Here is a 115,343-nt window from a genome sequence, read left to right as displayed (position 1 = left end):
GATATCCGCATGGATGACCAGCCGGATATCCTTTTTGTCGATGCCCATGCCAAAGGCGTTGGTGGCGCAGATCACAGGGATGGTGCCTGAGATAAAATCTTCCTGGATGTTGCGCTTGTCCGGTTCGTTTCGGCCTGCATGAAAGGCCTGGCATACAATGCCGCGCTCGTTGAGAAATTGGCTTAAGCTTTCCGTGCCTTTCCGGGATGCGCAATAGACAATGGCACTGCCCTTTGTTTCCGACAGATTTTCGTGAAGGGTGCGGGCAATGACATCGTATTTTTCAGCGGCGGTGACAGGATAGACGTAAAAGTGAAGATTTTCCCGGTCTACGCCCCCCTCAAAGCTGTCCAGATCAAGACCGAGTTTCTCATTAAAATGCTGGCGGATTTCTTCTTTGACATCTTTTTTGGCCGTGGCCGTGAACGCACCGATCACCGGTATTGGGCCTGGCCGGTTTTTGTGTCCGGCAATGAGATCTGCCACGTGCAGGTAGTCGGGCCTGAAATCATGTCCCCATTTTGACAGGCAGTGGGCTTCGTCAAAGATCCAGCAGCCCACCTGGCGGGAGGCGATCAGTTCCACCACGCTTTTATTCCGCAGTTGTTCAGGAGAGATGTACAAAAGCCCGATATCGCCTAACCGCACCTTCTCCACCACGGCACCCCGTTCGGGAAGGGTCAGGCTGCCGTTGATGGCTGCTGCTGCCTGGGTGCCGGTGGCATGATTGAGGTTGTCCACCTGGTCCTTCATCAGGGCTTTGAGCGGTGAAATGACGATGGTGAGCGCCCCTGTGCGTTCATACCGGTGAAGGGCCGGGATCTGGTAGCAGATGGATTTGCCGCCGCCCGTGGGCAGGATGGCCAGGTGGTGGCGGCCGGAAAGGGACGCGGAAACGATTTCCCGCTGGAGCATCCGGCCGTCGGGCATGGTCCGGTACGCGGTGAACCCAAAATATTTATTTAAAAGCCGTTCCGGATTGTTGTGCGCCATGCAAAAGGGACAGGCGTCATTCCCGCAGGCCATCCGAAGCCTTAAAACCAGATCTGCAATGCCGTCAAACTCGTGGAGGACCCAGCCGGGAAGAACGGAGTTGCCGCCAGCCACCCGGAGCCAGGAAACCAGGTAGGCAAGTTCCGGTTTCCTGTGCGGGGCCTGACCGATTTCTTCCCAGATTTCCCGGGCCGCCGCTGCACAGCCCCGGTCTTGGCACAAATTTAAAAACAGGTCCCGGGCGTGGCTCTCATCGGGTTTTTCGTTGCCAAGGGTTTTAAAAAGCTGACTGATTCCCTGAAACTGTCCTGTTGGCAAATCAAAGGCCCAGGCAAAAAAAGCAATGAGCCCGGGGCCGGTCTTTTTTAAAAGAAGAAACGCTGCCACTTGATCTTCAAACAGCACCATGGAAAGCGTTGCATCGGCCACAGGATTATTCCTTGATGCGCTCAGAAGTTTGTATCCTTTGATGAGCCGGTGATAGGGGTTTTCCGGAAAGGCTAAAGGAGAGAGAATCAGTGTATCTATGGGGATCAAAGAGAGGATTCCGGCATCCGGGCAATGGTCCCGGGCCAGGGCCAGGTCATGCTTGATAATATTGTGCCCGAGGATATGTGTTGCACCTTGTGCAAACTGGGAAAGCCGTTTGAGTGCCGGGGCCGGATTTGAAATCTTCTCTTCATTGAAAATCTGGCCGTTAAATACGGCAGCGATGTGAAACACCGCGCCATCGGGTGTGGCTTCAAAATCAATGACCAGGGGATTGGACAGATCATTCTTCAGGTCATTCTTCAGGTCAATGGGCAGGGCCGAAGGCAGGTTTCCGGGTGCAAGTTCCGGAATCCTGTCCGATTCCCGGGCACTATCTTGGTTACAATCCTGGACGATCTCCATCACCGGAACATCTTTGGGGTTAAAAATTCAGTGAGCCGCAACCTGGCCGGGCCGATAAAGCCCCAGGCATCCGCGTCCAGTTCCAGCCGGGCATAGGCGCAGGTGGGCAGCTTTTCCAGGGAGGTGTCTCCCATCTGGCTGCAAAAATCATGAAACGCCGGGTTATGACCCACAATAACCGCCTGGTCAATATTTGCGGGCAGATCATCCCGGCAAAACGCCAACAGGTCGCGGGCGTTGAAGGTGTATAGTTTTTCTGCCACGGTCCAGGTAAAAGAGAACCCTTTGAGATGGCCGGAAATCCTTTCAATGGTTTCCCTGGCCCGGGCCGCAGGGCTTGTGAAAACATTGGAGAAATCACAGCCTGATTTTGCAATTTCAGGCGCCATTGCAGCGCATGCCCGGATGCCCCTTGGGGCCAGGGGCCTGTCAATATCGGCAAGGTTTTCGTCCTTCCAGCTGGACTTGGCATGGCGGATAAGGTGAAGTGTTTTCATGGCTTAACGCAAGTATTCCAGTCCGTGACCTTTGCTTTGATCTGATCCCGGATCTGCTTTACCCGTACCAGTTTTTCATCAAAGGAACCGTCAAGACCGGAGGGGTCTTCAAACGCCCAGTGCATCCGGTTCCCCTTGCCGGGAAAAACCGGGCACTGTTCAGCCGATGATTCATCGCAAACGGTAATCACATGATCAAATTCCACACCGGCATCCAGAAATTCATTGACCGATTTTGTCCGGTTGCCTGAAATATCGATTCCATCCTGCTTCATTGCCTCAACCACAACCGCGTTCAGATTGCCTGGTTCAAGGCCGGCGCTGAATACCTCATACGCCTCGGGGCTGGCTTTTTTTAAATAGGCTTCTGCCATCTGGCTTCTGGCAGAATTGTGAACACACACAAACAACACTTTTTTTTTCATTTTAATAAATCCTCTCTAAATGCGGCCGGTATGGGATAACTCTTCCAGGCCCCCATGGTCTAAAATCAAAATTTTTTTCCCTTCCGTTTTAATAAACCCGGCCTGGTCCATTTTTTTAAATGCGCGGGAAACGGTTTCAGGGGTTGTGCCGATGAGGCTTGCCAGTTGAATCTTGGAGACAGGCAACGACACCGTGGCTGCCGGCGGGCCGTCTTTTTGCAATGCGCTTATCTGTGAATGCCCCGCCTCTTCCTGTGCCAGGGTCAGAATATAAGCGGCCAGTCTGGCAGGCACTTCTTTCAGGCTTAAATTTTCAATCTGAACCGTAAATTCCCTTAAGCGCCTGGACAGGTCTGCCAGCATGTTCATGGCAAGGGAGGGAGACGTTTCAATCTGCCGGATAAAGGCCTGTCTGGGCAGAAAGAGAATGGTTGACGGTTCCAGGGCCATGGCTGAGGCAGGAAAACTTTTCCCCTGGAACACCGGGACTTCGCCAAATATATGGCCTGGACCGTAAATATGCAGGATCTGCTCCTTTCCTTCAAAGGACATTTTAAACACTTTAATTTTGCCTGCCCCTACAATATAAAACCCTTGACCCCTGTCACCTTCCTGAAAGATCAGCTCTCCTTTGTTTACAGTCAATTCACTGGACAACGCGGCAAGGGGTTTTCGCTGGTCTTGTGTCAGCCCTGAAAAAAGGGGGATCATATGCAGATACTTTTCGATTTTCGGTCTCCGGTGCTGTATCCCAGTACGGGGTTGTTTGGGTGATCTGGATAACGGCAAAAAAAATAATCAAAATGCAACGGATTGATCCAGATCAAGGTTTTCTTTTTTTGTCTATAGTAACTTCAAGCCGGATGTAAACTCAATTTAAATTTTAACTATGAAGGATACAGCCCATGCAAGTTATCCGTAAGATTATAGAGATAGACCGGGAAAAGTGCGATGGCTGCGGTCATTGCGTGCCCTCCTGTGCCGAAGGGGCCATTCAGATCATTGGCGGCAAGGCAAAGGTCATTGGTGATCAATACTGTGACGGACTTGGGGCCTGTCTTGGCGATTGTCCCCGGGGCGCGCTTAAACTCATTGAGCGCCGGGCAGACGAATATAATGAACAAGCTGTACATGCACGGCTTGATGCGAAAAAATCAACTGTCGGCACCCCTGATCCCAGGGGGTGCCCGTCACGGCAGGTCACAACATTTCCCATGTCCCCGGTTCCGGATATGGGGAGGCCGACGGCCGGAACCATTGGACCTTCAGCCCTGGGGCACTGGCCGGTACAGCTTCGGCTGATTCCTGCCACAGCTCCCTTTTTGAAGGATGCAACCCTGCTGATCACAGCAGACTGCGTTCCCGTTGCCGCACCTTCGTTCCATTCAGATTATCTGAAAGGCAGGATTGTCATGCTTGGCTGCCCCAAATTTGATGATGCAGATCTTTATATTGACAAACTTGCAGATATTTTTACCCGGAATCATATCCAGGGCATCACCATGATGGTCATGGAAGTTCCCTGCTGTTCAAAAATGAAATGGATCGTTGATCGCGCCATGGAAAAATCCGGTGAACACATTCCTGTTCAACGGGTAACCATTTCAACCTCGGGCCGGCCTTTGCCCTAAAAGCTGGCGGATATCTTTTTCGATTTTTTCAGGTGCGGTGACCGGTGCATACCGTTTCACCGCCCGGCCATCAGGATCAATGAGAAATTTGGTAAAGTTCCATTTTATGGTTTTTCCGCCCAGCCCGGATTTTTGTTCTTTTAAAAACCGGAATAACGGATGGGCGTCTTTGCCATTCACCGCCACTTTTTGGAACATGGGAAAGGTGACGCCGTAATTAACGGCGCATACCTGCAGAATATCATGTTGCGTTCCCGGTTCCTGGTTGGCGAACTGGTTACATGGAAAACCAAGGACAACAAATCCCTGGTCACGATAGGTTTCATACAATTTCTGAAGTCCTGTAAACTGCGGCGTAAACCCGCACTTGCTTGCCGTGTTTACCACCAATAAGATCTTTCCTTTAAAATCAGCCATTGAGATGGTTTTACCCTGAAGTGTTTCCAGAGAGATATCATAAATCGTCATACCGGTACGTCTCCTTAATAAATAGTGCCTGAACGGAAAAGCGTTTTTGAACCGCTTCGTTCGAGGAGATTAGCTCACAAACCTGCTCAGATGCAAGGCGAATAGACCTTATTTTTTATACGTGATTGTTCTGGGTCAGATCTTTTTGCGCTCGACAGAATTTATAAAATATGCTTGAATACTTCTTTTCAAAGGAAGCTTGCTTCAAACTCCAATGACAAGTTAAGGAGGCATATGGACAGCTCTGCAGCATGCTTATCAGAATCTATCATCTTTAATGGGCTCGATGCCCGGGATATTGACAGTCTTGTCCCGCTGTTTTCAAGGTGGACGGTTATGCCTGGTGAAATTCTGGCCCAGGCAGGTCATTGCGCCCAGTTTTTCTTCCTTGTAGAAGAAGGTGCCCTGCTTGTTGCCCTGGAAGCGGGGAGGGCGGTGGTACTCAATAGGCCGGGGGATTTTGCAGGTCTGTCAATGGTGAGCCTGAAGGGTACAAATACGGCCACAATTACAGTACTGGAAAAAGGGGTTGTCTGGGTTGTGCCCTGCCTGAATATCCTTGATCTGATTGGCCATGACTCTCCGGTGGCAGCCACAATTATGGATGGATGGCAGCAATTCTATGCGGAAAAAGCCCCTTTTTGTTCAGATCCTGCCGAAACAGGCGTTGTTTAAGAATTAATAAAAAATAATAATAAAAAAAACGAGGTGTGTCTTGAATGGAGTTGACGCTGCCAGCGTTCTTTATGGACTTGAGGCCATAAACGCCAACAACGGGTGGGCCATTTCAGTTGTGGGCATCACGATTGTGTTCACAGGGCTTGTCGCCCTGTCCGTCCTGATCTCCCAGATTCATAAGCTGGTGGCCCTGTATGATAATCCAGGGAAAATAAAAAAACTGTTCGTGTCAAGATCTGAATCTGTTGCCAGGGCAGGTACCCCTAAAGCGCACCTGGACCTCACCGAGGCTCAAAAACAGGTGTGCCGGCAGTATAATCTTTTGGCCCAGACCATGGATGATGTGATTTCTTTGCCAAAGCTGCTGCGCATGGCCGAGCTTTCCGGCCTTAATGATCCCCATGCAAACATGAATCTCCTGATTAAATCCGGCATTTTATGTGCTGATGAACAGGGGTATTTCAGATGGGATGAGGATATATTCATCCGTACCATTTCTTGATTTGATATTTTATTAATAACTGATAGTTAACTACTTGATCCCCATGGGAAATTGAAAGAAATAAAAATCAATGGATGCTTTATTTTTAGAGTTTTTTCAGAATACCGGGTTTTATCTGTGCGACTACCGAAATATTATCATGATCATCGTTGGCATGATTTTTATATATCTGGGTATTGCAAAGGATTATGAGCCGCTGCTGCTGGTTCCCATCGGATTTGGCATGCTCGTGGGGAATATTCCTATTTTCAAGGGGCTGGGGCTTGGCATTTATGAAAATAATTCCGTTCTGCACTACCTGTATTTCGGGGTAACCCAGGGCATTTATCCGCCTTTGATATTCCTTGGCATCGGCGCCATGACTGACTTTTCAACGCTCCTGGCACGACCGGTGCTCATGCTTTTGGGCGCTGCGGCCCAGGCAGGCATCTTTATCACTTTTCTGGGAGCACTGGCTTTAGGGTTTCTGCCTAAGGAGGCAGCCGCCATCGGGATTATCGGCGGGGCAGACGGCCCCACAGCCATTTTTCTGACTGCCAAGCTGGCTCCGCATCTTATCGGACCTATCGCTGTTGCGGCTTACAGTTACATGGCCCTTGTGCCGGTAATCCAGCCGCCCATTATGAAACTGTTAACCACGCGCAAGGAACGGCTTATCCACATGGAAGAGCCGCGCCAGGTCACCAAACGCGAAAAAATGATATTCCCGGTGATCGTCTTTTTACTCTGCTGTTTCCTGGCGCCTGCAGCCCTGCCGCTTTTGGGGATGCTGTGTTTTGGCAATCTCCTTAAAGAGGCTGTGGTTACAGAGCGTCTGGCTGTGACAGCACGCACTGCATTGATTGATATTGCCACCATCCTTTTGGGCATTACCGTGGGCGCATCCACCCAGGGAGATGTCTTTCTTACCCATAGCTCCGTGAAAATTTTTATCTTGGGCGCGCTCTCCTTTGGCATTGCAACGGCAAGCGGGCTATTGTTTGCCAAGTTCATGAACCTGTTTTTGAAAAAGAAGATCAACCCCCTGCTGGGTGCTGCCGGTGTTTCGGCTGTACCGGACTCTGCCCGGGTGGTACACATTGTGGGCCAGCGGGAAGACCCCACCAATTTTCTGCTCATGCATGCCATGGCCCCTAATGTTTCCGGCGTTATCGGCTCGGCCATTGCCGCAGGCGTACTTTGGAGTTTGATGCTTTAGGGGCATGGCAATTTAAAAAATGTTCACGTATTTTTTGAGTTAATCTATCGCGGTCTAAATATTGTCTTGATTTTCACCTTTTCGGGTTGGTTCGGGATTAGCCCCGTATTTTTATCGCATGAAGGCGGTTCACCTATTGATTTTCATCTGCGACGGCGTTAATGAAAGGGTTTGGTATCAAATTGCCTTGGGTTGTGAGGCAATGAAACATATAAGGACAATGAGAATAAAGATAACCACTAAAAGAAAGGTAAAAAATGACAGACCAAAGAATTTACAATTTCAATGCCGGACCTGCGGCGCTGCCTCTGCCGGTTCTTGAAGAAATTCAGGCCTCTTTCCTGAATTTTGGCAATTCAGGCATGTCCATTACAGAAATCAGCCACAGATCTTCTTATTTTGATGATGTGATCAATGATGCCGTGGCGCGGGCCAAGCGTCTTTTAGGCCTGGATGACCAATACCATGTCCTTTTTATCCAGGGCGGGGCATCTTTACAGTTTGCCATGATTCCCATGAATTTTCTTTCCGGGGATCAAAGTGCCGACTATGTCAACACCGGAACCTGGTCCACCAAAGCCATTAAAGAGGCAAAAATTCAAAACAAAAAACATGTGGTTGTGGCCTCTTCCGAGGACAAGGACTTTTCATATATCCCTGGAAATATTCCCTTCAGCAAAGATGCAAAATATGTCCACATCACCTCCAACAACACCATTAAGGGAACCCAGTTTGCCGACTTCCCCGACACCGGTGGGGTTCCTATTATTGCGGATATGTCATCCGATATTTTTTCACGTCCCCTTCCCATGGAAAAATTCGGCATGATCTACGCCGGCGCCCAGAAAAATTTAGGGCCCTCCGGTACCTGCGTGGTGATTTTGCGCAAGGACCTGCTGGAAACAGCCAATTCGGATCTGCCTTCCATGCTCAAATATTCCACCTATGCAGAAAAGAATTCCATGTACAATACCCCGCCCTGCTTCGGCATATATACCATTGACCTGGTGCTCAAATGGATCGAAGAAGAGATGGGCGGCCTTGAAAAGATGGAAGCTTTTAATAAAGAGAAAGCAGGCCTTTTGTACGATTTTATGGAGGCAAGCAATTTTTACCGGGCCACCGCCGCACAGGGCTCAAGGTCCCTGATGAACGTAACCTTCCGCCTGCCCAGTGAGGAACTTGAACAAAAATTTATCAAAGAGGCAACGGCCAAAGGCCTTGGCGGTCTCAAGGGGCACAGATCCGTGGGCGGATGCAGGGCATCCATTTATAATGCCACCACCATGGAGGGTATCAAAGCCCTGGTGCAATTCATGGATGCGTTTCAAAAGGAGGCCAAATAATGAAGGTTCTGATCAGTGATAAAATGGATGAAGCCGGCATTAATATTTTCAGAAATCAGGAAGGTATAGATGTCGATGTCAATACCGGGCTTTCACCCGAAGAACTTAAAAAAATTATCGGGCAATACGATGCCCTGGCCATCAGAAGTTCCACCAAGGTGACCGCGGACCTGCTTGAAGCGGCAGGCAACCTCAAGGTTATTGCCCGGGCCGGCATTGGTCTGGATAATGTGGATATTGATGCGGCCACCAAAAAAGGGGTTGCCGTCATGAACACCCCCGGCGGCAACACCGTGACCACAGCCGAGCATGCCATGGCCATGATGATGGCCTTGACCCGGAATATTCCCAGGGGAACTGCATCCCTGAAAGCCGGGCGCTGGGATAAAAAATTGCTCCAGGGCCGGGAAATTTTCAATAAGACCTTGGGTGTCGTGGGGTTCGGAAATATCGGCTCCATTGTTGCCGGACTTGCCAAGGGGATGCGTATGAACGTCATTGTGTACGATCCCAATATCTCTTCGGAACATATTGAAAAGGCCGGTTTTGAATATGTGAGTTTAGATGAACTCTATGCCCGGTCGGATTATATCACCATCCATGTTCCCAAAATGGATGCCACCATTGATTTACTGGACGCCCAGGCCTTTGAAAAGATGAAGACAGGCGTTATGGTCATCAATTGTGCCAGGGGCGGCATTGTCAATGAAGCAGCCCTGCATGAGGCCATCCAGTCAGGAAAAGTGGCTGGCGCGGCCCTTGATGTATTCTCCACCGAGCCCCCGGGCGGAGACCATCCGCTGCTCCTGCTGGACCAGGTCATTGCCACTCCCCATTTAGGCGCATCCACCAAGGAGGCCCAGACCAATGTTTCCGTGGCTGCTGCCAACCAGATTATTGCCTATCTGCTGCACGACACCGTGATCAATGCCGTGAATGTACCGTCGGTGACCGGAGAGGTCTTAAGGCAGCTTAAACCCTTTCTTTACCTGGTGGAAAAAATGGGAAAAATGCAGGCCCAGATTACCAAGGGAGGTGTTCGCGAAGTCAACATCGAATACATTGGTAAATTTCCGGACCTTGATCTCAAGCCCCTGACCATTAACGGAATCAAGGGTCTGCTCAATGAATATGTCAGGGATGAAGTCAATTCGGTAAATGCCATTTCCCTGGCCAATGAGATGGGGATCAAAATTACCGAATCCACGGCCCAGGAGGCAGGCAACTTCCTGAACCTGGTCCGGATGATCGTGGTTACGGACACCCAGACCAATATCCTGGAAGGCACCATCTTTGGAAAGGATGATGCCCGGATCGTAAGAATCAATAAATTCCGTTTAGAGGTTATTCCCGAGGGCCATCTGGGTATAATCCACAATGTGGACAAACCCGGTTCCATCGGTTCCATCGGCCAGAAATTAGGCGAGCACAACATCAACATTGCCAGAATGATGGTGGGCCGTGAGGATGACGGAGATAGAAATATTATATTTTTAAGAACCGAGACCCCGGTACCGCCTGATGTGGTAAAGGAAATTGAAGACCTTGAACTGGTGGTCAGCATGACCACCTTTGAGCTTTAGTGATCTGAACTAAAGACTGTAAGGTTTATGTTGCGGCAGATGATGTCAGATCATCTGCCGCAATTTTTTTTATATGAAAAAGTTTAACCACGGAAATCACAGAAGACACTGAAAATAGAATTCTGTGATTTCCGTGTGTTCTGTGGTTAATATGAACGCGGCAGCCCTTGTCGTCACGCGACCTGCCACAGCATCACGCCCTGGCAAACAGTCTGTTTCTGATGAAAAATCCCGTCAACGGCCTGGCGGGTTATATGGTCTTTCAATTTTTGGCGGATTTCCGGCGTGACTTCTGTCATGCCCTGGATAAAAAAGATAATATTTTCAACAGCTTCATCAATGGTCTCTTTGCGGTCATGGGACCAGACCTTGAAATCGGTCTGGGGACGATATCCCAGGGCGTAAACATAGGTGAAGGGGTAGATGAAATCCCATGACGTGGATTCAAGCGCCTGGCCGGTGATGTGCTGCCACAGATCGTTGTAGCAACTGCGCCAGCCACCGCCGGAAAAGGTGCTCAGGTAGCAGAAGTTTCGGGAGGCCTGCATCACTTTTTCCAATGTCCCGGGATCGCAAACGCCAGGGCTCATGGAGGCAAAGACCAAGTCGAATTGGCTGGCCAGCCCCTCTTTTTCCACATCCACATCCTGCCATGTCTGCTGACTGATGCGGATTTGATCCGGGCCGATACCCTTGGCGGACATTTTCTTCTTGAGTATGTCAACCATGCCGCCGGAAGGTTCCAGTGCGACCACTTTTGCCCCCATTTCCGCCATGGGAATGGCCCAGTTTCCCGATCCGGCACCAATATCCAGAACACGGCTTCCAGCTTGAAGTGCGCCGGCTTCCCTGAGCATGGATAAGATGCCTTCTTTTCGGGAAACCGCCTCCGGTGTGGTGGTCTGTTTATCGAAGGTCTGGGCGCGTTGGTCCCATTTTTGAATTTGAATATGATCTGTGCCGCTCTTTTTTTCAGGATCATTTTTTAATGCGTTAAGCCATAGATTTTTCCAGACGCTTGGGTTCGTTAACGGAAATAAATTCATGTTGGGATCTCCTTCATCGTTTATGGGAATGGCCGTTCCACATCGGCCGCATGTCATGTTTCATCTTATTTTTTTTATAAATCCAGCAATTTCAGAATCGCTTTGACCGCTCTTGCGGAATGCTCACATATCTTTTCCGGTGACGGAGGCGCATCCAAACCGGTGAGTACAGTCATGCGCATGGACAGAAGAATGCCCAGAAAAATATCAATCTCGTATTGGGCGTCATCAATTTTGAATCGATCCTTGAAGAAACGGGCAAGGCGGGTTTTGGTTCGCCTGGGTCCAACGGCGTAAAAGGCACGCGTTATTTCAGGGACCATGGGACCTTCGGACACCAGCAGGCGAATATTGGCCAGGTGCGCCGCAGACAAATGCCGTTCAATGAATCCGGTTGCAAAGGCTTCCAGGGCCTTTGTCGCGTCTTCCAGGTCCAGTGCGTCCAAAAAATCATTGCTCGCCTGGAGTCGCTGGGCTTCCAGGGTTGACTTGAAAAGTGCCTCCTTGGATTCAAAATATCGGTACACCGTTTGTTTGGTGACACCGGCCTGCTCGGCGATATTATCCATGCTGGTGCCAATGAAGCCCTTTGTTTGAAATAATTCCTGGGCCGCTTTTTGTATGCTGTCCAGCTTCTGCTTTTTTTTCTGCTCTATTTTTTTCATGGGTACCTGGCCTGCTATTATATCGTTAAAAAAAACGCACTCAACAGTATGATTCTCCATTGACAGGTCTTAATAAGACCCGGATATAAAACAAAACATACTGAATGGTATGATTTTTGTCAAGGAGATTAAGAATACCGGGTGATGACCTCCTTGGCAGTTTCGCTTATGCCGCCCAGGCAGGATCTGAGAACAACGTAAAAAAAGCGGACAGACCGCCGGTTTTTTTTCCGGCATCATGTTCTTATCCGGTCTCTCGGAAAATAAAAGAGATCAGGGTAAAATACTCGTAAAATTAGGACGTTAAGATCGGCATGGCGCCTGTTCTGCCAGGACATGTGTTCTGGCATGGGAGTTGCTAATATCTGATTGACTGGGTGACTGATTGACTGGTTGACGCATTTACGGATAAACAGGAGGGGCCATGGGATATCAGGGACCGGATCTGCTGGAGAGAATCCGGCAGCTTACAGGCAGGGACATCCGGAGACCACCCCGGATCTTTAAAGATACCACAGAGTTTATGTTTATTAATCCGGGAGATGTGGTGCGGCTGGGAGACAGCGATTACTGGGTTTACAGCAATGCCAGGGAGGGGCGGTTCGGCATTGACGACCAGCCTAAGTTCTGGGTGAAAAAGGCCCTGGATCTTGGCAGCAATACCCGCAAGATTATAAAGCTGGTGTTCCGGGAGACATTCAAAGGCCGCATCGGGCCCTTGTCATTTAACTGCATCAGGAGCCCGGAAAAGGAAGCAGACGTATTGTCCGCCACCCAGGGCCACCCCAATTTCATGCAGGGCCGGCAGGCCAGGGACAGCGCCGGCAATCTGGTCCGGATACTGGACATTGTTCCCGGCCCGTCCCTTTACCAGTATCTTCGCGATCTTGACCTGTCCCACAGGGAATATTTCAACACCCTGTTCCCCAAAGTCATGGACAGATTTCTGGAAAGTGTGGCAGCCATTGTGCATCTTCATGAACAGGGGCAGCACCACGGGGATATCCGGGCCGATCACCTGCTGTGGACGGGTCCCCTTAAAGCGCTGGCCTGGATTGATTTTGATTACGATATGGACGGCCCTGACATGGATGTATTCTGTCTGGGCAATGTGCTGCAGCAGGTGGTGGGAAAAGGCCGCCATTCCATAGAAAATATCCGTACCACGCCCGGGGCGTATCCGGATTTCAAGTCCGGCCTGGAATCTGGGGATATGTCCCTGATGTATTCCCACCGGGTCATGAACCTTCAAAAACTGTTTCCCTATATCCCGGATGATCTCAACGGTATCCTGATGCGGTTTTCTTCATCCTCTGGGCCGTGTTCCGGGACAGGGAAGCCCTATGCCGGGGCAAAGGGCCTGCTCAGCGATCTTTCAAAACTGGATCTGAAAAAAATCCGTGTTTGAGCGACGCGTTAGAAGTTAAATACCTTTGCCTCTGCTGCCATATCAATAAGATGGGGGCCGCCGTCCAGCTGCATATTGGTGAAAAAACCGGCTTCATCAAGGCCGCGGTTTTTCGCGCATGGGGTACAGATACCTGTGGTGACTTCATTTTCCACAAGATAGGGCAGGTAATCGGCAGGGCAGTCACCTGTGTCGGTTTTGATGGTCAGGTCCCTGTCTTTATTGGCCCACATGACACCGCCGTCAATGAAAAACATATCCACATGATGCCCTTTTGAATGGGCAATTTTGGCAAACTGGAAACATCTTGTGGCAGACTCGTTATTATCCTTGCTGAGAACAAACAAAAAATTAGCCATGATTTTTTCTCCTGTATCAGTGTGTGAGGATTGCGGAAAAAATGATCCGCTTTTTACTCTTTTTATCAGGCCAAACAAGAAAAGCCCAATTCATTTTCGGGACAGGTTTAATCCCAATGTCATAAACTTAAGCATTGAGATTTTATTTTACCACGAAGAACACGAAGTTCACGAAGATATTAGCGTACTAAACTTCGTGTTTTTAATCTGAAAGATTCTTAACTTTATGACATTGGGTTTAATCCTCGTCCAGTTCGTTGAGAATTTGCGTCATCCAGTCCGGATTTTTCAGCGCCCCAATGGTCATATAGTTCTGGGAATAGGGCTTGATATCAATGATGGGGCTGCCGTCCACGGCCTCTAATCCCTGTACGGTGAGTACATTGCCCTTGCGTTCTTTCAACGCCACGGCTGTGACCAGCACCGGGTTGGGCCGGGCCGGGCTGCACGTGGCAAATATACCCTGTTCAGGCAGGTCTTTTCTGCCCATGGGATGTACTTTTTTAAGATTGCGCCGGCAAGGATCTAGCAAATGGGGCCAGTACAGCACCAGGATATGGGAAAATCCTTCAACGCCGTCTAAAAGCGCTTCCCATTGTTTATCAAGGACCAGTTCGCTGATGCCTGATTTCACCTGGCCATGGTGTTCCTTGACTTTTTCCATGCGCAGTTCAAGGGACAATCCGGAATCCTTAGCCATGAGCATGGGGGCTTTAAACGGGCTTCGCACAACCCCCACCGGATTCAACACCATTGGGGGCCGGGCATTTTGTTGATCAGTATCCATATCTTCCTTCCATTGGTTGAGCCTGTTTTCGGGCAATGGGGCGTCGCAACCCTTTCCTGTATTTATAAACGCCGGGAGGTCATTTTTGTCAAGGTTTTTAAGCGTTCAGGTTGACATTTTAACTGCCTTCATCCTATACAGGTGAAAGTTGCCGGATACGCTGGGACCGGGAAAATAATGCTAAATCCCATGGGAATACACCATGTTAATGTGCAAATGTGCAGGAGGCACTGCCTGAAGCATGATAGACTCACTTGAGTATGAGATCTGAACAGATTCTGGTTGTTGATGATGAAGAACGGATGGTTAAAAGCATTGCCAGATGCCTGACCAGGGAAGGGTACAGCGTCTTTTGTGCTTGTGACGGCCTACAGGCAGTCACCTTGTTCAATACACAGAAGTTTGACCTGGTTCTGATGGATATATCCATGCCCGGCATGGATGGATATGAGGCCATGGCCAGGATGTTTGAACTGGATCCCGAAGTCGTTGTCATCATCATGACCGGATTCGCTTCCGTGGCTTCTGCGGTCTCTGCCCTGAAACAGGGTGCCTGGGATTACCTGAAAAAACCCTTTGAATTTGCTGATCTGATTAAAACCGTTCAAAACGGGATTGCCCAGCGAAATCTGATTGCTGAGAAAAGATTCTACGCGGCCCGCCTTGATGCCTCGGAAAAAAAATACCAGTACATGGTTGACAATTCACCGGATCTGATTTTCACCCTGGATGAAAATTTTTGTTTTTCTTTTGCCAATCAGCAGTTTGAAATCCTTCTGGGGTATTTGCCCCAGGAGTTGAAAGGCAGTTCGTTTGACGCGATTCTCCATGAGGATGACCGCGGCAAACTGTCTCGACTGTTTCAGACCGGCGGACCGCCCACCCGGGATCTGTCCCCTGGTGGCAGCATTGCGCTGAACCTGCGTTTTAAAAAAGCCGGTGCCGGGGAAAACAGATATGATCCTTATTCCACCTTTGCATTCATGGAGATGAAGGCCTCTCTTCTTACCCCGCCAGATACCGAATCCGCCCAGAATTTCAAGGGTATTTATGCTGTGGCCAGGGATGTCACCGATCGTATACGGCTTGAGGACCAGCTTCGTCAGGCCCAGAAAATGGAAGCCATCGGTACACTTGCCGGCGGCATTGCCCATGATTTTAATAATATTCTTATGGGCATACAAGGGTATGCTTCCCTTGTTAAAAGCCGGTTCAACAGTGAATCAGAGGAATATAAACGGCTGTCCAATATTGACGAATATATTTACAATGGTGCGGAAATGGCGCGTCAACTTTTGGATTTTTCCCGGAAAAACAGCAGGCAGGCAGCCACCACCCTGAATATAAATTATCTGCTTAAGACCTCCGCCAAAATGTTCGGCCGCACCAGAAAAGATATCATCATCCGCCAGGAACTGGATAAGGATTTGTGGCCGATAAGGGTCGATGAAATTCAGATCAAGCAGGTGCTTATGAACCTGTTTGTCAATGCCTGGCATGCCATGCCCAGAGGCGGCCGGATTGTGGTGAAATCCCAAAACATGGTCATGGATATCCGGCAGGCCCAAAAAATCGGACTGAGCCAGGCCGGGGATTATATCAAAGTCTGTGTGGAAGACACCGGCACGGGTATGGACAAGGAGACCCTTTCCCGCATATTTGATCCCTTTTTTACAACCAAGGCCCGGGGGCGGGGAACCGGCCTGGGACTATCGACAGCATACGGGATCATCAAAGCCCACAAGGGCACCTTTCATGTCGAATCCTCTCCCGGAAAGGGCAGTGTATTCATGTTTTTTCTGCCTGCTGCACATGATCTGGCGTCCCCGGATCATGTCCGGCCTTTGGCGGAAAATGAAGACCGTCTTATTTCGGGCAAGGGCCGGGTGCTTCTCGTGGATGATGAAAAAGGGGTGATAGAAGTCTGCAAGGAGATGCTTGAAACCCTTGGCTATGAGGTTCTTGTTGCCGGTACAGGGGCCCAGGCCGTGTCTGTGGTTCAAAATGATGTCAAAGGCATTGACCTGATGATTTTGGATGTTGTTATGCCCGGCATGGACGGGCTCCAGACCTATGAAGCTGTGCGGCAGATGAATCCTGATATCCGGGTGCTGGTCAGTTCCGGGCTTGCCCAGAAAAAGGAGATCCGGCAGATGATCGACAACGGGTGCAGGGATTTTTTGTTAAAACCCTTTGACATTGCCAAACTGTCGGAAAAAATTGAATCTGTATTTAGTGCCTGAAGGCCAATCTCGTAGCATTAAGGAATACAATGACCTATACTATCCACCCCGTTGCCATGGGGACAAAAGTATTTGATAAGAGTATGATGACCTACCAGTACGGTCAGGGTGAGACCTATACCATTCCCATTTTCTGCTTTGTCATCAAGGGCGGGGACAAAAATATCCTGGTGGATACCGGTGAAATGAATCCCATTCTGTCTGAGCAAAGGGAAAAAGCCATCAACGGGAAGATCTATACCTTTGAACAGGGCTTAAAAAAACACGGGCTTTCACCCGAAGACATTGATATTGTCATCCATACCCATCTGCACAACGATCATTGCGAAAACGACTATAAGTGTGAAAACGCCATATTCTACGTGCATGCGCATGAACTTGAATCCATCCACAACCCGCACCCACTGGATTACCGGTACCTGGAAGATTATATCGAAGATGTGGAGGAAAACGGGCAGATCAGGATAGTGAGGCAGGACGGCCCCATTGTTGACGGCATCTGTGTCAAACATACGCCGGTCCACACCAAAGGGGGCTTGACCGTATTCATTGATACACCCAAAGGCAAAGCTGCCATCACCGGATTCTGCATCATTGAAGAAAATTACAATCCCCCGCCTGAAATCAAAGGCATGGAAATGGACCTTATCCCGCCAGGCACTCATGTGGATGTCTATTCGGCCTATGATATCATGGCACAGGTAAAAAAAGAGGCGGACATTCTTATCCCTTTACATGAACCCCGGTTTGCTTGCGGCGATCCCCTCGGCATTTAACCTGCTGAATACAAATTGGGAACTGCCGCTACATCAGTGGCAGTTACACCCAATACCTGCCGGATCACTTGGTCGAGCTCACCTGCGGTAAATATCTTTATTCCCTGCTTGAGGGTGTCATCCATGGCTGCAATTTCAGCCTGGTTTTTGGCAGGAAAAATGATCGTCTTGATTCCGGCGGTTTTGGCTGCAAGCAGTTTTTCCCGGATGCCGCCCACCGGAAGGATTCTGCCGCTTAAGGTCACTTCACCTGTCATGGCCATATCCCGGGGACAGGGTATATCCTTTAAAAGAGAGACCAGTGCCACGGCAATGGTCATCCCGGCTGACGGCCCGTCCTTGGGAATGGCCCCGGAAGGGACATGAATGTGGATATCCCGGCCCTGGAAAAAATCGGCGGCCAGGCCAAACTGTTCCGTGTGGCTGCGGATGTAACTTAAGGCGGCCTGGGCCGATTCCTTCATTATCTCTCCCAGATATCCGGTGAGGATCAGACGTTCGGAGCCCACCATCCGCGTAGTTTCAATAAAGATGATTTCCCCGCCGCTTTCTGTCCAGGCAAGGCCTGTGGCACACCCCACCCGGTCCCGGGCCCCTGCAATTTCATAGTGAAATCTGGCAGGGCCCAGAAGGTTTTCCACGGCGTTTTTATCAATTTTTATCTGCCGGGAGCCCTCCGGCGTATTGAGATACTGCCGGGCAACCTTGCGGCAGATGGCACAAATTTTACGTTCAAGGCCCCGTAACCCCGCCTCCCGGGTGTGTTCCCTGATGATGGCGCAAAGTGCATTGGGGGTAAATTCAAGATCAAATCCCGAAAGTCCTGTATCCTCCTTGGCCCGGGGGATCAGGTGGCGTCCGGCAATATGGATTTTTTCTTCGATGGTGTACCCGGACATGGAGATCACCTCAAACCGGTCCAGCAAAGGCCCGGGAATCCTTGCCACCGTATTGGCCGTGGCAATGAACATCACCTTGGAAAGATCAAAGGGAAGGTCCAGGTAATGGTCAATGAACCTGGCGTTCTGCTGGGGGTCCAGCACCTCAAGCAGGGCAGCTGCAGGGTCCCCTTTGAAGTCCTGTCCGATCTTGTCGATTTCATCAAGCATGAGTACGGGATTCAAGGATTCGGCCCGGCGGATCTCCTGGATGATCCGACCGGCCAGGGCACCGGCATAGGAGCGCCTGTGTCCCCTGATATCGGCCTCATCCTTTAGGCCGGCAAGGGAGATCCGGACAAATTTGCGTTCCAGGCTTTGGGCAATGGACTGGCCAAGCGAGGTCTTTCCCGTGCCCGGAGGGCCGGCAAAGCAGATCACAGGCCCCTTGGCTTCCACCAGTCCTGTTTTTTTACCCAGGGCCTTTTTAACGGTTTCCCGGATGTCATCAAGTTTGAGGGGTTTGGGAATAAAGTGAAAGGACCCCCGCTTGATGGCGTCCACGGCAGTGAGTACCGTGGCATACCCGGAGATGATGATCACCTCCGTGGCCGGACTTGTGGCTTTTATACGTTCCAGAAGCGCCATGCCGTCGATCTTGTCCATTTTAAGATCCGTGATCACAAGATCCACGGTGTTGTCCTTTAAAAACGCCAGGGCCTGGGTGCCCCCGTCGGCCGTGCTGACCTCATAGCCCTCCTTGGACAGGACATGCTCCAGGTTCATCCGGGTGATCTGCTCATCATCCACCACAAGAATGGTGTTTTTCCGGGACAGCTTCATCTGCCGGACCGCCAGGTGCTCAAGAATTCTCTCCTTGATTTCGTCAAGCCCATAATGGTCCGAATCCAAAATTTTTTCCGCGCGCTGGATATCAAGATTATCCTGGGTGTACCGGTTCCAGGGCAGGGTGGTTACATAGTCGATATGGTTGAGGCCTATGGTGTACTCTGCCGAAGCCGGGTTGATTTTTTCAAGCCGGTCCACCTCTTTGAGCAGGATTTTTTCAACCTCGGCCGGAATTCTTTGGTCCAGAACGGCCTCGCGCAGCGCAGCAATTTCTTCTGCACCTGTATCAACAACCTGAGTCTCTTCTTCTTTTTTAAAGATTCGTTTCACCCTGACGGCCCTTTCTCTCAAATTTAAAAATATTTGAAAATCATTAAAGTTTTCAGCATTGGTGCAGCATAGCAATCAGTCAGCAAACAGCAAATACCATGCCTGATACCTGTTTGGCTTTTAAAGTCCCTTTGATGGTCTATTCCCAACCAATTTATCCTATATTTATGGGCCGGGCCGAATAAGAATACCAGGTAAATGGGATGTAAATCGTTTCATTGTGCAACAGAAACATTGATAATTGCAATGTCCGAAAACCGCTATGGGGCAAGGCTTTGGGCAGTAATCATCAAAAATATTGCATTATGCAACACAACCAGGGACGTACAAATGGCTCCCCGATTACGAAAAGCCTTGCCCTGCAGGCTGTTATGGCCATTTGGGAAAACTGGTATGCAACTTGCTCATTATTTTCCAACGATGATGATAACCCAACACATTTATAAAGGAGGACAGTTGAGTATGCAGTTGCTAAATGGATTAAAGGACCGATTATTAAGTCTTGGCAAAAGACACGGCAATACGGAAAAGGAGATTACGTTTTCCCAGCCTTGTGTTAACACCGATGGCGGCATTGATGAGTGTACCATATCATGCAGGGCAAACCAGGGAAAAAATGTGGTGGTTGCCACCCTTGAAAGCCGGTTTTCCGATGAGATGGTGGATTATGCCCTGGATATGGCCAAACGTATGGATTACGGCATTATTGCGGTAAATGCAGCCAATCTGACCCATGACGTGACCTCATTTTTTTCCACCAGCCAGGAAGAGCTGTTCGCCGATTTCAAGGATGAGGCCGGAAAAAATGTGGTCCCGTTCAAGGAGAAGGCTGCGGAACTGGGACTGAAATTCGCCCATACCACAAGCCAGGCCGATGTTGATCACGCCATTTCCGATATCACCAAGGAGTGTGGCCATATTGAATTCATCATCTCCGAGAACAAAAGTCCTGTTGCGACAAGGGCCGCTGCCGTCAACCAGAACCGGATTGCCCAGCGGCTTTGCGTTTATTCAGTGGAATAGGGGGGAATACCTTTCATGAGTGCTCATTTTTTCATAGGTCTTGGTTTGGTTTTGTTTACAGCGGTGCTGTGCTTTTTTTACAGAAATGAGGATGAATAAGACCATTCTTGATATAGCTTTGAACTAAAAACCTGTGTTTGGACGGCTCGTTAACGGAGCCCATGCTCACAACGCTGCCCAGATGCAAGGCGCATAAAAATTTAAAAGTGGAGTGTTTTTCAATGACACCTGATATGATTATGACCATGATCATCCTGGTCTTTGTTATCTGCCTCTTTGTGTTTGAATGGGTGCGGGTAGATGTGGTCGGGATAATGATGATGGTCCTTCTTCCCCTGATTGGGCTGATCTCTCCCAAGGAAGCCTTTGTGGGCTTAAGTTCCAATGCAGTTTGTTCCATTATCGCCGTAATTATTATTGGCGCGGGTCTGGATAAGACCGGCGTTATGAATAAGGTGGCCAAACCCATCCTGGCCCTGGCCGGCAGAAGCGAAGGAAAGATCATGCTTCTGGTTTCAGGCACCGTGGGTATTATTTCAAGTATGATGCAGAACATCGGGGCCGCAGCCCTGTTTCTGCCCGCCACCCAGAGAATCTCCAAGCGGGTGGGGATTCCCACTTCCCGCATCCTGATGCCCATGGGGTTTTGCGCCATCATCGGCGGCACCCTGACCCTTGTGGGCGCAAGCCCGACCATCCTGCTCAACGATCTTATGGTCCTGGGCGGTGAAAAGCTTGAGCCTTTCGGGCTGTTTACCCAGACCCCTATTGGTGTGTGCCTGTTGCTCACGGCGCTTTTATATTTTCTGATTTTCGGGCGGTTCATTCTTCCCAACGCAAGCGGCCAGGCCGGAAAAGGCGCATCAGATGTACTGATCCAGGAATACCAAGGGGTTGACAGCCTGGTGGAGATGCATGTGCCCGAAGGCGGCACCACAGGACTTCTGGATGATTTAAACATTCGTCCGCAATTTCTTGTTACGGTGATCGGCATCTCTTCTCCCGCCACCCGGACCACCAACCATGTGCCCCACAGCTACGAAGGCATTCATGCCGGGGACGACATCGTGGTGGTGGGTAAAAAGAAAAATATTGACCGGCTGGCAGCGGAATTCGGCTGGGAAATCAAGCCGGCCCTGGAGACCTTTGCCGAGTCCCTGGCAAACACCAATGCCGGCATGGTGGAGGCTGTTGTCTCCCCCCGGTCCGAACTGATCGGCAAAACCTTGAACGAGGTGGATTTCAAGGAGATGTTCGGGCTTAATCCGCTGGTGCTGTTCAAGGACAACCGCAAATACTATTCCGGGCTGACCAATATCCGGCTGGCCATGGGGGATACCTTGCTGCTCCAGGGGCCATGGGAAAAATTTCATATCCTTAAAAACCGGCCTGCGCCAAAGTCTTTGATGTTCGCCTCTGAACTGGAAGGCGAAATTCTGCGGCCCCAGAAAGCCATGTTTGCCGTGGGATGGCTGGCCCTGGCCCTGTTCCAGATTGTTGTTTTGAAAATTCAGCTTTCCGTGGCGTTGATGTCAGGGGCCTTGGGCATGATCATTACAGGCGTTCTTACCATTGACGAAGCCTATCAGTCCGTGGACTGGATGACGGTTTTTCTTCTGGCAGGACTTATCCCCTTGGGCATTGCCTTTGAAAAGACCGGCACGGCCGGGTTTATTGCCCACACCGTGCTCGGCCTGATCGGCACCCCTTCGCCTATTGTCCTTTTAGGGGTTGTGGGCATTATGGCATCCTTTTTTACCCTGGTGATCTCCAATGTGGGGGCCACGGTGCTTCTGGTGCCACTGTGCATGAATATGGCGGTGATGGCCGGGGCTGATCCGAGAATGGCTGCGCTGGTGGTGGGGCTTTCCGCTTCCAATACCTTTGTGCTGCCCACACACCAGGTCAATGCCCTGATCATGCGTCCGGGCGGTTACAGAACCGTTGACTATGCCAAGGCCGGTGCTGTGATGACGGTGCTGTTTCTTACCGTGGAGCTGGCGGTGATTTATCTGTTTTACGGTATTTCCTAAAGCCCAGATAATAATATAGTATTCCCCCCCGGGCCGATCGGATTACCTTGTGACCGGTCGGCCCGTTTATTGTCGCGTTTATTGTCCCAATTTATTGTAAGGTGATAAAAATTAAACCGGCTATGCCTTGTTTCCCTTTATGAACAACGATATAGATAGCTTATGAGTTTCAGTCTTAGACAAAAAATTTCATTTCTTTTCCTGGTTTTCATGGTGGTGAACAGTATCATCTGGTTTGTGAACCACTACAGCAATTCCACGGTGTTAAACACCCTGGTGCTCATTGAAAAAAAACGGGACCTGTTGGATACGGTGCTGGAGGCCCGGCGTTACGAGAAAAATTTTTTTTTAAGAAAGGAGATCAAGGATCTGTCCCAGGCCCTGTCATACATCAATAAAATTGATGAAAAACAGGCGCTTATTGAAAAAAATTTTTCTGATCTTGTGGCAAGGGAGCCCTCTTTTCAGCAGCGCAGCCAGGCCATCAATGCCTACCGCACCAACATGGAAACCCTGTTAACCCTGTATAAAAGGGGTACAGTCTCTTCTGAGCAGTCTTTGCAGATTCAAAATACGGTAACCCAGCTTGGGCGGGAACTGACCACTGATATTGAACAGGTGGTGAAAACAGAGAAAAAAAAGGTGTTTGAACTGCTGGACCGGTCCAGAGAATACCTGATGCTTTCCCTGCTTTTTTTGTTTATTCTCACGGTGCTGGCCACCATTTTTCTGGTCATCAAGCTTAACCGGCCCTTAAAGGCCATTGAAACCGGCATCAAACACATTGCCAAGGGCGATTATGATAAAATCCCGGCAATAAAAACCGGAGACGAGTTTGAATCGCTGGCCGTAAGCCTGAACTACATGATTGAAGAGCTGGACCGGCGTAAAACCCAGCTCATCCAGGCCGAGAAAATGTCTTCTTTGGGCACGCTGACCTCCGGGGTGGCCCATGAATTGAACAACCCGTTGAACAATATCTCCACCAGTGTCCAGATTATCCAGGAGGAAATTGAAGACCCGGATATTAATTATAAAAAAATGCTTCTGGCCAATGTTGAACAGGAGATCAACCGGTCAAAGGAAATTATCCGGGCCCTGCTGGATTTTTCCAGGCAAAGTGATTTCAGTCTTGAACCGGTCCTGTTTAAAAAACTGGTTAACAACACCATGCACCTGATCACCGGGGACATCCCTTCGGATATTGACGTGGAAATCACAGTTCCCGATGATGTTGAAGGAAATATGGATCCCCGGCGCATCCAGCAGGTGTTGCTTAATCTGATTATCAATGCCGTGTTTGCCATGGAGGACCAGGATGGCGGACATCTGACCATTTCAGCGTTCAAGGACAGACAGGAACATACCTTTGTTTTTACGGTTCAGGATACGGGCAAGGGAATCAAGGAAGAACATCTGGCCAAAATTTTCGATCCTTTTTTCACCACCCGGGAAGTGGGAAAGGGCTCGGGCCTGGGACTTTCCATCATCCATGGCATCATTGAGCAGCACGGCGGAACAATCAGCGTGGATTCCAGCCCGGGCCAGGGTACAATATTTACCGTCAGCCTGCCGGATTAACATTGTCTACATCAGGAGAAACATGCAGGAACACATTCTTATTATCGAAGATGAGCAGATCGCCCTTAAAAATCTTGAGCACATTCTTGTCAAGGATGGATACAAGGTTACGGCCCTGGACAGCGGAATAAAGGGACTGAACCTGATTAAAACCAAGGCCTTTGATTTGATCATCACCGATTACAAGATGAAGAAAATTGATGGCATGCAGATTCTTGAACACACCCGGGAGCTGCAGCCCCACACCGAAGTCATCATGATCACCGGCTATGCCACCGTGGACAATGCGGTGATCGCCATGAAAGAGGGGGCCTACCATTATATAGCAAAGCCCTACAAAATAGACGAGGTCCGGCAGATCATCAAACAGGCCCTTCTCAAACGATCCCTTCAAATGGAAAATCAGTCGCTTAGAAAGCAGCTTAACCAGAAGGCAAAGCTGCCTGAAATCATCGGCAACAGTCCGCCCATGCGCCAGGTGAAAAAAACCATTGCCCAGGTGGCCCAGACCGATATCTCCGTGTTGGTTTTAGGGGAAAGCGGTACAGGTAAAGAACTTGTGGCAAGGGCAATTCACAGCCTTTCCAGCCGGAAAAACCATGAAATGGTGGCCTTTAACTGCGGTTCGTTTTCAGAGGATCTCATGGCCAATGAGCTTTTCGGCCACGAAAAAGAGGCTTTCACCGGTGCCATGAAAACCAAAAAAGGCCTGTTTGAGTTTGCCGACCAGGGCACGGTGTTTTTTGATGAAATCGGGGATATGCCGCCCTCCATGCAGGTCAAGATCCTGCGCGTGATCCAGGAAAAAGAGATCATGCGGGTGGGCAGCACCCAGACCGTGGGTGTGGATTTAAGGTTCATTGCCGCCACCCACCGGGACCTGCGCCACGAGGTGGACCAGGGCCATTTCCGCCAGGATCTTTATTTCCGGCTCAACGTGGCATCCATCATTTTGCCTGCCCTGGCAGACAGAAAAGAGGACATTCCCTTGCTGGCTTATCATTTTCTGGCAAAGAAAAACCGGGATATGGGAAAAACCATCAAGGAAATTGACCGGACCACCATGAATTTTCTTGTCAATTATACCTGGCCCGGAAATGTGCGGGAACTTGAAAACATCATTGAACGGGCCGTGGCCATGGAAAACAGCGACGTGATATATCCCGAGGCTTTGCCCGACCACCTCACCCAGCTGGCCATTGAAACCTACCGCACAGCCCCGGAAGGCAAAATCCCCACCATGAAGGAACAGGAAAAACGGTATATCCAGTGGGTCCTGGAACAGACCAACTGGAACAAAACCCGGGCCGCTGAAATCATGGAGATCGACCGGGTCTCTTTATGGCGCAAGATCAAAGCGTTTAAGCTGGAATAACTGCCATGACCTGGCGGACATAACAAACTATGAAAGACATTTTAACCACAGAACACACGGAAATCACAGAATTCTATCTTCAGTGTCTTCTGTGATTTCCGTGGTTAAAATTTTTTCAGGAAGGATTAACGATCGCCCGAAAATTGTCCAACGAGTTCTCCGGGCTGGAAGCCTACCAAAGCCTTGAATCCCATTTCATATCCCGATTGAACGCCATTGAGGAAGATTTCTGAAACTATCTGCCAGGCAACAGTATTGGATTTGTCAATGCAGATGAAAGGCACTGGCAGTAAAGTCATTTTGCCGACGGCATTGACCCGGGCCATGAAAATATGGCATTTTTGACACAAAGGAAGGTGAATTTGAAAATATCCGATTACATATCCATCCCGGATGCCAGTATCGAATTTTACCCCATCCGGTCCCGGGGACCCGGGGGGCAGAATGTGAACAAAGTGTCTTCGGGTGTTCATATCCGTTTTGATATCCATGCCTCGGATCTTTCGGATGAAATCAAGGCTAAGCTTTTGTCCCTCAATGACAAGCGCATTACCCGGCAGGGGATTATTGTAATCAAGGCCATGACCTTTAGAAGCGCTGCAAAAAATCGTGAAAACGGATTGGAACGGCTTGCAGAACTGATCAGAAGTGCTGTCCGGCCTGTGAAGAAAAGAAAGCCCACCCGGCCCACCCGGGCCTCAAAGGCCAGGCGCCTTGATTCGAAAAACAGGCGCAGCAGGGTTAAGGCATTAAGGCAGATGACAGGAAAGGATGAATGGTAGAATCAGACGGTGTAGCAATTCGCCGGCCAATTCTGGCGATCCAGGATCTGAAAAAATATTTTCCGGTCACCTCGGGTGTTTTCCTGCGACAGACCGGTAATGTTCATGCAGTGGATGATGTCAGTTTCTCGGTTTTCAGGGGAGAAACCCTTGGTATCGTGGGAGAATCCGGGTGCGGAAAAACCACGTTGGGCCGGTGCATCATGGGATTGTATCCCTTGACCCGGGGCTGCATTCTTCTGGATGGAAAACCATTGTCTGGCATGACCCGGAAAATGCGTAAAGCGTTTTCAACCCGGGTGCAGATGATTTTCCAGGACCCTTTTGAGTCCTTGAACCCCAGGCAGACCGTACGTCAGATCCTGGAAGAAAAGTTTCGCATTCACGGGGTGTCCCGACAGGAAACGGCGTTGCAGATTGCGTTATTACTGGATCAGGTGGGCCTTGATCCCGGGGCTTTGACCAAATATCCCCATGCGTTTTCAGGGGGGCAGCGCCAGCGTATCGGTATTGCCCGGGCCATCAGCATGACCCCGCAGATTGTTATCTGCGACGAACCGGTTTCCGCCCTGGATGTTTCGATTCAGTCAAAGATTTTGAATCTGCTGCTGGATCTGCAGTCTGCAATGGGCCTGACCTACCTGTTTATTTCCCACGATCTGTCCGTGGTCCGCCACATGTCCGACCGCATCATTGTCATGTATTTGGGCCGGATCATGGAAATTGATGATGCCCAAAACTTATATAACCATCCGGGACATCCCTACACAAAGGCATTGCTGGAGGCTGTACCCATAGCTGATCCGGATCATCCTTCAAACAGAACCCCGCTTAAAGGCGAAATTCCCTCGGCTGAACATCCGCCCCCGGGATGCAGGTTCTCTTCCCGCTGTCCCGGGGCCCGGTCCCTGTGTTTTGAAAAGGCGCCGACACTTTCTGCCCGCCACCATGACCCGGATCACCTGACAGCATGCCATTTCCCGCTGTCCGGTTAACCTGTTTTTTCCCGGGTCCTTTAAGCATTACATATTTTATTTTACCATGAAGAACATGAAACGCATGAAGAATAACACCGAAAAAGAAATCTTCATGTCCTTCCTGCGCTTCATGGTTTTCATGGCGCAGGCAACGGTTTGAGGGGGTTGCGAAAAAACAGGCATAATGCTAAAAGTTTCCAAAACTTAAGGAAACGGGCCGTCATTTGTTTTCTTTCCTTTTTTAAAAAATTTGAAGGAAAAATTCCCAAAATAAATGAATACGCTGGCCCGGGGCAGTGAGTAACAATGGGAATATAAAATGAGCAGCATTGCAAATATTGGGCATGGCATAAAAGCGTTCAATACGTTTTTAAGAACTTTTTTTTGGGGAACTTTATTGCTTGTGGCCGCAGGTATTGCAAGTTTAATTGGATCCGGGTGTACGGATCAACAAAAAGTCGAACAAAAAGGCAGTATCATCAAAGCCGGCACCGTGGAAATCAGCCGGGCAGACTTTGCCCGGGAACTGGAAGTCAAGCAGGCCAATTACCCCTATGATATAAAAGACAGGCCCGGTGAATACAATGCCATGGTTATGGATCTTGTTTCTGATCTGTCTGATGAGGCTGTACTGCTGGCTGCAGCCGCAGCCAAGGGGATTGATGTCTGTGCCAAGGAACTTGACCTGGCTGTCGCCGACTTTAAGAAAGACTATCCCGAAGACAGCTTTGACCAGATGCTCCTTGAAAGGGCCATATCATATCCTGTCTGGAAAAAGAGATTAAAAAAGGATATGGTCATCCGCAAATTAATCATGCAGGACTTGATGGCGTCCCAGGAAATTAATCCCGGGGACATGATTGCCTTTTATGACCGTCTTGCAGGACAGACCGGGGCCCAGGACAATAATAATTCAAAAATGATGGATGAAAAAGATCTGGTGTTCAGGCTGCGGATGGAAAAGAGCCAGGATGTCTTTGGAGAGTGGCTGCAGGGCTTGCAGGACAGCTATCCTGTTCACATTGACAAGCTGGCGTTAAGTTCCTTTTTAATGAACCCCGAAAAGCAATAACAGTCATGGGTTGACCTGAGTTTATCAACATCCGGGTCCAACACCCAACACAACATTAAAATAATCTATCAACTTATTGGGACGTTACGTATAAAGGTGGATGTATGGGAAAAAAACGAAACACAATTTTAATAATTTTTATTTTTATGCTTGCCTTGTTCTGGGCGGCAAATTGCCTGGCCCAGGAGGTGATTGACCGGATCGTCGCCATTGTAAATGACGATATTATTACCCTGTCCCAGCTTGACATGGCAGCGGCTCCGTACCGGAGAAATATTGAAGAATCCCAGGAGTCATTGGTCCGGAAAAAAGAGTTGACAGCGCAAATGTACACCCAGGTCCTCAATCAACTGGTGGAAAACAGCCTGGTGGTTCAGGAAGCCAAACGAATGGGTATTGCCGTGGATGACGCTGATGTGGACAATGCCGTGGAAAATTTTAAAAAAGAGCACGATCTTGACCAGGAAAAGCTGGAATTCGGCCTGGCCGCCCAGGGCACGACCATTGGGCAATACCGTGAAAGAATCCGGGAGCAGATTCTCCAGAGCATGATCGTTTCAAGGGCTGTCCGTGCCAAGATCGTTGTCACGGATGAGGATATCAAAGCGTATTACGCCAGCCATGATCAGGAATTCAAGGCCAGGAAAAAATATCATTTAAAAAATATCATCGTAAGGGATTCAAAGGATCTTTCCACGGTCCGGGAAAAATTGGAAAGCAAGATTGATTTTTCACAAGTTGCCAAGGACTATTCCATCGGCCCTAATGCGTCTTCCGGCGGTGAACTCGGCGAATTTGACATATCAAGCTTCAGCGATGAGATCAAAAAGGCACTCGACGGGGTTGGCAAGGGCCAATACACCAAGCCCGTTGATATGGGGAATTCTTTCCAGATCCTTTATGTGGCGGATATCATTTCACAGGGACAGGTTCAGGAAGAGGTAAAAAAACAGATCCAGAATATTCTGTACCGGGAACACGGGGAAGCCCAGTTCAAAAAGTGGATGGAAAATCTTAAAAACAGCGCACACATTAAACTAATGCTTTAATCCTTTCGAAACCGTCTGCCAAAGGAAACTTATCCATGCAAAAAGAGCAAATCCAGATACTTGAGACCAGCATTACAAGATTGTTACGCCGGGGGGCCAATAAACAGCTGCTCAATATCATAAAAAAAACCCACATGGCAGACCTGTCCATTATTTTTGAGAATATGACCCCCCTTAACCGGGAAAAGCTGTTCAATCTGCTGGACAATCCCGAAGATATCGGCCTGCTGTTTTCCCACCTGTCCGAAAAAACCTTTGTGGAGTGTGTCAAAATCCTGGATTTCGATAAGCTGGTTACGGTGTTTGACCACATGCCCTCGGATGATGCTGCCGAACTGCTCGGGTGTCTGGACGAGGAACTGTCCGACAAGATTCTGTCCAAAATGAAAAAGGAAGAATCGTACAATGTCGAGCAGATCATGAGTTATGAAGAGGATACCGCCGGCAGTCTCATGGTCAAGGATTACGTGGCCCTGGAAGAAGACGTCAAGGCAAAGGAAGTTATCGAAGCACTGCAGAACAAGTATCTGGATGTTGAGATGCCTTTCTACATCTATGTGATCGATAATTATGGCAAGCTTGTGGGGGTCAGTTCCCTTCGCCAGCTTGTGGTGGAGTCCCCGGATAAGCCCCTTAAATCGTTTATGGCCACGGATATTGTATCGGTCAAGCCCTATACGGACCGAAATGTGGTGGCCCGCCTGGTCTCGCGGTATGATTACCTGGCCGTGCCGGTTGTGGACGATGACAACCGGATCATCGGTATTGTTACCGTGGATGACGTCATTGACATCCTGCACGAGACTGCCACCGAAGATATGTTGAAAATGGCTGGTGTGGGTGAAGATTATGTTGAGACCCAGTCCATTCTCAAAGGCACCCGGATCCGGCTGCCCTGGCTGTTTGCCAGCTGCCTTGGCGGCATCGCCAACTTTTTCATCATCGGCGGGTTTGAATCCACCCTGGCACAGTTGACAGGGCTTGCCGCGTTTATTCCTATCATCATGGGCATGGGGGGCAACATCGGTACCCAGAGCGCCACCATCGTGGTGCGGGGTATTGCCACAGGCCGGGTGAATATCCGGGATTTTGCCAAGATCATTTCAAGGGAACTTGGCGTGGGGTTTATCCTAGGGGTAACCTATGGCACTTTGATTGCTGTCGTGGCCAAGTTCAGCTTCATGGCCGAACCCTTTTCCTGGGCATTGTCTGTGGTTGTCGGATTCTCAATTTTATCTTCCATGACCGTGGCTGCTTTTGTGGGAACCTCGGTGCCCATGATTTTCCATCGGCTCAATATTGATCCGGCCGTGGCCACAGGTCCCTTTGTCACCACCACCATGGACCTTATCAGCGTTTACTGCTATTTCACGATTACAAGAGTACTGCTTGGCTTCTGACAACAATATGGACGATTTCAGCACAGACGCCATTTTGCTGCGCAAAATTGAATATGGAGACCATGACCTGATCATTACCTTTCTGACCCGGGACAAAGGAAAGATCAGTGTGATGGCAAAAAATGCAAAAAAGAGCGTGCGCAGGTTTTCAGGTGCCATGGATCTGTTTTCGGTCAATCATATCCAGTGCGCCTTTCCCAAAAAAAACAGGACCGCCATGATCAATCTGTGCCAGACGGTTCTTGAAAACGGGTTTTCTCATATCCGGTATGATGTGGTGAACACGGCGTATGCCTCCTACTGGATGGAAATTGTTACCCAGTGGCTGGAGGAGGGAAAGGCCCAGCCAGATATTTTTGAACTGCTTTTCACGGCCCTTGAGATGGTCGATGATGGTTTTATCCGCACCGAAGTGATCAGCCTGCTGTTTCAGATCCGCTTTATGCGGTTGTCCGGGTTTTCTCCCGGGCTTGACCAGTGCGATGCCTGCCGTACAAATCTGGAGGATGTTCATTTGACCCGGTTCTGGTTTGATTTCAAAGCCGGGCGGATTGTCTGTCCGGAATGCCGGGGCAGTGAACGCTTTGCCCGGGAATCAGCCGGACCTTTTGGCGGCAGTGCCCGGGGGTGCTGGGTGTCCAAGGGGACCCTGAAGCAATTGTCCTGGATCAATACCGTGGAAATGTCACGGGCAGACCGTATCAAGTTTTCTCCCGTTGCCATCCGGGAGGGCGAAACCCTGCTGGAATCCTTTATTCCGTTTTATATCGGACGACATTTCAACAGTTTGAAATTTTTACAGAAAATGAGATCTGAAATATGAATCTTGCGCCAATACTTGAAAAAAAACAGATACAGGTTTGCGTGCCCTGCCGCATTGATTTCGGCGGCACCCTGGATATTTCCACCTTTTATCTGCCCTTGGCAGGTCTTAAACCGGCCACCCTGAACCTGGCCCTTGATATGCGCACCCATGTCTATCTATCACCGTGGGAACAAGGACGGATTAAAATTTCTTCCAAGGGGTTTGACACCATTGACCGCAGCCTTGATGAAAAAGGGTGGGACGGCCCCATGGGACTGATGTTTGCCGTTTTCCAGTATTTTAATGTCCATGGGGTACATCTGCACATTGAATCCAAATCGCCTGTCCGAAGTGCCCTTGGCGGGTCTTCCTGTGCAGCCGTGGCCATTATTGCAGCCGTTTATACTGCCTTGGAAAAACAGATCCATCCCGAACATATTGCCTGGCTGGCCCATTATCTGGAAGGTGCCGTGGCAGGGGTGGTGTGCGGGGTCCAGGACCAGGCCTCTGCCGCGTTTGGCGGGGTGAACCTGTGGGAATGGACATTCGGGCGCAACAGCCCTGAATTTATACGTTGCCCGGTGTTTGACTCCCATGAAAAAATAGAAAAACTGAACCGCCATCTCATTGTGGCTTATTGCGGCATTCCCCATGATTCGGGGGATATCAACACCCGGTGGGTAAATGACTTTAAATCAGGCAGGGCATATGATGCATTTGAGTGCATCACCCGTTTGACACGGCAGTTCACCAGCGCCCTGGGCGCTTTTTCCTTTAAGGCGGCCGCACAGTTGATGAACCAGGAAACAGCGATTCGTTGTGAAATGACCCCGGATGTGCTGGACAATACCGGTAAAAAGCTGTGGGAATCTGCAAAGGCCCAAGGCTGCGGGGCCAGATTCACAGGCGCCGGGGGCGGCGGCTGTCTATGGGCCATTGGGGAAGAAACAGATATTGACAAGCTGAAAACACAATGGCAGAACATGCTTGATCCCATTGACGGGGCAATGGTACTGGATACAGCCATAGATACTATGGGAATTTTTGTACACTAGTGAAAGGAGATAAAATGGCAGGATATGATCCCGAACAGGATAAAAAAAAAGCGGAATGGAAAAATGAGGAAACCGGACTGGTCATCTCCATCATGCAGTATGGTCAGGGTGAACCCAAACTTCAGATCGGTCCCAGAATTCTGAAGAAAAAAGACGGCTCGGACCGGGCGCCCATGAAAGCGGGCCGGCTCTCCGTGGAAGATGTCATGTGGCTGTATGACATTATTGATGAGGTAAAAGATGAGCTATCCGGCATGGTCGGACCTGAATAGCCCCTCAATTGTTCCGCCGTCAGGAGAACGAAAGGCAAGGCGCGTGGGGCCGGCCGCATTGATGGTCAGTGCAGACCCGGACATGGGACTGATCCGCCAGGGGTTTGGCAAGTGGCAATCCCGGGCTTTTTTTAACAGCAGCCTGCTGGTTAAGGAAGATGACCCTTTGGGGATGAGTGTGACAGGTCCTTACATCGGGGCGCCCTATGGGGTGATGCTGCTGGAGTCGTTGATTGCAAAGGGTGCCCAGGCTGTTATTGTCCTTGGCTGGTGTGGCGGGCTTTCCCCGGATCTTGCCCCGGGTGATCTGGTGGTGGTGGAAAATGCCCTGGCTGATGAGGGGACATCCCGGCATTACATGGATCTGCGGGAAGATCTGCCCACGGTCACTGCTGATACCCGCCTTACCGCAACACTTTTGCAATCACTTGGAACGGCCGGGCTTGACACCCATACCCATGCCACCATCTGGACCACGGATGCCATCTACCGGGAAACGTCTGAAAAGGTGGCCTGGTACACGGATAAAGGGGCCTGTGCCGTGGACATGGAGTGCTCGGCCCTGTTTGCGGCCGCTGCGTTCAGGAAGATCCCCATCGCTGCGTTGCTTGTGGTGTCTGACAGTCTTGCCCGGGCAGACGGCACCTGGGACCCGGGCTTTGACAAAAAAAGGTTTAAACTCATGCGGAAACAGGCCTGTGGCATTGCCATGGAACTGACAGGAACACTTGCCCATGGATTTTGATGCATGCCGGATTGAGGCGGAAAAGCTGCGCCGGGAACTGACCGAACACAGTTACCGCTATCATGTTCTGGATGATCCTGTCATTGATGACCAGACCTATGACATGCTGCTGCGGCAGCTCATTGACATTGAAACCCGGTTTCCTGAGCTTGTCACCAAGGATTCTCCCACCCGGCGCATCGGGGCCCCGCCCTTAACCGCCTTTGACACGGCCTCCCACTCGGTTCCCATGCTCAGTCTGGACAATGCCTTTAACGACCAGGAGATCCTTGATTTTCATGCCCGGTGTCTGAAAACTTCCGGGGCTCATGCCCTGGCCTATACAGCAGAACCCAAACTGGACGGCCTGGCTGTGGAACTGACGTATGAAAACGGGGTCCTGGTCCTGGCCACCACCCGGGGGGACGGATACACCGGCGAGGTGATCACGGACAATATCAGGACCATCAGATCCGTGCCCCTGGGCCTGATGGACAATAAAACCCCTGTGCCGGATTTCATTGAAGTGCGCGGGGAGGTGATCATCCGGCATAAAGATTTTGAAATGCTCAACCAGCACCGCCTGGATAAAGGCGAACCGGTTTTTGCCAATCCCCGCAATGCTGCCGCAGGTTCCCTGCGCCAGCTGGATTCAAAAATCACAGCCCAGCGGCCTTTGACCCTGTTTGTCTATGGCGTGGGGGTGGTGCATGGCCTTTCTTTTTCCACCCAGGCCCAGATGCTTGAATCGCTTTCGGATCTTGGGTTCCCGGTGAATCCGCTGATTAAAAAAAGTATTTCAATCCGGCAGGTGCTGGAAAATTTTAAGCACCTGGAAACCCTTCGTCCGGAACTGGCCTATGACATTGACGGCATGGTGATCAAGGTGGATGATATTTTAATCCAGCAGGCCCTGGGCCAAAAGATTAAAAGTCCCAGATGGGCCATTGCCTATAAATTTGCGGCCATGGAAAAGACCAGCAAAATACTGGATATCACGGTCCAGGTGGGCCGCACCGGAACCCTGACTCCTGTGGCGGAACTTGTGCCGGTGAACATCGGCGGTGTCACGGTTTCCAGGGCCACCCTGCACAATGCCGATGAAATTGAACGAAAAGATATCCGCATCGGTGATACGGCATTGATCACCAGGGCAGGGGATGTGATTCCCAAGGTGGTGAAAATTGTCCCCGGGGCCCGGACCGGGGAAGAGCGGGTGTTTGTCATGCCCGGCACCTGTCCGGTATGCGGTTCCAGGGTAAGGCGCCTTGACGGGGAAGCTGCTGTGAAATGCATCAATGCCGGATGCAGCGCCCAGATCAAGGAGCGCATCCGCCATTTTGTCTCCAAAAAAGCCTTTGACATGGACGGACTTGGCAAAAAACTGGTGGAGCAGCTTGTGGACGAAAAACTTGTACACTGCTTTGCCGATCTCTTTCATCTGGACCGGGATACGCTGGCAGGGCTTGAACGTATGGGGTCAAAATCTGCCGATAACATTATCGCTGCCATTGAACAGTCCAAAACGGTTTCTTTTCCACGGTTTATCTTTGCCCTGGGCATTGACCACACAGGCGAGCATGCGGCCCGGCTTCTGGCCCGAAAATTTGCGGACCTTGAATCCCTTATGGCCGCAGATACACAGACCATCAGCGCCATTCACGGTATGGGGGAGACCACGGCCGGGGCTGTGACCGGATTTTTTTCCATTGAAGAAAATATCAAAAACGTGAAAGGTCTGCTTGATGCCGGCGTATCCATTACCAATGACCTGTACGGTGACGCCGATGAAAAGGACAATGCGGTCAGCGGTAAAACCATCGTGCTGACCGGCAGTTTTGACGCCATGACAAGAGACCAGGCCAAGGCAAAGCTTATGGCCCTAGGTGCGCAGGTGCCAGGTTCAGTATCAAAGAAGACCGACATCGTTATTGCCGGGGCCCAGGCCGGTTCCAAACTTGCTAAAGCCAGGGATCTGGGCATCACGGTATGGGATGAAGCCAGGCTTCTTGAACTGATTCTTCCCGGGGTGAAAAAATGAGGCGTCCCATGCCTGTTATAAAGCCATCCTAAAAATCAGGCCCTGGTCTGAGCATGTTGGCTAAAACGCTTGGGCGGGTGCGGCATGAGCCCAACCAAACGCATCTGCGAAGAACCGGATTTATTTGCTCACAAGGAGTGGCTTGTCAGCAATTTATTCCTCATTTTTTGCATAGTACCGGTCTTTTTCGCTGTAAATACAGCCGCAATACTGCTGGCGGTACATGCCTAATGCCTTTGATGTTTCTATCCCCTGTTTCCAGCCTTCACGGAAATCATGATAAATGAATTTCAGGCCATATTGTTTTGCCAAGTCCTGGCCGATTTCCGTGATCAGAGCATGATTCTGGAATTTTGAATAGAGCAGGGTGGTGGAAAACCCGTCGAATTTTCCCTTTTTGGCAACCAGGGCGCTGGCTTTAAGACGTGCGTGGTAGCAGTATCTGCACCTGTTTTGTTCCCTGAACGTCACGGCACGCAAAAATTCTTCAAGTTCATACCCTTTTTGCCAAATCATTTTCAGATTCATCTGATCCGCATAATCGCGCAATGTTGCCTCACGCTTCATACATTCGGTGAATGGATGAATATTATGCCGGTAAAAATATCCCATGACCTCCATGCCCATGTTTCTTAAAACCCCAAGGGGATAGATGCTGCACGGGCCGCAGCAGGTGTGCAGAACAATTCTCACAGCCTTGCTCCGAAGATGGCTGTGCCCACGCGCACGAACGTCGCCCCTTCTTCAACGGCCACGGTAAAATCATTGCTCATGCCCATGGATAAATGGGTCATGGCTGTATTGGGAAGATTGAGCGTTTCAATCTCTTTGCTGATCTGTTTAAGTCTTTTAAAATAAATTCTTGCATCTTCAGGGTCATCGAAAAAAGGCGGCATGCACATAAGTCCTGAAACATGCAGGTTGTCAAACTGGCAGGCCTGTTTTGCAATATTCATAACTTCATTTTCTTCTGCACCGGATTTGGTTGTTTCCCGGGCAATATTTACCTGGAGCAGAATCTTCTGGATTTTTCCGATTTTCCGGGCCTGGCGGTTGATTTCCCCGGCAAGCTTAAGCGTATCCACGGTATGAATCAGGTCAAAATATTTTACCGCGAATTTGGCTTTGTTGGATTGAAGATGCCCTATAAAATGCCAAATCGCTGATTCTCTGCCCAGGATATCAATTTTTTCCATGGCTTCCTGGATATAATTTTCCCCGAAATCCCTGTGGCCGGCATCAATGGCTTGCTGGATCATCTCAGGCGGTTTTCTTTTGCTTACTGCGATAAGGGTCACCCGGGATGCATCCCGTCCGCTTTTTTGCGCTGCAGCACGTATGTCATCATGAATTTTTTTTATATTGGATTGAATCTGCATTGCTATTTTGCTTCCTTAAAACTGATTGCCCCCAAAGATACCAGGACATCAATGAGTTCACACACGGGCAGGCCGACAACGTTGGTATAAGATCCGGATATCTCTTTGACCAGAAAGGCCCCAATCCCCTGTATCCCATAACCGCCGGCTTTGTCATAGGGCTCGCCGGTGTCTGCGTACCAGTTGATTTCATCGTTGGACAGTGCTTTAAACCGCACCCGGGTGTTTACAACCCGGGTAACCATATCATTGGCCTCCGGTCTGGTGATGGTGAAGGCGGTAACGACACTGTGTTCCCGGTTGCTGAGCTGGGTTAACATGGTTACGGCCTGTTCCCGCCTGGCAGGTTTTCCTAAAATCGTACTGCCGACCGCCACAATGGTGTCCGCCCCGATGGTCCAGGCGTCAGGATAGTTTGGAGCCACGGCCTGGGCCTTGGTTTTGGACAATAAACAGACATAGTCTTCGGGGGCCATGCCCGGATCAACTTTAGATTCGTCAATATCAGCCACATGAATTTTGAAATCAATGCCTGCCCGGGTCATCAGATCTTTTCTGCGCGGTGAACCTGAGGCAAGAATAATGGTCTCTTTGTTTATGGTTTTCATGGTCCCTTATGTATCATAATTCATGACTTGCGAACAGATTTGCCGTATTTTAAAATTATTTTTAATAGGGGGAGATAAATTCATGGTAAAGGTTATTTATTGCAGACTATAATGATCAAAAATTTATTCATTTTTTAACGGAATCAAGACATAAATATGCAGAAGTTTTTAATTAATAAAGAGGCATTAAACGCAGATAAGGCCGTAATCCATGGTCAGGACGCAAAACATATATGCAAGGTACTAAGGCTTAAACCCCAGGATGCCATTTCCATGACCGATGGCCATGGCACTGACTTTACAGGTTGTATAGACCAGGTCTCTCCTGAACTTGTGCAAATTTCCATTCTAAGTGAAAAAAAAAGCCTCACAGAATCAAATCTTGATCTGACCTTGTGTACTGCCATGCTCAAACACAACAAGATGGATGAGATCATCAAGCAGATTACCCAACTCGGGGTAACCCGTTGGATTCCTTTTTATTGTAAAAGATCCATCCCATTGTCAGGTCAGAATCGGGAGAAAAAACAGATTGAGCGATGGCAGACCATTGCCAGGGAGTCTTTGAAGCAGTGCAGACGGTCCAGTCTTGTTGAAATTATGCCGCCCATGGATTTTCAACAGGTTCTGGTATTTTCAAAAGGCTGTTCGCACAGATTCGCCTTCTGGGAAGCGTCGGACCGGCCTCTTTCCGGTCCGGTTCCTGGAGAGGATAACAGTGCTGTTGTCCTGATCGGACCAGAGGGCGGGTTTGAAGAAGAAGAGATCAGGCGTGCCGCTGAATCAGGCTTTATGAGCTATTCCCTTGGGCCCAGGATTTTAAGGGCAGAAACAGCAGCGGTATGTGCCTGCGGTTTAATCCAGTATCTGCTGGGTGATATGGGCGGATGCTGAAAAGTATTCTTAATACGTTTCTAATTTTTTGCTTGACTTGAAAGGGTAAAGAACATATAAAAGCTGTCGTTGTTTGGTGTGCCCAGGTAGCTCAGTCGGTAGAGCAGGGGACTGAAAATCCCCGTGTCAGCAGTTCAATTCTGTTCCTGGGCACCACACAAAAGCTACGAATGAAGAGGCTTTCAGTTTTTTTCACTGGAAGCTTTTTTTATTGGTGAATCGGTGACTGTGCCCGTAATTGTTTCCATCTGATTTTTCAGGTATTTTTCCTGCTTTCTGTCAGCCATCATAAGATCGTCTTCGCTTTTCTTACAAGCTGACACCCAAGAGGGTCTAAAGACTTTGATTTTTCGCAATACCGCAAAACTCACCCCGAAAAGGATTGAAATCGGTTATTGGCCCAAGCAGTGAAAGAGTTCGAACTGCATCAATTTCGGACGAAAGTGGCAGTCCGCCGAATGGCAACAAATTCAAAAAAGGTGAGTTTTGCGGTATTGTATTAATTGTATTTAAATATTGACCTTCATACATGCTATAGTGAATACTCATAACTTTCTTGTAAAAATTTAGGATATTGATTGAACGATATTTAGCGAAGCGCACCTAATAGAAGACCAGGGAGGCTATAATGCTCCAAAATTTGACCATAAAAAATTTCAAGGGTTGGCAAGACACAGACTCAATAAAAATGGCCCCGGTAACCCTGTTTTTTGGGACCAACAGCTCTGGTAAATCAAGTATCGGGCACTTCTTGATGATGCTTAAACAGACGGTTCAGTCATCTGATAGAAAAGCAGTCCTCTATCCCGGGGATAAGAATTCTGCTGTTCAGTTAGGGTCTTTCCAGGAAATGGTGTTTAGAAGAGATATCAGAAAAAAAATTTCCTTCGGCTATAACTGGGATTTGAGCAAGGAACTGAAATTTGAAGATGCATTAAACAAAAAAAGATATGCGGTCGGCCACATGGGATTTGATGGAAAAATTGCCATGCAGGAAGATGGTGGTCAAACTCTTTGTATGGAAGAATTTTATTACACCCTAAATGCGACTAATGCAGAAGAGCTCCAAATTGGAATGCTTAAGAAGAAATCAGGAACAAAAAATGAATATGACGTTTTTTGCAAAAATTATCCTTTAAAAAGAAATACAGGAAGGGTCTGGTACCCAGGCACGCCTGTCAGATTTTACGGATTCCCGGATGAAGTAGTTTCATACCATCAAAACGCCCAGTTTGTTCAAAGTCTGAACCTTGAACATGAAAACCTGTTTAAATCCATATTTTATCTTGGCCCGTTGCGGGAAAAAACCGATAGACTCTATTCTTGGAGTGGAATTACTCCAGAAAGCGTTGGTTATTCTGGGGAATCAACTATTGCCGCCATACTTGCGGCAAAAAATCGGAAAATAAATTTGGGATACAAAAAACCCACGCAGCCAATAGAACAGATCGTTGCAAAAAGCCTGAAAAATATGGATCTAATTGATGAATTTAAAGTAAGGCGGATTTCAGCGCAGCGCCAGGAATATGAGGTGAAAGTCCAGACAAAAGGCTCAAAAGACTGGGTGGACCTCCCTGATGTAGGGTTTGGCGTATCACAGGTGCTCCCGGTTCTGGTTCAGTGCTTTTATGCACCGGCCAACTCCATCATTATCATGGAACAGCCTGAAATTCATCTGCACCCAAGCGCCCAGGCCGCACTGGCAGATGTAATGATTGACGTTATTCATTCAAGGGAAAAGGGAAAGGATCGAAATATTCAGTTGATAATAGAGACTCACTCCGAACATTTTTTGAAGCGATTCCAAAGACGTATAGCCGAAGATAGCATTGCCGCAGATAAAATTTCCGCCTATTTTGCAAAAGTGGATCAATTGCCAGCCAAGCTGGAGCCTCTTCAAATTGATATCTTTGGCAATATTAGTAACTGGCCTAAAAATTTTTTTGGAGATGAAATGGGGGACGTGACTAAACATGCCAAAGCGGCAATGGAAAAAAGAATTCAACAGGTAAAAATTCAAAAGGATCTTCAGGATGAATAATCAGACGGCCTCTTCTCCCATTGTAATTGACACCAACGTTCCCAAAACGGCTAACCTTGCCGTTGATCCTATGTCTATTCCTGAAGAATTGATCATATGTGTCCAGCAGTGTGTTGACTCAATAATGGAGGTCATTGAAAACGGCAATCTTGTGTTAGATAATGGCGACGAAATTTTTAATGAATATCGAGGCAAGCTTTCCATGAGTGGACAACCAGGCGTGGGTGACGAATTTTTAAAATGGCTTCATTATAATCGATACAGCTTTCCGGAATCTAACAGGGTCACGATTACCCCTAAAGATGATTCATATGATGAATTTCCAGACCACCCAGGACTTGCCGATTTTGATATCAGTGATAGGAAGTTTGTTGCCGTGGCAAATGCGCATCATAAGAAACCGCAGATAATGGAAGCAACGGATAGCAAATGGTGGGGATGGAAAGATGCTCTTGACGAATCAGGAATTAAAGTAAATTTTCTGTGTCCGGATTTTGTGAAAGTAAAATACGAAAAAAAGATGGAAAAATGAATCAGATATTTTTCAAATTTCCTTCTACTCCCCATCTGATAATGCTTGGGGGAAACAGTGTTAGGGATGATAAGGTGCTATCTCAGGAGAACCGAAAAATCTTTTTGAAAAATATTTTGATTGTCGAAGAAAAAATAGACGGGGCAAACTTAGGTATTTCTTTTGATACGCAAGGCAGCTTAATTCTTCAGAATAGGGGTTCTATGCTTTCTCCGCCTTATTTGGGGCAGTGGAAGAAAGTGGGAAACTGGCTGACTCCCCGAATGGAAATTTTGTTTGACCATCTCTTTGACCGGTATATTTTGTTTGGTGAATGGTGTTTTGCAAAACATTCAATCGGATATAATAGACTGCCTGATTATTTCTTAGGTTTTGATATCTTTGATAAACAAAACAACCAATTCCTATCATTAAAGCCAAGAAATCGAAAATTTGAACAGATGAATATTTCATCCGTTCCCTTTATCCAACAAGGGATCTTCACATTGCCGCAATTAGAAGCCTTAATGGGGCGTTCGTGTTTTGGGCCCGAGCAAGGCGAAGGTATTTATATTCGTTACGATGGAGATAAATGGTTAAAGCAAAGAGCCAAAATCGTTAAAGCCAAATTCATCCAGAACATTGACGTCCACTGGTCTCAAAAAGCTATTATCCCGAATCAAACCATAAGTAGGCAATAATTGGTGAAGCCTGCCTATCAAGTAGACTATCTGTACTTCCACGCTTTTTAACTCATCTTTAGGCGGACATGGACGTCCGCCACAATGTGATGAAAATCAGTATTGTTCGCCTGTAAAATAAGTCATATCCGGCTCATTTTTTTAGGTGCCCTGGCATATTTTATTTTTGGTATTCCAACCATGAGCGCACCATGACAGGTATGATTTTCAGGAAGCCTGAGTTTTTCTGATAAACCCGGCCATTGAGCAGCGGCATAATTGACATAGCCAGCCCAGCAACTTCCCAGACCAAATGCCGGTAAGGCAAGTTCGAGGTAAGCAAGGGCGGTATGACAGTCGGCCGAAGCCGTTCCGAATTCATTAGAGGCATAGGCAAAGACGAGCTGAGGTGCATCCCTGCATATTCTGTCAACACCCAGATTCCATTCGATCTATAGGTTATGATTAATGATGGTTCGTCCTACATGCTTGCCTGCAAGTATCAGATCGATTCTTCCGTTGAGTTCTTCTAAAGAGACTTCCGTAACATTTGAATTGATATTGTCAATCTTCCAAGTCGTTGCAAGGTTAAACCAGATATCCTTTCTTAATGCCATAGGGCACTGGACCGAGTCAATTCCCAAAAGAGAGACACCCCGAAGAATAAAAGGATAAATTGAACTTGTGAATTCATGTGAAGATACATTGCCGCAGCATGTGGCACTTCCGGAATATTTGGTCATTTTTAAAGCGGTGGACAGTGTATTGCCACCTACGGTATCGATTACACCTGCCCATCTGCCTTTAAGCATTGGACGATTAGAGGTGTCATTCAGTTCGCTGCGATCAATGATGTCTTTTGCACCGATGGACTGTAACAATTTTTTTTCATGAATTTTCCCGGTTGCCGCAATCACTTCATATCCAAGTTTTTTCAGGATTGATACGGCTATGCTCCCCACCCCCCCGGTTGCACCTGTCACAAGGATTTCACCATCTTCAGGGTTTACGCCAGATCCAATAAGTTTGTAAACAGACAAAGCAGCTGTAAAACCGGCAGTGCCGTAAATCATGCTCTCTTTTAGGGATAAAGACTCAGGACACGGTACAACCCAGTCAGCGGGAACGCGTATATATTCGCCAAAGCCACCAGCGGTATTCATCCCAAGATCATACCCGGTTACGATGACCTCATCGTTGGGTTTAAAGAGGCTGGAACTACTTTCCGTTACAATACCTGCAGCATCGATTCCCGGTGTATGTGGATATTGCCGGGTAACCCCCTTATTGCCAATGGATGAAAGCGCATCCTTATAATTCAGGGAAGAGTAACTTACCTTTATCAGGACGTCACCATCAGGTAACTCCGAGGTGTTTTTTGAGATGATTTTGCGTTCAAATACACCTGCCTCTTTTTCATAAATCTGCATCGCATTAAATTGTATGGATTCCATTTTGATTTCCTTTATTTTTTTAGTTCTACGAGAAAAAAAAGTCGATGTTAAGGCTTCTTAAAAAAATGAACCAAAATTTTGATAAATGAGAGGCTGCAGATAATGGCATGGGCTAAAGTCATTCCAGTACATTATGAATCACCCTTGCAAGTTCTGATAGGACAAAAGGCTTCATTAAAAAGCCTTTTGCCCCAAGTTTCAGTGCTTTTTTTTCGGTCATTGATGAACTGAACCCTGTACTGATTATAATGGGAATATCCTGACGGATTGAAAGAATTTCCCTGGTCAGTCGTTCTCCTGTCATCTGGGGCATTGTCATATCCGTCAGCACAAGATCGAATTTATCCGGGGTGGATTTAAATGCTTCCAGCGCTTCAATCCCACTGGTTCTTGTCGTTACGTTATAACCCAGTTCTTTCAGAAGCAACCCGCCAATGTCAACTAAAGCCGGTTCATCGTCAACAAAAAGGATATGTCCGCAGCCTTTGGCAAGAGGGTCTTTTTCCGGCTCATCCGTCTGTTCCATATCTTGAACAACCGGAAGATAGACACTAAAGGAACTTCCCTCTCCCAAAGAACTTTCAACGACAACTTCCCCTTTCATGCGTTTCACGATACCGTGGACAACCGCAAGTCCCATGCCTGTTCCTTCACCCTTATCCTTTGTTGTAAAAAACGGTTCAAACAGGCGATCGATCAATTCAGGTGGAATACCGTGTCCTGTGTCTTTCACCTCTATTTTTACATAATCACCAATGGATAAATCAGGGGTGTGCGCAGTGAAATCCGATCCAAGTCTTTGGTTCATCAGGCTTACATATAGTTTTCCGCCATTTTCCTGCATGGCATGGCCGGCATTGGTGCAAAGGTTTAAAATGACCTGGTGGACCTGGGTCCGGTCCCCCATGATGAGTGACTCGCTGGTGATATCACTTTGGATCTCTATGGTCGAAGGTAATGATGCTCTGAGCAGTTGAACGACTTCTTTTATAATCGGCCCCACCTTTAACGGTTTAATCTCCTGTTCTGTCTGCCGGCTGAATGTAAGTATCTGGTGAACAAGATCTTTTGCCCGATCTGCAGCAGTTAACACCCTATTGAGATATTTCTCTTTCTTTTCATTGTCAACATTGTTCATTTTTGCAAGTTCGGTGAACCCTATAATCGCACCAAGGATGTTGTTAAAATCATGGGCAATCCCACCTGCTAAAGACCCCATAGCCTCCATTTTTTGTGACTGTGCCAGTTTTTTATGCAGATTTTCATTCTCTGTCTCTGCCAGCTTTCGTTGGGTAATATCCATCAGCGAAAAGATTCGTTCTTTTCCAACCAAACTGATGTTGATGATAACGGTTTTCACCTTACCCGCTTTGTTAACAAATCCGGACTCGTATTGCGATGGGGGAGAACCGGTTCCTTGCGAACGTTGATTATGGTATTGCTGCATCCTTTCAATATCTTCTTTGGCAAAAAAATTAGACCATGTCATTTTATTGATGATCTCGGATTTGAGGAACCCACTGAGTTCTTCAAATGTCGGATTGCATTCTCTAATAATCCTGTCATCCCCAAAAAGACATGTTGCTGTTCCTTTATTATTAAATATGCTTCTGAATTTTGACTCACTATCCCTCAGGGCTTGTTCTGTTTGTTTACGCTCAAAGATATCACGAGTGATACCGATGATTCCGGTCGGCTGGCCGGATTCATCTCTTAAAAAAGAGGCATTTACCTCAACAGGAACAGTTTTACCGGATTTGTGGCGTATATCGAGTTCCAGAACGGCGGATCTGTTTGTACGCGCAACCGGCTCGGCATCCCGACGACTTCTTTCCCGGGAAAAGATTTCAATTATTTTTTGATAGGAACCAGGTGTAAATGAGTGTTCCAATGGTATTTCCATGATTTCTTCCGGCGTGTACCCACACATTTTTTCAATGGAGGGACTGATATAGTTATAGCGCAGGTCCATATCCACTGACCAGATAACATCGGTCACATTGTTGGCCAGCAATCGATATTTTTTTTCACTTTCACTCAGGGAAATTTCAGTCTGTCGGTGTTCTGCAATAATTGTCTCTAATTTGGCTGCTGTTCGCTTCCGCTCTTTTATTTCCTCTTCAAGGTGCCGGGTTTGTTCTTTAATCTTTTCATTTAATTCATCTGAGTGCAGCAGCAACCTGTTTGCCAGGGATTTCATTAAAAACCAAAACCCTGCAAGAAATACAATATACGCAAAAATACCCGTAAGCCCCCAGTAAATCAGCCTGGTATTCAAGGTTTTGTACAATTCTGCCTTGTTTTTCAGAATAACAAGCCCAAAGTTTTTGATATCCAGGCTGTGGTATGCTGCAACAAAAACAGGTGATTCGTCATCCACGCCCTTCTGGCCTTTGAACGCCTTTTTCAGCAAATCGTTGATCACATCATTTTTTATGTTTTTAATTTCAGGGAATGTTTTAGAGATTGCATTGTCCGACGTATAACCTAAAATCGTTTCATAGTTTTTTTCCGGATTCGTCTTGCTGCTGCTGATGATATTTTTTAATTGATAAAGGTCAATCAATACTAAATCCGCACCGATATATTCCTTTGAGTGATTTATAATGGGGGCACTGACAACCACTATATGACGTTTGTTTTGGATAACAGGCGTGGATACTGACATATCAAATGAGATGGAATAATCAATCGAACGGGGTGCAGAGGGAAGACTTTCGCCACATCGGGCAACGACTTTTCCCAAGCGGTCTAACCGGGTGATGCCTATAATTTCTTCTGACATATTCATGGCATCTGATAATTTAGGTTCAGTAAATGCCGTAAGCTGTGTTAAGGATATTTCTTTATTGTTATATTTTTCAAGCGCCTGTCGAATCTGTGTTCGACTGGTGATTTGAACGGCCAGGTCCGTGACACGTCTCCCCCACTCATTCACCGCCATGGCTGTCAACGCTGCGTCATGGTATACATTGTTGTTTTCTGATTTTTTTAAATGCGCGTAGATTGGATTTGCGATTGTCAAAATTAAAAATAGTGAAAAAATGAACAGGATTGCTGCCAAATACAAAAACAGAGTCCTTCGCAAACGTTCCGGTGATATTTGCTTGTAAGCTTTCTTCAAAGCGCTTCCTTCCGTCAGAAAACTTTTGCTAAATGTATTTATTAAAGATGACCAAAGTGACAAACTCTATCTTAATTTGATGAAAATATCAAAACATGTTCACAGCAATTTTAAATTTGGCAAAATTAAGGTTAAAAAACCATAAAAATATGATTTTAATATGTTATGCTTTAAAATTGCTGTGATACCTTTGCTTCAAAACAGCTTTTAACCATAAAAAAAGGATTTTCATATGTTACTGGATTTTACATTCTACAATCCGACAAAAATTTATTTTGGGAAAGATTCCCTGAACAACCTGAAAGCCGAACTTGCCAATTATGGAGATACGGTTCTTCTGGCCTACGGCAAAAATGCCATCAAGTCCATCGGCCTTTACGATCAGGTCATTTCCATCCTGAAACATGCCGGGAAAACGGTGGTTGAATTGCCAGGTGTCATGCCGAACCCCACCTATGCCAAACTGATGGAAGGCATCAAACTTGTAAGGGACAACAATGTCAATTTGATACTGGCCGTGGGCGGCGGTTCTGTTATCGACTGCGCCAAGGCTATTGCCGTATCCGCGTACTGCGATGAAGATCCCTTCGAAAAGTACTGGCTGCGGTATGAAGGTCTTTCAAATAAAATCGTTGCCGTGGCATCCATCCTGACCATGGTGGGCACAGGCTCGGAGATGAACGGCGGCTCGGTCATCACCCATGAGGCGTCGAAAGTCAAGGCCGGCAGGGTGTTCCCTGTGGAAGTTTATCCCAAATTCTCCATCCTGAACCCGGAATATACCTTTTCCGTATCCCCGTATCAGATGGTCAGCGGGGTGTTTGACACCATGTCCCATCTCATGGAGCAGTATTTCAGCGGCAATGACAACAACACAACAGACTATATTATTGAAAGCTTGTTGAAATCATCCATTGATAATCTCCGCACGGCCCTGAAAAGTCCCGAAGACTACGCGTCCCGTAGCAACCTGATGTGGAATGCCACCCTTGCTTTGAACACTGTAACAGGGGTTTCAAAGACCCAGGACTGGCAGGTTCACATGATCGAGCACCAGCTTGGTGCATATACGGACTGTGCTCACGGCATGGGGCTTGCCGCGATTTCACTGCCCTACTACCGCCATATTTACCCCCATGGTCTGGATAAATTTGTCCGGTTTGCCACTGAAATCTGGGGCGTTTCCACCCAGGGTAAAACCAAAGAGGCGGTTGCCGGGGAAGGAATTGATGCCATGGAAAAATTTTTGAATGAATGCGGCATCGTAATTCGCCTTAAAGAGCTGGGTGCCACCAAAGAGATGCTTCCCAGGATCGCGGAATCCACGGTTATCCGGGGCAGCGGATATAAAAAGCTGACACGTGATGAAATTTTACGCATTCTGGAAGCGTGCTTTTAGAAGAGAAATAACATGAATCATATCACTCTCAACAATGGGATAGAGATGCCGGTTCTTGGGTATGGCGTATATCAGGTCAAACCGGAAGAATGTGAGCGCTGCGTATCAGATGCCCTATCGGTCGGGTACCGTTCCATTGATACGGCCCAGGTTTACCAAAACGAGGCGGGCGTCGGCAATGCCGCCGAAAAAAGCGGTGTGCCCCGTTCAGAATTATTTTTGACCACCAAGGTCTGGATCTCAAATGGCGGCTACGAAAAAGCCAACGCCTCCATTGAAGAATCTTTGAAAAAACTGAAGACGGATTATATCGACCTGCTGCTGATCCACCAGCCGTTCAACGATTACTACGGCAGTTACCGCGCCATGGCTGACGCGTATAAGGCAGGTAAAGCCCGGGCCATTGGGGTCAGCAACTTTTACCCGGACCGCCTCATTGATTTCTGTCAATTTCAGGAGATTGTTCCGGCGGTCAACCAGGTGGAGACCCATCCCTTCCAGCAGCAGAAGGCTGCCCATGAAATTATGAAAAAATACAGTGTACAGCACCAGTCCTGGGGGCCTTTTGCCGCAGGGCGCAAGGATATGTTCACCAATCCGACCATCAAGGCCATTGGTAATAAATACGGCAAGTCTGTGGCCCAGGTCATTTTACGTTTTTTGATTCAAAATGACGTGGTTGTGATCCCCAAGACCACCCGTAAAGAACGTATGATAGAAAATTTTACGGTTTTTGATTTTGCCCTGACAGCCGAAGATATGGAGGTCATTGCCGGGCTGGACGAGAATGAAAGCGCCTTTTTTTCCCATTATGCCCCGGAGGCTGTAGAATTCATGACCTGTCTGGGAAAATCGTAATCGCCTGTCCGGCCATTATGCCTTGTATATCAAGATTCGTTCAGATCAGGGACGCAGAAGAAATAAATGCCACAGATTTTGCGCCGGAGTTTTATTCGTATTCAAGGCACGACCCAGTAATCATATTGTTCCTGATGTCCTGGGTCGTACCTAAGAATATGGATAAAACGGCAAACAAAATTGGGGCGCTGTTTTTTCGCGCCCCTTTAGGTTTCACTACACCTTAAACTGGTTTACCGTAGTGGTTAAAGTGCCTGATAAACCTTTTAGGTCATCGGCACTGGTTTTGATCCGGCTGCTGGCATCCGCCATTTCGTCGGAAGAACTGCTGACCTCTGAAATGTCCCGGGCAATCTGTCCGGCCACCCCGGCGTTCTGGGTGACTTTTTCCGTAACCTCCTGGATTCCAATGGCGGCCTGGCTGACGTTTTCAGATATTTCCCGGGTGGTGGCTGACTGCTCCTCCACCGATGCGGCAACATTATCGATCATGGCATTTACATCGGTGATGGCCTCGGTTATTTTCTGAATTTCATCAACCGTGTCATGGGTGGACGATTGGATGTTTTCCACCCGGCCTTTGATTTCCAGTGTCGCCTCGGCAGTCTGTTGGGCCAGGCTTTTGATCTCGCTGGCGACAACGGCAAACCCTTTGCCGGCTTCACCGGCTCTTGCCGCCTCTATCGTGGCGTTCAGGGCTAACAAGTTGGTCTGCTCAGAGATGTCAGTGATTGTTTCCACCACCTTACCGATTTCCTGGGCTGCGGTGCTCAGCATGCCGATCTTTTCCGAGGCGGCCCGGCTTTTTGACACGGTTTGGTTGCTTGTCGTCCTGGTCTGTTCAGTGTTTTTGGCAATTTCATTGATGGTTGATGTCATTTCCTCTGTGGCAGCGGAAACCATGCCGATATTGGTGGATGACTGCTCGACGGCGGAGGCGACAGATGTGATGTTGCTGCTCATTTGTTTTGCGGCATCGGCGACGGCCCTGGATTTTTCGGACATGGTGCCGGACCCCCGGGATACGGTGTCTGAAATAGAGAGAAGGCCGGATGATGAACTTTCCAGATCTCTGATATCATTGGCAATGCCTGATATCATTTTCTGAAGTTTTTCCACAAAAAGGTTGAACCAGTTTGCCAGTTCTCCGATTTCGTCCTTTCGGTTTGATGGCAGACGCATGGTTAAATCCCCTTCTCCCTGGGCAATATCCTTGAGCCCTGCCACAATTTTATTGATCGGTGTCACGATGGAATTCGCAAGAAAAAAAACAATGACCACGAATACAACCATGGAAACAGCCCCGATAAGGATGGCGGTTTTGGCCAGTTGCGTGGCACCTGCCCGGATTTTGTCCATTGGGAAAACAATGCCAAAGGACCAGGGGGTGGTCACTTTGCCGATGGTGATGGGAACAAATTGCATCAGCGACATGGTGCCTGTTTGTATGGATTCCTTATACTGGGTGTATTCTTTACCATTGGCAATGGCTGCCATTAAACTGTCACTGCCACCAACATCCCGCATGTTTTTCCCCCGAAGATCTGATTTTGGATGGGAGACAAAAAGACCGGTGTTGGATACCAGAAAACCGTATCCGGTTTCGTAGGGGGTAATTTCCGAAATCATTTCTTCAAAAAAATTCAATGGAATATCCACACCGGTGACACCGATGGTGTGGCCATCAACACTGATGGGAACGCAGACGGATGTGAGGAGCGTCTCTTTGCCGCCGATTACATAAGAATAGGGTTCCATGATAGCCTCTTGACCTGTTTTAAGCGGAACCAGGTAATAATCACCATCTCCGGGCACCGTATACGAGACCAGGGGTTCCATGGCGATGGCGCCGCTCCCCCGGTTCCAGTAGGGTATAAACCGGCCGGTATCATCATACCCCTGGGTCCCTGCATATTTCATATCCATGCCGTCCAGGGCATTGGGTTCCCAGCAGCACCATACGCCGATAAAGCCGGGGTTTTGTTCCAATACGTGCCGAAGGATATCGTTAAACAGCTTACGATCAGGGGAGGCGGAATTAATTTTTGCCCCTTCAAACACATGGGCAAGGGTCCTGGCGGCATCCATGGCGGTTTCGATTGAAATCTGGACTTTTCCGCTGTACCGGTTGGCCATCTCCTTGGCGGTTTCCAGGGCCTGGTCTTCACTCTGGCGTTCTGCCTTTACTGTAACGTAGCCGATGGTGACGGCAAAACTCACCAGGGCAACAGAGCAAACAGCCAGCAGCAGCCGGGTTTTCAATTTCATTTTCTTTAGCATTTTCCCTCCTTTAAAATTGTCTACAAGTGTATATAAAAATTGATAGTTTCGTAAAGGGTCGCGAATGGTAGAATCGCTATCCCAAATTTCAGCAGGTTATAGCCGAAAATTACCAGAATCTGACTTTTTACGGGCTCATTAGATGTTCAAAATAAATCTGAATTTGAGGCAATACAGAAATCGTTGCGATCTGTACCTCGGAAATTCAGGGTTTGCATGTGGGGCATTGTATGTAAAAAAAGATTTTTTTCCAATATTTTTTTTAACTTAATTCGCAGTTAAAAAAGAAGATTGGGCTACCGGCTACCGACATAACACGGGACAATTTGACCCGGAGATGAGAGTTTTACAGTATCTAAACCTCATGGACCGGTGTTTCCGGAGAAACCTTGTCTTTAAAAGGTATCCCGGCTTATAGCGGTAGCTATTCTATATCCATGGCAAGTCTTAACTTTAAGCGGAAATCTCCAAGGTCTTTGGTGCATTATGAATGTATCGGTGGTAGTATCTATTCTTGGCAAAAATTAAAACAGGAGCACTATAAAACCGTTCAGGGAGCAAAAATGAAAATCAGATACAATTCACCTGTAATCCTGACCTATGCCCTTTTGGCCCTGGGCTGTCTTGCCCTGCCTGTCTCAAATTTTCTGGGAATGAGTCTGGCATCGCCTTCCCGACCGGCGTTTTCTGATCCTGTATTTTATGCCAGACTTTTTACATATGTCCTGGCCCATGCCGGATGGGTCCATTTTAAGGGCAACCTGATCATGCTTCTTTTGTTAGGGCCGCTTCTGGAAGAAAAATACGGTTCTTGGCTGCTTTTTGAAATGATGGTGATAACCGCTGCGGCAACCGCATTGATCAGTGCGGTAGTGTTTCACACCTCCCTTGCGGGGGGCAGCGGCCTGGTGTTTATGATGATTCTGCTCAGTTCCTTTTCAAATTTCAGGGATGGCGAAATTCCTCTGGCCTTTGTTCTGGTGGCCGTGATTTATATTGGATCTGAATTGACCCAGGTTTTCAATGATGATCATATTTCCCATTTTGGCCATCTGGCCGGCGGGCTTTTTGGGGCGGGGTTTGGATTTTTAAGGGTCAGAAAAAGATAACATGGCGGTTTCAGTCTTTTATTGTTTCTGTCAAAGATGAAAACCCCCGCCTTTAGGCAAATCCAAAGATAGGTTCGTGAGGATGAAGTCAAATGGATGATTGGTTTACAATAGATGAAGTTGACAAGGGAACGTACATCATAAGCGAATATAGGCACTGGGAGGAATCGCATTGCTATCTTTTAAATGGTTCTGAATACAGCTTGTTGATTGATACTGGACTTGGAATCTGCAACATTTATGATCAAGTTGAAAAATTGACGGATAAACCGGTCATCGCGATAGCCACCCACATCCACTGGGATCATATTGGCGGCCATAAATTTTTTCCGAATTTCTATGCCCATAAAAATGAATTGAATTGGCTCAGCGGAGAGTTTCCTTTGACGATCGAACAAATACGGGACATGGTTGTTGACCGTTGTGATCTACCGGCCGGTTTTGATGTAAAGAATTATGAGTTTTTTCAGGGTAAGCCTACAAAGGTTCTTCAGAATAATGAAATCATCAATATTGGTGGTCGTTTTGTTCAAATAGTACATACACCGGGGCATTCACCAGGGCATATGTGTTTCTGGGAAAAGGAGAACGGTTATCTTTTTACCGGTGATTTAGTCTACAAAGACACGTTATTCGCCTACTTCCCCTCCACCGATCCGGAGGCGTATCTCAGCTCTCTTGAACAGGTATCAATGTTGCCGGTAAAGCGGGTATTCCCGGCACATCATACGTTAAACATTCAGCCTGAGATTTTAGTAAGAATGCGTGATGCGTTTCGGCAGTTAAAGGTTAATGGTAATTTGCATCATGGAAGTGGCGCTTTTGAATTCGGAGACTGGGCTGTGTGGCTGTAAAATCCGCTTTTTTACGCACAAAAACAGGCCCAATGGCTAATTTCTTATGTCCAGACAGGCATAGATGTCTGTGTCGGCAACCGTGCCCCGGCGTAAAATTGGGGGTGGAATTAGGGTCACATCGACAATAGTTGACCCTGCACCGCCTTTGACCGGGCCGGCGTCCAGGATCAGGTCGGCTTTTTCAATAATTTCAGGGCTCAGCATATCTGTTCGGGTGCATCCGGGCTGGCCGGAAAGGTTGGCGCTGGTGCCGGTGACCGGGAAATCAACACTGTTGACCAAGGCCCGGGCCACCGGGTGTCCGGGCAGGCGGATGCCAAGTTTATGGCGCCCGGCGGTAAGCTTGGGGCTTACCCTGTCAGCCGCATCAAATACCAGGGTCAGGCCCCCGGGCCAGAATTGGTCCATGAGTATCCGGGCCTTGTCCGGTATGGTGGCAACAAGATCCTCAAGCTGGTCCGCGTTTTTTATCAGTACCAGGATAGGGTTGGTGCAGGGGCGCTGTTTGAGCAGGAACACCTTTTCAACGGCATCGGCGGACAGGGCATTGGCCGCCACCCCGTAAAGGCAGGCCGCCGGAAAAATCACCAGGCCGCCGGTTTTGAGAATTCCGGCGGCCTGGTTTATGATGTCAGTATCCGGGTGGTCTCTGTCCACCCGGATGATTTTGTTCTTAATCATTCTTGTTTTTTGTATTACCGTTTACGTTAATGACATTGGGAATGGTATCAGGCAAAAGATGCTGCCTTTTGTTCCACTTTGTCAGCCATCTCCTTTTTAAATGCAGCCAGTTTCTCCGCCACCACCGGATCACACACCCCGATGATCTGGGCTGCTGTAATGCCGGCATTCTGGGCCCCGGATTTTCCGATGGCCATGGTGGAAACCGGAATGCCCGGGGGCATCTGCACCGTTGCCAGAAGCGCATCCATGCCCTGAAGGGCGCTGGAATCAATGGGAACACCCAAAACGGGCAGGGTGGTGTGGGCGGCAATGACACCGGCCAGGTGGGCTGCATGTCCTGCCCCGCAGATGAGCACCTTGATTCCCTGTTCCCGGGCCTGGGCTGCCAGCTGCACCGCCTTTTCAGGGGTCCTGTGGGCCGAGGCCACAGTGACATAGTAGGGAATGTCAAATTTTTTGAGCATGACCAGGGCGCTTTTCATCACCGGAAAATCAGAGTCAGATCCCATGATCACACCCACCTGGGGAGGAATAGCCATGCGTTTCAATGCCTTGGCCCCAATATCCGTTCTTTTGAAGCAGTCTTTGAAATTGATTTTGGCACAGGCTTCATAAGCCCTATTAATGGCCTCTTCAACCGTATCTCCCAGGGATGTCACCCCAAGCACCCGGCCGCCGGATGCCACCACCTTGCCGTTGTCCATGGCTGTTCCGGCATGGAAAACCACGGTATCTTTTACTTCATTGGCTTGATCCAGCCCTGTGATTTCATGGCCTTTTTCGTAAGATCCCGGGTATCCGCCGGCAGCAATGACCACACACATGGCAGCCCGTGGGTCAATTTTAATTTTATGGTTATGCAGGGTGCCGTTGCAGCAGGCCTCCATCAAAGGCACCAGGTCGTTTTCCAGCCGCATGAGAATGGGCTGGGTTTCAGGATCACCAAGCCGGGTGTTGAACTCCAGCACCTTGATGGTGTCCTTGTCCACCATTAATCCGGCATAGAGTACGCCTTTAAAGGGCGTGCCTTCTTTGGCCATGCCTCTCACCGCCGGTATCATGACCTCTTCCATGGCCTTAGTTCGCAGCAGGTGATCCAGAACAGGTGCCGGAGAATATGCGCCCATGCCGCCGGTATTGGGGCCTTTGTCATCATCAAATATCCGTTTGTGGTCCTGGGATTCGGGCAGGGCAAGCACGGTATTGCCGTCCGTTAAAACAATAAAGGAGGCTTCCTCGCCCTTAAGACACTCCTCCACCACGACCACGGCCCCGGCATCACCGAATTTGTTGTCTTCCAGCATATCGTCAATGGCGGTGTATGCTTCTTCAAGGCTTGTGCAGACAATTACGCCCTTGCCCGCAGCCAGGCCGTCCGCTTTGACCACGCAGGGTGCGCCCAGGGCTTGTGCATAAAGCTTGGCCCGCTGGGAGTCGGTAAAGGCTTTGCCCGCAGCACAGGGAATCCCGTACTTGAGCATATGATTTTTAGAAAATACCTTGGAACCTTCAAGCTGTGCTGCGGCCCCGGATGGACCGAACACGGCCAGTCCCTTTGTGTGAAAAACATCGGCAATGCCCGCCACCAGAGGCCCTTCAGGACCCACAACCGTCAGGTCAATCTGATTTTGTGCGGCAAAGGCTGCCAGGGCATCAATATCGCCGGCGCTGATATCTACATTTTTAGCCAGGGTTGCGGTGCCTGCATTGCCAGGGGCGCAGTATATTTTATCTACAAGCGGGCTTTGGGCGATTTTCCAGACCAGGGTATGTTCCCGGCCGCCGCTGCCGACTACAAGGATTTTCATCGGGCTCTCCTTAAATTGGTTTTTTTATTCTCTTCTATGGCAAGTTCAATGAGTTTGTCCATCAGGCCGCCAAATTCATAGCCTGCCTTGGCTGCGGACTGGGGGAACAGGCTTGTGGCTGTCATGCCGGGGATGGTGTTGGTTTCAAGGACATGCAGTTCGCCGTCCATAAGCAGCATGTCTGTTCTGGAATAGCCTTTAAGAAACAGTGTCCTGTGGGCTTGAACCGCTAATTGCTGTGCCCGCCGGGTGGTCTGTTCATCAATGCGGGCCGGGCAGATTTCACTGGTTTCACCGGCCACGTATTTGGCCTGGTAATCAAAAAAATCATGTCCGTCACCCGGCACGATTTCAATGACAGGCAGGGCCTCAAGGTCCTGATTGCCCAAAACCGCGCAGGTCAGTTCCATGCCCTTGATATATTGTTCCAAAATCAAGGTGTCATCATTTTGAAACCCTTTTTCAATGGCTTGCGGCAGGTCTTTTTCATCCGATACAATGCTCATGCCCACCGAAGATCCGGCACAGGCGGGTTTGACCACAATGGGAAGTCCAAGGGACTTTAACCTGTCCGGATCAGGGACCGGTGCATGGATGGAAACGCAAATATAGTCAGGTGTCGGGATGCCTGCCTGGCGGTAAAGTCTTTTGGCCATCAGTTTGTTCATGGCAGCGGCAGATCCTAAAACACCTGCCCCCTGATAAGGAATGTTCAAAAGGTCTAAAAGTCCTTGAACCGTACCATCTTCCCCAAAGGGTCCATGGAGAATAATCAGGGCCGCATCAATATCCGGTGCATCGGTTACAAGTTTTGCCAGATCAAATTTGGGATCATATCGTTTGATGTCGTATTTTTTTTTATCAAGGGCCTCAAACACCTGATTTCCGCTGTTTAAGGATACCTCGCGCTCTGTGGACACACCGCCTGATAACAGGGCCAGCCTGATTTTTTTCATACATCCTTCCTTTGGTGTTGGTTGAACGATCAAATCCGGACGATCAGCCCTGGATGATGTTCTGACGCGCTTTTTCGAACTCTTCTTTGGTGATCAGATCCTTTTCATAAAGCCCGTTGAGTTCCAGTAGTTTCCGTTCTGCCCGGTCACCTGCGCTTTCAATGAGAAGGTCTTCGGCATAGGGAGAACGGCGGGTGTGATTCGGCAGCAAGGACTGCGCTTTGGCTTTAATTTCAAAGGACGCAAGGCCGCCGAGCAATCGTATCTCAACAGCCCTGTCATGAAATTCCGGGGTGCCTAACACTTGGCTTAAGGAAGAAGAGGTTTCTCTCATCCTGTAGTAAATGAACCAGGCAATGGTGAGTACCAGGATGGCAATGCCGGCCATGATCCATGGAAGATAGTGGTAAACGCCTTTGAACAGCACCACGGTAAGGCCGATACCGGCCAGAAGAAATACGTGGAGCAGCAGGATAAAATAGGCAACAAAAATATTTTTAAATAATCCGTCTTTGTCTTTTTTGCGTATATTCATTTGATTTTTCTCAATAGTGAAGTTCTGTACTGGTCCCGGGCCAGGGTGCTGCCGGGCCCGGTTGAACGGACCGCATCGAGCTTGGCCATCAGGTAATTTAGTTTTTTGTTCAGCTTTGCCTGATCCGCAGATGCCAGCCCGGTCTGATCCATGAGTTCACGTACATGGGTCATCTGCTTTCTGATTTCAACTTCCGGGGGCAAAAATCCTGAATTTTTCAGAATTTTATGGGCCATGCGAAGATCCTCGGGCACATGGCTGTCCTCAAACAATAAAGGTCTGCCTTTGCCCTCAAGATTGTCAAACCGGCCCTGTTTCTGGGCGGCTTTGATACGCTCCTCAACGATGGCTTCAAATCCTGGAATCATAACAGATACGGGCGGCTCCGATGGATTGGTTGCGGCATAAACCAGGCCTCACACAGACCTGCATCAAGACCATGAATTCTATTAAACCAGGCTCTGTTTTGCAAGCTATTTTCTTGACACCTAAATGGCAATACTGTATCAACCACTATGCCAACTTAATTGAGCCGACTATTAAAATAGATACGATACCTATGAGCAAGCCAAAAAATATATCAAAAATCAGGAACATCGGGATCATGGCCCACATTGACGCGGGCAAGACCACGGTGACGGAACGCATTCTCTATTACACGGGAAGGTCCCATAAGATAGGCGAAGTTCATGACGGCGAGGCCACCATGGACTGGATGCAGGATGAACAGGACCGGGGTATTACCATTACCTCGGCGGTTACCTACTGCCAGTGGAAAGGGGCCACCATTCAAATCATCGACACCCCGGGCCATGTGGATTTCACCGTGGAGGTGGAACGGGCTTTACGGGTCCTGGACGGGGCCATTGGTGTGTTTTGCGCCGTGGGCGGCGTGGAGCCCCAGTCCGAAACGGTCTGGCGCCAGGCAGACCGGTACAAGGTCCCGCGAATGGTCTTTATCAATAAAATGGACCGCACCGGTGCTGATTTTTTCGCCGCCTGTGACTCCATCAGAGAAAAGCTGGCTGCCAATCCTGTGATGATCCAGGTACCCATCGGGGCCGAGGACCATTTTCAGGGCGTTATTGACCTTTTGACCATGGAGCAGATTGCCTGGAATGATGAAACATTAGGCGCTGAATACACGGCCGGGCCTATTAAAGATGAATTCCGGGAACTGGCCGAAGAATATCGGGACAAACTTCTGGAAGCAGTGTCCGAACTTGATGATGCCATCATGGAAAAATACCTGGGCGAGGAAGAGATCTCCGTGGATGAGCTCCGGGCCGCCATCCGGGCCGCCACCATCCGCCGGGCCATGGTGCCCGTACTTTGCGGATCTGCCCTGAGGAACAAAGGGGTTCAGCCGCTTCTGGACGCCATTGACTATTACCTGCCAAGCCCCAAGGATGTGCCCCCGGTTAAAGGCGAGCATCCTGAAACCGGTGAAATCCTTGAATTCAGACCTGAGAAAAACGGTCCCCTGGCTGCCTTGATTTTCAAGGTGTCTATGATCGAGGGCCGTAAACTCTCCTTTGCCCGGATCTATTCAGGAAAGATCGCTTCGGGTGGGGATGTGTTTAACCCCGGCCTGAACCGTAATGAAAAACTGTCCAGAATTTTAAGAATGCACGCCAACAAGCGCGAACGCTTGGACGAGGCCTCGGCCGGTGACATCATCGGCATTGTGGGACTTAAAGATTCCGGCACCGGTGATACGCTTTGCAATTCGGATCATCCCGTGTTTCTGGAAAAAATGGAATATGCACAGCCGGTTATCTCCATTGCCATTGAGCCTAAAACCCATGCAGATCAGGAAAAGCTTGATGATGTGCTGGCAAAATTCATGATTGAGGATCCCACCCTTAAAACGAACAAGGATGAGGAGACAGGCCAGACCATTTTGTCGGGCATGGGCGAACTTCATCTTGAAATCATCATTTCAAGGATGGTCAAAGAATTCAACACCAGTGTGAATGTGGGCAAACCCCAGGTGGTTTACCGGGAGATCATTACAGCCCCGGCAACCGGCCAGGCCGTGTTTGAACGGGATATCCAGGGTAAATCCCATTATGCCAACGTCACGGTGACACTCAATCCCCTGGGCCGGGGCCAGGGTGTTGTCTTCAAATCCCTTGTGCCTGATGAAAAAATTGCGCCCCAGTATATCCCGGGCATTGAGGCCGGAATCCGGGCGAGTCTTGAGGGCGGATTCCTCAAAGGATATCCCATTGTGGATGTTGAGATTGTTCTGGCTGACGGGTTCAGCGAGGAAGGAAAGGTGTCAGAACTGGGCTTTGGGGTCTGTGCGTCCATGGCAGTCAAAGAGGCCCTGAAAAAAGCCAAAATGGCCTTGCTTGAACCCATCGTGGATGTGGAGGTGTTTGTGCCGGATGCCAATATGGGGGATGCCATTGCAGACCTCAATGCCCGGGGCGGCCGGGTGGAATCCATTACCCCGAAATCCGGTATTCAGGCCATCAAAGCTGTGGCCCCCTTGTCAAGGATGTTTGGGTATTCCACAGCCCTGCGTTCCGCCACCCAGGGCCGGGGCACCTTTACCATGCAGTTTAAAAGTTTTGATACGGTGTGATTCAATGTTGAGCTCCTGTTCTGATGACCAAATTCAATAGGGGCCGGCACAAGATGGATCTGCTTTTTTTACCGTGAAGATCATGAAAGTAAATGAAGAAGCCCTGATTGCCAAATGTTTGGAAATCCATTACATTTGACTCACTTTCAAGGACACGTGCCGTGCCCGGCACACACAAATAAATCCAGCGGACTCAAAAAGCCGCGCCGCTGGTTTAAACGTTGACTTTGTCTATACTTCCTCAGAATTTGGAACATTTGTAATCTTGATGTTAACGTACGGCATCATAACCTCCTTATATTTTAGTCATTGTATGTTTTAAAATACCTGTTATCAAAATTATGCCGCCTAAAATTACTGCGACAGCAGATATCACTATGGCAGATACAAAATTCCCAGAATTTTTAGATAAAACCCCAGACACCAGGGGACCGAGAATCTGGCCGATACCATATATGGCTGTCAACAGTCCAATCACCTTTTGGCTTTGGCCTGGCTTAAGTGTTTTACCGATGGAAAGAGTTAAAGCAGTTATTCCCATGAATGTACCGCCAAACAAAACTGCGCCTGAAATGACACATAGCCAGTGGGACGATAAGACTGGAAGTACAATTCCCAGGCCCTGTATGAAATGGGCTATAATCAACACATAAACCAGATGCAGGCGCTTTGACAGTTGGTGAAATACAGGAATGGAGACAGAGGCTGCCAAACCGACCACTGTCCAGGCTACTGGGCCGGAGGAAAAAAATCCGGACTGACCCTGGAGAAAGGATACGATGAATGTCCCACTGATAATATAGCCGAACCCTTCAAAAAAATAAGCGACCACAAGCCATGGGAGTAATAGCGGATATTCAAATTTAATTTCCCCATTCGAACGTAAATCAATCTTCGATTTTTCTTCCAAAGGAATCAGCACAGACCAGCAAACAAGAGATAAAGGGAAGCAGATCAAAGAGAGTCCCACCCAGGCTACCTGGACATTAAAATATTTAACCAACACCGGAGAAAACACCCCGCTCAATGCAATGCCTCCACCAACACCGCTGTATATTAACATGCCGAGGGCATTTTTTGATTGGGGGAGTCGCTCCAGCACAATTGAGGAACCAAGAATAAATATACCGGCACTTGCTATGCCGCTGACCAACCGGAGAATAATCCATGCCTCGGTCTGTACAACAAGTCCCATCCATGCTGTCGTGATAATACTTGATATAAGAAAAATGCGGAATAAACGTAATTTTGTTGCTGCTCTCATATTTTTAAAGCACAAGAATGCACCAATAAGATATCCCAGATAATTAACAGAAGCCATTGATCCTGCAATCTCATCACTGAATCCAAACTGATTCTGCATTGCCGGCAGTAATGGCGTGTAAGCAAAACGGCCTACACCCATTGCAATCACCAAGGCTAAAAAACCGCCTGTTATCAACAATCCATGGCCAGTCTTCTGTTGTTTCATAATAAGTTGTACCTTTTCAAATTCGGTTGCATCATATCTTTTCCAATACTTGACCTTAAAGTTAACAGAGGTATAATATCACCTCAAATAATTAAAAGTGTTATTCGACATCATAAATAATGATATCAATGAGGGTTAAATATGGATATATGGGGGCTTAAAATTTTTAAAACCGTGGCTGAAGAGGGTAGTATTTCAAAAGCAGCGTTAAAATTAAATTGTGTGCAATCCAATGTAACGGCAAGGATCAGGCAACTTGAAAGTGAGTTGGATGTTTCCCTTTTCCATAGAAAGCACCGTGGTGTCGAACTGACGGCAAAGGGCCGGATATTAATTGATTATGCCAAAGATGCCGTCCAATTAATAGACAATGCTCTGCTTGCCGTTAGTGATGATGAATTTATCAAGGGACCTTTGTCGATCGGCACAATGGAATCCACGGCAGCTGTGAGGCTGCCTACTTTATTCTCAACATACCATAAGCAGTATCCCGATGTTCAATTAAAGCTTCAGACCGGGACCACAGAATCCCTTGTGAAAAGTGTGCTGGACTACCAGCTTGATGCGGCCTTTGTCGCAGGACCAGTGGATCATCCGGATCTGTTTACCTACCATGCATTTAATGAAGAGCTTGTTGTTATTACCGAGAAAAGGATAAAATCCCTGGAAAATCTTGATCGCCCTGATTTTATTGTTTTCAGGCGAGGATGTTCTTACAGGGGCGCCCTTGAAGCTTGGGCAAAAGAGACGGGGATAATACCCGGGCAGATAATGGAATTGGGAACATTGGAGGGCATCCTAGGGTTTGTAAATGTCGGCATGGGGATTACCATGTTACCGCGGTCCATTGTATCAAATCTCAGATGGGAACATTCAGTCAAGACCCATGAAATTCCGCAAAAATCAAGGAAGACATCCACCCTCCTTGTCCACCGAAAAGATAGGGGGCTTACCCGGGCATTGAAAAATTTCATTGAATTTCTTTCAGACCGGGAACCACATAGCAAATATAAAGGGAAAAATGTTAAATAAGAGTAAATATTTCGTGTTTACTTTGTCTATTTATGTGGTGTGAAACGCTTGCCAGTAAAGGCATTGACTTCTTTTGTCATTGGTTGGTGAAAGAACCAAAATCATAAGCAAACTAAGCTATGGCATTTAGACAGGCCATTTTTATACCAATCAATTGCATTATTCAAACAACCCGCTGTATTGCAATCCCGGCCCGACACATTTCCAACCATCATCAAGTAATGAGAGACCTGTCGAGCTGAAATCAATATCTGTTTGACGATCAATGATATTAACATTTCCATTCTGATTTGATTGAAAGGCGACAGCTTTTCCATTTCTATGCAAGAGTACAAAATTATCGGCCCCTTTTTGAAAGAGCCTTTGTAAGCCGGCTTTGGGATAATCATCCTTATTCATCAGCACAAAATCCGGTTTATGCCTTCCCTGGCACCAAGCGGCAGGCCGATTGCGCCTTGGCAGACATGGTAATCCCTTGGGTTGATGCGTATCAAGGTTGAATTTAAGTTCCGGCCGGTTCGTTGGGATTTATATCTTACCGTAGGTACGGCAAGGCCTGCCCCCATTTCAATAATGGCCAATTTCGCATTGAAGCTGTTGAGTTTTTCAAGCCATTTCTGCAAACGTGCCCCTTGTTCACTGGTGCGGTGCGATATCCAGTTCCAGTCTCCAAACATTAAAATATTGGGGCGTGCCAGTCTTCCACAGTTTTTACATTTCGGCAACTCGCCTGTAGCCCTGAACGTTTCCATATCAACATTGACGTTCTCTTCCCCAATCTTCCAGATGTCGCTGGAACATGGTCTGGTGCATTGAAGATGGTGGATGGAGCCATGGCACTCTTCAATCAATGCATCGTCAAAACCGGCTTTTTGAAACTGCCCGTCAACATTCGAGGTGAATACAAAATATCCGTACGGCTTGCTTCTTCCCAGATCAAGCAATTTTGAAAAGCCTTCGTGGGGGAGTGTTTCACGATAAAGATTCAATCTGTGCCCATAAAACGCCCAGGCAATTTCAGGCTGTTTGTCAAACCAGACAGGGTCTGCCATTTCACTGAACGATTTGCCCAGCTTCGCTATGGGCGGATAAGCTTTCCAGAAACCTGCATTTCCCCTGAAATCAGGCAAACCCGAATCGACGCCCATACCGGCACCGGCCGTTATAAAAAGTGCGTCTGCATCTTTAATTGCCTGGCGAGCCTGTTCGATATTTTTGTTTAGGTTGTCCATAAAATATACCGGCATTATCCAGTTCAGTTTTCAATTCTAAGATCCGGCACCCGTTGAAAATGCCTTTCGTCGTTGATTACAAGCACCATATCAAAGGAGCCAAGGGAACATAGCCATTTTTTTTATGGGCCGCAGAATTCACTATAACGCGTTGGATCGAAAACTTCCATTTTAACAGGCTAAAAATAATTTTCAAAAGTGCGGACAACCTCCCAAACAAGGTCTTTTTTCAGGTGAATGAACACAGTAGACTATCCCTGTTAATCCATACATTGTCAAATATAAAACAGATATGACTTAATCTTTTCATTCCACCGGCTCGATAAAAAAAGTGCTTGACCCGTCTATTGGTTTACCCTTTAGAACTGTCGTTGTCATGGCCGTGGCAGAAACTAAAACTTATAATAAAGGGGACGTGTAATCATGCAACATCAATTGACCAAAGAAAATTGGGTTGATATGTTCAGGCAGATCGGACTGACTGAAGATCAAATGAAAAAATGGCATCATAATTTTGAAAAAAGCCACCCGGAGGGGCACAAGGCTTTTCTTTCCTGGTTGAGGATTCCTCCCGAAAAGATCGTTGAGATCCGGGGCAACAGCAAATAGAAAAAAGGTGGCGGCAGCATTGGCGGTCGCCACGCTTTCGAAAAATGAAAACCTATTCCATTTCTCAACTATCCGGATTATTCGGCCTTTCACGAAGTGCCCTGCTTTACTATGATCGAATTGGTCTTTTAATCCCCTCTGACAGGTCAAAGGCGGGTTATCGCCTCTATACGCAAAAAGATCATGACAGGCTTAACCAAATCTGCACCTTTCGCAATACAGGCTTGGCCCTGGCTGATATAAAAAAACTGCTGGCCTCAGATAATGCCCCAAGTGTAAAAATACTTGAGAATCGATTATGGGAAATCGGACAGCAGATAGTCGACCTAAAACGCCAGCAGCAGGTCATAATCTGTCTGCTCAAAGAAATGACCAGCGACGTTTACGGGCCTGCCATTGACAAAGAGATGTGGGTAAAAATGCTTCAGGCTGCCGGCATGGACGAATCAGCCATGATGAAATGGCACGCAGAATTTGAATCCCGATCTCCAGAAGCCCACCATGACTTTTTGCTGTCATTAGGAATATCGGAGATAGAGGCAAAGGATATTCGGTATCAATCTCGGCGGCTCATAAACAATTGCCAGTAAAAGTAAGTTTCTATAGAGCGGGATTAAGAATATTTCACCGACTGCTAAATTGGAGTAAAACAGTATAAATGAGTTGATTTAGGTGATGTGCAAGTTTCTGTTCAATGTCATAAAGTTAAGATGCTTCCGAATTAAAACCATGAAGAGCATGAAGGACATGAAGATTGATTTCCCGGCATATATTCTTCATGCTCTTCATGTCCTTCATGGTGAAATAAAATACGCAATGCTTAAGTTTATGACATTGACTACAATATATGGGGGGCCTTTCTGTTGAAAAGGAAGGATTATAATCCGTATGAGTCATTTGAAATTGGCATGAAACTGCAACCCAGTTACATGCGATTGTCTTGGTGCGCCCCTTTTTTGCCCTTGCCTTTGAGATTTTCCAGTTCGTTTTGGGCCTTTTCCCGCATCTTTTCATCGTCCAGGGTGTCAAGGGCCCGTTCAAGCTGGCGGACCGCATTTTGTTCGTCATGTATCCGGGCATAATACACCCCGAGATAATAGTTTGACAGGGCCTGTTTTGACTGCCGGGACATGATTTCGGCCATGTGGTAGTTGGCTTTTTCAAATCCGGGTTTGCCGTTTCCAAGTACATGCTCAAGCCCCTTTTGGGCTGCGGACAGGTTGCCGTTTTCAATCTGGGCAACGGACCGGTTGAAAACGGCCCAGTCCCCCAGCAGGGGATCATCTGCCATACTGTCCAGGATCGTTATGGCCCGGGAATATTCCGTGTTGCGGATGTAAAGCCGGCCCAGCTCCAAAAGGATCATGGATTCAAATGGGTCTTTGGCCAGGGCCTTGTTCAGCTGTTCAATTCCCTCATTCATTCGGGTGGTCCGGCCATACAAAAGGCCTAGGCCATAGTGAAGCGCCACATTGTCTGGATCGTTTTGGAGTGCAATTTCAATCTTGGGAATGTAGGTGTCAGGGTCGCTGTAAAGTCCGATCACCCGGTATTTGACCATGTTGTAGTCGAAATTTTCCGGTGGCGCGGGTTTGTTCAAAGCTGGTTTATAATCGGCCAGAATTCCGGATAAATGGGACACTCTGGCTGTTGTGCCCGGATGGGTTTTAAAGTAATCAGGTATATTTTCAATCCCCTGGTAATCGGTCTGCCTGATTTTCAGCAGGCTGTCCAGTATCCCTCTTGGCGAATATCCTGTTTTCTCAAGAAAAAGAACCGCTTTCTGGTCTGCCTCGGTTTCATTTTCCCGGGTATAGGTCAGCATGGCTGACTGCCCGGCAGCCATGGAGCCAATAGTCATGGCCTGGGCCGCTTCTGAACTTCCGGCTGCCGCCCCCACCAGGACGCCGGCCAGCATCCCGGCCAGGCTGCCCACTGCCACTACTTTGGACCGGTCAATGGACTGGGACACATGCCTTCCCACGGCATGGCCGATTTCATGGGCCAGAATACCTGCAAGCTCGTCCATATTATCCAGAGCCGCAATTAATCCTCGGTGCACAAAAATATTGGCTGCCGGCGTGGCAAAGGCATTAAAGGTGTCGTCATTGATCATGAAAAAATCAAAATGAAAGGGTTGGGGAGACAATTGTTTGACAATGGCGTTGCCCACAATATCAATCATCTTCTGGGCAACGGGGTCATGAAGAATGACACCTTTGTTTTTGATCAGTTGTAAATATTCTTTGCCGAGTTTGAGTTCATCGGGAATGGAAATGGCAAAGCTGGTGGCAGGGAACAAAAGCACAATGACCAGAATGAGGCTTACCGCCTGTTTAAATCGTCTCATGTTTACTCAGAAATTTTTTTGACGGTTTTGTCAGAAGTCGGCTACATTGATAAATTCAGTATCCTCCATGGCTATTTCAATGCGGAAGATATAGTTATTGATTTTAAAGGAGAGCCGGCGGTTTTCCGTGTAAGTGTCGTTAATGGACAGGGAGATGGCCGAACTTATGGTCAATGCCTTGGGCTGGCCGTAATAGGCATTCAGGTCATATTTTTCTTCTACTGATTTTATCATCTGTCCCATGAGCTGGTTTGTAATTTCCCCAATGGTATCTGTCACTTCAGGGTCGGAAATGGAGGTGGCCAGTTCATCTTCGGGCATGCCCATGTTGATCATGTACTGCCTGTAAATTTCAAAGGCAGCCTCATCACTAAAATTGAAAATCACAAGACCCATATAGTCTCCGCCGAACTGGACAAAGCAGGTCAGATCCGGCATCATGGACACCCTGGTGATTTTCTGGATGGTGTTGGCGTAATTTATTTCTTTACCAGTGCTCGTTTTTAGCGTGCTCTGGGTGGTTTTCAGGAAAATTTTGGCAATACTGTCAATGGACTGGTTTGCTGAGATTTCCATTATGTCTCCTTCCTCTTAAAAATAGACTCCTAACACCAAAAACAAGCCCCCCGGCAGGGGGGAGATCCCGGCAGGAGGGCTTAACTGTCGTAAATAAGGGGCCAGTCTATTTTTCAGCGATCCGGGCCTGGACAGTCCGTCGTTACATTTGGCCTGATTGCTAGGAATCCATTCTTTTACCCAGTTCATAGGACCACCCGTAATCACCCATCAGGCCAACATAGATAAAACCGGCGTTCAGTTTTTTTCGGCAGCCGGGGCTTCCTGTGACTCCTCAGCCTTTTCAGGTGCTGAGGTTTCAGTTTCATGCATTGAAGTTTCATCTTCAGGTGCCTGGGTTTCAGTTTCATGCATTGAAGTTTCAGCTTCAGGAGCCTGGGTTTCGGTTTCATGCATTGAAGTTTCGGCTTCAGGGGCCTGGGTTTCGGTTTCATGCATTGAAGTTTCAGCTTCAGGTGCCTGGGTTTCGGTTTCATGCATTGAGGTTTCAACTTCAGGTGCTTTGGGAGCTTGTTTTGGATTTTCCTGCTCTCCGCAGCCGGCAAAGATCATTGCAAAAAGAAAAACAAAACTGATAATCAGCACACTCATCTTGGTTTTCATCGTTGTCTCCTTTGTTTATAATGGGTACTAAAAAATTTTTGAAAGCATACGATAATTACAGGTTCGCCGTCAACTATTTAAACTCAGAACCTAATACTAAAAACACGTCCCCCCTGCAGGAGAGTTAACCCTGCAGGGGGGGGACGTTTATTTATTTATCGTGAAAAAAGGCCCCCGTTTATTTTGCAGCGGCCCGGGCCAGGGCCAGCCAGTTGTTCCATTTGGCCTGATTTTTAGCAATCCACTCCGTGACATGCTTCTGGATGTCTTTTGCTGATTTTTCCCCCGCGTTCATGCGGGTGTTCTGTTCATTAATATCTGCGAGGGACAGGGTGAATTCCTCAAAAAATTTTTTGGCAGCAGGATTCTTTGCCAAAAATTTCTTGTTGGCCACAATACGGATATCTGAAACAACAAAGCCCAGTTTCACAGGATCTGTCACTGCGCCATCAATGCCGGACTGGGTCATTCTGTCCACGGCCTCGGCCTGGGCCTCTGTGGGCAGGATTTTAGGCACGTTGACCCACATCACGTCTTTCCCGGGTTTGAGTTTATATACGGTCCAGTTCGGGGTCCAGGTATAAAAGAAAATAGGCTCGCCAGATTTATAAGCACCGATGGCGGACGCCATACCTGCTTCGTAAGACGCTTTTACCGGATTAATATCATCTTCCAGATTGTAAACTTTTAAGTGATGGGCAATTATTTTTTCACACCCCCATCCCGGCGGGCAGGCCGTCAGATCGGCTTTGCCGTCATGGTTTTTGTCGAATGCCTTTTTGACCTCTTCACGCTTAAAGTCGTCCAATGACTTGATGTTGTATTCTTCAACCTCTTTTTTAGATACCAGATACCCCTGCAGTCCACCCGCCTTGGCAACGTATCCGATGATCTGGGCTTTGTCCTTAAAATCCTTGGGAAGCTGACTGTTATGCATGGGAAACCAGCCATTGCACCAGTAGTCTAAATCACCCAGGGTCAATGCTTTGTAAAAAATCGGATTTTTCAGGTCTTTGGGGTGGTTGACCTTATAACCTAACTCGGTCAAGGCCCGGCTGACAAGTGCTTCCTGGAAATAACCTGTGTTCCAGGTGGCACGTGCAGGTTTAACAGTGATACCTTCTCCGGGTTTGTCTGAAGATGCCCAGGCAGGTGCGGCTGTGATCATGAAAACTGCAACCAGAAAGAAGCAGATGTTTTTTGCGACACTCATAATTTCTCCTTTATGTTAATTTTTGCCGGCCATGGACTGGGTGATCCTGTCCAGTACCACGGCTAGCAGAACAATGCTTAACCCCGCCATGACAGCAAGGCCTATATCCAGGGTATTCAGTCCTTGAATCACAGGAGAGCCCAAACCGCCGGCCCCGATCAAGGCCGCAATGACCACCATGGCAAGGGCCATCATAATGGTCTGGTTCAGCCCTGCCAGTATGGTGGGCATGGCCAGAGGAATCTGAACCTTGAACAGTACCTGGCTGCGGGTGGCGCCAAAGGCGGTGGCCGCTTCCACCAGTTCCGGGTGCACCCCGCGGATGCCAAGACTTGTCAGGCGGACGATGGGGGGCATGGCAAAAATAATGGTGGCAAGAACTCCGGCCACATTACCCACGGAAAAGAGCATGACAATGGGAACCAGGTATACAAAGGACGGGGTGGTTTGCATGGCATCTAAAAAAGGCCTGACAATGGTTTCCACCCGGTCGCTGCGTCCGGCGGCAATACCCACGGGAACCCCGACAAGGGTGGAAAATAAAACCGAGGCCAAAACCATGGCAAGGGTGGTCATGGTGTCTGCCCAGAATCCGATCAACCCGATGAATACCATTGCCACAACGCTGAAAACAGCTAAGCCCCATCCTGAAAAGCGCCATGCACAGAAAGCCAGAATACCTATTATAATAATGGGTGGTACGGCGTTAAGGCCAATGTCAAATCCGGTCAAAATCTGTTCAACCGGCCATTTTATCATCTGAAATATATCCCGGTAATTATTGACCAGCCAGTCAACAAACGCGGTGATCCATATATCTATGGGGAGTACTTTTTCACCAAACATAATTGATTTTCCTGCTAAAGAGCGGTTTGAAGGTGTTGGGAAGATTCGTCATATTCGTTCCCGGATCCGTTATGGCCGTTAATTTCTGATTTGTGAAGGGTTTTCAGGAATCTGTTTTTTGATACCACGCCTTTAAATACAGTGTTGTCATCAAGTACCGGGATGGGAAAACCCTTGGAAGCCACTTCAGGAAGAATATCCTGCATATTGTCATTGATATTGACGGGATTGACTTCCGGCAGATAGCAGATATCAAGGGAGTCTTTTGACCGGCCATTTTCCACGGCCTCCTGAAGGGAGTCAATGGATACGACCCCTAAAAATTGGCGTTTGGCATTCAGCACATATCCGTGGTTGAAATCCCTGGCATTTAATAGCTCCAGGGAGCTTCTGATATCGCCTTTTCTGATTTTGATAATCGTGGGGTACTGTGTGTTGACAATTTCTCCGGCTGAAATAACAGTGGTGGGATCCACACCTCTGAAAAAGGCCCGGACATAATTGTCTGCCGGGTTCTGGAGAATTTCTTCGGGTGTACCCACCTGAACAACACGTCCGCCTTCCATGATGGCAATTCGGTCGCCGATGCGAAGGGCCTCATCCAGGTCATGGGAGATAAAAACAATGGTCCTGTCACTGTCTTCCTGAAGTTTGAGCAGCTCATCCTGCATCTCCGTTCGAATCAGCGGGTCCAGGGCGGAAAACGCTTCGTCCATCAGCATGATATCCGGTTCCACAGCCAATGCCCTGGCAAGGCCCACGCGCTGCTGCATCCCCCCGGAAAGTTGTTTGGGGTACTGGCTTTCCCAGCCTTCCAGGCCCACCTGGCTTAGGGCGGCTATCGCCCGCTCGCTCCGCGTGGTTTTAGGTTCCCCGGCCAATTCAAGGCCGAACTCGGCATTTTCCAGGACCGTGAGATGGGGCATCAGGGCAAAGGACTGAAACACCATGCTCATATGTTTAAGTCTGAATTTGACAAGGTCCTTGTTTTCCATGGCTGTAATGTTCTGGCCGTTAATATGGATTTCGCCGGCCGATGGTTCAATCAAGCGGTTGAACATCCTGACCAGCGTGGATTTGCCGGATCCGGACAGGCCCATGACCACAAATATTTCTCCACGTTTAATAGAAAAATTCGCATTGTTTACGCCCACGGTCATACCGGTTTTTTCAAGGATGTCTTCTTTTGTTAGCCCCTGATCAACAAGGGATATTGCCTCTTGGGGATCCTGGCCGAATATTTTAAATATATTTTTAATAATAATTTGATCCATGGATAGTTCTTCTTTCTGCGCGAAAGGGCTCACGCCATATTTAGGTGTCTTTTTTAATTGTGTTATATATCGTATTCAATGTATTTTGTCAAATGGCGAAATATGGTTAGAATCATAATCAATTTAAATCATAGGTATATTTTTATAAAATAAACGTTATTAATAATAAGACTACTTTGATTTATAAAAGGCCGTCCGGGATTATTTTTGTTGGTATGTAATTTTTGAAACAAAAAATATGTCAACATTAATGCCAACAGATTTTTTAGGTGGTCATCAGGTGATCAAGGGATTTATTAGGTATTCAAAGAAAAAAGAAAAGGATGTAGAAATACCAATAAAAAAAGCCCAGATATTTATCCAGGCTTTCGGATGTTTTTAAAAACCATTGGTAATGGTGGAGCTGAGGGGGATCAACACCACATATTTTTAACCATCTGATATTGTTATGTTTTATCAATTTTGAATGTGGGGTTCAACGGAAAACGTACAACCAAAATGTACAAGTTGAACTGCACATTAAAAGTTCATTACCATAATTTTGAAAACATTCAAATGTTAATTTCCATAAACAAAATCAATTCTTGGTTTCAAGGGTTACGATTTTAGCATTCTGGACATCATTCAATTGTTTCGTTGAATCAACGACCACCATATGGGAACCGCAGATGTCATGGAATTGTCTTGTAGTCTGGATTGTTATACATTTCTGATTCATGCTGATCAATGGGGCAAAAGGGTTATGGCCTTTTATGAGAAGGTTACAACTGAATTTGTCCAAGGATTCCTGAAAGAAATTGATTCCCACTTTTTTGCGTATAGAATCGCTTCCAAGTGATTCGTGTTCCACATAATCCGACCACACACAATTATAAATCTCATCAAAAGGCAGATCATCAACCTGTGTTGTCGTCGGTAGGACACCGTGTGCAAAGGCAATATCGTTCACTGTGGCCACAATAGGCAAGCTCTCAAGCACTTCTGTGTAAAATGCAAGGGTTTGACCTGACATCATGTCCCATGCATTGGAAGGGGCAAAAGGAATATGTGTATGCGGTGACAGGTCATGATTTCCCATAAGAAGAAATACACGGTCAGGGTACTGCAATTTCAAGTTCAGCAGCGTATCCAGTGCAGCAGTGGGTTCATTGTCCCAACTTTTAGGGTTACGGTCCAAGAAATCTCCACAGGCAATTAAGATACTATTTGGTATTTTAAAAAAATATTCATCGAGAATATGATTCAATGTCCGGCAATCACCATGAAGATCAGATATACCAATAATAATTGGGTTTTCATCAGTTCTGATCTTAACCCACCGACCAGTTGAACTAAAAAGACCAATCAACTTGCCTTTTTGGTTGAACATCATGTTATTGCTTGTATATCTTTTCATCTTTAATTGACCAATGGAATTATAGATGTCTAATTTATTATATATCATAAGGATAATTTTGAAAATTTCAAGAAACAATAAGACAAATTATAATTAATAATTTGAATTCATATGAGATTCAAAGAATGTACTAAAATATGATATATATAAATGTGAGTTTTATTGCGAATTATATAAGCGTAGTTTTTTCTGGTTTGTAAATGCGTAATAAGTGTAAAAAATTAAATTTTTAACAAAAAGGTTATTAAAATGATTAAAACTAAAAAAGGCAAAAAATCTAAGGCCATGGTACTTGACCAACAAAACGAACAAATTGTTGTTGCTGATGATGAGACAGAATCTAATGACACAATTTTTAGGATTAGAAATATTGTGTTTGAATCAAATCAAGATGAATCTGTGTATAACGGTTTAGTTGATAAGATAACAGATGATGTAATGATTACATTTAAATAGATTACTGGATGTAATGTTGGTATGGATAATGCTATTATTCATGAGAATTATAATAAACTATCAAAAGAACGTAAAAACACATTGGTAAACAGATCATTATTTACTAAAAGATGGATAAATAATGGTAAACATGAATACTTCCTTGATCAATATGTTCGTTTTCTTGTTAATAATTTGGTATTTGGTATGTTGAAAGAATGCAATATTCGTTGTTCCAGAAGTAATACATATTATAAGACAAGTGAGATTAGCAATAAAGATAGATACTATAAAGCAATGGGTCTTAAATATGAACCATTTTTGATGATTGTTGACATATTAGAATTGTTAGGTTTGATAACACAAACTATTGGTTCTCAGGAAAATGGTAAAGAATCAACAATTGCGTTTTCTGAAAAAGGTTTGAAAATGTTTGAATATCTGCGCAACAAGGATATCAGATTCAAAAAATTAAGCTGCATTGTTGATAATGAAAAAAAGAATTACAATAATAAATCAGTTGATCCAAAGTTGAATAGTGAATTGGTTGTTTTGAATGATACTGTTCTTAGATTAATCACTAAGGGTAAAAATAAAGGTAAATATAAAAAGGTTTCTGTTCCAGTTGACTTTGAAATTAAACCGTAGATTGAACGTAAGATTAAACGGCTGGAAAAGATTAATAATGTTTATGAAAATTCAGATATTAAAGTTGACTATGATCATAAACTACATGGGCAGTCACTTGTTCTTGATACTAATTTTCTAAAGAAATTTTATTATGATTATCTTGAAAGCAGAATTGAAATTGAATCCATTGAATGTACGGTTTTAAATTATAATAATGAAGATAATAAACTAAATTTTATAATTAACAAACTAAATAGATTAAAGAATGTGAATATTTCAATTAACAACAATGATAGTTATACAAGTATCAACCATATACAAGATAGTATGGATGGTTCTATAGGTATGGAAGGCGGTGTAACCGCAGAAGACTTGTCTACCAAGGGTTTAGGCTGTCAAAATGAAGGTAAATATAAGATTGATATTGATAAGATTAAATTTGAAATAAACAATAAGTCTGTTGTGAGAAAATATTCCAGAAATAATTTTAAATGCAATGGCCGTTTATATATGGCGGAATAGATGCAGATGAATAAACAGTTGCGCCAATATATTTCGATAGATTGTTCACCACATTATATAAAATTAGATTTTGCAGGTCATCATTTTGCATTATGTCATCATCGCAAATTAATGTCAGCACCAAAAGATGCTTATCAAATTGAAATTGATCAAAGTCTTTTAATTGATAAACGTAATGATGATGAATTCAGGAAAATATTCAAACAACTTGCACTTACTGCAATAAATGCGGATAACTGGAAAGATACAATCACGGCAACAATGGAAAAATTGGAAAAGAAAGATATTGATCTTAAATTCCAAGATTGCAGTGAGTTTTTTAAAGTTTTAAGAAACAGATATGAAGATATTTCCGATTGTTTCAATTCGGATTGTGGTATACGTTTGATGTGGTTTGATTCTGAAATTATAGAAGCAGTGGTGCACGATTTGATGGTTGAAAAGAGAATACCAGCGGTTTTATCTGTTCATGATGAAATTTTATGTCATCCAGACTATGTAAATCTTGTATATGATGAGATGATTACTGCTTACCGGAAAATTTTGAAACGTGATTTGAAAAATGCTTTGAAGAACAAAGGCTTGAAATCATTGCCTGATTATATCAAACCAACAATAACTATTGAATGATAAGTTGACAGACAAACCCCATATTAGTATGTATTTTGTATTTGTATGGGGTTTGTTATGTCTGATATAGTTTGAAATGAGGCCATTTAAGCGTTTTATAGTTTTGATTTGATGTTTGGGTATAAGATGTGGTCAATTTGTCCTAAATCGGCTGTATTTTAGCTTAATTTGTGTATAGGTTACAATATGTTTATGGTATGTTTTCAAAACTTTTATATAATGTGATGTTAAATAATTTATGGAGGATATAATGGCAAAGACCGAACGAAAAAAAATTGATCTTAAAAAGTTGCTGGAAGCGATTAAAGGTGGAGTTGAACAGGCAGAAATAATCAAACAATTTGGGCTTAGTTCAAGTACACAGCTTAAAGCATTATATGCAAAGGCACTTATTGAAGCGGATGAAATACCAAAAATCCAAGGTGCTGGTAGGACTAAGAAAACTAAACCAGTAAATATGAATGTTAAAATTAATAAACGTGGTAGCCTTATCATCAAAAAAGAAATTATTAATACAACAAAATATGATGTCGATCAAAAATTTACCGTAAAAGAAACACCTTCTGGATTTCAATTGAAACTGGTAAAAGATGAACCTGCCTCTAAAACTAATAAATAATCCTGTCTGAAATGATCGGATGTTTATTATAAAGGGTTCTATTGTATCGTTGTTAAACTTACAACGCTAAAACGGTTTTAAACAGGTGGTAAGCATGGGAAATTCCAATACTGATGACGTGGTTCTTCCTGAACTGAAACACCTTGATCAGTTTGAACAGCATGAAATTATTACCTTGTATGATCAGATGTTTTCACAGCAAGGGAACCACGTTTTAAGAAAGCAGCATCAGCAAGTTGCACAAGATTCTGATATAAAAAAGTTTAGTAAATGCTATTTTACTATTGCGGTAGATGGGCTGTTACGTCCATTTGCAAAGGTGTTTATACAAGATGGTGTCATAGGTTACGAAATCATCGAAACCAATTTAAATACGCTGAATTTGACACGAGAACGGGCAAAATCACTTATAATCAAGTACATTTATAAACCGACCATATCAAAGGAATGGAACGGGGCTATGTTTTCGGTGTTTACCAATGTCAATGCCCACTTTCATACACTGGAAAACGAGGTCAGTCATGGGAACAATGATGGTTTTGTGTGTGTACCATATCAGGTAGAGTCAAAAAATATGGGGCATGATGAAATCAATGCACACGTTCTGCCGGAAGGTGTGGTGATGTTGTATTGGTAAAGGGCGGTTGAACTTTGTGGTGACCGATGCTGCCATGATTGTTTTTATCATGATCAGGGGCAAAATGAACCGATTCGATGTCAGTTAACCCATATTTCTTGGACTAATTTTTGATTATAACCACAATAAATCGTAGAATTAAACCGAGGATATGGGGATGGAAGATACTGAGAATACGCCTGTGCCGGTAGCCAAATGCGTTCCATCTTTTTTGTCTTCATACACATCCATTCTTGCCACTGCGATCTTGTTACCCATTCTTACTATTGATCCCGTTGATTTTAAATCAACCTTTGCAGATGCACGAAGAATTTGAATGTTTAAATCTACTGTAGAAATCCAGTATTCATATCGACTTGCTACTGCATACCAACCTGCACAATCAAGTAACGATGCTATAGTCCCACCGAATATACCACCCATCGTATGATCTAAAGATTGCTTGTATGGCATTTTAAAGACAGGATCACCATTTTGTTGGTAAGATAAAATCATTCCAAAAACTTCTTGGAGAGGTGCCTTGTTAAAAAAATTTATTAAAAAATCAAGCCGTTCTCGGGGAATGGTCATCTAATCCTCACGATTTGATAGTGTTGTCTCTTTGTTAATAAGATTTGACAATTCCAAGGCACGGGCTAAGTGAGCTTTGGCAGCATTGATTCCTGCTTCATCATCACATACACCTAAACGCACATTGGAATCAAACACGCCTTCTCCATATCTGCTGCTTACACCGGAGGCACCAAGAGGACTGATGGAAGCATGACTGGTTGCTGGTATCATATCAAGGGTAATGAATGCACAAATGTGGGAAAGGTGTGTTGTCTCCATGCCCCCATGCCGTAACCATGAAACACCTGCACTAATACCGATTTTATTTTTTAATTTACCACCAGCAACATTGCCGAAGATAAAAACACGAAGACGGTCTATGAACGTTGCCATCATCCCACTAGTCCTCATAAAGTAAACCGGACTGGCAAACACGATGATATTCGCACTCTCCAATTTTTCATATATGATCTGGACATCATCTCGAAGAGCACAGTATCTGTCAGCCTTTTGTTTGTTCAAGCAGAAATTGCAGTGGATGCAGTTTTCGATTTTGAATTCTGACAGGTTTATGGTTTCTGTCTCAAGCCCTTTTTCTTTTGCCTGATCCATAATCGTTGATAAGAATGTATCTGTATTTCCATTTTTTATCGGGCTTGCTGATACTCCGACTATTTTAAACGGCATAATCTCTCCTTAGAAATTTTTTTGGTAGGTTGTCAGCACCCATAAAAGTAACAACATCGTTTATGGTTTGTTTGTTTTGAGTTACCATAAGTTTTGAAGTACCATGAGCAAACAATCGCCCTGTCTCATCGGACATCTGCGCTTCTGTAAGGCATAGTGTTCGTCCAGCTTTAATGCTTTTTCCTATCACGATAATAGTTTCATCCGTAACCGGTGCGAGAAGATCTACTTTTAAATCAATTGTAATTAAGCCTTGATCTTCCCTAAGATCACAATAAGCAGACCAATAAGCCGCAGTATCAATGAACGAAGAAAACACCCCTCCGTGAACACCACCAAAAGGGTTCATGTGCTCACTACTAATCGTAGCAATCACCTTTGAATATCCGATATCCAACTCCGCAACCTGCATTGATAAGTGTTTGAAAAACGGCCCTTTGTTTATATTTTTGATCACGGATTTGATGTGGGCTGGATTAAGATTGTACAATGTGCTTTCCCTTCAACATGTTAAAAAGACTGATTTGAATCATTGAATTGATCTAACCGGGATAGGAAATCTTGCATTTGTGACCATTCACTTTGGGTAAAGCAGTTTAAAAATTTTTGATTCGTTTTTTCGAAAAGTGTGATGATGTTTTTTTTATGCTCACTCGCCTTGCGAGTATGGAAGATTCTCAAAGACCTGCGATCATCCCTATCCGCCTTTCTAATAACCCAACCGTCTTTTTCAAGTCGGTCAAGCAAACCTGTTGTTGTTGCTCTATCCTGAGAAGTTTTTTCAGCAAGTTCGCTTGGTAATAAACCTTCCTCTTCATAAATTGCAACCATCATAAAAAATTGGCCGTGGGTAAGTTTATACTTAGAAATTTCTTGACGGTATGCTCTTGTCACCCGCCGTACAGTTTTACCTAACCGAAAACACACGCAATCTTCAAATACCAAGGTACTCTCCCAATATCTTGAATTTTAATTTTGAGAAGATTAGCATACAAATAATTTAAATACAAACTATTTGTATGCAAAAACACAATACCCATGTTTGATGATCCCGTAAAAAGTCCAAAACGGCAAAATAACTATCAATAATTTCAGTAGTTTGTGGCCAGAAAACTACCAAAATTAGATTTTTTACCGGGTCATCATGTTTGATTCGTTTCAAGTTTCTTTAGCCGGCATTGAATCCCTGTCAAGATATCCAACCCACAATCATTTCCACACCATTTAACCCCAATTCCACCCTATCGAATACCAACCATCACACCAAAAACAACCACTCTGAAACACACTATTATGGCCCTTACAGAGCACATTGATTTGTGACATATCTAATTGAATATATTTAATATTTTTCCTTGACAACTAATTCATCAGATAACTATATGACCGGATATAAAAATCCCCCGATACCAGATGAAATACTACTGACATTTGAATTCTGGTAAAGGGGGAATCTATGTTGAATTAATTGTAAAAAGTTTTATTTTGCCAACCGGTTCACCATAAAGCAGAATTGGTTGTATTCGTCGTCATTCAAGGGAATTCTGCGATTTTGACCTTTCCCCTGAATTGACCCCAAGAGTACGCAAAGCACATGGTTGTCACGTAATGTAATCACCAGATCTTCTACGATGCACATTCCAGCGAGGAAACCGGTGTCATGCTCTTTAATTACGGCTTTTAATTCATGCAGTTTTAAGCCCCGGACAATAAATGAACGGGTATTGATCTGGCCACAGTCCAGTTCTTCCGGGTTTAAAGTAATGACAAACTTCAAGTAATCGTGAGAATAATATAAACTCACTGCTTCTGATAATTTCTACTGCTCATTTTCCATCTTCACTGTGATCACCTTTAGTTGATTTGGTCCATAATCTACCGGTCTACTTCTACCCGTGACCATAAACGTGTATCGGTATTACCATTGGGTTTACCAGCCGGGAAATCACGATCTGAAATCAAATGGTGCAGGGTTGAGATTCGGATTTCCATGTAATCCAATAATTGTTCCAGATTAAAAAGTTGTGGTTCCATTTTAATTACCTTTGGTTTTAAACTGTTGATTTCTCTATTCCATCACATCTTTTTTTGAAAACATAATTTTCCTGTTATTGATGTTGTAAACCGGGTCAGGAAAATTCATACCTTCCATATGGTAGCGCCAGCGATATAAGGTGGTGTACGAAACACCAAGGGCATCACAAACCCCTGCAATCGACCAGAATTCGTCCAGTGCACCGTTGTTTTCCATCGTTTTCATAAATATACCTTTGTTATCTGTTTAAAAATTAATTGCAAAGAATGTTATTAAAATTCAGTGGATCTCATGATTTTGGACAAAGAAATGAAAAAAATGGTGGGGATGGGGTGGGGGATTAGAATTTATAACCACAACGTGTGCAATAGTGGGTATTCTCTGTCATTAAATGGTCTATGCCGAGCGGCATTTCAAAAAGGTGGTATAATCCGGCGTGGTAGAGTTCATAATCTGTTGTGAGCTTTTTAACAGCAGTGGTGCTGCCACAGGCACGGCATTTTAATGGTTTGGTATTTTTGTGGTGGTCCTGATCCATGATACCAGCATTATATCATAATTCTATGGTGTCTTAAAAAACGATGGTTTAATGATACCCATTCAATTTCTCGGTATCCATATGGAAATGAACATGCTCCTTGTCTTGAAAAGACATCTCACAGTTAAAATTTCATGAATTCATCAAAATGAACCAAAATGCGAATGTTCAATCATTACCATGAATGAACATTTGTGGGTGTTTTTGAAAAATATTCTACAAATACGGTTGGTTATAATTTGTTGTGTAGATTGGTAAATAATCAGTTGAAATTTTATGTTCAATAGTTATAAAATATTACATATAATTGAACATTGGTGGACTATGGGAGGATATTATGGCAAACAAGAAAATTCTCGTCAGTCATAAGTTTTTCGGAATATGAGTACAGACGGATCTCTCCCACAATAAGTCAAATCAATAAAAATTTTTCCATCCAATCGGCTTGAAAAATCAGATTGTTATGATTTAGACGATTAAGCGGCTCTTTGAAATGCTGCTTTTTCGTTTCCGTAGCGTTCCTGAATTTCACGTATGATCGCATCCGGTGCGGAATCCATTAAATTCCTGATCAGCAGATGGGTGAGAACCAATTTGACGGTTCTTTCCGAGGGCAACTGCCGGGAACGGGTTCTCAGAAAGCCTTCAAAGTGCTTCCAGATCGTTCTCTGAAATTTGAGAGCGATCAGCTGCAGCAATCCGAGAGAAATCGCACCTAACATGACAAAACGTTCATAGGCCTCATGGCAGCGTCTGACCGATCCGATCCGTTTTTGCGAAGGTTTTTTCAGCGTTTCGTTTTTTTTAGGTTTTCTGGAGTGACGAACCAGACGCTTCGACCAGAAGCGATAGCGGAAGGCCCCGATCAAATTCTTCAGCATGTCGAACATGGTTTCAATCCGCACTCTCGCGCAATATAATTGAAGGGCAGCAACGGGCTCCTGGCTCAAATCGCTACACATCAGAACGATGGGTCCCCGGCTGGTTACCGCCAGTACAAAGCGGATCAACGAACCGGTCGGTTTCCATAACAAATCCGCTGAAGTAATCAGGATGTCTTCGACTCTGCCGTAAACGGTGCATTGGACCTTCGCAAATTTGTTTTTGTGGTCAAAAAGTTCCATGAGTTTGACCTTTTCTCCATATATTGCAGGACGTCCCGGTTTTCTTTCCGAGGGGTGTTCAGCCTCAAAATAGGCCACGCAGTTTTTCTTTGCCCGAATAATCAGGGTGAGAAGCGGTGATTTATGCTTCAGTGACCATAGGGAATTGGCCAGTATGAAAACAGCGGCCCCAGGGGAAAAAAGCATCCAAAACCAGGATGCTTGGCAGATCGTGTTGGACAGCAAAATCAAGCGCCATCTGAACGATTCGACTTCCCAGGGTTTCCCTGTCAGCTTCATCCGGGTTCTTTTTACCAATATGAATCAGCCCCTGATGAATACCAAGCGCCAAGGGAAGACAATAGGGCGAAGTCATCGAGCCGACCATTAAGCCGATGGCGCCCCAGCAATGACCGCGGAAATAGGACGGTTTACTCTGCGTTTCGGAATGCTGGTGCAAACTGACCACACATGGCATTCTGCGCCCATCTTTCGAAACGTTGGTATGATCACCCAATATAACCGCGCGGCCGTGAACAAAAACGGTTTCTTTTTGTGAAAGGACAAAGCTGCTCCAGTAACATGTCAGCATTTCAAGAGACCAGGCAGAGGATCGAAAAAAGTTGAGCAAGCTGTGATAGCCGCTTTCCTCTACCGACCAGAATCTACAAAACGAGGTGACACCCACCATCTCGCCGCTACCGATGAATCCCAATATGACCATGCAGAACACAAGCCAAGTCGATTGTCTGGAAAAAATATTGCGAAAAGATCTCAGGAAGTGATAAACATAAATGTGCATTTTGAATCTCCGTTTTTCAATTGCGGGTTAAATGAATAGATTCAAAATGCACTATTTCCCTCTCTCTGTCACTCAATGAATCAATAAAACTTTTGACTGACGAGGAAAATTAATGATGCAACCGGAAAATACGTGAAACCATTCACTGCAATAGAAAAAAGACGAATCATCAATGAATTGAAGAAAAAAACGCATAAGCGTGATTATGCACTTTTTGTAATTGCCACTGAACAGGGGATCAGGGGAACTGACCTGTTAAAATTACAAATCAAACATTTGGTAAATTTGGATTTAAAGGAACGGTATATATTCAAAGAGGGAAAGACCAATAAGGATAACTTCATTTTTATGAACGAAAAAACCCATGAAGCATTACATGCCTACCTTGAATCATTGAATTTATACGATCCAGAAGAGTATTTATTCAAATCACGGAAAGGGGATAATGCGATTACATTACAGCAACTTGGCAGATTGGTCAAAGATTGGTGCAGGTTTGCAAAAGTTAAAGATCATTCCCAATATGGCGTCAGATCGTTACGGAAGACGTTCGGAAGATTGGCATTTGAGTCCTCTACTAATCCAAGGATATTGTCACTGTTAAAAGAACGTTTTAATCATAGCAGTGAATCTATGACGGTAAAGTACCTTGATATTACGACGGAAGATATGGAAGCATTATTTAACTAAATCATATGGTTGTGTGGGGCTGCATACAAATTATGGTAAATCCTTTTCTATGGAAGCGCTGTGGGCCTTATTAACAAGATTTGCTTTCTTTTCAAGATCAAATTTTGCTTCGTAAAGGTTCGTTAACAGTGCCTCAATAAGATCAACTGCCAATGAAAGGTGATGTTTTTCCGTTGTTTTCAGTCTATGCGCTGCATCATCTCCTATGAATTTAAGTCCTTTTAAGCCATCTATGATGCTTTCAGGAATCCTCGCTGAAACTTTCAACTTGTCAATTTTTTTCCCAAGTCCCCATGCTTTTTTATCATCGATACCTTCAATCACACATATACCTTCAAGCAATGCTCTAATACCCATCGATGTTACAATACCAAGGCCTTGCTGATATGCGGTGATTATCTCTTTGTATGTTTGATTAAGTTTTTTATCTATGTGCAGAAATTGCTTTGGTGAACGAAAACCGAAGTTTTTTCTTGGTGGGTAGTAGCTGTAATAATAGATATTGTTGCCATCATTATCTTGAAGTCCTGCACCGGTTGATTTTTCTTCAAGTGTAGCGGTATCACATCCACGGCAGACAAGAAATCGGTATTCGAAATCTTCATAATAACCTAAAAACTCTCGCCCTTCATGTTCATCAATTTCTTGATAAGAACGCTCATGGATTGATTTAATGTCATGTTTAGTTTCGTACCTACAAGTATTGCAGTAGATTTTTGTGATATTTGTCATTTGGTTTTGTTTACAATTTTTGATGTTAAATTCTGATTAAATAAATGCAATTATTCCCATGGAAATTTGATTTTATTGTAATCCGGGTTGATATCCCACGGTAACTTTGAATTTGGATAATTTATTAGTTCAACAACTTTACTAAGGGTAGGGGTGTCATACCCCCCATAAACTTTACGTCCAATTGCTTTGATGGTGTGGCCAAACAACCTATCAATCTTATCATTTTCAATGTTGTCTGGATGGTTATTGAGTAAATGTTGAACGGTGTGCCGGAAACTGTACAAGACCTTTCTTTCCTTGCCATCACCATTAATGCCACAATTTGTCAAATATGAATATTTATAATTTTTTTTGTCGTCTTCGTTGAACCACCGGGATACTTTTGCACCTGCTTTTTTATATTTTCCGCTTTTGGAAACATTAGGTAAATCGGGGAATAATCTGTATTCTCCATGGTCTTTTAAGTATTTAACATAATTTAAAAAACCAATCCGAATTACAGTATTATGGATCGGGACAATTCTCTCGCTGCTGGTGTTCTTAACTTTGGTAATGATAGAACCAGTAACATTGTCATATTCTTCTTTAATTTCAATTACATTGATATCATCATCAGCAGTAATATTTTTGATTTGCAACTGTGCCACTTCTTCCAACCTAAACCCATGGTAACACATTAAAATTGGTACCCAAAATCTCCATGAGTATTTGATTTTAAAGTCTTTTTTCTGGAACAGATCGGTTGAAAAAAATAATATTAAATCATTTGCCGTAAATGGTGTTCGTTTTATGGTAGAAACTTTTTTTATCTTCAAATCAACAAAAACGTTTTTTTTGATGTAATCTTGCCTTGGTTCCATTGCAAAATTGAAAATACCACTAAGCAGATCTACATAACCGTTATAAGTAGTATCGGAGATTCTTTCATTGAGGGGAATTGAGCCGGATAGGGATTCTTTTATAAGTTGTTGGATGGTTACATTTGGATATTTCTTTGTTCTGTTTTTAGGTAGTAACTGAAAATACTTTTCAAACTGATTGGCATCATCTGGTCCAAAATCAATCAACGGTATATCATTTTGATTCTTTACATATTCAAAAAATTCATGAAGGTAATCTAACCTTTGTTTGTTTTGTTCGACAGTTTTCGGGCTACCCCATATTTTTTTTATCGTTTTATAATCAACGAATCTGTCTATCAGTTGACGAAAAGTAACATTCGGTTGAGAGTTTCCCTTTATGTGTGGAGTGGTCCCTGCCCCCATCCTGCCAAGATTTTTTAATATTGCATCAAGCTGCAATGTATTGTCAGGGTTTGATTCTGTGATGTCGTCTTCAAATTGAAGTTTGTATTGTTCAAATAATGATGGCGTAGACGCATAAAGTTCTTCAAGCAAGCGAATTCTGTTTTGTTTTAACTCCTTAAGCATTTCAGCTACTTGAACTGTATTCCTGTCTTGTTTGTCAGGATCAGTTTCTAAATCACATTCTTTGACTATTTTTGCAGTGTATTGTTTCAACAGTGGAAAGGAATCAATGTCAACAGGTTCATTTTTATACAATAGGTTACGATAATGCGCTGCCTCTTTTTCTACAGATAATTCAGGATAATTGGTAATATGATCCCCGAAAGTGCCATATTCCATAATGTCTTCTTGAAATTTGATGATGATCTCATCTACATATTTACTCAGCACAAATTTTGTTTCCAACCAATCCATCGTGTAAATATCCCTTTGGCATAACTGGTCAAAGTGCAACTTGATTGCCCTTGAACATGCTGCTGCGGTTCTTTTGTCACGAGTCCGAAGACTTTTCCGGAATTCAACTTTTTGTAAATGTAAACGAACAGGTTTTGAAAAGCAAACCCGGAAATAGTAGATGCCGTGATCATTTTGAAAAAGGTAGGACGGGAGTTTCATTTGACACCGCTAATATAAAATGTACGACCTTTTTGTACAAGTCCGTACAAGTGGTATCAACGGGCAAAAGCAAAAACCCGTTGATATGTTGTTTGTTAACAATATCAACGGGTTATTAAAGTAGTTGCCTACTAAATTTGCTATTGGTGGAGCTGAGGGGGATCGAACCCCTGACCTCATGGCTGCCAGCCATGCGCTCTCCCAGCTGAGCTACAGCCCCACAAAAGAGTGGGTAGATGTATAATAGAAACCGCATGGCGTGTCAATACAAAAAATATTTTTTTTAACAGATTAAGGTTTCAGGCTTAGAATATTTTATTGACACCAGTTGGGGAGAAACGATACTATTCCATGCTTTTTATATGAAAGTCTTAATAATTTGCCTAATAGTTTGGATAGATTACTTTCATGTTTTGTTGCGGGATGAATTTAGGCGTTGATAGATTACAGCCACCACGGTTGTTAAATAAATAAACTGAAACTGAATCGGGTCAAGGAGCTGAACAGGCATGCTGCGTTACCTTCGTGAAAATACAGGAAACTGGATCATAAAGTTTTTTTTGGGCATCATTATTATTGTGTTTGTATTTTTAGGTGTTGGCAGTATGAACGCCGGCAAACACAATCAGGTGGCCACGGTTAATGATCAGGCCATCACCCTTGCGGAATACCGTGATGCCTATCAGCGTATGATTCAACGCCTTCAGCAGCAGTTCGGCACCTCTTTGGATGATGATTTGATAAAATCATTAAATGTTAAGCAGCATGCCGTGAACAGCCTGATTGATCAAAAAATTTTGGAAATTGAGGCCCAAAAGTTAAAAATTGTTGTTTCTGACGAGGAGCTTAAACAGGATCTGCTGTCAGTCAAGGCATTTCAGAAAGACGGTGCCTTTGATATGGATCTGTACAAGCGGGTGCTTGGTCAGAACGCCATGACCCCTGAAACCTTTGAAGCGATGCAGCGCAAACTCATCAGGAACACCAAACTCCAGCGTATGGTGTTCAACGGCATAACCGTAGGAAACCGGGAAGCCCAGGCCTGGTATTCGTTTAACAATACAGAAGCCAGTATTCACTATATTCTGATTGATCCGGGGACATTTTCCGACGTCACTGCAGGCGAAGAGCAGATCCATGCCCAGTATGACAAGCATCATGATCTGTACATGTCTGAACCTAAACGCAAAGTGGAATTCCTCGTGTTTGCGCCTGAGGATTTTAAGGATAAGGTCAAAATTGACGAAACTGCGATCCGGGATTTTTACGATCAGAATCTGGCACGTTTTACCACGCCGGAACAGGTTGAGGCCAGTCATATCCTGATAAGGGTGGATGAAAACGCTGATGAGCAGACCGTGGCCAAGGCCAGAGAAGAGGCCCTAAGCGTTTATGAGAAAGCAGTTAACAAAGAAGACTTTTCAACACTTGCCAAGACCTATTCCCAGGGACCGTCTGCCGCCAGCGGCGGGTACCTTGGCCGATTCGACAAAACCAGTATGGTAAAACCTTTTGCTGATGCTGCATTTGCCATGAAAGCCGGTGACATTTCCCAGCCTGTAAGAACCCCTTACGGGTGGCACATTATTAAGGTGACAGATAGAACCCCTGAAAGCGTGACGCCTTTTGAGACCGCTAGGGCAGAGATCCAAAAGGAGCTGGCTGCAAGCCAGATCCAGAATCTGGCTTATAATAAGGCTGAGGATGTCTATGATGCGGTGCTTGACGGTGATTCCTTTGAGCAGGTGGCCCTGGTTGCAGGCAAAGAACCTGTAACCACCCCGGCGTTTACGGCCCTGGGAACGGAACTTAAGGATATGGGCCTTTCAGATCCAGGTCAGTTCGCCACTGCAGCCTTTTCCCTGGTTGATAATGAGATCAGTGAAGTCAAGAAGATCGGAAATGCTTACTATTTGATGCATATGCTTGAAAAGGTAGATCCAGCGGTGCTTGCCTATGAAGATGTAAAAGATAAAATTGCCGGTACATTGACTGCGGACCTGCAAAAACAGGCTGCCAGGAAAGCTGCTGGGTCAATGCTTGAACAATTAGGTAATGATGCCGCAAGTCTCGAAAAACTTGCCAGAGACAATCATTTTAAGGTTGAAACAAGTAAAATGTTTACCCGCAATCAAGCTGTGCCCGGCATTACCGGGTCAGGGGCCATTGTGGAAGCTGCCTTTACCCTTGATGAAAAAAACCCTGTTTATAAACAGGTCCTTGAAGCTTCCGGAAAATTTTTCATTATCAGCCTAAAAGAAAAAAAAGCACCGGATGCAGCTGCCGTTGCCGGCAATCTTGACAACGTTAAGCAGAAACTTGAAGCCCGAAAACACCAGACCTATTATTCTCAATGGCTGACGTCACGGAAAGAAATGGCTGACATCCGGATCAATACCGATATTATTAACTGATATTCAATCAGATATAGGATTTTAATTGCCGCCTTTTTCTTTTCTTACCCGCAGAAGGTTTGTATCCATGAAATGGTCAAACGTTGTTTTTGTGTGCCTGCTTGTCTCTATATGGGCAATGTCCTCCCGTGTTTACGGGAATGCCGCTCCATCGTCCTGCCATCTTTCGCCTTGCGATCCCGCACTGGTTACCGGAACCCTTCCCAATGGTTTCAGGTATCTGATCATGGAAAACAAGACTCCAAAGAACCGGGTGCAGATTCACCTTGATGTCTTTGCAGGTTCTGCTCTGGAACAAAATCAGGAACAGGGCCTTGCCCATTATCTTGAACATATGATGTTCAACGGATCCCGGCATTTTAAGCCGGGTGAACTTATAAAATATTTTCAGTCCATCGGCATGGATTTCGGACATGATGCCAATGCCCACACCTCCTATTTTAATACTGTTTATGACCTGGTTCTGCCCAGCGGAGATCAAAAAAGCCTTGAAGACGTCTTTGTGGTTATAAAGGATTATGCCCAGGGTGCACTTCTTCTTGAATCTGAAATTGACAGGGAAAGAGGGGTTATTCTGGCCGAAAAACGTGAACGTGATTCGGTATCCTACAGAACCTATAAAAAAACACTTGCCTTTGAACTACCAGGTTCCATTATCCCGGATAGAATGCCCATTGGTGTTGAAACCACCATTAAAGGCGCGAACCGGGAAAAACTTAAAGGCTTTTATGACCGGTGGTACCGGCCGGATAATATGGCACTGGTTGTTGTCGGGGATCTGGATGCAGGGCTTGCAAAGAAGTTGATCACCAAGGCTTTTTCATCCATGAAAGCCCGTTCTGATCTGCCGGTGACCAGCCCTGATATCGCATGGACGCCCCACAAGGGTGTAAAGCCTTTTTTTTATGCCGAGCCTGAGGCCGGGACCACAGAAGTGACTATTGAACATATCTCTTTTGAACCCTTTGACGCTGAAACCGTGGACCGGATGCTTGAAGATACGGTTCTGTATGTTGCAGACCAGATGTTTCAGAATCGGTTATCCGGAATGGTTCAGGCCCGGACCGGCGGATTTACCGGAGCCCGGGTCTATTCAGGGCGGTATCTGAAAAATGTTAAAACCGCTGCTGTCCAGGCGGAATGTGATCCAACGGATTGGGAGGATTGCCTTGAACATTTGTCCCAAAGTCTTAAACAGGCATTAAAATTTGGTTTTTCCCAGGCTGAACTTGAACGGGTAAAGGCAGATATCCTCAGTACGTTGGATGCAGCGGTACAAGCGGCTGAAACCCGCGATTCCAGTGTGATTTCAGACCAACTTTTAGAGTCACTTAACCACAGGGAACTGTTTTTGTCCCCTGGGCAGGAACAAAGTATTCTTGCTCCGTTTATCAAAACCCTTTCCATCGAAACGGTGAACCGGACTTTCAGAAACAATTGGCCTGAGGATCATCGTCTGGTTATGGTTACCGGCAACCTGCCTGCCATGGAGAACGCCGAAGCCGGTATACTGAAAGTCTATAACCGCAGTCAGAACCTCGCGGTTCTGCCATATGCTCAAAAAAGTCAGAAAACCTTTCCATACCTTGTTCTGCCGGATGCCCGGGCCCAGGTGGTGACTATTCAGGACAATGTTAACGGTCTTGGTATTTGCCGGATGAAACTGGCCAATAATATTCACGTAAATTTGAAACAGACGGATTTTAAAAAAGGCCAGCTATTTTTTACAGCCGTTTTTGGTTCGGGCCGCATGGGTATTCCAAAAAAGTTTTTCGGGCTGGACAGCCTTGCTGTTTCCACCGTGAACTCAAGCGGGCTTGGAAGCCTGGACCAGGAACAGCTCAAGGCGGCGCTCTCGGGTCGTGATATCAGTCTTTCATTTGATATAAAGGAAAACCACTGCAGTTTGTCAGGCCAGGCAGCTTTAAAGGATGCTGAACAGGTTTTTCAATTATTATATGCATATTTCAACGATCCCGGATTCAGGGCCAAAAGCCTGGCCCTTGAAAAAGCCCGGTATTGTCAAGATTATGAGAGAAAGAAGCGGACACCTGACGGGGCCATGCAGATTCAGGCAGCCCGGTTTCTGGCCGGAGGGGACCTAAGGTTTGGCCTTGCTGACCCTGCAAAATTAGAAAATATTACCATTGATGATCTGTCTTCATGGCTTGGCCCGGAATTTGACAATTCGCCCCTGGAGATTTCCATTTCAGGTGATATGAATTGCGATGAAATAAAAAAACTGGTGAAAACTTATCTGGGTGCAATGAAATTACGCAGCCCTGCAACACCTCGGCAGCCGCTCGAGCCAGCTCCTGTATTTCCAAAAGGTAAGACACTTAAGATCTATCCGGATACCAGATTGACAGATCTGGGTGTTATTCGTCTGGTTTTTCCAACGGATGATTTCTGGGATATTATGAAGACGCGAAAGCTGTCCGTGTTGGCCCAGGTGTTATCCGAGCGCCTGCGCAAGTCAGTACGCGAAGATCTTGGGGCCTCCTATTCGCCGTATGTGTATAATGCGCCGTCCATGATATATGACGGCTACGGGATGATGAATTTTGTGGTGAAGATGACCCCGGGGATGCAGGATACAATAAATGATAGGATAATCAACGAAATCAAAGATGTATTGAAAAACGGTGTCAGTGCCAAAGAGCTTGATTTTATCAAAAAACCATTACTGAATCATCTTAACGACCTTAGAAGGGAAAACACCTACTGGCTGGATTCTGTGATGGCCAATTCCTTTAGATATCCGGAACGCCTTGAATGGGCCTGTACGCTGATTTCAGGATTTTCAGGCATAAGGGCCGGGGAATTAACCGATTTAGCCCGTCAGTATCTTCCCCTTTCAAACCGGGCACTTATCCTTGTACTGCCTTCAGGCCCCTAATATATCGTTTTGTGCCGGTAAATAAGGCGATTCAGAATTTATTTTGATCTGGAAGTGATTTTACCTGTTCCATCACATTGTTTTTCAGGTAATGATCCAGGTCAAACAACTGTTTCAGCGTAAGATCGGTAAATTTGATATGCCGCTTTCTGACTTTCATTGAGCTGAATGACGGCGCATCAGTTATTTCATAGTCGGCAATGGTCTGAAAGGGAATATCGCCGACATAATATCCTATGCTGCTTAAGAAAATAGACTCTTCGTTTTTTTCTTCGGGGTCTGATGATTTGTTGGCGGGGGCTATATATTTAAAACACAGTCCGCCCATACTGATGTCAATGATTTGACCAAGCCTGTTCGAATTGGGACTAATGGCTGCATAGGCACCTTCCACCGCTTTATATCGTTTGTTTCTTCGACGCTCAATGGTTCTTTTTCTTCCGACCATAAGTAAATCCTCAACGTTTTGTGTTAAAAATCCCCTTTTGTCTTTTTGCCTTTTAGGGGATTATGCAATATTCATGCTTAAATCAGTGTCTGTACCTCTGTCCTATGAAAGAATATTTAACTGGCTGTAATTTCACGCAAATAAAAAAAACATCCTGCTGTTATTAAGGCCACTATAAATTCTTCCCGATAGTATGAAAATTATTTCATACTAATTGTGTAGAAAAAGTATTAAATAAAGAAAATATTTATACAGTCAAGGGCGTGTATTTCCCTAGGACTTTGATTGAAATATCTGCCATACGGTCTGGCACACGCTGTAATCAAACCCTCTGTAACGCAGGTAGTTCATCATTTTTTTTCTGCATTCAGATTCATCCAGCCGGTTCCAGGCCTGCTTTTTAGTCTCAACGGCTTTTAATGCAAGTTCTTCGTCGTTATATTCAGTTAACAGCTCTTGGGCCAGTACCGGGTCAATGCCTTTTTTGCACAGCTCAAATCCAAGGGCAAAAACGGATTTGGGCTTGTAACGGATTCTGCTTTCAATGAACTGGCGTGAAAATTCTTTGTCGTTAAGATAATTAAAGCTTAACAACTGCACAACAACCTGCTCGATAATGTCGGCATCATATCCTTTATCCGTCAAATATTTTTTCATCTGCCAGATGGTTTTAGGGCTTTTTGACAGATACCCCAGGGCCTTTTGGTACGCTTTTTCAACGGTCATTTTTTTGTATGAAACAGGTGCCGGATGCCTGTTTTTTTCCAGGTGAGCATCAGATGGGCTAGCTTTTCTTTTGAAGACTGCCGGATAATAATATGGTCTGTGAACAGCAGGTCATTTTCAAAGCTCATTGAGATACGGCTTTGCACGGTATCTCCGGGCAGGGCCTCCTTTTGATAGATCACGTCACATGTCACCGGGGTATATTCAAAGTTTAACCTGCCGGGCAAAGATTCCACGGCCCATCTGACATACACCCGGTTATTCACATGCTCGTTGAGATCCAGATCAAGGAAACGAACCGGAAAGCTGCACTCATGGTCAACATGGGCAAGATCGGCATCCGGTTTGATCAGTTCCGCAGGTTCTTGCACAGGGCTTTTCATCAAAGCCGCCGGCATATTGGGGGCCAGCCTTACCGGCCTGTTGTTTGCGGCCTTTATTAATATCCAGATACTTGAGGCGGTTACCAGGGGACTGGAAGTTTCCAACCTGTGGTCCTGTTCCGCCATCAGCCTGAACTGCCTGACCTCATAAAGGTTTTTCCAGGGGGCCCGCCATGTCTGAACAACCAGCGGCGTCATCCAGTCAATGGGGGTGTGAATTTGTATCCGGTATTGGGCCACCACCCATTTAAGATCTTTTTCGGCCATATCAAATCCGGAAATTCCATAGGCGTGACACTGGGTTGAGGCGGCATTCTGGAACACATTTAAAAGCCAGTCCATTTTGAGCCTTCCACCAATGGTTAACGCGGAATAGGGCAAATTAAATGTTTGAGAAAATATGTCAGGATTATTTTTCATTTTCTTGCACTCCTTCAATCAGGCGGCCGGGTGTTTTGACCAGATCCTCCAGCAGATTGAGCAGCCCTTTTCCCACTGCGGACGGATGAAGGGGGACCACCGTGGGATCTGATATTTTTCCATAGGCCCTGGCTGGAAAAGAGACAAGACGGCCGTTAAGAATGGTATTTACAATCGGAATATATTTAATAATGGTATCAATGGTTTTAAACGGAGCCACCAGAAAAGTGATATCCAGGGCATCATTTAGCGGATCTACCCATCCTTCGGCTATGATGGCCATATTGTCTGCATCAATAAAGGATTTGTTTATATGCACCACGCTCTCTTTTACGTCTGCATCGGCTGTGAATGTTTTAAATCCGAATCCCTGCTGCTGCAGGTCGGTTTCTCCCAGGATATTTATCACTGATAAAAGTCTGGAAAGCAGCGTAGCTTTAAATATCCGGCCGGACTGGGCTTTAAAATTAAGATGCCCGATTTGTTTGGATTTTACCAGGGCCAGGGTCTGTGCAACGCCGGAAAGTTCGCCCTCAAGTGTATAACTTCCTTTAATAACACTTTGACTGCCTGTCAGACAACCCAGTGACAGCGACACCTCCTTTGCCTGATCTGTATTAAAAACAACGTGGGATAAAACCTCCGGCCTGTCCCCGGTATGATTAATGGTTATCCGGCCTGAAAAGTCAAGGCCGCAAAGCAGTGCATGGGTAATATCTATATCAGTGGTCGGCTGATTAATTGTTATCTTTGCCTGAACGCCTTGGTATACACGCTGGTCATAATCCAATGTGTTAACATTAAAAAAAATTTGTTTCTGTTTTACCAGGGGGCGCGGAAAAGGGGCGGGCGCAGATATTTGCTGCAAAGACAAAAGGGGATCAAGATTAAGCTTGTCAGCAGTTATGGTGATGTTGCCTGTGTTATCCGTTGAAACCGTTAACGCATTTTCACCGGTCACCTCCTGAAGTTCCCGGTAAAGATACGAATCCGGGTAAAGCATGTTTTCCAGGGTTGCCTTATCCAGTTGCCCTGAAAAATTAAGCCGCGGCATATCCGGTTTTTTATAAAAAGTCACATCTGCATGGGTTCGTTCCCCATCCTCTATCTGCACGTTTGAAGGGGTCATCTTGTCCATGGCAGGACCCTCTGCCATAAAGAACACCTTTGCACCCGAGATCGTGAGCAACTGCCCCTGAAGCTCACAGGCGTCTGCCTGTTTCATAAACTGTCCCCGGGTCAGTGCCAGGGGCAGGACAATGCTTTGTGTATATTCCGGTGACATGTTCTTTTCAAGCCAGGTGACGTTTTCAATGGTACAGGTAATATCCGAGAGATTTATCGTTGAAGGGGATGCGTTGAATTTACAAAACAGACCTGATATTCCCTGGGTATTGTCGGAAAAGATGACAGCCCCTTTATTCACCTGGCCTGTCATGTGAATCTGCCACAGGTCTGGCGCGAACATGGGGCCTTCAACCCCAAGGTCCTTAATGTCCATAATGCCTGAAAAATTTTTAACCGGACCAAGCTTTTCCCTTGCACCGGGGAAAAGATCCACCAGGGGGGCTGCCTGTTCCAGATCAATATTTGCGGCCATATTTTTTATATTCATGGGGGTCTGCCCCCTGGTATCAATATCGGCATTCAGGTTCGATATCCTGCTCTTTCCTAAGATTCCCGACATGTTTTTCAGGGCAATCTCGTGTTGATCCAGGAGAAAAGAGCCGCCGTGGATATGGATGGGCAGGGGCAGACGCCGGTAATTTCCACTTGCCTGGATGTTTTCTGCTGCGACTTTAACATCCAGGTCTTTATGATCTGGGATGCTATTGAGTTCAAGTACCGCATCGGCCCGGCCCGTAAGACCGGATATCTTTGACATTTCCCGGGCAAGTACCGTATCCGGCAACAGGGAGATAAGGGCTGCAGGAAGTTGTGCTAGATCGACTGTTAAGGGGAATTTTCCTGAAAATGGGACCGTGTGAGGATGAATCAGGTTGATATCAAGATCTCCGCCGGTGACAATTGTTTTTCCCACATGACCACCGTCAGGATGAATGCTCAGCACACCGTCTTTCATCTCTGCCCGACCCGAGGCCTTGTCTACAATAACAGGAACCTGGGGGATTTTAACTGTGACAGCTTCTGCACAGCCCTTTATAATCAGATTTTCTGCGTTGAACAGATGATGTATGTCGTTGGCTTTAAACCCAACTATAATCTTTGGGGCGGTTCCTGCCCTGAGTATGTCAAACAGGATTTGAGATGTTTCCAGGCCCTTGAGAAGTGGCAGACACACCTGTCTTGCCTGGCTGATATCAATCTGTTCCCCGGTAAATTCAATGCTTGATGTTTCTTGTCCGGGGGAAAGTGATACATTTATGCCAACGCGGCCTTTGGGATAAAGAAGTTCCAAGGGCGAAAGGTGTGCGGTTGCCCTCTCTTTTGACAGGGCAAATGTAAGGTCGAATTGCCTTGCTTCAATGCCGTGGTCCTTGGGCGCTTCAAGATGGGCCCGAAGGGAGGTGATTTTCAGATTGCCTGCAAGAAAGGTGTTTTCATCATGACGGCACTCCACGGACACATGTGGGATATCAAAATGTGTTATTCGGCCTTTAAGTGCGGCGTCAAGCCCGGGAATACTGTGCGTTTCCAGCCCAACCCCTGATATCTGCGCCTTGATATTCACGGCCCGGGTCCGGCCTGTCACCAGAACCCGGCAGTCCATGGCGTTGAAATAATTTGACCGGGCATTGGTGACAATAATATCCAGATGATCCGTATCTGCTGGGACCAGAGCAAGTAATCGGTCAAATCCGTTCTGCACAGACGCGGCAATATCCAATGGCGCTGTGGATTTATTTTTGCCGGCAACAGCCTTATTCCGGATCAGTTCAGGGGATTGAACGGTGATGCGCTTTACAGCCGCCTTGAATTCCAGCAGCTGGTCCGGGGCCAGTTCCACCAGCGCCTTGTTTATTGTAACCTGGTTTTGGGGGTCAATCTGTGCCGATATATCCGTTATGCAGATACCTGGCAGGGGGTTGAGGACAAACGTCAACTGATTAAACCGGATATCAATGCCGGTTTTGTCCTGAAAAACTCTGGCCAGACGCAATTTGACCGGTTCCGTGTTGATCAATGGGGTAATGGCAAAGGCCAGAGCGACTGCGCAGGCGGTCACGGTTACCGCGAAGAAAACAGCACTGCGCAGTATGCGTCTTCTGTTCATGGCCATGCATTCATATCTGCAAAAAAATTAATCAGGTGCTACTGCCAGTTATATCCGTTTTTACGGCTTAACGTAATAAAATCTGCAGCAATGTATTGGGCCTGGTCTGTCAGGATCTCCTTGATCTCTTCCCTTTCCGGGTCTATGTCCTCCAGGGATGCCAGGGGTTTTTCTCCTTTTTGTTCCCGGTAATTGTTTTCCAGGGCCAGCTCCTCGTTGTTAAACGTGGTGTCTGTTTTCAGCCGATCCGCCAGATTCAGGGAGAGGTTTTTTTGTTCCAGTAAAGATTCTGCCAATTGAATCCGTTGGGTGAGATATTTGATGCCAAATGATTTTTCGGCCCGTTTTTTATAGGCATCATCCAGGGGTTTGATCACGGGCTGCAAAGAGATATATGCGGAATAACGGGTGGCATCAATATGGTCCCAGAGCAGGGCACCGTCAAGGGCGCTCTCCCCGGTATCTTCGGGCCTGTAAATCTGGGGAAACCAGATGTCAGGTTCAACGCCTTTGTGCTGGGTGCTCTTACCCGAGACCCGGTAAAATTTGGCTGAGGTCATCTTCAGTCGCCCATCTCCCAGGGGTTTGAGTTCCTGAACCGTACCCTTGCCAAAACTTCGGGTGCCCACAATAAGGCCCCGGTGATAATCTTTGATGGCGCCTGCAAAAATTTCACTGGCTGATGCGCTCATCCTGTTGATGAGCACCATAAGCGGCCCTGTGTAGATAATTTGGGGATCTTCATCATACAGGCGAGATACCCGGAATTTTGTTTTGATTTGCACTGTCGGGCCATATTTAAGAAACAGCCCTGTCAGATCATTGGCTTCTTTAAGCGATCCTCCCCCATTGTCCCTGAGATCAATAATCAATCCGTCAATTTTTTCTTTTTTTAACTGCAGCAGCAGCTTTGTTACGTCTCCTGTGGTGCTTTTGTAATCCGGGTCGCCCCTGTGAAATGCGTCAAAATCTATATAGAAATTTGGAATTTCAATGATACCCAGCTTATAGGTCCGGTCGTTTGAGGTCACGTCCACCACTTTTTTCTGGGCTGCCTGCTCCTCAAGCTTCACCTCGTCGCGCTTGATACTGATGGTGGCGGTGACATTGGCTTTTCTGGCAGGAATGATTTTTAACCGCACATAGGTGTCTTTGGGGCCCCGGATCAGCTTGACCACATCATCAATGCGCTGGCCAATGGTGTCCTTGATTTCTCCATCCTGCCCCTGGCCCACGCCAATGATTTTGTCCCCGGGTGCAAGTTTCTGGGATTTGTCCGCCGGACCTTTGGCGATAAGGCGGACTACCTTTGTGTATTCATATTCGTTTTGCAACACCGCCCCAATGCCCTCTAAACTCAGTTTCATATGAATATCAAAATCTTCGGACAGGCGTGGGGCAAAATACTGGGAATGGGGGTCAAAGGACATGGTGACGGCATTCATGAAAATCTGGAATACATCCCTGGACTGTGTCTGGGACAGGCGGGCCAAGCGGTTGGAGTAGATTTTTTCCAAGGTTTCACTGATTTTATCATCAGGCGTTTTGTCTATCTTCAAATTAATGATATGGTTTTTCAGCTCTTTTTTCCACAGGGGCTCAAGGCCTGACGCGTCCCGGATAAAGGGTTTATGATCATAGTCAATGACAAGGGTTTCGTTTTTGGTGAAATCAATCCGGGTCTGCCAGGATTTGGCAAGTTCGAGAATATATTCAAGGCGCTGTTCGCTGCGGGACTGGTAAAGGTTGAAAATTTCAAAGGCAGGCCCAAGGTTTCCCGTTTTCAGATATTTGTACATCAGCTGTTTCAACGGCTGAAAATCATCTAAATCTGCCTGGGTCAGAAGATGTTTGCCCGGATCCAGAAATTTGATATACCGGTCAAACACATGGACGGACATATTTCTATCCAGTTTTTTCCCGGTAAAATGTTCCCGTTCAAGGGCATTGACAATGGCAATACATTGCTGGGACTGATCATCCTGAAAAGTCAGTTCGGTAATTTGTGCATGGCAAAGTGGTGCGCAATAAAAAAAAGCGGCAACGGCCAGTACAGCCCAAAGCCTGTGGATAAGTCTAGTGATCTGTGTCATGGGTTACGTCTATATCCTTTGGTGTTTCAAAACTGATCCGGCCGAGCCTGCCGGATCGAAGATCCCTGATAATAAGTTGTGATGCTTTCTGAAAATCGACATATCCGCCTTTTTTGAGACATCCCCTGGCTTTGCCCACTGTTTCGATAAGGGCCTGGGCTCCCCCGGGCAATGGATTTAAAAACGGGTAACGCCCGACAAGGCAGTCCGGGTATCTTTCCAGTAAAAGCTGTGCGGCAAAATAGGCGATTTCATGGTAGTCAATGGCCGTATCACTGATGGCCCCGGACACTGCCAAGGCAAGTCCGCGCTGCCTGGGTTCAATCACCGGCCACAGGATACCCGGGGTATCATAAATATCAATATTGCCTTTAAGGCTGGTGCGCTGCTGGTGCCGGGTAACTGCCGGTACATTCCCGGTCTTTGCCACTTTCCGGCCGGCCAGGGTGTTCAAAATCGTGGATTTGCCCGTGTTTGGAATACCCACCACCATAACTTTGGCCTTCCTTGCCTGGTTCCTGTTTACCTGTGATACCAGGGATTCCAGGGCATGTGAGGTCTCTTGCAGATGGGTCCCGCAGATGGCTGCCGCCGGCAGGTTCATGTCCTGGTTGAAATATTCAAGCCAGGCTTGGGTCTCTTGGGGGTCGGCAATATCTGACTTATTAAGAATTTTCATTCGGTTTTTCCCCTTGGCTATCTGGTCCACAAAGGGGTTGGAACTGGACAACGGCAGCCTTGCATCCACCACCTCAAGCAGGGCATCCACTTTGGCAATGGAACTTTTAAGCTGATTTTTTGTCTCCAGCATATGGCCGGGAAACCACTGGATATTCATCTTTTTATTTTTTTGATTTCCTGTTGGTGAGTGATTGTTTTATCCGGCTGTGTGGGCACCTGTTCAACACTGTCTTTTGAGAAAAAATACAGATATGAAAAGAGCACCGCAATGATACTGGAACCGATAAATCCGCTGACGGCCAAGGCAATGGTATATCCAATCCAGTTGTAATGATTGTAATACCCAAAGGCACAACCGGCTGCCATGCTTAGCATAAATATAAAAGCAAAAATGAATTTCATAAGTCCGTTTAAAGTTTTGATGATGCTGAATACTTGGCCAGAATGCGAATCAGTTCATTGTGCAACCGTTTGTTTGCCGCAGCAATGCCTTTTTGCGGGAATTGCTGTGCGCCTGTAAAATCGGTGACCACACCACCTGCTTCCTTTAGAATAACAATCCCTGCTGCAATATCATAAATATTGAGATTCATTTCCCAGAATCCGTCCAGACTGCCCAGGGCTGTATAACACAGGTCCAAAGCCGCAGAACCAAAACGCCTGATGTCCCGAAGTTGCGGGACAATCTCATTAAAAATTGGCAGGTTGTTGTTTTGCCAGCCAGCTCTTAAACATGCAAACCCCGTTGCCATGACCGCTTTGTCAAGTTCCCTTGTTCCAGAGACATGGATGGGGGTACCATCCATAAATGCACCTTTTCCTTTTTCAGCATAAAATAGTTGGCCCAGGGCAGGGGCATAAACTACGCCGAGCACCATTTCCCCTTCTTTTTCAAGGGCAATGCTGATGCTGTAAAAAGGCAGCTGGTGGACAAAAGAAGTGGTGCCGTCTATGGGGTCAATGATCCACCTGAATCCGCTTTTTGTCTGGACAGCCCCGTACTCTTCTCCGAGTATGCCATGGTCAGGATACCGGTCAAGGAGAGCCTTGACCAGAAACGCTTCAACTTCTTTGTCTATTGACGTGACAATATCTTTTGCTGATTTGAATTCAAGATCATGGATGGTTAACTGCTTTTGACCGTCAAGGCAGATCCTGCCGGCGTCAAGGGCCAGGTTTTTTATAAAAGAAATCAAAATATCAACCGTTTTTAACTCGTTTCTATAAAGATCATTAAAATTTAGCAGAGCCCTAAAATTTTGTTCGGCTATTATGGCATATTACATGAGATTTGAAAATACCCGGCACATCCATTGGAAAAACAACGTTATTGTTTTTAAGTCACAGGATATCGTGCTGGGACACGATTTTACCGGCCTTGATTTTTAAAGCATGAAATGCAATGATTACCCCATCAATTTTTTCTGACCGGTTTCACAATCCCGGGAAGAGAAAGCGTTAACCACCACACAACAGCGCGGATATCATGAAGCACCCCCTTATTTCCACAGTATTCCTGGTCATTTTTTCAGCACATGTAGCACCGGCCGCAGAAGAAAAACCCGGGCCGCCCATTGTACAGTCTCACATTCCCACCCTGGTGGAGGCAGTTCGCTTTTCCGGCGATATCCGCCTTTGCGGGGAGAAAATACCTTACACAGATCCCGATGTCAGGGAGCGGCTTGAAAAAGAGATGATGCTGGCCGTATGGAACCGGCCCCAGGTGATGCTGTGGCTTAAACGGGCCCACCGGTGGTTTCCGCACATTGAAAAGGTTTTAAAGCAGGAAAAACTCCCCCTGGATTTGAAATATCTGCCCATTGTGGAAAGTGCGCTTCTGTCCCATGGAGAATCCCATAAAGGTGCGATCGGGTACTGGCAGTTCATCAAAAGCACAGGTCAAAGATACGGGTTGCGCATTGATTCAAGAGTCGACGAGCGCCGGGACATGTTCTGCGCCACCCGGGCGGCCTGCCGCTATCTTAAAGATCTTTATTCACAGTTTGGCTCATATCTGCTGGCCATGTCCGCATATAACATGGGGGAATCCGGTCTGAGCACGGCCATGGAAATTCAGGAAACCCGGGATTTCTTCTCCCTTTACCTGCCCCTGGAAACCCAGCGGTATATCCTGAAAATGGTTGCCGTCAAGCTGATTATGTCTGCTCCGGAAAACTATGGTTTTTATTTAGAGCCCCAGGATTTTTATCCGGTATTTACGTTTTCTGAAATTACGCTTTCCCCGGAAAAGGATGTGCCTTTGTCCATGATTGCCAAGGCCTGTGGTGTTTCATTCAAAACCATCAAGGATTATAATCCCCAGTTGCGCGGATATTTTTTGGAAAAAGGCGCTTCCACACTTCTTGTGCCCCAGGGAAAGAATACGGATTTTCAGAAAAAATTTGCCCACCTTTACAAGAACCTGGCCAAACCCCTGCCACCTTCAAAATTCCATATAGTGAAGGCCGGGGAAGGTCTTTCCGCCATCGCAAGAAAATACAATATGTCTGTGTCCGCACTTCTGGCCCTGAACAAGATCTCAAAAAAAGATGTGATTCATCCCGGGGATAAACTGCGTGTGCAATGATGCTGTTGTAAAAAAGCGCTTGCCACGCAGAATGCGGAAAATTTGAACAGAAATTCAATCAGTTCCGGTATGGAGATGGGCTGGTTGAATCCGCCGAGATGGGGGCCGGTAAAAAGGAGAATATCTTCTTCCCCCTTGGCCGGTATTACAGTAAGGCCCCGGTTGACCAGGAATTCTTCAAACCGGGTATCGTCCATCTCTAACTGGTCCTGCACCCTTAACCTTTCCTCCATATGTTCATCACGCCCCATTTTTTCAATGAGCTGTTCAATAAGTGCAGGTATATTAAATGGGGCCGGATCAAAGGTATCGGTCCCGGTCAGGCCTTTGAAATAGTGTTCACAGACGCCGGTTAAAAGTGTCTCAAACAGATCCGGACAGAAAAGATCCCGGGTCTCCACATGGGGATGCGTGTTGTCTGTTCCCCTTCTGTGCGGGGCTTTGTTCCTGAAGCAGGCGCCTGCCACCAGAATGAAACTGAGCAGGTATTCACCGGTATAATGTTCAAGATCCAAGGATTTTATCCGGCAGGCCATATGCTCAAAATCCCGCAAACCAGATGCGGCAAAGTTGGGGAACCGGCTGGAGTCCAGCCACTGATCCAGACGCCCGGCATGTTCCCACAAATATCTGCCATTGTCGTTTCTTCGGCCCTGCTGGACCCGGTTATGGAACAAGGGGATCAATGCCGTATGGAAAAGCCCCTTGGATGACAGTCTGCCCAGGATAAAGGCTGATTTGAAAAACGATGATTTAATTTGCTGCCAAGCCATATTTTCCAAATCGGGGTATTCATAATAACCCGGGCAGGGGATAAAGACGATGCAGGCAGGCCCGTATATTGTGCCGGGACCACCCCTGGGCAGTTCATCCGTGATGTTGAATAGATATCTGTCCCGGATGCGGACCGGTTTGGGAACAAGGGTTTCAGATTCTAACGGATTTTTGGAAAACCAGTCCATCCAGACCGCCTCCCGGTGGAGTTCATTGATATTGTCCTGTGTTGTGGCAAATTTGATTACGCCCAGAATGTTTGTTCCTGCCCGGAAAACAAGGCTTCTGCCCTTCCAGCGCCATTGCGCATCGGCCGGCAGCACCGTCCCTGGGGCTGTAAATTTTTCAGCAAGGCTTGAAAGATCAGTGTCCAAAGGCATGACATTATCGGGGAAAGATGGCATATCCGGTACAGGGGGATTGTCTGCCAGCCGGCCAAGTGCCTTGCCCAGGGCGCGAAGCCGCTTTCCTGAGCTTTTCATCAGAAGCGACACAAGCCGTGGCACAATGGTTCGGGTAATTTCGTTCTCCATTGTTTTGCCCAGGTCCGCCAGGGTGCAGGCTGCCTCATGATATAAAAAAAAGGCTTGTTTGGCCGTGTCAAATTGGGTGGTTTCAAATACAGAGAACAGTGCATCCAGCGTCTGCCGGGTAATTGTGAACGGATAATCAGCAGCATGCCGGCCAATATATTTGATCCCCATGTACGCCGCAGAAAAGTCCCGGCAATGATTGATAAGAAGGTGTTCTTCCTGGATCCGTGCGCTGGAGGGTGGGGCGTGGCTCATCCGCTATTGGGAAAGGTCCTGTTCTGAAATGCCGTATGTGCCCGGCACTTTTGGGGCCGGCAGGGCCGGTGTTTGTGTTTTCCAGGTGGCCGTTGGAGCGGCGGAAGGAGAGGGCGCTTGTGGTTTTACGGCTGATTGGGCCTGGGGTGCGGATTCTTTGGGGCCTTGTGCGGGTGTTGATGCTGTCTTAACTGCCGGTTTAGTGGCGGAAGACTTGGCAGCAGAAGCGGTTTCCGCTGCCTTTTTTGCTGTTGAATTTGCTGCGTCTGCTTGTTTTTTAATGTCAGCAATCTGCTTTTCAAGATCCTGTCTGAGAAGACTTAGGTTTTTGTTCAATTTACTGTCTATGGAGGCTGATGTCTCTTTTTTTAATTCATCCAGTTTTTTGCCCAGCAGGCTTGTGTCTTTGACCAGATGAGCAATTCTTTCTTCATAGGCGGACAATTCAAGCAGCCTTGCGTCAAACTCCTCCTTAAACAGGTGGAACTCTTTTTTGATCTGTGCTGAGACTGTTTTAAAATCCGAACTGTTTTTATCAATACCGGCTAAAAGCGCCTGGTTCATACGTTCCATGGCTGCCAGGGTAGACTTATCCTGGTCTGCATTGGTTTGAATCCGTTTATCCAGCTTGGCAAGGGCGGCTTCCATGGCTTTAAGATCAACCTTGGCTGCGGACATTTTTGCGGTCTGGTTTTCCAGGGCCTGGCGTTTGGTTTCAAGGGTTGTCAGCTTTTCATCCAGCTCGTGGGTGGCTTTGGCAATACGTACATCAACCGCATTGAGCTTTATTTCAAGATTTTGTGATACCTGTGCCATCTGGTTTGCCTGGGTATGGTCCACATCCACCACCTTTTCGGTGATATCCATATAGCCGAAGACCAAAATGGCAATGATGATGCAGGGGAGGATCACGGAGATGATGGTCACGCGCTGGGATAATTTCTCTATTTTAAGGGTGTTGGCTTCCTGCTGGAAAATTGCGCCCCCAATAGTCGGCTCATTATCTGTAAATGCCTGATCACTCTCCGGGTTCAGGTAATCCCCCAGTCTGTTTTCATTCATATTTTGTTTCTTGTTCCCAGTGTCTTGCCATTAACGCTTAAGTTAATGACCTTGGGTTATTCCCATTCAATGGTGCCGGGTGGTTTTGAGGTGATGTCAAAGACCACACGGTTGACCTTGTCCACTTCATTGATAATACGGTTGGAAATTTTTCCCAGTAGATCGTGGGGCAGTTTGGCCCAGTCCGCTGTCATGGCGTCATTGGATGTGACCGCACGGATGGCCACACAATTGGCAAAGGTACGTTTATCTCCCATGACACCGACACTTTTCACCGGCAAAAGTACGGCAAAGGACTGCCACAGTTTCCGGTAAAGGCCGGCCTGTCTGATTTCCTGGATAAGGATGTCATCGGCCTTTCGAAGAACATCCAGGCGCTCTTTGGTAATGTCCCCCAGGATGCGGATGGCAAGTCCGGGGCCAGGAAAGGGCTGGCGCCAGACAAGATCCTCGTTGATACCAAGTTCAAGGCCAAGTTTTCTGACCTCATCCTTGAACAGAAGCTGCAACGGTTCAATAAGCTTCAGGTTCATCTCTTCGGGCAGCCCGCCCACATTGTGGTGGGATTTAATGACCGAAGTGGGACCGCCAAAAGCGGATTTGGATTCAATAATATCCGGATACAAGGTGCCCTGGCCAAGGAACTGGGCATCTTCAACCTTTTTGGCCTCGGCATCAAAAACATCAATGAAAATTTTACCGATAATTTTTCTTTTCTTTTCAGGGTCTGTAACCCCGGCCAGTGCGGTTAGAAATTTTTCTTGCGCATCCACAAACTTGATGTTCATGTCCAGGTTGGCCCGAAGGCTGACCTCAAGCTGCTCTTTTTCGTTCAGGCGCAGCAGCCCGTTGTCCACAAAAATGCAGTGCAGGTTTTTCCCCACAGCTTTATGGATCAGGGTGGCTGCAACAGAAGAGTCCACCCCGCCGGAAAGTCCCATGATCACCTTTTTGTCGCCGACCGCATCCTTGATCTGTGCAATGGCGCCCTCACTGAAGGATTTCATGGTCCAGTTCTGCTCGCATCCGCATACATCAAAAAGAAAATGCCGGATCATGGCAGTCCCGTTAATGGAGTGCTCCACTTCCGGGTGAAACTGCAGGCCAAACAGTTTTCTGCTGTAATCGGCAATGGCGGCAATGGGGGTGTTATCGGTCTGCGCGGTAATCTCAAATCCCCGGGGCAAAAGTTTTGCAGAATCGCCATGGCTCATCCAGCACTGGAAGCTGTTATCCATCTCTTTGAACAGCGGGTTGCCCGGGTTGATCCGCAGTTCGGCAAAGCCATACTCTTTTTTCCCGGCCTGTTCAATGGTGCCCCCAAGGGTATGCACCATGTAGTGCATGCCGTAGCAGATGCCAAGGATGGGTACGCCCAAGTCAAAAATACCGGCGTCGATGGTCGGGCTGTTCTCTTCATAAATGGATGAAGGCCCGCCGGAAAGGATGATGCCTGTGGGGGCAAGGGTCTTTAATTTCCCAAGGGAGATATCTGCCGGTTCCACCTGGCAGTATACATTATTTTCCCTGACACGCCGGGCAATCAACTGGTTAAACTGGGATCCGAAGTCAATAACGATGATCATGGGTATTTCCTGCAATGATTAGATTTAAATCAGCAAAGTTTCCTATAAACATGGGAAAATTGCAAGTTGTTTTTGGTCTGAACTTGCCAAGAATGGCGGATTATGCTTTATTGGGTCCGCTTTTATTATTTTTAATTTTAAGGAGATTGGATGTATTTAGCCAGTGATTTGAAAAAAGGACTTAAACTGGATATTGACGGTGATCCCCATGTGATTGTCGGTTTTGAGTTTAAAAAGCCGGGCAAGGGGCAGTCCCTGTATAAATGTAAACTTAAGAATATGATCACAGGTTCCCAGTTTGAACGTACCTACCGTTCAGGCGACAAATTTGAAAAGGCTGATCTGGAAGAGACGGATATGGAATACCTCTATTCAGACCGGGAGGGCTGGTGGTTTATGAATTCCACCAATTACGAGCAGATCATGATGACTAAGGAACAGATCGGAGAGAACGTGGACCTGCTCAAGGAAAATACCGTGTGTACGGTGCTGCTGCATAACCAGAATCCCATTGGCGTCACACTTCCCAACTTTGTGGTCCTGCGGGTCACGGCCACCGAACCCTGGGCCAAGGGCGATACTGCCACGGGCGACACCAAGCCCGCCACGGTTGAATCCGGATTTGAAGTCCAGGTGCCCCCTTTTGTGGATGAGGGACAGCTGATCAAGATTGATACCCGGACCCGGGAATACGTTGAGCGTGCCAGCGAATAGTTCCCAAAGGCAAGGGGCAGGATTTTTATACTGTTTTTATACTGGAAACCGGCCAGGGAAGAAGCCTTCCTGGCCAGGCATTCCATTTTATGTGCGCGCGCTATTTTTTAACAGTAATCGCAGAACCCTGCACACCAGCATAAAAAACTATGATTTCTGCAAACTCATTGCCTTCATTTATTCCGTAGTGCCATTTATTCACCACTTCGATGATTGAATCTCCAGCTTTAAGCTGTAATTTTTCGTTCTTTTCGGTCACAACAGTCAGTGTGCCTTTTAACAATACGCCTGCATTTATTACAGGATGCTTATGAAGCGGCAATTTTGTTTTCGGAGGAATTTTTATTTTAAGAATTGTGATCTCCGGCTTGCCTTTTGCGTATTCAGGAAGGTCCATCCCATCCCAGCTTATACTGGTTTTTGCCAATACATCCGTTTTGACTGCATTTTCTTCTTGAGTCCAGCCAAGCCCTGCCAGAAATAATACCAAACAAATGCTGTAGAAAATTTTTTTCATGGTTTTTTGTCCATATTTAAATACCAATAAGATGTGCAGTCCTGTCTATATCAAAATTTAAACATTCCGGCCAGGGTCTCATGAATACTGAGAAATATTTTAACAGGAAACTATTGGCTTCTTATGTAAAGATATTGGTGAATTATGATCTCGTTACCATTCAATGTCCTGCTTTTAAGTGTTTTTTCTTTAAGTTTTCTCCATTCGGGGAAAAGTGTGTCAAAATGCCCTGGTTTATGGTGACGGAAAATTGCATTTCCTGATGCAAAGCATCCGTACATATTCAGTCTGCGCTCTTGATAACGCGTTTGATAGGCTGGATTGTCACAGGTTTCATAGTCGCTGATATATAAATAGGTTTTGTTGCCGCACACCTTTTCAATTAAAGAGACCAACTCTTTTTGTTCTTCTAAGGAAGGCGCGGAGGTGAAAAGCGCAAAACATAAAATCAGATTAAAGGATCGGCCTGACAATGAATGAAATACATTTGAATAGAAGGCACCGGGATTCTCCTTTCTGGCCCTGTCCAGCAAAGCAGGACTTGAATCATATCCAACAATGTTTGAAAATCCTGCTTGTTGAAGGACTGGGGTAAGTCGCCCGTACCCGCAACCAAGGTCAAGTACACAGGCGTTTTTGTCAAGTGACGCGATCCAGTCATCGCAAAGGGGATGTGTAAATACTTTTTGAACCCCCTCCTTTTTCCAGTATTCAGAATTCTTCATTACCGTCTTTTGACTCGTCGGACCAGTTTTTTCTTTTTGGGCGGTGGATCTGGCGGTGTGGAAGTTGCGGCCATGTGCTGCACAGGGGCCAGCAGGTTGTCCTGGGAATAGGTGCATGAAGCTCTGGGGCATTTAAGTCCCAAGGCGCCTGAAGGTGTGATGAATTCGATTAAATATGGATTTTTGCACAATGGACATTCGAAATGATAGGGCTTGTCCCAGGATACGAACCGGCACTCCTTCTGGTCACAGGAGTAAAAAATTTTTCCCTTATCCGTGGTCTTTTCTTCGACCCTGCCGTTATGGCACAAAGGACAGGGCATGGTCAGGGTTTTCTCAAAGGCGGCGATTTGGGATTCAATATCATCCTGGGTTATTGCCGTTTCTGCTTGACTGGCTGCCAATTTTTTTGTTTTGGCTTCCTTTTTTGACTCTTCTTCCCTGCGTTTTAACTCTTCTTCAAGCACGAGGAGTCTGGCTTCCTTTTCAGCCATTTCCTGTTCCCTTGCCGCAAGGGCTTCAGCCTTTTCCTGGATAGCTATCGCTTGAGCCTCTTCCGCAGCCTTTTCTTTTTCTTCAATAACTTTAAGCTGTTCTGCAAGTTCCTGTGCCGCAACCTCGGCTTCTTTTATCTTTTTATCTTTTTCCGCCAGCTCTTTGACCAGTTCTTCGGCTTTCAGGGCTGCTTTTTCAATCTCCCTGGCTTTTTGTTTTTCCGCCTCAATTTCTTCAGGACTTGGCCCTTTGTCAAAAAGATTTTGAACTCTGACCTTTTCGTGGTAGCCGTCAGTGCGCTGTTTCCTGGTTTTCATAAGCTGGGACAACTTGTTTAGTTTTTCCCTTTTCAACCGGGCTGAAATCTGTTTTGACTGTACAGAGACTGCCTTGTGAACTCCTTTGGCCATTTCGGTTGCCCGTTTCTGTGCATGGTCTTTTGTCACGGAAACGCCACGGGTTTTAAGTGTTGCCTCAAAGCTTTGTTTTGCAAAATCAAGGCTTTTGCGATTGGAATTGACTTCGTCATTTATTTGAAGGATAAAAGCAATCAGGTTAAGGCCCTGCATGCCCGGAAACATGGAGTCTAAAAAACCAACCATCATAAAAGCAGGCATTTCGGCTTTAAGATTACCATTGGGAAGTGTTGTAATGTAGCCGGACCCCAGGACGGATGATATGGCTTTATCAAGGTAATCGTCCTGGTCAAGTCCGATATCCACAAGTTCAGAGGTAAAGGTTTCGCGGTTGAAACGTTCCGGTGGAGCGTCTGCATACGCCTTTATTTCACGTTCCCGATCCACGCTGATGGTGATACAGGAGATCGTGGCAAGGTTGAAAGACATCAATGCCATTGTGGAATCCACATCAATAAAAGCGGTGATCTCCTTGGCTAGAATTTCATCCAATTGGTTTCTGACATACTCCCGCGTGATGCTGCTTCCCTCCTGCATCTCCATACTCCCCCTAGGATTTATTATTAATTTCAGAGATTAAATCAGCGATTTCAACAGCCATCTCCTCTGCTTTTTTTTCATCCGGCCCGCGACCAGGCGTTCGGGTTGTGGACGTATTCTGGATTTGCATATCTTCGTTAGCTTCACGCCCCCCGTCTTCCCTGGTGGTTGACATGGATAAGCATTCGCCACTGCGGTTAAAAATCACCGAAAGGGGAACCTTGATTTGAAAATCAAATTTGTATGCGATTTCGTTATTGTAAACGATAAGATTCCCATCCTTGTATTCAATATCATCCTGAACTTCAAAATTATGTTTGTCAAGCAGCACCTGCTCGATGACATCCCAGTCAAGTTCGGCATTTATGGTGTCAATAAACTCTTTTTCACTTTCCTGGATGGATTCCGGATTGGTCAGCTTCAATGGGGTCTCCTCATTTTAAATTGAATGCACAGATAATCTCCCGGGCCATGCCAAGGTAAGCCTGGGAAGCCTGTGCTTTAATGTCGTACAAAGAGAGCGGACTCAGGGAGGATTGCTCCTTGTCAAGCATTTCATCGTCAGGGATCATGGTTTTATAGATCAGGGGGCGGATCTGTTCCAACACTTCGGGAACCGCATGATTTTCCATCTGTTCTTCACGATTGCATCGGTTGAACAATATACCTGCAATGCCTAATGGTGCATTGTGGGATTTTCGTATGTACCGGACAATTTTAATCAGTGAATGAAAATCACCGACCCAGTCTTCATCCGGGATGACCACTGCCGCAAGCCAGTCTGCTGCCGTCAAAGCGGCGATGCTCAGATATCCGCAGGACGAAGGCGCATCAAGGATAATGATATCGTAGTCATGCTCGATTTCATCAATAACAAGGCGAAGAAGCTTTTCGTTGTCTATCCGCCTGGCAAGTTTAAGGGATATGGAAAAAAGACCGAAACCAGCCGGCAGGATATCCAGTCCGTCAATATCGGTTCCGGATACCGCATCATGGATGCTTATTCTGCCGGCCAGCACCTGTGCAAGGTCATGATTATTCCCCTTTGAATCAATTTTACGCCATTGGGATACAGTTGCCTGGGGGTCGCAGTCAACCAGCAGCACTTTTTTTCCATAAAGTGCTACAGAAGCGGATAGATTAAGGGCTGTGGTGCTCTTGCCGGTCCCCCCCCTCAGTCCCGAAATAGTCAATACATTTCTCATCTTTATTATCCCTTTGGCATACGCATAAAAAATTTATCAACTCCCAATGCTATAGGATCTGGGCTTTCATCTGCACACAGCAGAAAAATTATTTTTTATTTTTGCATTAAGATCAAGATTTTTGTGCAGTTGAAATATATAATATCTTATATCATAATATCTGTACAAAAAGCATGTTAAAACTTGTATTTGGGCAAAACCGTATATCATCCCGGATTCAGATTTCTTTATAATATAGTAGAATTAAAGTCTTTCAAGACTGTTTAAAAGGAGCATTTCAAGGTTTGGCCAATGTATCCATCACCCTGTCAGGCATTACCGAGGCATTAGAAAATCTTAACTATCGCTCCGGATCTGTCAAGGATAAGGCTGTTCGGGGCATATTTACCTATTATGTGTCCGAAGAGAGTATTCAGGATCTTTCGTCCATTGACGGGGACACTATTATCCGTCAGATCTGGGAGGTCGGGGATGATGTTGCAAAAATAAAATCCAAAAGAAGAAATTTTTCCAGTCTTAGATCCTCCATCAATGCCGATTTGAAAAAATTGTCCCAAAATGGCCTCAATCCTGAAGATATAACGCTGACCGAGTCCAATATCTTTGATATGACAGAGGATGCTAAAACCAGCCTTTTGCAGTCTTTCAGCGATGCTGTAAAAACCGATGGATTTGATCTTACCAACGCTGCTGGTGTGCTTAAGGCCATCGCTGAATTCCTGAATCAAATTCAATCTCCTGATGCCGATCATAAGGCAGTTGATATCATAGAAGAGATTAAAAAGGTGCTGGACCGGCTTGGCGCCAGAATCTTTGATGACCACGAAGGAACCGATAGTGATGAAGACGGCACCCCCGAAGATGACGTTGAGATTGAAGAAATCGATGATGATGTTGAAATAGAAGAGGTTGAGGATGACGCCCTTGAAGAAGTCGAGGAGATCGATGAAGACCAGGAGATCGAAGAGATCGAACTTGATGAGGATGAGGACCTTGAAGAGGTAGACGAGGAACTTGTTGATGGCGATATCCAGGAGATTGATGATGATGTTGAAATAGAAGATGTTGATGATGAGGATGACGCCCTTGAAGAAGTCGAAGAGATCGATGAAGACCAGGAGATCCAAGAGGTCGAACTTGATGAAGACCTTGAAGCGTTGGAAGAGATTGATGAAGATACGGAAATAGAAGATATTGAGATTGATGATGATGAGTCCCTGGAAGAAATAGAAGACATTGAACTCGATGAGGACCAGGAGCTAGAAGAAGTTGATTTAGGTGAAGATGAAGATTTAGAAGCGATTGACGAGCTTGATGAAGAAGAACTCAACGCCCTGGAGGAATTTAGAAAAGCCCGGGAGCTTGCCGAACAGTTTGACGATGCTTTGGGAGAGCGTGAAAAAAAATTTAATGCTTACATGACAATCCCCGCAGGGACCTATACCATTGGCACAGAAAAATCCTTGAAATCCAATATCGCACTACAACCCTTTGACATGCTCAAGGTGTATATGGGTAAATATCCGGTGACCAATGCGTTATTTGAAATTTTTATTGAACAGACGGGATATGTCACCACAGCTGAAAGAAAAGGGGTCGGAACGGTTTACCATTCCCGGTTTAAAAAACAAGGAGAAAAAGTGATCTGGGGCAAACAGGCTGGATCTGCCATTGTTAAAGGGGCCTGCTGGTACCAGCCGCTGGGACCCGGCTCCACCCTTTACGGTAAAAGATACCACCCCGTGGTTCAAATCAGTGTGGATGATGCCTCTGCCTATGCCGCCTGGATCGGACGCCGTCTGCCCACGGAAGCCGAGTGGGAGGCTGCGGCCCGCACGGACATGGCTTTAAAATACCCCTGGGGCAATGAGTTTGATCCGGGAGCATTGAACATTGAATCTTCAGGTCTTGCAGACACAAGTCCTGTGGACACCTATGACCATGCCGCCAATGTTTTCGGAATGGCTGATATGCTGGGCAATGTCATGGAATGGACATCTGACACCCAGCCTTCCCCCTTTGCCACCCGTAAAAACAAGATATTCAATGTGGCCAAAGGCGGGGCCTGGAATGCCAAGGATTCAGTCACCATCAGCTCCCGGGGCCTGTTTCCTTTTGACACCACTGCCAACATTATCGGCTTTCGATGTCTTTCCGAGTTTTTCAAGTAGCAAGCCATGAAGGATGAGACCATGCATGGACTGGCAGACGCATATATGGATTATCTGACCATAGAAAAAGGGCTTTCTGCCAATAGTATTACAGCCTATGGCACAGATTTGTCCTCATATATTAATTACCTGGCTGACAACGGGATCGAGAATATCTGCGATGCAGACACCACAGCCATTCTTGGATGGCTGGTTCACCTGACCCGCCAGGGCCTGTCAGCCAAATCCAGGGCCAGATACCTGATCTCCATCAGGGGATTTTATAAATACCTGATAGGAGAGAAACGGATATCCGCCAACCCCTTAAAAGATATTGATATTCCAAAAATAGGCCAGCATCTGCCGGGTGTCCTCTCCGTACATGAAGTGGAACTTCTTTTGAACGCCTGTGATGCCACAACATCTAAAGGGCAAAGAAATCTTGCCATGATGGAGATCATGTACGGGGCCGGGCTTCGGGTCTCAGAGCTTGTATTTTTAAAGGTGGCTGACGTGAATCTGGACGCCGGTCTTGTCAGGGTCATGGGCAAAGGCGCCAAAGAGCGGATTGTCCCCATTGGTTCAAAGGCCAAAGCAGCGGCAGGGCTTTGGCTGGAACAGGGACGTCTCATGGCATTAAAGCAGCTTTCAAGTGACTTTCTGTTTATTGCAAGGGCAGGCAAGCCCATGACCCGCCAGTCGTTCTGGAAAATTATAAAAAAACATGCGCTTGTTGCGGGCATTGCCCGGCCTGTCTCCCCGCATACCCTGCGGCACTCCTTTGCCACCCACCTGATAGAGGGCGGGGCGGACCTGCGGTCGGTCCAGACCATGCTTGGCCATGCCGATATTTCAACCACCCAGATTTATACCCATATTTCACGGGATTACCTGATTAAAATGCATCATGAATTTCATCCTCGAAAATAATGGCGGGAAAAAGTTTAAAACTTGCACACTTGGGGGCTGGATGATAAATTCTCAGCCTTGTTTAAAAAATACCCAGGTGCTTTAAATGATTGATGCCATTTTAAATTCATTGAAAAAAAACAAGCATACCATGCTTGCCATGGGTGACAACTATGCGCCTAAAGCATGGATGATCGCCCAGCTGTTTTGTCGTCTGAACCAGCCTTTGGTTGTTGTTTTGCCGGATGCCAAAAAAGCCCGGGCGTTTATTTCCGATCTTCAATTTTTTATGCCGGCCGAACAGCCGCGCACTATTTTCTTCCCCGGCAGCCATTATCCGGGCGCAAAAAACATTTCCTTTCATAAAGATACGTCAGCTTCAAGACTTGCGGCGCTGTTCAGCATTAGTGAGAAAATCCGGGACAGGTTTCTTCTGGTGACTTATGTTGATCCGCTTTTATCTTTTCTGATGCCCAGGGAAGTGATGACAAACAGTTTTGAACTTATCATGGCCAATGAAGAGATTGACAGGGCAGGGCTGCTGGAAAACCTTGAAGCAAGCGGTTATACCCGGGCCACCCTTGTTGAGGATCCCGGTGAGTATGCTGTCCGGGGCGGTATTGTTGACATATTCTCCCCGGGGCAAAAACAGCCGGTGCGTCTGGAGTTTTTTGGAGATCTTGTGGAATCCATACGCCATTTTTCTCCTTATACCCAGCGCGGCACAAAAGAACTTGCTGAAGTCATTATTGTCCCGGCCACGGAAGCTGTGATCACAAAGCAGAGTTTGCCCCATGTCCAGGCCCGCCTGCGCCAGGCCGGGGCCCAGGCCGGGCTCACGGCGGACGCAATCCGGGATTACGTCAACCAGATCCGGGATAACGGGCGGTTTGACGGCATCGAGTCCATGCTGCCCATTGTGTACGATTCCCTGGCTACATTGTTTGACTATCTGCCGGAAAATACCTTTTTCATTCTGGATGATGCAAGTGTGCTGTCCACAAAGGCAACGGAGTTTCATGACGGTTTAAGGCACCATTTTAATGCCCTGGCTGATGAAAAAAGATTAAGCCTGCCACCGGAATCTATTTGCCGGGACTGGCGGGCAGCCGAAGAAAAAATTTTTGCTTCTAAAACGCTTTGTTTTAAACAGATCATGCTGGAACAGGACAGGGATAAGGCACAAATCCTTTCCCTGAAGTGTTCAGATAACCGTGCGTTGTCAGAATCCTTGCAGAACAGGACAAAAGATACCACACCGTTAACCCCTTTGGTGGAATGGATTGAGCAACAGCAGCAGGATGTTCAATCCATCTTATTTGTACTCAGCCAGGATGCCCAGGCAAGGCGGTTGAATGCCCTTCTTGCACCCTACGGCATAGCGCCGCAATTTTGCGGGAATTTCAGTTGTCTTTCTGACAAGACTCCGGGCATCTATTTTACCGTGGGGACGTTGAGCAGCGGCTTTATCCCGGATTTGGAAAATTTTAGTATTGTGACCGAAGATGAAATTTTCGGCAGAAAACGCATCCGGCGCAGGGTGTCGGCAAAACGGGATTTAAAAACGGAGTTCATTGCCCCCGAAGAACTGAAAAGTGGAGACTTTATCGTTCATATAGAGCATGGGGTAGGGCGGTACGAGGGTCTGTTCAGCCTTACTGTCTCCGGCATCACCCAGGATTTTATTCTGGTGGTTTACCAGGATGACGACAAACTCTATGTGCCCGTGGACAGGATGGAGGTTATCGGCAAGTACATCGGGGTGGACGGGTACGCCCCGGTGCTTGATAAAATAGGATCCAAATCCTGGACAAATGCCAAGGCCAAGGCCAGGGCCGAAGTTGAAAAGATGGCAGCAGACCTGCTTGATCTGTATGCCCGGCGCAAGGTGGCCAAAGGATTCTCATTCAGCCGTCCGGATAACTATTACAATGATTTCGAAGCCGGCTTTCCCTATGAAGAGACAAGGGATCAGCTCCGTGCCATAGACGATGTCCACCTGGATATGGAAAAGGATACACCCATGGACCGGCTGGTTTGCGGAGACGTGGGCTATGGAAAAACCGAAGTGGCTATCCGGGCCGCATTCAAGGCGGTGAACGACGGCAAACAGGTGGCCCTGGTGGTGCCTACCACTATCCTGGCCGAGCAGCATCTGAATACGTTCCGGGACCGTTTCAAGGATTATCCGGTAATCACCGAATGTCTGTCCCGTTTTCGGACACGAAAGGAGCAAACCGATATTTTAAAAAGAACCGCTGCCGGTACCGTGGATATTGTCATCGGTACCCACAGACTTTTGCAAAAGGATGTGGTCTTTAAATCCCTGGGCCTTTTAATCATTGACGAGGAGCAGCGGTTCGGGGTCAAGCACAAGGAAAAGCTGAAACAGAAACGGTCTGCGGTGGATGTCCTGGCACTGTCTGCCACACCCATTCCAAGAACCTTGCACATGTCTTTGACCGGTATGCGCGATATCTCCGTGATTACCACCCCGCCTGCAGACCGTCAGCCCATAATTTCATACATCACCACATACGAAGAGACTGTGGTCCGGGAAGCGGTTGTCAAAGAACTGGCCAGAAAGGGCCAGGTCTTTTTTGTTCACAACAACATTAAAACCATATTCAAGACCGCAGAAAACATACAAAAACTGATTCCCGATGCAAAGGTCGGTGTGGCCCACGGCAGATTGTCCGAAGCCGAACTTGAAAAGGTGATGGAAAAATTCATCCATCAGCAGATCAATGTGCTGGTCTGCACCACCATTATTGAATCCGGTCTGGACATACCCAGTGCCAACACCATGATTATAGACAAGGCAGAGCGTTTCGGCCTGTCCCAGATCTACCAGCTGCGCGGCCGTATCGGCCGGGGGGACGACCAGGCTTACGCGTATCTGTTTATTTCAGATGAGTCCCG

At 46.5% G+C, this 115,343-nt stretch carries 107 protein-coding genes, 2 tRNA genes and 1 pseudogene (2 of these 110 cut by a window edge); 50 read left to right on the top strand and 60 right to left on the bottom strand.

What is annotated here, in order from left to right; all coding sequences use genetic code 11:
* The 4 genes in view from Q366_RS04070 to Q366_RS04055 are tightly spaced (at most 15 nt apart) and all read right to left on the bottom strand, a layout consistent with a single transcriptional unit that may run on beyond the window.
* A protein-coding gene (locus Q366_RS04070) for a RecQ family ATP-dependent DNA helicase (RefSeq protein WP_035236540.1) crosses the window boundary here: on the bottom strand, positions 1–1,887 show its 5' end (the start). 3,357 nt of this gene lie to the left of the window's left edge; only the first 1,887 of its 5,244 coding nucleotides appear in the window; the start codon lies at positions 1,885–1,887; its stop codon lies off the left edge, out of view.
* A complete protein-coding gene (locus tag Q366_RS04065) occupies positions 1,887–2,384 on the bottom strand; it encodes a SixA phosphatase family protein (protein WP_035236539.1) in 498 nt (165 codons plus the stop codon). The genes Q366_RS04070 and Q366_RS04065 overlap by 1 nt, the downstream gene beginning before the upstream one ends.
* Positions 2,381–2,809, bottom strand: coding sequence for an arsenate reductase ArsC (locus Q366_RS04060; RefSeq protein ID WP_035236538.1), 429 nt, complete (start codon positions 2,807–2,809; stop codon positions 2,381–2,383). The genes Q366_RS04065 and Q366_RS04060 overlap by 4 nt, the downstream gene beginning before the upstream one ends.
* 15 nt (positions 2,810–2,824) lie before the next feature.
* Entirely contained in the window at positions 2,825–3,520 is a 696-nt protein-coding gene (locus Q366_RS04055; protein WP_035236537.1) for a Crp/Fnr family transcriptional regulator, read from the bottom strand.
* 194 nt (positions 3,521–3,714) lie between these two features.
* On the opposite strand from Q366_RS04055, the gene Q366_RS04050 reads away from it, so the two are divergent.
* Positions 3,715–4,440: an ATP-binding protein gene (locus Q366_RS04050; protein ID WP_035236536.1), complete on the top strand. Its 726-nt coding sequence runs from the start codon at positions 3,715–3,717 to the stop codon at positions 4,438–4,440.
* Here Q366_RS04050 and Q366_RS04045 read toward each other — a convergent pair.
* Positions 4,414–4,908, bottom strand: coding sequence for a glutathione peroxidase (locus Q366_RS04045; protein ID WP_035236535.1), 495 nt, complete (start codon positions 4,906–4,908; stop codon positions 4,414–4,416). The genes Q366_RS04050 and Q366_RS04045 overlap by 27 nt on opposite strands.
* A 234-nt stretch (positions 4,909–5,142) precedes the next feature.
* Between Q366_RS04045 and Q366_RS04040 the strand changes: the two genes are divergently transcribed.
* The 5 genes from Q366_RS04040 to serA all read left to right on the top strand — a co-directional run bounded on the left by Q366_RS04040 (position 5,143) and on the right by serA (position 10,215).
* A complete protein-coding gene (locus Q366_RS04040; RefSeq protein WP_035236534.1) occupies positions 5,143–5,583 on the top strand; it encodes a Crp/Fnr family transcriptional regulator in 441 nt (146 codons plus the stop codon).
* 40 nt (positions 5,584–5,623) lie between these two features.
* Positions 5,624–6,088, top strand: coding sequence for an OadG family protein (locus Q366_RS04035; protein ID WP_035236533.1), 465 nt, complete (start codon positions 5,624–5,626; stop codon positions 6,086–6,088).
* Between the two features lie 70 nt (positions 6,089–6,158).
* Positions 6,159–7,286, top strand: coding sequence for a sodium ion-translocating decarboxylase subunit beta (locus Q366_RS04030; RefSeq protein WP_035236532.1), 1,128 nt, complete (start codon positions 6,159–6,161; stop codon positions 7,284–7,286).
* 257 nt (positions 7,287–7,543) lie between these two features.
* Positions 7,544–8,632: a 3-phosphoserine/phosphohydroxythreonine transaminase gene (gene serC / locus Q366_RS04025; protein ID WP_035236531.1), complete on the top strand. Its 1,089-nt coding sequence runs from the start codon at positions 7,544–7,546 to the stop codon at positions 8,630–8,632.
* Complete coding sequence (gene serA, locus Q366_RS04020; RefSeq protein WP_035236530.1) at positions 8,632–10,215, top strand: phosphoglycerate dehydrogenase; 1,584 nt, start codon at positions 8,632–8,634, stop codon at positions 10,213–10,215. Before serC ends, serA begins: the two co-directional genes overlap by 1 nt.
* Positions 10,216–10,388: 173 nt before the next feature.
* Here the strand turns inward: serA and Q366_RS04015 are convergent, their stop codons facing one another.
* Both Q366_RS04015 and Q366_RS04010 read right to left on the bottom strand, forming a co-directional pair.
* The gene (locus tag Q366_RS04015) at positions 10,389–11,261 is read right to left on the bottom strand and encodes a class I SAM-dependent methyltransferase (protein ID WP_035236529.1); all 873 of its coding nucleotides are present in this window, start codon (positions 11,259–11,261) and stop codon (positions 10,389–10,391) included.
* A 74-nt stretch (positions 11,262–11,335) separates the two neighbouring features.
* Positions 11,336–11,926: a TetR/AcrR family transcriptional regulator gene (locus Q366_RS04010; RefSeq protein WP_035236528.1), complete on the bottom strand. Its 591-nt coding sequence runs from the start codon at positions 11,924–11,926 to the stop codon at positions 11,336–11,338.
* Between the two features lie 424 nt (positions 11,927–12,350).
* Between Q366_RS04010 and Q366_RS04005 the strand changes: the two genes are divergently transcribed.
* Positions 12,351–13,334: a protein kinase family protein gene (locus tag Q366_RS04005; RefSeq protein ID WP_051957809.1), complete on the top strand. Its 984-nt coding sequence runs from the start codon at positions 12,351–12,353 to the stop codon at positions 13,332–13,334.
* Positions 13,335–13,342: 8 nt separating this feature from the next.
* Here the strand turns inward: Q366_RS04005 and Q366_RS04000 are convergent, their stop codons facing one another.
* Together Q366_RS04000 and tsaA are read right to left on the bottom strand one after the other, a co-directional pair.
* Positions 13,343–13,693, bottom strand: a complete 351-nt coding sequence (locus tag Q366_RS04000; RefSeq protein ID WP_035236527.1) for a DsrE family protein — start codon at positions 13,691–13,693, stop codon at positions 13,343–13,345.
* A 238-nt stretch (positions 13,694–13,931) separates the two neighbouring features.
* Complete coding sequence (gene tsaA / locus Q366_RS03995) at positions 13,932–14,480, bottom strand: tRNA (N6-threonylcarbamoyladenosine(37)-N6)-methyltransferase TrmO (protein ID WP_035236526.1); 549 nt, start codon at positions 14,478–14,480, stop codon at positions 13,932–13,934.
* A 260-nt stretch (positions 14,481–14,740) separates the two neighbouring features.
* Here tsaA and Q366_RS03990 point away from each other — a divergent pair, with 260 nt between their 5' ends.
* Positions 14,741–16,723, top strand: coding sequence for a response regulator (locus Q366_RS03990; RefSeq protein ID WP_035236525.1), 1,983 nt, complete (start codon positions 14,741–14,743; stop codon positions 16,721–16,723).
* A gap of 29 nt (positions 16,724–16,752) precedes the next feature.
* The gene (locus Q366_RS03985) at positions 16,753–17,499 is read left to right on the top strand and encodes an N-acyl homoserine lactonase family protein (RefSeq protein WP_035236524.1); all 747 of its coding nucleotides are present in this window, start codon (positions 16,753–16,755) and stop codon (positions 17,497–17,499) included.
* Here Q366_RS03985 and Q366_RS03980 read toward each other — a convergent pair.
* Positions 17,496–19,556 (bottom strand): S16 family serine protease, encoded by a 2,061-nt coding sequence (locus Q366_RS03980; RefSeq protein ID WP_051957816.1) that lies wholly within the window; start codon positions 19,554–19,556, stop codon positions 17,496–17,498. The two genes, Q366_RS03985 and Q366_RS03980, sit on opposite strands and share 4 nt — an antisense overlap.
* Positions 19,557–20,018: 462 nt before the next feature.
* On the opposite strand from Q366_RS03980, the gene Q366_RS03975 reads away from it, so the two are divergent.
* From Q366_RS03975 to Q366_RS03960, 4 genes are all read left to right on the top strand, one after another.
* The gene (locus Q366_RS03975; protein WP_035236523.1) at positions 20,019–20,579 is read left to right on the top strand and encodes a universal stress protein; all 561 of its coding nucleotides are present in this window, start codon (positions 20,019–20,021) and stop codon (positions 20,577–20,579) included.
* A 221-nt stretch (positions 20,580–20,800) separates the two neighbouring features.
* Positions 20,801–22,612, top strand: a complete 1,812-nt coding sequence (locus Q366_RS03970; protein WP_035236629.1) for an SLC13 family permease — start codon at positions 20,801–20,803, stop codon at positions 22,610–22,612.
* A 162-nt stretch (positions 22,613–22,774) separates the two neighbouring features.
* Positions 22,775–24,193 (top strand): sensor histidine kinase, encoded by a 1,419-nt coding sequence (locus Q366_RS03965; protein ID WP_035236522.1) that lies wholly within the window; start codon positions 22,775–22,777, stop codon positions 24,191–24,193.
* A 22-nt stretch (positions 24,194–24,215) separates the two neighbouring features.
* Positions 24,216–25,568 (top strand): sigma-54-dependent transcriptional regulator, encoded by a 1,353-nt coding sequence (locus Q366_RS03960; RefSeq protein WP_035236521.1) that lies wholly within the window; start codon positions 24,216–24,218, stop codon positions 25,566–25,568.
* Positions 25,569–25,693: 125 nt separating this feature from the next.
* On the opposite strand, the gene Q366_RS03955 is transcribed toward Q366_RS03960, so the two are convergent.
* Positions 25,694–25,894: a hypothetical protein gene (locus tag Q366_RS03955; RefSeq protein WP_156968107.1), complete on the bottom strand. Its 201-nt coding sequence runs from the start codon at positions 25,892–25,894 to the stop codon at positions 25,694–25,696.
* Positions 25,895–25,930: 36 nt separating this feature from the next.
* Here Q366_RS03955 and arfB point away from each other — a divergent pair, with 36 nt between their 5' ends.
* The 10 genes from arfB to ligA all read left to right on the top strand — a co-directional run bounded on the left by arfB (position 25,931) and on the right by ligA (position 35,745).
* Positions 25,931–26,350 carry an alternative ribosome rescue aminoacyl-tRNA hydrolase ArfB gene (arfB, locus tag Q366_RS03950; RefSeq protein ID WP_211251861.1) on the top strand — a complete coding sequence of 140 codons (420 nt, stop codon included), beginning with the start codon at positions 25,931–25,933 and terminating at the stop codon, positions 26,348–26,350.
* The gene (locus Q366_RS03945; RefSeq protein WP_051957808.1) at positions 26,344–27,345 is read left to right on the top strand and encodes an ABC transporter ATP-binding protein; all 1,002 of its coding nucleotides are present in this window, start codon (positions 26,344–26,346) and stop codon (positions 27,343–27,345) included. The genes arfB and Q366_RS03945 overlap by 7 nt, the downstream gene beginning before the upstream one ends.
* A 301-nt stretch (positions 27,346–27,646) precedes the next feature.
* Positions 27,647–28,399, top strand: coding sequence for a SurA N-terminal domain-containing protein (locus Q366_RS03940; protein WP_035236518.1), 753 nt, complete (start codon positions 27,647–27,649; stop codon positions 28,397–28,399).
* A 104-nt stretch (positions 28,400–28,503) separates the two neighbouring features.
* Entirely contained in the window at positions 28,504–29,448 is a 945-nt protein-coding gene (locus tag Q366_RS03935) for a SurA N-terminal domain-containing protein (protein WP_035236517.1), read from the top strand.
* A 35-nt stretch (positions 29,449–29,483) separates the two neighbouring features.
* Complete coding sequence (mgtE, locus tag Q366_RS03930) at positions 29,484–30,848, top strand: magnesium transporter (RefSeq protein WP_035236516.1); 1,365 nt, start codon at positions 29,484–29,486, stop codon at positions 30,846–30,848.
* A complete protein-coding gene (recO, locus tag Q366_RS03925) occupies positions 30,838–31,671 on the top strand; it encodes a DNA repair protein RecO (protein WP_156968106.1) in 834 nt (277 codons plus the stop codon). The genes mgtE and recO overlap by 11 nt, the downstream gene beginning before the upstream one ends.
* Entirely contained in the window at positions 31,668–32,708 is a 1,041-nt protein-coding gene (locus Q366_RS03920; RefSeq protein WP_035236515.1) for a GHMP family kinase ATP-binding protein, read from the top strand. The genes recO and Q366_RS03920 overlap by 4 nt, the downstream gene beginning before the upstream one ends.
* 14 nt (positions 32,709–32,722) lie before the next feature.
* Positions 32,723–32,980: a hypothetical protein gene (locus Q366_RS03915; RefSeq protein WP_035236514.1), complete on the top strand. Its 258-nt coding sequence runs from the start codon at positions 32,723–32,725 to the stop codon at positions 32,978–32,980.
* The gene (locus Q366_RS03910; protein WP_035236513.1) at positions 32,949–33,725 is read left to right on the top strand and encodes a nucleoside phosphorylase; all 777 of its coding nucleotides are present in this window, start codon (positions 32,949–32,951) and stop codon (positions 33,723–33,725) included. Before Q366_RS03915 ends, Q366_RS03910 begins: the two co-directional genes overlap by 32 nt.
* Positions 33,715–35,745 carry an NAD-dependent DNA ligase LigA gene (ligA, locus tag Q366_RS03905; RefSeq protein WP_051957807.1) on the top strand — a complete coding sequence of 677 codons (2,031 nt, stop codon included), beginning with the start codon at positions 33,715–33,717 and terminating at the stop codon, positions 35,743–35,745. The genes Q366_RS03910 and ligA overlap by 11 nt, the downstream gene beginning before the upstream one ends.
* Positions 35,746–35,898: 153 nt before the next feature.
* Here ligA and Q366_RS03900 read toward each other — a convergent pair whose 3' ends face one another.
* Genes Q366_RS03900 through Q366_RS03890 form a run of 3 tightly spaced genes read right to left on the bottom strand, consistent with a single transcriptional unit; the run spans position 35,899 to position 37,732 of the window.
* Positions 35,899–36,438 (bottom strand): epoxyqueuosine reductase QueH, encoded by a 540-nt coding sequence (locus Q366_RS03900; protein ID WP_035236512.1) that lies wholly within the window; start codon positions 36,436–36,438, stop codon positions 35,899–35,901.
* Complete coding sequence (locus Q366_RS03895; protein ID WP_035236511.1) at positions 36,435–37,124, bottom strand: YggS family pyridoxal phosphate-dependent enzyme; 690 nt, start codon at positions 37,122–37,124, stop codon at positions 36,435–36,437. Before Q366_RS03895 ends, Q366_RS03900 begins: the two co-directional genes overlap by 4 nt.
* Positions 37,125–37,126: 2 nt before the next feature.
* The gene (locus tag Q366_RS03890; RefSeq protein WP_035236510.1) at positions 37,127–37,732 is read right to left on the bottom strand and encodes a Maf family protein; all 606 of its coding nucleotides are present in this window, start codon (positions 37,730–37,732) and stop codon (positions 37,127–37,129) included.
* Between the two features lie 156 nt (positions 37,733–37,888).
* On the opposite strand from Q366_RS03890, the gene Q366_RS03885 reads away from it, so the two are divergent.
* The 5 genes from Q366_RS03885 (at position 37,889) to Q366_RS03865 (ending at position 41,879) form a co-directional block, all read left to right on the top strand.
* Entirely contained in the window at positions 37,889–38,626 is a 738-nt protein-coding gene (locus Q366_RS03885) for an RsmE family RNA methyltransferase (protein WP_035236509.1), read from the top strand.
* An 80-nt stretch (positions 38,627–38,706) separates the two neighbouring features.
* Positions 38,707–38,782, top strand: a tRNA-Phe gene (locus tag Q366_RS03880).
* A gap of 532 nt (positions 38,783–39,314) precedes the next feature.
* Complete coding sequence (locus Q366_RS03875; protein ID WP_245619858.1) at positions 39,315–40,667, top strand: DUF3696 domain-containing protein; 1,353 nt, start codon at positions 39,315–39,317, stop codon at positions 40,665–40,667.
* On the top strand, positions 40,660–41,199 hold the full coding sequence (locus Q366_RS03870) for a hypothetical protein (protein ID WP_035236507.1): 540 nt from the start codon (positions 40,660–40,662) through the stop codon (positions 41,197–41,199). The genes Q366_RS03875 and Q366_RS03870 overlap by 8 nt, the downstream gene beginning before the upstream one ends.
* Positions 41,196–41,879, top strand: coding sequence for an RNA ligase family protein (locus Q366_RS03865; protein WP_035236506.1), 684 nt, complete (start codon positions 41,196–41,198; stop codon positions 41,877–41,879). Before Q366_RS03870 ends, Q366_RS03865 begins: the two co-directional genes overlap by 4 nt.
* A 122-nt stretch (positions 41,880–42,001) precedes the next feature.
* Here the strand turns inward: Q366_RS03865 and Q366_RS20720 are convergent, their stop codons facing one another.
* The 3 genes from Q366_RS20720 to Q366_RS20025 form a co-directional block, all read right to left on the bottom strand.
* Positions 42,002–42,283: a nitroreductase family protein gene (locus Q366_RS20720; RefSeq protein WP_245619867.1), complete on the bottom strand. Its 282-nt coding sequence runs from the start codon at positions 42,281–42,283 to the stop codon at positions 42,002–42,004.
* Positions 42,284–42,310: 27 nt separating this feature from the next.
* Entirely contained in the window at positions 42,311–43,312 is a 1,002-nt protein-coding gene (locus Q366_RS03860) for a YhdH/YhfP family quinone oxidoreductase (protein ID WP_035236505.1), read from the bottom strand.
* Between the two features lie 118 nt (positions 43,313–43,430).
* Complete coding sequence (locus Q366_RS20025) at positions 43,431–46,382, bottom strand: hybrid sensor histidine kinase/response regulator (protein WP_051957806.1); 2,952 nt, start codon at positions 46,380–46,382, stop codon at positions 43,431–43,433.
* A gap of 286 nt (positions 46,383–46,668) precedes the next feature.
* Between Q366_RS20025 and Q366_RS03850 the strand changes: the two genes are divergently transcribed.
* Together Q366_RS03850 and Q366_RS03845 are read left to right on the top strand one after the other, a co-directional pair.
* On the top strand, positions 46,669–47,835 hold the full coding sequence (locus Q366_RS03850) for an iron-containing alcohol dehydrogenase (RefSeq protein ID WP_035236504.1): 1,167 nt from the start codon (positions 46,669–46,671) through the stop codon (positions 47,833–47,835).
* Positions 47,836–47,847: 12 nt separating this feature from the next.
* Complete coding sequence (locus tag Q366_RS03845; protein ID WP_035236503.1) at positions 47,848–48,693, top strand: aldo/keto reductase; 846 nt, start codon at positions 47,848–47,850, stop codon at positions 48,691–48,693.
* 216 nt (positions 48,694–48,909) lie between these two features.
* Here Q366_RS03845 and Q366_RS03840 read toward each other — a convergent pair whose 3' ends face one another.
* Positions 48,910–50,973 carry a methyl-accepting chemotaxis protein gene (locus tag Q366_RS03840; RefSeq protein WP_051957805.1) on the bottom strand — a complete coding sequence of 688 codons (2,064 nt, stop codon included), beginning with the start codon at positions 50,971–50,973 and terminating at the stop codon, positions 48,910–48,912.
* Between the two features lie 563 nt (positions 50,974–51,536).
* Between Q366_RS03840 and Q366_RS03835 the strand changes: the two genes are divergently transcribed.
* Both Q366_RS03835 and Q366_RS03830 read left to right on the top strand, forming a co-directional pair.
* Complete coding sequence (locus Q366_RS03835; RefSeq protein WP_035236502.1) at positions 51,537–52,082, top strand: rhomboid family intramembrane serine protease; 546 nt, start codon at positions 51,537–51,539, stop codon at positions 52,080–52,082.
* Between the two features lie 92 nt (positions 52,083–52,174).
* Positions 52,175–52,936 carry an MBL fold metallo-hydrolase gene (locus Q366_RS03830; protein ID WP_035236501.1) on the top strand — a complete coding sequence of 254 codons (762 nt, stop codon included), beginning with the start codon at positions 52,175–52,177 and terminating at the stop codon, positions 52,934–52,936.
* A 36-nt stretch (positions 52,937–52,972) separates the two neighbouring features.
* Here Q366_RS03830 and Q366_RS03825 read toward each other — a convergent pair whose 3' ends face one another.
* Genes Q366_RS03825 through Q366_RS03805 form a run of 5 tightly spaced genes read right to left on the bottom strand, consistent with a single transcriptional unit; the run spans position 52,973 to position 57,290 of the window.
* Complete coding sequence (locus Q366_RS03825; RefSeq protein WP_035236500.1) at positions 52,973–53,620, bottom strand: L-threonylcarbamoyladenylate synthase; 648 nt, start codon at positions 53,618–53,620, stop codon at positions 52,973–52,975.
* A gap of 47 nt (positions 53,621–53,667) precedes the next feature.
* Positions 53,668–55,431, bottom strand: coding sequence for a phosphoribosylamine--glycine ligase (purD, locus tag Q366_RS03820; RefSeq protein WP_035236499.1), 1,764 nt, complete (start codon positions 55,429–55,431; stop codon positions 53,668–53,670).
* Positions 55,428–56,387, bottom strand: a complete 960-nt coding sequence (locus tag Q366_RS03815) for a D-alanine--D-alanine ligase family protein (protein ID WP_035236498.1) — start codon at positions 56,385–56,387, stop codon at positions 55,428–55,430. The genes purD and Q366_RS03815 overlap by 4 nt, the downstream gene beginning before the upstream one ends.
* 43 nt (positions 56,388–56,430) lie before the next feature.
* Positions 56,431–56,922: a hypothetical protein gene (locus Q366_RS03810; protein ID WP_035236497.1), complete on the bottom strand. Its 492-nt coding sequence runs from the start codon at positions 56,920–56,922 to the stop codon at positions 56,431–56,433.
* Positions 56,919–57,290 carry a DnaJ family domain-containing protein gene (locus Q366_RS03805; RefSeq protein WP_035236496.1) on the bottom strand — a complete coding sequence of 124 codons (372 nt, stop codon included), beginning with the start codon at positions 57,288–57,290 and terminating at the stop codon, positions 56,919–56,921. Before Q366_RS03805 ends, Q366_RS03810 begins: the two co-directional genes overlap by 4 nt.
* A 191-nt stretch (positions 57,291–57,481) precedes the next feature.
* On the opposite strand from Q366_RS03805, the gene fusA reads away from it, so the two are divergent.
* Positions 57,482–59,515 carry an elongation factor G gene (gene fusA / locus Q366_RS03800; protein WP_035236495.1) on the top strand — a complete coding sequence of 678 codons (2,034 nt, stop codon included), beginning with the start codon at positions 57,482–57,484 and terminating at the stop codon, positions 59,513–59,515.
* Between the two features lie 295 nt (positions 59,516–59,810).
* Here the strand turns inward: fusA and Q366_RS03795 are convergent, their stop codons facing one another.
* The gene (locus Q366_RS03795) at positions 59,811–60,986 is read right to left on the bottom strand and encodes a YbfB/YjiJ family MFS transporter (protein ID WP_035236494.1); all 1,176 of its coding nucleotides are present in this window, start codon (positions 60,984–60,986) and stop codon (positions 59,811–59,813) included.
* Positions 60,987–61,127: 141 nt separating this feature from the next.
* Here Q366_RS03795 and Q366_RS03790 point away from each other — a divergent pair, with 141 nt between their 5' ends.
* Positions 61,128–62,018, top strand: a complete 891-nt coding sequence (locus tag Q366_RS03790; RefSeq protein WP_035236493.1) for a LysR family transcriptional regulator — start codon at positions 61,128–61,130, stop codon at positions 62,016–62,018.
* Between the two features lie 159 nt (positions 62,019–62,177).
* Here Q366_RS03790 and Q366_RS03785 read toward each other — a convergent pair whose 3' ends face one another.
* Positions 62,178–62,417 (bottom strand): hypothetical protein, encoded by a 240-nt coding sequence (locus Q366_RS03785; protein ID WP_035236492.1) that lies wholly within the window; start codon positions 62,415–62,417, stop codon positions 62,178–62,180.
* Positions 62,417–63,250: an SIR2 family NAD-dependent protein deacylase gene (locus tag Q366_RS03780; RefSeq protein WP_035236615.1), complete on the bottom strand. Its 834-nt coding sequence runs from the start codon at positions 63,248–63,250 to the stop codon at positions 62,417–62,419. The genes Q366_RS03785 and Q366_RS03780 overlap by 1 nt, the downstream gene beginning before the upstream one ends.
* Positions 63,251–63,673: 423 nt before the next feature.
* Here Q366_RS03780 and Q366_RS03775 point away from each other — a divergent pair, with 423 nt between their 5' ends.
* Together Q366_RS03775 and Q366_RS03770 are read left to right on the top strand one after the other, a co-directional pair.
* Positions 63,674–63,859, top strand: a complete 186-nt coding sequence (locus Q366_RS03775) for a MerR family transcriptional regulator (RefSeq protein WP_035236491.1) — start codon at positions 63,674–63,676, stop codon at positions 63,857–63,859.
* A gap of 44 nt (positions 63,860–63,903) precedes the next feature.
* On the top strand, positions 63,904–64,449 hold the full coding sequence (locus Q366_RS03770; RefSeq protein ID WP_035236490.1) for a MerR family transcriptional regulator: 546 nt from the start codon (positions 63,904–63,906) through the stop codon (positions 64,447–64,449).
* A gap of 335 nt (positions 64,450–64,784) precedes the next feature.
* Here Q366_RS03770 and Q366_RS03760 read toward each other — a convergent pair whose 3' ends face one another.
* The 7 genes from Q366_RS03760 to Q366_RS03730 all read right to left on the bottom strand — a co-directional run bounded on the left by Q366_RS03760 (position 64,785) and on the right by Q366_RS03730 (position 72,117).
* On the bottom strand, positions 64,785–66,209 hold the full coding sequence (locus tag Q366_RS03760; RefSeq protein ID WP_035236488.1) for a M48 family metallopeptidase: 1,425 nt from the start codon (positions 66,207–66,209) through the stop codon (positions 64,785–64,787).
* Between the two features lie 30 nt (positions 66,210–66,239).
* Positions 66,240–66,785, bottom strand: a complete 546-nt coding sequence (locus Q366_RS03755; RefSeq protein WP_035236487.1) for a DUF3334 family protein — start codon at positions 66,783–66,785, stop codon at positions 66,240–66,242.
* 237 nt (positions 66,786–67,022) lie between these two features.
* A complete protein-coding gene (locus Q366_RS03750) occupies positions 67,023–67,388 on the bottom strand; it encodes a hypothetical protein (protein ID WP_035236486.1) in 366 nt (121 codons plus the stop codon).
* A 178-nt stretch (positions 67,389–67,566) separates the two neighbouring features.
* On the bottom strand, positions 67,567–68,601 hold the full coding sequence (proX, locus tag Q366_RS03745; protein ID WP_035236485.1) for a glycine betaine/L-proline ABC transporter substrate-binding protein ProX: 1,035 nt from the start codon (positions 68,599–68,601) through the stop codon (positions 67,567–67,569).
* Positions 68,602–68,616: 15 nt separating this feature from the next.
* A complete protein-coding gene (locus Q366_RS03740) occupies positions 68,617–69,447 on the bottom strand; it encodes an ABC transporter permease (protein WP_035236484.1) in 831 nt (276 codons plus the stop codon).
* A 14-nt stretch (positions 69,448–69,461) separates the two neighbouring features.
* Positions 69,462–70,721 carry a glycine betaine/L-proline ABC transporter ATP-binding protein ProV gene (gene proV / locus Q366_RS03735; protein ID WP_035236483.1) on the bottom strand — a complete coding sequence of 420 codons (1,260 nt, stop codon included), beginning with the start codon at positions 70,719–70,721 and terminating at the stop codon, positions 69,462–69,464.
* Positions 70,722–71,298: 577 nt separating this feature from the next.
* The gene (locus Q366_RS03730) at positions 71,299–72,117 is read right to left on the bottom strand and encodes a metallophosphoesterase (RefSeq protein ID WP_169742928.1); all 819 of its coding nucleotides are present in this window, start codon (positions 72,115–72,117) and stop codon (positions 71,299–71,301) included.
* Between the two features lie 249 nt (positions 72,118–72,366).
* Between Q366_RS03730 and Q366_RS03725 the strand changes: the two genes are divergently transcribed.
* The 6 genes from Q366_RS03725 to Q366_RS03705 all read left to right on the top strand — a co-directional run bounded on the left by Q366_RS03725 (position 72,367) and on the right by Q366_RS03705 (position 75,590).
* Entirely contained in the window at positions 72,367–72,573 is a 207-nt protein-coding gene (locus Q366_RS03725; protein WP_035236481.1) for a hypothetical protein, read from the top strand.
* 21 nt (positions 72,574–72,594) lie between these two features.
* Positions 72,595–73,200: a hypothetical protein gene (locus Q366_RS03720; protein ID WP_035236480.1), complete on the top strand. Its 606-nt coding sequence runs from the start codon at positions 72,595–72,597 to the stop codon at positions 73,198–73,200.
* A 249-nt stretch (positions 73,201–73,449) separates the two neighbouring features.
* Entirely contained in the window at positions 73,450–73,704 is a 255-nt protein-coding gene (locus Q366_RS21195; RefSeq protein WP_169742927.1) for a hypothetical protein, read from the top strand.
* A gap of 6 nt (positions 73,705–73,710) precedes the next feature.
* Positions 73,711–74,334 (top strand): hypothetical protein, encoded by a 624-nt coding sequence (locus Q366_RS03715; protein ID WP_156968103.1) that lies wholly within the window; start codon positions 73,711–73,713, stop codon positions 74,332–74,334.
* Between the two features lie 250 nt (positions 74,335–74,584).
* Complete coding sequence (locus Q366_RS03710; RefSeq protein ID WP_035236478.1) at positions 74,585–74,953, top strand: hypothetical protein; 369 nt, start codon at positions 74,585–74,587, stop codon at positions 74,951–74,953.
* Positions 74,954–75,047: 94 nt separating this feature from the next.
* Positions 75,048–75,590 (top strand): hypothetical protein, encoded by a 543-nt coding sequence (locus Q366_RS03705; RefSeq protein WP_035236477.1) that lies wholly within the window; start codon positions 75,048–75,050, stop codon positions 75,588–75,590.
* A gap of 138 nt (positions 75,591–75,728) precedes the next feature.
* Here the strand turns inward: Q366_RS03705 and Q366_RS03700 are convergent, their stop codons facing one another.
* The 7 genes from Q366_RS03700 to Q366_RS21190 form a co-directional block, all read right to left on the bottom strand.
* Entirely contained in the window at positions 75,729–76,160 is a 432-nt protein-coding gene (locus Q366_RS03700; RefSeq protein WP_035236476.1) for a PaaI family thioesterase, read from the bottom strand.
* Positions 76,161–76,829: a flavodoxin family protein gene (locus Q366_RS20020; protein ID WP_051957804.1), complete on the bottom strand. Its 669-nt coding sequence runs from the start codon at positions 76,827–76,829 to the stop codon at positions 76,161–76,163. It abuts the gene before it with no gap.
* On the bottom strand, positions 76,819–77,319 hold the full coding sequence (locus Q366_RS03690) for a PaaI family thioesterase (protein ID WP_035236475.1): 501 nt from the start codon (positions 77,317–77,319) through the stop codon (positions 76,819–76,821). The genes Q366_RS20020 and Q366_RS03690 overlap by 11 nt, the downstream gene beginning before the upstream one ends.
* Before the next feature lie 20 nt (positions 77,320–77,339).
* A complete protein-coding gene (locus Q366_RS03685; RefSeq protein WP_035236474.1) occupies positions 77,340–77,774 on the bottom strand; it encodes a MarR family winged helix-turn-helix transcriptional regulator in 435 nt (144 codons plus the stop codon).
* A gap of 1,123 nt (positions 77,775–78,897) precedes the next feature.
* Positions 78,898–79,089 (bottom strand): helix-turn-helix transcriptional regulator, encoded by a 192-nt coding sequence (locus Q366_RS03675; protein ID WP_035236472.1) that lies wholly within the window; start codon positions 79,087–79,089, stop codon positions 78,898–78,900.
* A 789-nt stretch (positions 79,090–79,878) separates the two neighbouring features.
* Positions 79,879–80,526 carry a hypothetical protein gene (locus tag Q366_RS03670; protein ID WP_245619857.1) on the bottom strand — a complete coding sequence of 216 codons (648 nt, stop codon included), beginning with the start codon at positions 80,524–80,526 and terminating at the stop codon, positions 79,879–79,881.
* 121 nt (positions 80,527–80,647) lie between these two features.
* Positions 80,648–81,307 carry a transposase gene (locus Q366_RS21190; protein ID WP_156968101.1) on the bottom strand — a complete coding sequence of 220 codons (660 nt, stop codon included), beginning with the start codon at positions 81,305–81,307 and terminating at the stop codon, positions 80,648–80,650.
* A gap of 132 nt (positions 81,308–81,439) precedes the next feature.
* On the opposite strand from Q366_RS21190, the gene Q366_RS03665 reads away from it, so the two are divergent.
* Complete coding sequence (locus Q366_RS03665; protein ID WP_051957803.1) at positions 81,440–81,997, top strand: tyrosine-type recombinase/integrase; 558 nt, start codon at positions 81,440–81,442, stop codon at positions 81,995–81,997.
* A 30-nt stretch (positions 81,998–82,027) separates the two neighbouring features.
* On the opposite strand, the gene Q366_RS03660 is transcribed toward Q366_RS03665, so the two are convergent.
* The 4 genes and pseudogenes from Q366_RS03660 to Q366_RS03650 form a co-directional block, all read right to left on the bottom strand.
* On the bottom strand, positions 82,028–82,729 hold the full coding sequence (locus tag Q366_RS03660; protein WP_035236467.1) for a DUF4145 domain-containing protein: 702 nt from the start codon (positions 82,727–82,729) through the stop codon (positions 82,028–82,030).
* Positions 82,730–82,779: 50 nt separating this feature from the next.
* Positions 82,780–84,453: a site-specific integrase gene (locus tag Q366_RS03655; protein ID WP_035236465.1), complete on the bottom strand. Its 1,674-nt coding sequence runs from the start codon at positions 84,451–84,453 to the stop codon at positions 82,780–82,782.
* A gap of 36 nt (positions 84,454–84,489) precedes the next feature.
* Positions 84,490–84,654: pseudogene (locus Q366_RS22315) on the bottom strand (DUF6538 domain-containing protein); the annotation flags it as partial.
* A gap of 144 nt (positions 84,655–84,798) precedes the next feature.
* Positions 84,799–84,874 (bottom strand) — tRNA-Ala (locus tag Q366_RS03650).
* Positions 84,875–85,163: 289 nt separating this feature from the next.
* On the opposite strand from Q366_RS03650, the gene Q366_RS03645 reads away from it, so the two are divergent.
* Together Q366_RS03645 and Q366_RS03640 are read left to right on the top strand one after the other, a co-directional pair.
* Positions 85,164–87,068 carry a peptidylprolyl isomerase gene (locus Q366_RS03645; RefSeq protein ID WP_035236463.1) on the top strand — a complete coding sequence of 635 codons (1,905 nt, stop codon included), beginning with the start codon at positions 85,164–85,166 and terminating at the stop codon, positions 87,066–87,068.
* Between the two features lie 67 nt (positions 87,069–87,135).
* Complete coding sequence (locus tag Q366_RS03640; protein WP_156968100.1) at positions 87,136–89,967, top strand: M16 family metallopeptidase; 2,832 nt, start codon at positions 87,136–87,138, stop codon at positions 89,965–89,967.
* A gap of 31 nt (positions 89,968–89,998) precedes the next feature.
* Here Q366_RS03640 and Q366_RS03635 read toward each other — a convergent pair whose 3' ends face one another.
* The 8 genes from Q366_RS03635 to Q366_RS03600 all read right to left on the bottom strand — a co-directional run bounded on the left by Q366_RS03635 (position 89,999) and on the right by Q366_RS03600 (position 99,149).
* Positions 89,999–90,415, bottom strand: coding sequence for a PilZ domain-containing protein (locus Q366_RS03635; protein WP_035236461.1), 417 nt, complete (start codon positions 90,413–90,415; stop codon positions 89,999–90,001).
* 273 nt (positions 90,416–90,688) lie between these two features.
* The gene (locus tag Q366_RS03630) at positions 90,689–91,141 is read right to left on the bottom strand and encodes a regulatory protein RecX (RefSeq protein WP_035236459.1); all 453 of its coding nucleotides are present in this window, start codon (positions 91,139–91,141) and stop codon (positions 90,689–90,691) included.
* On the bottom strand, positions 91,138–91,944 hold the full coding sequence (locus Q366_RS03625; protein WP_035236457.1) for an acyl-[acyl-carrier-protein] thioesterase: 807 nt from the start codon (positions 91,942–91,944) through the stop codon (positions 91,138–91,140). Before Q366_RS03625 ends, Q366_RS03630 begins: the two co-directional genes overlap by 4 nt.
* A complete protein-coding gene (locus Q366_RS03620) occupies positions 91,934–95,179 on the bottom strand; it encodes an AsmA-like C-terminal region-containing protein (protein WP_035236606.1) in 3,246 nt (1,081 codons plus the stop codon). The genes Q366_RS03625 and Q366_RS03620 overlap by 11 nt, the downstream gene beginning before the upstream one ends.
* Before the next feature lie 38 nt (positions 95,180–95,217).
* Positions 95,218–97,272: a carboxy terminal-processing peptidase gene (locus Q366_RS03615; RefSeq protein WP_035236455.1), complete on the bottom strand. Its 2,055-nt coding sequence runs from the start codon at positions 97,270–97,272 to the stop codon at positions 95,218–95,220.
* A complete protein-coding gene (gene ylqF / locus Q366_RS03610) occupies positions 97,256–98,110 on the bottom strand; it encodes a ribosome biogenesis GTPase YlqF (protein ID WP_035236453.1) in 855 nt (284 codons plus the stop codon). Before ylqF ends, Q366_RS03615 begins: the two co-directional genes overlap by 17 nt.
* Positions 98,107–98,355: a hypothetical protein gene (locus tag Q366_RS03605; protein WP_035236452.1), complete on the bottom strand. Its 249-nt coding sequence runs from the start codon at positions 98,353–98,355 to the stop codon at positions 98,107–98,109. Before Q366_RS03605 ends, ylqF begins: the two co-directional genes overlap by 4 nt.
* An 8-nt stretch (positions 98,356–98,363) precedes the next feature.
* Positions 98,364–99,149 carry an inositol monophosphatase family protein gene (locus tag Q366_RS03600; RefSeq protein ID WP_035236449.1) on the bottom strand — a complete coding sequence of 262 codons (786 nt, stop codon included), beginning with the start codon at positions 99,147–99,149 and terminating at the stop codon, positions 98,364–98,366.
* A 290-nt stretch (positions 99,150–99,439) separates the two neighbouring features.
* Between Q366_RS03600 and Q366_RS03595 the strand changes: the two genes are divergently transcribed.
* On the top strand, positions 99,440–100,540 hold the full coding sequence (locus Q366_RS03595) for a lytic transglycosylase domain-containing protein (RefSeq protein WP_035236447.1): 1,101 nt from the start codon (positions 99,440–99,442) through the stop codon (positions 100,538–100,540).
* On the opposite strand, the gene Q366_RS03590 is transcribed toward Q366_RS03595, so the two are convergent.
* Genes Q366_RS03590 through guaA form a run of 3 tightly spaced genes read right to left on the bottom strand, consistent with a single transcriptional unit; the run spans position 100,510 to position 104,750 of the window.
* Positions 100,510–102,102, bottom strand: a complete 1,593-nt coding sequence (locus Q366_RS03590; protein WP_035236445.1) for a SidJ-related pseudokinase — start codon at positions 102,100–102,102, stop codon at positions 100,510–100,512. The genes Q366_RS03595 and Q366_RS03590 overlap by 31 nt on opposite strands.
* A gap of 3 nt (positions 102,103–102,105) precedes the next feature.
* Positions 102,106–103,164: a hypothetical protein gene (locus Q366_RS03585; protein WP_035236443.1), complete on the bottom strand. Its 1,059-nt coding sequence runs from the start codon at positions 103,162–103,164 to the stop codon at positions 102,106–102,108.
* Between the two features lie 56 nt (positions 103,165–103,220).
* Positions 103,221–104,750, bottom strand: a complete 1,530-nt coding sequence (guaA, locus tag Q366_RS03580; RefSeq protein ID WP_035236441.1) for a glutamine-hydrolyzing GMP synthase — start codon at positions 104,748–104,750, stop codon at positions 103,221–103,223.
* Positions 104,751–104,900: 150 nt separating this feature from the next.
* On the opposite strand from guaA, the gene efp reads away from it, so the two are divergent.
* Complete coding sequence (gene efp, locus Q366_RS03575; RefSeq protein WP_035236440.1) at positions 104,901–105,464, top strand: elongation factor P; 564 nt, start codon at positions 104,901–104,903, stop codon at positions 105,462–105,464.
* A 100-nt stretch (positions 105,465–105,564) separates the two neighbouring features.
* Here efp and Q366_RS03570 read toward each other — a convergent pair whose 3' ends face one another.
* The 5 genes from Q366_RS03570 to Q366_RS03550 all read right to left on the bottom strand — a co-directional run bounded on the left by Q366_RS03570 (position 105,565) and on the right by Q366_RS03550 (position 109,362).
* Positions 105,565–105,981, bottom strand: coding sequence for a cupin domain-containing protein (locus tag Q366_RS03570; RefSeq protein ID WP_035236604.1), 417 nt, complete (start codon positions 105,979–105,981; stop codon positions 105,565–105,567).
* Positions 105,982–106,091: 110 nt separating this feature from the next.
* Positions 106,092–106,706 (bottom strand): class I SAM-dependent methyltransferase, encoded by a 615-nt coding sequence (locus Q366_RS03565; RefSeq protein WP_035236437.1) that lies wholly within the window; start codon positions 106,704–106,706, stop codon positions 106,092–106,094.
* The gene (locus tag Q366_RS03560; RefSeq protein WP_245619855.1) at positions 106,706–108,154 is read right to left on the bottom strand and encodes a DNA topoisomerase I; all 1,449 of its coding nucleotides are present in this window, start codon (positions 108,152–108,154) and stop codon (positions 106,706–106,708) included. The genes Q366_RS03565 and Q366_RS03560 overlap by 1 nt, the downstream gene beginning before the upstream one ends.
* A 13-nt stretch (positions 108,155–108,167) precedes the next feature.
* Positions 108,168–108,581 carry a hypothetical protein gene (locus Q366_RS03555; RefSeq protein WP_035236433.1) on the bottom strand — a complete coding sequence of 138 codons (414 nt, stop codon included), beginning with the start codon at positions 108,579–108,581 and terminating at the stop codon, positions 108,168–108,170.
* A 10-nt stretch (positions 108,582–108,591) separates the two neighbouring features.
* Entirely contained in the window at positions 108,592–109,362 is a 771-nt protein-coding gene (locus Q366_RS03550) for a ParA family protein (RefSeq protein ID WP_035236430.1), read from the bottom strand.
* A 284-nt stretch (positions 109,363–109,646) separates the two neighbouring features.
* On the opposite strand from Q366_RS03550, the gene Q366_RS20015 reads away from it, so the two are divergent.
* The 3 genes from Q366_RS20015 to mfd all read left to right on the top strand — a co-directional run.
* Entirely contained in the window at positions 109,647–111,533 is a 1,887-nt protein-coding gene (locus Q366_RS20015) for an SUMF1/EgtB/PvdO family nonheme iron enzyme (RefSeq protein WP_051957801.1), read from the top strand.
* A 21-nt stretch (positions 111,534–111,554) separates the two neighbouring features.
* A complete protein-coding gene (xerD, locus tag Q366_RS03535) occupies positions 111,555–112,442 on the top strand; it encodes a site-specific tyrosine recombinase XerD (protein WP_035236428.1) in 888 nt (295 codons plus the stop codon).
* Positions 112,443–112,527: 85 nt separating this feature from the next.
* A protein-coding gene (gene mfd / locus Q366_RS03530) for a transcription-repair coupling factor (RefSeq protein ID WP_035236426.1) crosses the window boundary here: on the top strand, positions 112,528–115,343 show its 5' portion. The gene runs 679 nt beyond the window's last position; only the first 2,816 of its 3,495 coding nucleotides appear in the window; the start codon lies at positions 112,528–112,530; the stop codon falls past the right edge of the window.

The organism is Desulfobacter vibrioformis DSM 8776 (assembly GCF_000745975.1).
Taxonomy (GTDB): domain Bacteria; phylum Desulfobacterota; class Desulfobacteria; order Desulfobacterales; family Desulfobacteraceae; genus Desulfobacter; species Desulfobacter vibrioformis.
The sequence above is the reverse complement of the archived record's forward strand: the minus strand, read 5'-3'. Positions and strand labels throughout refer to the sequence as shown.

Bases quoted from the DNA above. Each gene is read 5' to 3' on its own strand.
- Q366_RS04065 (WP_035236539.1), bottom strand. From the start codon at position 2,384: ATGAAAACACTTCACCTTATCCGCCATGCCAAGTCCAGCTGGAAGGAC.
- Q366_RS04060 (WP_035236538.1), bottom strand. From the start codon at position 2,809: ATGAAAAAAAAAGTGTTGTTTGTGTGTGTTCACAATTCTGCCAGAAGC.
- Q366_RS04055 (WP_035236537.1), bottom strand. From the start codon at position 3,520: ATGATCCCCCTTTTTTCAGGGCTGACACAAGACCAGCGAAAACCCCTT.
- Q366_RS04050 (WP_035236536.1), top strand. From the start codon at position 3,715: ATGCAAGTTATCCGTAAGATTATAGAGATAGACCGGGAAAAGTGCGAT.
- Q366_RS04045 (WP_035236535.1), bottom strand. From the start codon at position 4,908: ATGACGATTTATGATATCTCTCTGGAAACACTTCAGGGTAAAACCATC.
- Q366_RS04040 (WP_035236534.1), top strand. From the start codon at position 5,143: ATGGACAGCTCTGCAGCATGCTTATCAGAATCTATCATCTTTAATGGG.
- Q366_RS04030 (WP_035236532.1), top strand. From the start codon at position 6,159: ATGGATGCTTTATTTTTAGAGTTTTTTCAGAATACCGGGTTTTATCTG.
- serC (WP_035236531.1), top strand. From the start codon at position 7,544: ATGACAGACCAAAGAATTTACAATTTCAATGCCGGACCTGCGGCGCTG.
- serA (WP_035236530.1), top strand. From the start codon at position 8,632: ATGAAGGTTCTGATCAGTGATAAAATGGATGAAGCCGGCATTAATATT.
- Q366_RS04015 (WP_035236529.1), bottom strand. From the start codon at position 11,261: ATGAATTTATTTCCGTTAACGAACCCAAGCGTCTGGAAAAATCTATGG.
- Q366_RS04010 (WP_035236528.1), bottom strand. From the start codon at position 11,926: ATGAAAAAAATAGAGCAGAAAAAAAAGCAGAAGCTGGACAGCATACAA.
- Q366_RS04005 (WP_051957809.1), top strand. From the start codon at position 12,351: ATGGGATATCAGGGACCGGATCTGCTGGAGAGAATCCGGCAGCTTACA.
- Q366_RS04000 (WP_035236527.1), bottom strand. From the start codon at position 13,693: ATGGCTAATTTTTTGTTTGTTCTCAGCAAGGATAATAACGAGTCTGCC.
- tsaA (WP_035236526.1), bottom strand. From the start codon at position 14,480: ATGGATACTGATCAACAAAATGCCCGGCCCCCAATGGTGTTGAATCCG.
- Q366_RS03990 (WP_035236525.1), top strand. From the start codon at position 14,741: ATGAGATCTGAACAGATTCTGGTTGTTGATGATGAAGAACGGATGGTT.
- Q366_RS03985 (WP_035236524.1), top strand. From the start codon at position 16,753: ATGACCTATACTATCCACCCCGTTGCCATGGGGACAAAAGTATTTGAT.
- Q366_RS03975 (WP_035236523.1), top strand. From the start codon at position 20,019: ATGCAGTTGCTAAATGGATTAAAGGACCGATTATTAAGTCTTGGCAAA.
- Q366_RS03970 (WP_035236629.1), top strand. From the start codon at position 20,801: ATGACACCTGATATGATTATGACCATGATCATCCTGGTCTTTGTTATC.
- Q366_RS03965 (WP_035236522.1), top strand. From the start codon at position 22,775: ATGAGTTTCAGTCTTAGACAAAAAATTTCATTTCTTTTCCTGGTTTTC.
- Q366_RS03960 (WP_035236521.1), top strand. From the start codon at position 24,216: ATGCAGGAACACATTCTTATTATCGAAGATGAGCAGATCGCCCTTAAA.
- Q366_RS03955 (WP_156968107.1), bottom strand. From the start codon at position 25,894: ATGGCCCGGGTCAATGCCGTCGGCAAAATGACTTTACTGCCAGTGCCT.
- Q366_RS03945 (WP_051957808.1), top strand. From the start codon at position 26,344: ATGGTAGAATCAGACGGTGTAGCAATTCGCCGGCCAATTCTGGCGATC.
- Q366_RS03940 (WP_035236518.1), top strand. From the start codon at position 27,647: ATGAGCAGCATTGCAAATATTGGGCATGGCATAAAAGCGTTCAATACG.
- Q366_RS03935 (WP_035236517.1), top strand. From the start codon at position 28,504: ATGGGAAAAAAACGAAACACAATTTTAATAATTTTTATTTTTATGCTT.
- mgtE (WP_035236516.1), top strand. From the start codon at position 29,484: ATGCAAAAAGAGCAAATCCAGATACTTGAGACCAGCATTACAAGATTG.
- Q366_RS03920 (WP_035236515.1), top strand. From the start codon at position 31,668: ATGAATCTTGCGCCAATACTTGAAAAAAAACAGATACAGGTTTGCGTG.
- Q366_RS03915 (WP_035236514.1), top strand. From the start codon at position 32,723: ATGGCAGGATATGATCCCGAACAGGATAAAAAAAAAGCGGAATGGAAA.
- Q366_RS03910 (WP_035236513.1), top strand. From the start codon at position 32,949: ATGAGCTATCCGGCATGGTCGGACCTGAATAGCCCCTCAATTGTTCCG.
- ligA (WP_051957807.1), top strand. From the start codon at position 33,715: ATGGATTTTGATGCATGCCGGATTGAGGCGGAAAAGCTGCGCCGGGAA.
- Q366_RS03895 (WP_035236511.1), bottom strand. From the start codon at position 37,124: ATGCAGATTCAATCCAATATAAAAAAAATTCATGATGACATACGTGCT.
- Q366_RS03890 (WP_035236510.1), bottom strand. From the start codon at position 37,732: ATGAAAACCATAAACAAAGAGACCATTATTCTTGCCTCAGGTTCACCG.
- Q366_RS03885 (WP_035236509.1), top strand. From the start codon at position 37,889: ATGCAGAAGTTTTTAATTAATAAAGAGGCATTAAACGCAGATAAGGCC.
- Q366_RS03875 (WP_245619858.1), top strand. From the start codon at position 39,315: ATGGCCCCGGTAACCCTGTTTTTTGGGACCAACAGCTCTGGTAAATCA.
- Q366_RS03870 (WP_035236507.1), top strand. From the start codon at position 40,660: ATGAATAATCAGACGGCCTCTTCTCCCATTGTAATTGACACCAACGTT.
- Q366_RS03865 (WP_035236506.1), top strand. From the start codon at position 41,196: ATGAATCAGATATTTTTCAAATTTCCTTCTACTCCCCATCTGATAATG.
- Q366_RS03860 (WP_035236505.1), bottom strand. From the start codon at position 43,312: ATGGAATCCATACAATTTAATGCGATGCAGATTTATGAAAAAGAGGCA.
- Q366_RS03850 (WP_035236504.1), top strand. From the start codon at position 46,669: ATGTTACTGGATTTTACATTCTACAATCCGACAAAAATTTATTTTGGG.
- Q366_RS03845 (WP_035236503.1), top strand. From the start codon at position 47,848: ATGAATCATATCACTCTCAACAATGGGATAGAGATGCCGGTTCTTGGG.
- Q366_RS03840 (WP_051957805.1), bottom strand. From the start codon at position 50,973: ATGCTAAAGAAAATGAAATTGAAAACCCGGCTGCTGCTGGCTGTTTGC.
- Q366_RS03835 (WP_035236502.1), top strand. From the start codon at position 51,537: ATGAAAATCAGATACAATTCACCTGTAATCCTGACCTATGCCCTTTTG.
- Q366_RS03830 (WP_035236501.1), top strand. From the start codon at position 52,175: ATGGATGATTGGTTTACAATAGATGAAGTTGACAAGGGAACGTACATC.
- Q366_RS03825 (WP_035236500.1), bottom strand. From the start codon at position 53,620: ATGATTAAGAACAAAATCATCCGGGTGGACAGAGACCACCCGGATACT.
- purD (WP_035236499.1), bottom strand. From the start codon at position 55,431: ATGAAAATCCTTGTAGTCGGCAGCGGCGGCCGGGAACATACCCTGGTC.
- Q366_RS03815 (WP_035236498.1), bottom strand. From the start codon at position 56,387: ATGAAAAAAATCAGGCTGGCCCTGTTATCAGGCGGTGTGTCCACAGAG.
- Q366_RS03810 (WP_035236497.1), bottom strand. From the start codon at position 56,922: ATGAATATACGCAAAAAAGACAAAGACGGATTATTTAAAAATATTTTT.
- Q366_RS03805 (WP_035236496.1), bottom strand. From the start codon at position 57,290: ATGATTCCAGGATTTGAAGCCATCGTTGAGGAGCGTATCAAAGCCGCC.
- fusA (WP_035236495.1), top strand. From the start codon at position 57,482: ATGAGCAAGCCAAAAAATATATCAAAAATCAGGAACATCGGGATCATG.
- Q366_RS03795 (WP_035236494.1), bottom strand. From the start codon at position 60,986: ATGAAACAACAGAAGACTGGCCATGGATTGTTGATAACAGGCGGTTTT.
- Q366_RS03790 (WP_035236493.1), top strand. From the start codon at position 61,128: ATGGATATATGGGGGCTTAAAATTTTTAAAACCGTGGCTGAAGAGGGT.
- Q366_RS03785 (WP_035236492.1), bottom strand. From the start codon at position 62,417: ATGAATAAGGATGATTATCCCAAAGCCGGCTTACAAAGGCTCTTTCAA.
- Q366_RS03780 (WP_035236615.1), bottom strand. From the start codon at position 63,250: ATGGACAACCTAAACAAAAATATCGAACAGGCTCGCCAGGCAATTAAA.
- Q366_RS03775 (WP_035236491.1), top strand. From the start codon at position 63,674: ATGCAACATCAATTGACCAAAGAAAATTGGGTTGATATGTTCAGGCAG.
- Q366_RS03770 (WP_035236490.1), top strand. From the start codon at position 63,904: ATGAAAACCTATTCCATTTCTCAACTATCCGGATTATTCGGCCTTTCA.
- Q366_RS03760 (WP_035236488.1), bottom strand. From the start codon at position 66,209: ATGAGACGATTTAAACAGGCGGTAAGCCTCATTCTGGTCATTGTGCTT.
- Q366_RS03755 (WP_035236487.1), bottom strand. From the start codon at position 66,785: ATGGAAATCTCAGCAAACCAGTCCATTGACAGTATTGCCAAAATTTTC.
- Q366_RS03750 (WP_035236486.1), bottom strand. From the start codon at position 67,388: ATGAAAACCAAGATGAGTGTGCTGATTATCAGTTTTGTTTTTCTTTTT.
- proX (WP_035236485.1), bottom strand. From the start codon at position 68,601: ATGAGTGTCGCAAAAAACATCTGCTTCTTTCTGGTTGCAGTTTTCATG.
- Q366_RS03740 (WP_035236484.1), bottom strand. From the start codon at position 69,447: ATGTTTGGTGAAAAAGTACTCCCCATAGATATATGGATCACCGCGTTT.
- proV (WP_035236483.1), bottom strand. From the start codon at position 70,721: ATGGATCAAATTATTATTAAAAATATATTTAAAATATTCGGCCAGGAT.
- Q366_RS03730 (WP_169742928.1), bottom strand. From the start codon at position 72,117: ATGAAAAGATATACAAGCAATAACATGATGTTCAACCAAAAAGGCAAG.
- Q366_RS03725 (WP_035236481.1), top strand. From the start codon at position 72,367: ATGATTAAAACTAAAAAAGGCAAAAAATCTAAGGCCATGGTACTTGAC.
- Q366_RS03720 (WP_035236480.1), top strand. From the start codon at position 72,595: ATGGATAATGCTATTATTCATGAGAATTATAATAAACTATCAAAAGAA.
- Q366_RS03715 (WP_156968103.1), top strand. From the start codon at position 73,711: ATGAATAAACAGTTGCGCCAATATATTTCGATAGATTGTTCACCACAT.
- Q366_RS03710 (WP_035236478.1), top strand. From the start codon at position 74,585: ATGGCAAAGACCGAACGAAAAAAAATTGATCTTAAAAAGTTGCTGGAA.
- Q366_RS03705 (WP_035236477.1), top strand. From the start codon at position 75,048: ATGGGAAATTCCAATACTGATGACGTGGTTCTTCCTGAACTGAAACAC.
- Q366_RS03700 (WP_035236476.1), bottom strand. From the start codon at position 76,160: ATGACCATTCCCCGAGAACGGCTTGATTTTTTAATAAATTTTTTTAAC.
- Q366_RS20020 (WP_051957804.1), bottom strand. From the start codon at position 76,829: ATGCCGTTTAAAATAGTCGGAGTATCAGCAAGCCCGATAAAAAATGGA.
- Q366_RS03675 (WP_035236472.1), bottom strand. From the start codon at position 79,089: ATGAAAACGATGGAAAACAACGGTGCACTGGACGAATTCTGGTCGATT.
- Q366_RS03670 (WP_245619857.1), bottom strand. From the start codon at position 80,526: ATGGAACTTTTTGACCACAAAAACAAATTTGCGAAGGTCCAATGCACC.
- Q366_RS21190 (WP_156968101.1), bottom strand. From the start codon at position 81,307: ATGCACATTTATGTTTATCACTTCCTGAGATCTTTTCGCAATATTTTT.
- Q366_RS03660 (WP_035236467.1), bottom strand. From the start codon at position 82,729: ATGACAAATATCACAAAAATCTACTGCAATACTTGTAGGTACGAAACT.
- Q366_RS03655 (WP_035236465.1), bottom strand. From the start codon at position 84,453: ATGGATTGGTTGGAAACAAAATTTGTGCTGAGTAAATATGTAGATGAG.
- Q366_RS03645 (WP_035236463.1), top strand. From the start codon at position 85,164: ATGCTGCGTTACCTTCGTGAAAATACAGGAAACTGGATCATAAAGTTT.
- Q366_RS03640 (WP_156968100.1), top strand. From the start codon at position 87,136: ATGAAATGGTCAAACGTTGTTTTTGTGTGCCTGCTTGTCTCTATATGG.
- Q366_RS03635 (WP_035236461.1), bottom strand. From the start codon at position 90,415: ATGGTCGGAAGAAAAAGAACCATTGAGCGTCGAAGAAACAAACGATAT.
- Q366_RS03630 (WP_035236459.1), bottom strand. From the start codon at position 91,141: ATGACCGTTGAAAAAGCGTACCAAAAGGCCCTGGGGTATCTGTCAAAA.
- Q366_RS03625 (WP_035236457.1), bottom strand. From the start codon at position 91,944: ATGAAAAATAATCCTGACATATTTTCTCAAACATTTAATTTGCCCTAT.
- Q366_RS03620 (WP_035236606.1), bottom strand. From the start codon at position 95,179: ATGAACAGAAGACGCATACTGCGCAGTGCTGTTTTCTTCGCGGTAACC.
- Q366_RS03615 (WP_035236455.1), bottom strand. From the start codon at position 97,272: ATGACACAGATCACTAGACTTATCCACAGGCTTTGGGCTGTACTGGCC.
- ylqF (WP_035236453.1), bottom strand. From the start codon at position 98,110: ATGAATATCCAGTGGTTTCCCGGCCATATGCTGGAGACAAAAAATCAG.
- Q366_RS03605 (WP_035236452.1), bottom strand. From the start codon at position 98,355: ATGAAATTCATTTTTGCTTTTATATTTATGCTAAGCATGGCAGCCGGT.
- Q366_RS03595 (WP_035236447.1), top strand. From the start codon at position 99,440: ATGAAGCACCCCCTTATTTCCACAGTATTCCTGGTCATTTTTTCAGCA.
- Q366_RS03590 (WP_035236445.1), bottom strand. From the start codon at position 102,102: ATGAGCCACGCCCCACCCTCCAGCGCACGGATCCAGGAAGAACACCTT.
- Q366_RS03585 (WP_035236443.1), bottom strand. From the start codon at position 103,164: ATGAATGAAAACAGACTGGGGGATTACCTGAACCCGGAGAGTGATCAG.
- guaA (WP_035236441.1), bottom strand. From the start codon at position 104,750: ATGATCATCGTTATTGACTTCGGATCCCAGTTTAACCAGTTGATTGCC.
- efp (WP_035236440.1), top strand. From the start codon at position 104,901: ATGTATTTAGCCAGTGATTTGAAAAAAGGACTTAAACTGGATATTGAC.
- Q366_RS03570 (WP_035236604.1), bottom strand. From the start codon at position 105,981: ATGAAAAAAATTTTCTACAGCATTTGTTTGGTATTATTTCTGGCAGGG.
- Q366_RS03565 (WP_035236437.1), bottom strand. From the start codon at position 106,706: ATGAAGAATTCTGAATACTGGAAAAAGGAGGGGGTTCAAAAAGTATTT.
- Q366_RS03560 (WP_245619855.1), bottom strand. From the start codon at position 108,154: ATGCAGGAGGGAAGCAGCATCACGCGGGAGTATGTCAGAAACCAATTG.
- Q366_RS03550 (WP_035236430.1), bottom strand. From the start codon at position 109,362: ATGAGAAATGTATTGACTATTTCGGGACTGAGGGGGGGGACCGGCAAG.
- xerD (WP_035236428.1), top strand. From the start codon at position 111,555: ATGCATGGACTGGCAGACGCATATATGGATTATCTGACCATAGAAAAA.